This window comes from Acinetobacter higginsii, assembly GCF_000369845.1.
Lineage (GTDB): Bacteria > Pseudomonadota > Gammaproteobacteria > Pseudomonadales > Moraxellaceae > Acinetobacter > Acinetobacter higginsii.
This window is the reverse complement of the sequence record NZ_KB850213.1, coordinates 115,343-230,685: the sequence shown is the minus strand read 5'-3', so window position 1 is coordinate 230,685 and position 115,343 is coordinate 115,343. Positions and strand designations below refer to the sequence as shown.

The following is a 115,343-nucleotide window of genomic DNA, read 5'->3' as shown; positions in this document are numbered from 1 at the left end:
GTTTATATTTTGAGAATAGGGAAAATAGAATTCTTCCTATTTTCGCAACTCAAGAAGCTTATTGGGATTCTAAAAAAAATGTTTTAGTGGTTGATGAAAAAGAATACAAAAATGGAGAAGTAATAGCATATGGAAGTGGAGAGCCTTACCCTATTGATCTTAATACCGACAAATGGATTATTAAACCAGCAAATTCTTGTAGTTTAAAGAAAGGCATTATTATTAATAAATTAATACAACCTTTAATTAAATAACTTAAATCACGATAACGTTGATAAAATCAATTTAGTCGTGATTTAAGCTTTATATTTAAATACTGACCTTAGCCTTTCTGCACTAAATAACGATATTCAGTATTACTGTTTTCATCCAGACTTTCTTCTTTTAACACCAACTCGTGTCCGAGATGCATACAAAACTTTGGAATATCCCATGATGTAGACGGATCTGTAGCAAGTACCTCAACCACATCGCCAGACTTGGCTTTGCGAATGGCTTGGTGCAACATCATCACAGGTTCAGGGCAACGTAAACCTCGCGTATTGATTTGAACAGCAGGAAGTTTTGGTTGTTCAGACATCATAAAACTCAAATATTCGAAGATTCACATTTTAGCATAAACCGCTCATATAAAAATCATCAACAGTGTTTTGAAAAACTGTACGTTTTTTACATAGTATTATTGATGCATATCCGCTTTATCTTCGGTATGATGAAAATCATCTAATTGATATAGAGAGTCTTTAGGAAAGATCATGGTCGAGGAATCCAGTCCATCGTGGGGTATGCGTGGCTTAAGAAAATGGTTAGGTACCGCACCTGAAACCCGCGATGAATTACTCAAGTTAGTTCAAGACTCACGTCGCTTTTTAGAGCCAGATACTGTTGCTATGCTTGAGGGTGTTCTCGATCTGCCAGCAACCAAGATTCGAGAAGTCATGACGCCGCGTACAGCGATTATCAGTTTGCAGGAAGATGATCAATTACTTGATATTCTGCATGTGCTGATTGATTCGGCACATTCGCGCTTCCCGGTATTCTCTGCGGATCAAACGGATAATGTCGTTGGTATCTTATTAGCGAAAGATCTATTGCCCTTCTTAACCGAGCGCAATGTCAAAGTCGATATTCGCTCACTGATGCGTCAGCCTGTATTTGTACCTGAAAGTGCACGTTCAGACCAAGTGCTGCGCATGTTGAAAAATACCCAAACCCATATTGCAATTGTCATCGATGAATATGGTTCGACTTCTGGTTTGGTTACTCTTGAAGATATTCTCGAAGAGATTGTCGGTGAAATTGAAGATGAGCACGATATCGCAGATGAAGAAGCACTGTATATCGTACCAGACAATGATCCGACCACAGCCAATACTTGGATTGTGCAGGCACTTACACCAATCGAACACTTCAACACTATTTTAGATGCAGATTTTTCTGACGATGAAGTTGAAACTATGGGCGGTTTACTGCTGCAAGAGATTGGTTTAGTGAGCGATTTACAAGGTCAAACCATTGAACTTGGAGATTGGCAATTTACCATTATTGAAGCAGATGCACGCACTATCCATCTGATTCGAGCTGTCCGTCAATGAGAACCCATTTTGAGAAGCTGTTAAATCCATCTCAAGCACAAACTCAGCTTCCTTTTATTTTTCCACTGTTGATTGCACTAATTTCAGGTGCAATCTTTAGTTTGGCTTTAGCCCCCTACTATTTTTGGTGGCTTGCGATTCTGTCACCTGCATTATTGTATGCGGTATTGCGTCAACGTAGTCCACGCCAAGCCTTTGCGCTCGGTTGGGCTTATGGTTTTGGTTTATGGTTTGTCGGCGCATTCTGGCTGTATACCTCAATCCATACCTATGGCGATACCAATGCCTTTCTAAGCATTTTGATGATTGTCTTTATGGCAGCCGCAATGGGCTTATTTACCGCATTTCAAACATGGTTGTATCGTCGCTTCTTCCCAGAAACACCGTTAACTTTCGCGCCACTCTGGGTGTTGTTTGAGTGGGCCAAAACTTGGGTATTCACAGGTTTCCCATGGTTATTTGCGGGTTATGCCTTCACTGAACGCTTACTCGATGGCTATGCACCTTTATTCGGGGTCTATGCCGTTTCATTTGTCGTGATTGTATTGGCCTGTGCCTTGGTTGAGATTTTAAACCGTCGTTGGTTCTGGGCCATTCCTTCTGCACTTCTCGTATTAGGTGCTTGGGGCGCTGGTTTTATTCAATTTGTGCAGCCTAAAGCAGCGAAGCCGCTGAGTGTTTCACTGATTCAAGGGAATATTCCGCAAGATCTGAAATGGCTGACTGAATATCAGATTAAAACCTTAGAAATCTATGCCACCCTGACGCGCGCAGAATGGGGCCGTGATCTTATCGTTTGGCCTGAATCCTCAATTCCAATGTTCCAGACCGATATTCAAGAGTTCTTGGATGCAATGTCGGCACAAGCCAAGAAAACTGATACCGCTTGGGTCACAGGTATTCCCTATTGGGATCTAGCCAAATCGCAGCAAGTGGGTGAACCGTTGTATTACAACAGTATTATGGCATCGGGTAGCGATTCCTTTGGCTTGTATAAGAAACAACGTTTAGTACCCTTTGGCGAATATATTCCATTGTCAGGCATGCTGAAATGGGTACTTCCTGCGATGCAGAACGATGTCAGCATGAGTGGTTTTTCACGCGGTGAAGCCAATCAAAAACCGCTGACTGTGAAAGGTCATGCACTGGCAGCCGCCATTTGCTATGAAGTAGCCTATCCAAACCTGACCCGTCGTAATGCTGCTAATAGTGACTTCTTAATCACCGTGTCGAATGATGCATGGTTCACGGGGACGGCTGGACCTTGGCAACATCTGCAAATGGTACAGATGCGTGCCAAAGAAAATGGTCGTTGGTTTATTCGCGCCACCAATACTGGTGTGACCGCATTTATTGATCAGCATGGTCATATTGTTAAACAGGCGCCAATTGATCAAGAAGCGGTATTACGTGGTGACTTACCTGCCATGCAAGGGCAAACACTCTACAATCGTTTGAGTGATTACCCGATCTTGATTTTCTCATTGCTTTTATTGATCGTAGGCTGGATCTATCGCCCACGTAAAGTTGATATCAGCTTCAAATCACGTCGATAAATTACAGTAACTTTGTGCCCAGAGGAACATCAAACTCTGGGACACAAAGTGCGACATCCCCATCTGCATTATGAAAACCTGTCACCAAGCACTCTGATTGAATCGGTCCAATCTGCTTTTTCGGGAAATTCACGACAGCAACCACCAATTTTCCAATCAAACTCTCAGGCTGATACAGCTTGGTAATTTGCGCACTGGATTTTCTGATCCCAAGTTCTTCACCAAAATCCACCTGCAAAATATAAGCGGGTTTTCGCGCTTGTTGAAACACTTCCGCTTGAATGATTCTACCCACACGTAATTCAACCTTAGTAAAGTCATTCCATTCGATCTGTTGCATGCTTTTTCCTTTTCTCTCTTTTAAGCCCAGTTGCAGCATAGCGAATCTATCCAACTCAATAAATACGCTTATTTTTATTTTCAATTGAGCAACTTCATGCTAAATTAATTTTGCTGATCATAAAGCCGTAAACGTTTACGTCAATCAACGTGCCAACATATCTCCAACAAGGCTTGGAGCTATTTGATCAAGATATTTTTTATCTTGGATAAGGCACTGGCGTTTGTTGGTTTACGGAGTAAAAAATGCAGAGTTCAAAATCTTCTAGTTTTAATTTTCAAAAAATTCCTAATCGTTACGCATCCATTGTTTTACCCTTCTTCTTGTCCATTATTATGACTTTTATTGTGTCTTGTATTAGTACGCTCAGAAGTATGGGTTTTGAGCAGTTCTCTTTTGCAACGTGGATGTCAGCATGGGGAATTTCTTGGCTGATCGCATTTCCTGTGCTGCTCTTGGTCTTGCCTATCGTGCGTAAAATGACAATGCTCTTGGTGCGACCAGTTTAACTTTAGACCAAAAAAACGTAGATCTTGAGTCTACGTTTTTTTGAATATCTTCGGCTTAGACATTAATCGATAATTGCACCGATAAATACGCCACGAGACTCGATAAAAACAGCATTGGAATATATCGATAGGCTTTAAATACAAGCTGCTCATATTTAGAAATCAGCTCATGGTTATCCCAAACACTGGTTTTTAAGGCGCTTAAAAAACACAATACAAACCATGCACTCAACATACTCAGTGCAAAAAAGCCGATCATGATTTGACTGCTTCCTTCTGAAGCTTGCCACAAGGTTAAAGCACCTTCACTAAAGGGTAATAGACTTAAGATGAGCAATACAGATTTAAGCATTGCCCAATGAAACTGATTCAGTTCATCCAACATAAAGAATGCTTTCATCTGATTTCTCCACATCTTTTTTCAATGGCTTGAATTTATTATGCAAAGCTTTGATCTAAAGAAATAGTCTATTTTTCTGCATAATTTCTTTTTCTTGTAACTATCAAATATGGGAATAATTCTTATTATAACTCTCACATATTCAATATTTTATTGATTATATATTTTTCAAATAGTTATGTTGTTTTATTTAATTAAGAAACATTATCACTTCACTCTCTATTTATTTAATTCAAAAGTGAAGTGATATTTTATTCTACATTATGGCTGATAATAAATATCCGCATCATTGCCTTCACCACCTTCTTTACCATCCGCGCCAAACGAATATAAATCAAATGCACGACCTTCACGACCTGGAATTACATACTGTAAATCATTTTCCCAACTGTCTTTTGGATAGCCACCTTTGACATAACCACCCGGTAACCAATTTTTTGCAGAAGCAGGTTGATTCACCAATGCATCTAAGCCGCCATCTTGCATCGATGGGTAACGACCATTATCTAATTTATATTGATCTAAAGCACCCGCGACACCTTTTAAGGTAATACTGGTGGTATCCACTTTAGCCTTTTCACCACGCCCCATCACGTTTGGAACGATCAATGCTGCCAAAACACCAAGAATTACAATAACAACCATCACTTCAATGAGTGTAAATCCTGAGACCCGATTAAACCGGGCAACGCTCGGTCGGGTCGCAAGACGAGAAGCTATGCTTCGAGTGGCAGGATTAAGATTATACTCTGACTCTGAGTTGCAAGATTCTGCAACAGGAGAAGCATTCAAGCTACGTCCAACATTTTGTTTATCCATTGAATTATTCATATTCATCTCTTGCATGTCACTCATTAGATCATATTGTTCATATTAATAATTGGCAACATTACCGCAATCACAATCACCAATACAATTGCTGCCATAAAAATCAGCATCAAGGGTTCGAGTAACGCCAGTAAAGTTGAAATAAAGGTGGTTACCTCACGATCTTGCATGGTCGATGCACGATCCAACATCCGGTCCAGTTCACCAGACGCTTCACCACTTCGAATCATTTGTACCATCATTGGTGGAAAATAACCGCAACGCTCCAACTGTGTTGCCAAATTACCACCTTCTGTTACACGCTCCATTGCCACTTCAATCGCATCACGAATCACCCAGTTATTGCTGACTTCCGCCCCAATACGCAAGGCTTCGACCAAAGGCACACCTGAACGAGTCAGAATCGATAAGGTACTGGCAAAACGTGCCGCATTTATACCACGCGAAAGTTTACCAAATAGTGGTAATCTGAGTGTTAATCGGTCAAATGCATAATGTCCCGCATTGGTTCTTAAAAAACGGGTAAATACAATAATGGCAATAAATGCAAGAATGAGCATGCCAATCCAAGTATGCCGAATAAAGGCACTGGCCTTCATCAATGCGACCGTGATCCAAGGCAAGGCTTCTTTACTTTGTTCAAAGGTTTTGACGATTTCAGGCACGACGTAGGTCATCAGGCCCATCACAATCCCGAAAGACATCAACATCAGTACAATCGGATAGATCATCGCGCCCTGCACTTTCTTCTGCATGGCAAAACGATTTTCGGTGTAATCCGACAACTGATCTAAGATTAAATCAAGATGGCCTGAGCGCTCGCCTGCAGCAACGGTGGCAATATACAGTTCGGGAAATCGACCCGATTGCTGCATACTTTTCGCCAGTGAATGTCCTTCCAGAACCTTGGACCGTACGGCGATTAATAGGTTTTGCACATGTGATTTTTCACTTTGTTTACTCACTGCACGCAGTGCTTCTTCAAGTGGAATACCTGCAGCAACTAACACAGAAAGCTGGCGGGTCATCAGTGCCAAATCATAGGCACTAAAGCTTTTTTTAAACCATGAACGTTGTTGCTGTTTGTCTTTTTGCTCAACGGCATCGACCGCAATGGGTGTCCATGCTTTATCGCGTAACTGTTGACGAATTTGGCGTGCAGAATCCCCTTCCAGCACACCTTTATGTTGCTTTCCTGAGGCATCAAGCGCGGTAAATTGATAAGCAGGCATGGTTCTGTTCTAATTGTCCCAAAATAGTTGTTGTTACAGTTGCATCCGTGTTTGAAGTGAAACCTGAGCGTTTCACAAGAAATTCATCGACATAACACTTCGCACTTTAGCATAATTCCATGACATGCAGTCATGCCATTTTACCCATGAATGAAGCCTATATGCCTAGCCAAAATTCTAACGCTATTCTCTACCGTATTCGAGTCGCGATACCCGTCTATGTGTATGACACCTTTGACTATACAGTCAGTGCTGAGCAATATGCACAAGCACAAATCGGTGCACGCGTTGCCATTTCTTTTGGGCGGCAAAACCTCGTGGGAATTATTACTGAAAAAGTAGATCCTCACGAAGTATTTACAGGACAATTCAAACTTAAGGCCATCACAGAATTACTTGATCAGGAAACGATTCTAGACCAACAAGTTTTAACTTTGTTGACATGGTCAGCACAATATTACCAATTCCCGATTGGTGAAGTGATGCAAAGTGCCCTGCCCAGCTTATTAAGACAAGGGCGAGCCTTAGATATCCTGTTTCATTTATGGAAGATCATTCCCCATGAAGACCCAGCCTCTTTATTAAAACGCTCTCAAAAACAATATGATGCTTATCAGGTTCTTAAACTGCATCCAAACGGCACCACTGAAAATGTGCTCAATCTAAGTGGTGTAGAAACCTCAACCCTCAAAGCCCTAGAAAAGAAAGGCTTGGTTGAATGCTGTCTTGAACCACATGATTTCACCCCAACACCAGTACAACTGGCACAAGTACCTTTGACACCGAACGAAGATCAAAAGAAAGCGATTCAACAGATCCTCAAAGTGCAGCATCAATACCAAGCATTTTTATTGGATGGTTTGACCGGCAGTGGTAAAACTGAAGTCTATTTGCAAGTCATGTATGAGGTATTAAAACAAGGTAAACAGGTGCTGGTACTGGTACCTGAAATTGGCTTAACCCCGCAAACGGTCGCTCGTTTTAAGTCACGCTTTCATTGTGATGTTGCCTTACTACATTCAGGCTTAAATGATTCAAAACGCATGCAGGCGTGGCAACATGCGCAAACGGGCAAAGCCTCGATTATTATTGGTACACGTTCTGCAATTTACACCCCACTCCCTCAGCTGGGTTTAATTATCTTGGATGAGGAGCATGATCTCTCCTTTAAGCAGCAAGAAGGTTTCCGCTACCATACCCGTGATGTAGCCCTATATCGTGGTCATTTACAGAACTGCCCTGTCATTCTCGGATCTGCAACACCAAGTATCGACAGTTATCACTTGGTAGAATCGGGCAAATTACATTTGCTTGAACTAAATCAACGTGCGGGCGTGGCGGTACTGCCGAAAATGCATGTGGTTGATTTAAAAATCGCAAAAAAGAAGCACGGACTCAGCCAAACGCTCATCGAACAAATCAAGCATACGTTAGAGCGTAAAGAACAAGTGCTGATCTTTTTAAATCGACGCGGCTATGCACCGATCCTGATGTGTGAAAGCTGTGGTTGGCAAGCCAACTGCCCACATTGTGATGCGCATTTTACTTTGCATTCACAGCCCTATCATTATTTACATTGCCATCACTGCGGCACCATCAATCGCCTGCCTGATCATTGTCCTGCATGTCAGAAACAAAGCTTAAAAACCATTGGTGCAGGCACAGCAAAACTTGAAGAACACTTACAAGAGTTATTCCCACACCATGAAGTGATTCGGGTCGATCGTGACAGTACCAGCAAAGTGGGTAGCTGGCAGAAAATTTATGATCGCATTCAGCAAAATAAACCCAATATTTTATTGGGTACACAAATGCTAGCCAAAGGTCATCATTTCCCACATGTGACGCTCGTTGCGATTTTAGATATTGATGCAGGCTTGCTCAGTGTCGACCCACGTGCACCTGAGCGAACCGCACAGTTGATTGTACAGGTCGCCGGCCGTGCTGGTCGAGGCGAGCATAAAGGCAGTGTCTATTTACAAAGCCTACGCCCCGATCACCCGATGTTGACCACTTTAATTGAGCATGACTACCGTACAGTCGCCAAACAAATGCTGGCTGATCGTAAAATCGCACTCCTTCCACCCTATCGCTATGCGGTATTGGTTCGGGTTGAATCTAAAGATCGGGATTATAGTCAGCAATTCTTAGCGGATATTGCACAACAATTACGGACAATGGCTGGAGATTTAGTCGACATTTGGGGACCGATTCCCGCACCGATGGAACGTAAAGCAGGCCGTTATCGTGCACATATGGTGATTTTGTCTAGCGATCGAGCAAAACTGCATTTTTATTTGCGCCAATGGTGGCAACACGTCGTACACTTACCTCGCCAGCATCTACTAAGGCTATCGATTGATGTTGATCCGCAAGAGTTTAGTTAGAGGCTTAGTCTGAGCGTGTTCAAGTCATCGAACGTTTTCCAATATCATATTTTTACAGACGACTCATTTGAGTTAGTCTAGACAAAATAGAAAAATTTGAGGCATTCAATGTCTTTACTGCTACCGATTATTTTTTTACTGGCTGCGACTTTAATTTTTGTTCCATTAGCAAAACGTTATGCCACCAATACTGTTCTGGGTTATCTGATTGCAGGACTGTTACTTGGCTCCAGTGTTTCAGGCCTGATTGAAGATCCTCAGCTCATCAAGCAGTTGCTACATTTTGGTATGATTGCAGTCATGTTCTTTGTCGGTTTTGCTTTTCGACCACAACAACTTTGGCTCGAGCGTAGAGGCATTCTAAAAAACAGCGGATTACAACTCCTAATCATTACTCTTGTTCTGATTGGCGCATGTTTTTTACTGTTTAATGATGTGCTAACCAGTCTGATTCTCGGATGTGCTTTAGCGCTATCCGCAGTCGCTTTACCATTACAACTCCTAGAAAAAAAACAGCAACTCAATAACAAATTAGGACAAGCGACTTTAGCAACCTTGCAATTTCAAGCCTTTGTTGCCGCTATCTTGATTGTGTTATTTCCATTACTTGAAGACACTGCTTCTACACGGCATGGCATTGCCTATTTTGCAGCAATCATCGCGACATTTTCAGGATTATTCTTAGCCAGCCGTTATTTAGTGCGCCCAGCATTCCGTTTCTTAGCACGGAAAAATAGTATCCATCTGATTCCTGTTCTTAGCTTATTGGTGCTGCTGAGCGTGATCTTGATTATGGATATTCTCAATATCCATATATTGATTGCTGCATTTTTAGCAGGATTACTGCTCGCAGAAACCGAATTTAAAAGTGAAGTTGAACGCATTCTTGAACCCTTTAAAGATGCTGCAACAGGACTATTTTTTCTGGCGATTGGCTTGGGGCTTTCACTGCAACCCCTTGTCCAAACACCATTATTGATCATCGCATCAATCTTTGGTTTAGTTGTGATCAAGGCTGCTGTTGTTACAGCAATCAGCTATTACCAACAGCGCCACGCCAAACTCAGTATCCTGTTTGCAATCACCTTGGCGCAAAGCGGCGAACTCAGTTTTATTCTGCTCAAGCTGGCAGAAAGTGAGAACTTGCTGACCAAAGGTCTTCTGCAACCGACCTTACTCATTGTATTTGGTTCAATGCTCTTGACCCCACTGCTGTATTGGTTATTGGATTCAAAAGTTTTGCCAAAATTGCAGAAGCAGGTGGCAGTAAAGATTGACGATGTCCCTCAACACCCGATTCTTATTTTGGGCTTTGGCCGTTTTGGACAAGTCATCGCACGGGCCTTACACGCTCAAGGCAAACAATTCAGTGTCATTGATAGCAATCAACCCGACGCTGATTTTATTGAACAATATGGACATCGTTTCTTTGATGCCGATGTCACCCAAGTCGAGAACTTACGTGCTGCAGGCATTGAATATTGTAAATTATTGATTATTGCAATTGATGATGTGGAAGACAGTATGAATCTGGCGCGGCATCTACGTTTGAACTATCCAGATTTAACCCTTTTTGTACGAGCACGTGACCGCCATCATGCGCATTTACTCAATGATTTAGGCGTACAACATATTTGGCGTGAAACCTATGCTTCATCGTTAAATATGGCACAACAGGCATTGATTGAAACGGGTCTCTCCGTTGAAGATGCACATATTCAAATTGAGTGCTTTAAACAGGAAGATGAACAGCTGCTCCTGCAGCAGCATTGGTCCCATGATCAACAAGATGTCCTTGAAAACTACCCAAGTGCGATTGCAGAACTTGAGTATTTATTTGAAAACACAAAAACTTTAAGATCAGATCGCTTGAGCAATGATCAAAACACACAAAGTGATGCAAATTCACTCAATGAAATATCTTGAGTTTTGGCAAACTGACACCATTATTGACTGCATACCATGCACCTTTTTATAAAGCCTGAAGTGCTTTACAAGGCAAAGCGTTGCTTTGTTTTCCCCTTAGGGGATACTGGAGAAAAATATGTCTGATTTACGCCAACGCTTTTTTATCGAAGACTGCCCTGTTCGCGGTGAAGTCGTGCATTTAGAAGAAGCGCTTCAAACAATTTTGGCGCAACGTGAATATATGCCTGCGGTACAAAGCCTGTTAGGTGAGATGCTCAGTGCAACAGCCTTACTTGCCAGTACACTCAAAATTCGTGGCCGGATTAGTTTACAGATCCAAGCAAATGGAACTTTTAAATGGGCCATGGCTGAGTGCAACCATTTAGGTGAAGTTCGCGCATTGGCCGATTATGAAGAAGATCCTCGTTTCGTTGAAGGTGGCGACAGTCGTACTGTGCTTGCAGCTTTAACCAATCCAGTGCTGTTCATCAACATTGAACCTGAACACGGCGAACGCTATCAAGGGATTGTCCCACTTGATCAACCGACCTTGGCAGGTTGTTTGACACAGTATTACGATTTGTCTGCACAGATCCCAACCCATATTGTATTGGCAACCAATAACCAACGTTCGGGTGGTCTATTGATTCAGCTGCTTCCTCGTAATGATGAAGAAGAGCAAAAGTTGGTTGATGAAGATCTATGGCCACGTTTGACCATGCTCACTGAAACCCTTAAACCAGAAGAGTTAACCGATCTTCCTGCAAATGAAATCCTCTATCGTTTGTATAACGAAGAAGAAGTGCGTTTACCTGAAGTTGAGCAGTTAAAGTTTGGCTGTACCTGTTCGAAAGAACGTTGTGCCAATGCCTTGATCCAAATCGGCGTGACTGCAGTTCATGAAACACTGGAAGCTCAAAACCCAATCCAAATGGATTGTCAGTTCTGTAATACACGTTATGAATTTACTGCAGAAGAAGCTTTAGGTTTGTTCGGTGAACATTTAAGTTAATTGACTAAATGTTAAAAATAAAAAAAGACGGGCTTCCGTCTTTTTTTATTTTGTATTAAGGTCTATGCGATAAAACAATTTTCAAATCTCCCAAGAACATAGACCTAAAATTTACCTTATGAATTACTTCGAATACTTGCTGTTTATCATCAGTGTGGTTGTACTGATTGCCACGCCTGGTCCTGTGATGATTTTGGTCGCCAGTGCCGGCCTTAAGGGTGGCTATAAAAAAGCACTAGAGACAATTTTTGGAACCAACTTTGCGTCTTTAATCCTGATTTTTATTTCCGTACTCATTCTCAAGGGTTTTCTCACGATTGATGAAAACTACCTAAAAGCCATTCGTATACTAGGTTGCCTTTATATTGCTTATCTGGGCTATAGCATTATTAAAGAAGTGCTTCAGGCACCTCATCCAACCGCCATCCAAACCGTGTCTGCACAAAGCGGTGGCTTTAAAAAAGGCTTTCTGGTGGGTATTTCAAATCCGAAAGACATCATCTTCTTTTCAGCCTTTTTCCCGCAGTTTATTCATATCTCACCGAACATCAATTTCAGTTTAAGCCTACTGACTGTAACCTGGATTATTTTGGACTTTCTAACCCTGTCTTTGGTGTATCTGTTCTTCCGCAGTCTCTCTCAAAATAGTATCTATCCCAAGATTCTGGGACTATGTGGCGTCCTGCTAGTCTTGATTGCACTTTATGGTCTGGTTGATACCTTTCTCTAGTCAATGGCTTCAATCAAGGTCTAAATCCGTTCGCTACTGCAGAGAAAGACAACAGAACAAGTCTTATACAATCGAATCCATTGAAATCTCTTGGATTCGTTTCATAATGAAATAAACACATCATTATATTTATTATAGATCATGGCAAAAAATTATTATGAAGAGCTTGGTGTTTCAAGAGACGCCACAGCAGATGAAATCAAAAAAGCCTATCGGAAACTGGCGCGCAAATACCATCCTGACATTAGCAAAGAAGCCGATGCAGAAACTAAAATGCAGGCCATCAATGTTGCCTATGACACCCTAAGTGATAGCACCAAGAAAGCAGAATATGACCAAATGCTAGATCATCCTCAGGGCTTTTCTAATGCAGGTCAAGGCCAGCATAGTGGTTTTGATGGTTCACAGTTCTATCGTCAAAGCTCCGGTGATGGGGCTGACTTTAGTGGCTTTGAAGATTTATTTGGCCGTTTTGGTTCTGGCTTTGGCGGCGGACAACAACGTTCACAGCGCCAACAACGCAGCTATCGTGGTGAAGACCAGCACGCCAGCATTCAAGTTGATTTAGATATTGCCTATCACGGTTCAACTCAACAAATTACCCTACAGATTCCGACTTATAACGTCTATGGTGAACCTGAGGTACAACGTAAAACCTTGGAAGTTAAAATTCCAAAAAGCATGAAAGAAGGTCAACAAATCCGCCTCAATGGTCAAGGTCAAAGTGGTGTTAACGGCGGTGAAAATGGTGATCTGTATATCGAGATTCAATATAAAGATACTGATCGAATTCGTGTTGAAGGTGCTGATGTCTATCAAACCATTGATGTCAGTCCTTGGGAAGCAGGTATAGGGCAAAGTATAGAACTCAGCACCCCTGCTGGACAGCTCAAAGTAAATTTACCCAAAAATGCAAAAAATGGGCAACAACTACGTTTAAAAGACAAAGGAATTCCAAACAAAACTGCAGGACATTTGTACCTAATCATTAATATTGTTTTACCGCCAGTGCACAATGAGCAAGATCAGCAAGCTTATCAACAATTTGCCGATGCATTTGCTTCATTCCGACCTCGTGCCTCATAAGGAGTAAGATCATGACAACCATTCAATACAAAGAAATTCAATATGACGGTCACAGCCAAGTTGAAATCATTGATGAACAATTGGCACTTGATCTCGAACACTTCGCCGAAGCATGCGGTCAAAGTACCGACTGGGTATTAAAACTGATTGATTATGATATTTTGCAAATCTCTGTAGAACCACAAAGCTATCAGTTTATTGGTGAAGATGTCAGTCGAGCCAGACGTGCCTATCGTTTGCAACGCGACTTTGATGCCAGTTTGTCTGCTGTTGCGGTGATGCTGGATTTAATCGATGAAGTACAGCAACTTCGTAAACAACTCAAACATTTTCACTAAGCCATCATTAGAGCTTGACCAAGCCCAAACTATTTAAGCTTGGTCATTTTCTCCACTTCTTTCAGCGTTTGCTTAATCGGTTCATAATCCAAAAACCAGAGCAGATTAAAATTACGCTGCCGATGTTGCTGAGCCAACAAATCAATCACACTGCGTTCACCACGCCCAACCAAATGCTGTCGATAAAAATAATATAGCAACATCACTGTACTCATCAGCATCACACCCAGCATGATCCAAAAGCCAACAGGTGACTTCAGCCCAGGGATAAATTCAAAGTTCATCCCATAGACCCCAGTCAATAAAGTCAGTGGTGCAAAGATGGCGGTAATAATCGCCAAGATGCGCATGTTCTCATTGGTTTGATTGGCAATTGCAGAGAAATGCAAATCGATGGCTGATTGAATGGCATTTCTTAAACGTAGCGTATGCTTTTGCACCCGCTCCACATGACTCATCAAATCGTTCAGACGTACTAACAGAATATCTTGCGCTTTATGCTTATGTTCACCCACCACATGATGATAATTATCGACCAGTTCATCTCTAAATTCCTGCAAGGTTTCGATCTGCTCTTCACAGAGATTTTCGATTTGCTGAAAGGCCATATCTTCATGGAACAATTGATGCCACTGCTTAAAACGACGATTGCCCTGTAAAAGTTGTTGTTGCCAATATTCGACACGGCGGGTTAAGGGTGTGCGTAAATTCAGATAACCATCAATCATGCTATTCAATAAGCGTAAGCATAAATCTGCGGGGGTGCTGGCTAACTTACGTGGTTTATTCTGCTCGGTACTCGGTCGTCCCATAATGGTCTGAATACGCTGAATATAGCTCTCTACTGCCTGATTGCCCTGCTCTCTCACACTCACCAAAACCGTAGGTGTTAAGATAAAACTCATAGGTGTGGTCGCCAAACCAAAAACACTTTCATGTGATTCTGAAGCACTCTCATTTGCCAAAATCTGGTCGTCCGGGCTAATCAGTTTGCGAAACACCAACAGGTCATATTCCTCGACTGTATCAAATGCGCAAGGGTGTTCGATATTGAGTAAATCCCGCAAATGGAATTCATTCAGTACCAATCCTGTATGCTCATAAATATTCTTCTGCCAAGCCTCTGTATGATTCACCAGATCCTGCCTAAGACTATCAACCCATAAAAATTCAAGCGTATGTTCTGTTTGTTGTTCCGCACTGATAAAAATCGTATTTTCACTGTTATGACGATAAAAATAATAAAGTTGCATAGGACAATAGAGATTAGGATGGCGATAGAAATGCTGCCACGAAGCCAGATAAAAAGCTACGGCTATTACAGGACTGAAACGACATCCAATAAAAAAGCCTCACATGCACAGCATGGAGGCTTTTCCGAATCTCAGGAAGATTACACTTCTTTCTTTTCAATCACACCATATTTAAGGGCTTGGTCAAGTTGCTCTTTGTCCAAGGCATTGTCCCATTTTGCCACCACGATTGTGGCACAAGCATTACCCACCAAGTTGGTTAATGCACGGCATTCTGACATGAAACGGTCGATACCCAGAATCAATGCCATACCTGCGACTGGAATTGCAGGAACAACCGACAGGGTTGCAGCCAAGGTAATAAAGCCCGCACCAGTAATCCCTGCTGCACCTTTAGAGCTCAGCATCGCCACCAATAGAATGGTGATTTGTTGAGTGAGGGTTAACTCAATATTACAAGCTTGGGCAATAAACAATGCCGCCAAAGTCATGTAAATATTGGTACCATCCAGGTTAAATGAATAGCCTGTTGGAATGACTAAACCCACCACCGACTTTTCACAGCCCGCTTTTTCCATTTTTGCCATCAATGACGGTAATGCTGCTTCTGATGAGCTTGTTCCGAGTACCAACCAAAGTTCGTCTTTAATATAACGAATCAAGTCAATAATCGAGAAGCCGTTATAACGTGCCACTGCGCCCAAAATAATAATCACGAACAGCAAAGCAGTAATGTAGAAGGTCGCAATCAATAACATCAAATTACCGATTGAACTGATCCCATAAGCACCAATGGTAAAGGCCATGGCACCGAATGCACCAATCGGCGCAAACTTCATCAACATACCGACTAAGGTAAATACTGGCGTGGTGAGCTGCTGTAGAAAATCAGTGACTGGACGACCCAAATCACCTGATTTTGCCAATGCCAAACCAAACAATACCGCAACAAACAGGACTTGAAGAATTTGACCTGATACAAATGGACTGACCAATGTATCTGGAATAATATTCATCAAGAAGCCGGTAATGGTCGACTCATGTGCTTTGGCAGCATATTCATCTACTTTGGTACTGTGCAAGCTACTTGGATCAATATTTAGACCATGACCAGGTTCAATTACATTTCCGACGATGAGGCCCACAATCAAAGCCAAGGTTGAAAATGTCAGGAAGTAAATCATGGCCTTCGCGGTCACACGACCAACGCTGCCAAGATTTTTCATGCCTGCAATCCCTGTCACAACGGTCAGGAAAATTACAGGAGCAATAATCATTTTGACTAATTTAATGAAGGCTTCGCCCAATGGCTTTAAGCTTTCACCCAGTTCTGGGAAGAAATGACCTAATAATATCCCCGCGACAATCGCGAAGATGACTTGCACATAAAGAATCTGGTAAAACTTTGGTTTCTTTGGAGGTTGTTGGTCATCTTGACCTGTGGCGACATGATCGACAAGCATGTGCGATATTCCTTCATATTGAGATGAACAAATAGACTTCCGACTGTCTATTTAAAACCACATAAACACAGGCAGGCACGGAAATTTGGGGAATTCTACGTTAATTGTGGGGCACACAATTAAAGCATTAGACTAATGTCTAATATCAAGAAATTTTATGTTTATAGTTTTTAATTTTTATGTCTTTAACAATCATTTACTTAATAAAAAAGCGCATTGTTAAAACAATGCGCTTTTTTTAAGCAAAATGCTTGCTAGCATTAAGCTTGTTCAATGTCTTTCATTGTCAACTTGATACGACCACGGTTATCGACATCAGCAACTTGTACTTTAACGTCCTGACCTTCTTTTAATACGTCAGTCACATTCGCAATACGCTCATTTGAGATTTGTGAAATGTGAAGCAAACCATCAGTACCTGGCATGATATTGACGAATGCACCAAATTCAACGATACGAATGACTTTACCTGCGTAGATTGTACCTGGCTCAACTTCTGCAGTAAGCGCTTGGATTTTCGCAATCGCAGCTTTCGCAGCCGCTTTAGTTTCACCAAACACGCGTACAGTACCGTTATCTTCGATATCAATCGCCGCTTTAGTCTCTTCAGTAATCGCACGGATGGTTGCACCACCTTTACCAATCACGTCACGGATCTTGTCAGGGTTGATGTTGATCACTTCAAACGTTGGCGCATGTGCATTGATTTCTGAACGTGCACGTGAAATGACTTTGTTCATTTCATTCAGGATGTGCATACGACCAGCAAATGCTTGGTTTAATGCAACTTCCATAATCTCTTCAGTAATCCCTTCGATCTTGATGTCCATTTGAAGTGCAGTAATACCGTTGGCAGAACCTGCGACTTTAAAGTCCATATCACCTAAGTGATCTTCATCACCCAAGATGTCAGAAAGAACGGCAAAGCGCTCACCTTCTTTTACTAAGCCCATTGCGATACCCGCAACTGGTGCTTTCAATGGTACACCAGCATCCATAAGTGACAATGAAGCACCACATACAGAAGCCATAGAAGATGAACCGTTAGATTCAGTAATATCAGATACGATACGGATCACGTACGGGAAGCGATCAGCTGCAGGAAGAACTGCTTGAACACCACGACGTGCTAAACGACCATGACCGATTTCACGACGCTTAGGACCTGATTCACGACCCGTTTCACCGACAGAGTATGCAGGGAAATTGTAGTGCAACATAAAGTTGTCAGTTTTGGTACCAGACAACGTATCAACCATCAAGGCATCACGTGTATTACCCAAAGTCGTTGTAACCAATGCTTGAGTTTCACCACGGGTGAATAATGCAGAACCGTGCGCACGACCTAATACACCAACCTGAACGTCGATACCACGAACAGTCTTGGTATCACGACCATCGATACGCGGCTTACCAGATAAGATGTTGTCACGTACAGTACGGTATTTCAGATCTTCAAATAATTCGTTCACTTCATCAGCAATACCAGTTTCGTCATTTTCAGGAACAAACTGTGCAACTGCTTCTGCATAAAGTGCATCAAGTGCTGCATAACGATCTTGCTTTACTGCAATGGTATATGCTTCAGAAATTTTCGCTTCGAAAGCAGCTTTTAATTGCTCAAGAAGTGCTTCGTTTTTGCTTGGAGCAACCCAAGTAGATTCAACTGCGCCCGCAGCAGCAGCAAATTCTTTAATCGCTTGAACCGCAATTTGCATTTCGTCATGACCGAAAAGTACAGCGCCAAGCATTTGATCTTCTGAAAGTTCTTTCGCTTCAGATTCAACCATAAGCACAGCTGATTCTGTACCCGCAACTACAAGGTCAAGGTCAGATTGAGCAAGTTGTTCAAAATTCGGGTTAAGAACGTATTCACCATTGATTAAACCAACACGTGCGCCAGCAATTGGGCCACGGAACGGCGTACCCGCAATCGACAATGCTGCCGAAGCACCAAGCATCGCAGCGATATCAGCATCCATAGTTTTGTCAGAAGACACAACTGTTGCTGTTACTTGGATTTCGTTGAAATAACCTTCTGGGAACAACGGACGAATCGGACGGTCAATCAGACGTGAAATTAAAGTTTCAGCTTCAGACGCACGACCTTCGCGCTTACCGTAACCACCAGGGATACGGCCAGCAGCATATTGTTTTTCTTGATAGTTAACAGTTAGCGGGAAAAAGTCTTGACCCGCTTTTGCTTTAGGCTGAGCCACAACCGCAACGAGCACAGTCACACCACCCATAGTGACTAAAACTGTATTTGCTTGACGTGCAACGCGACCCGTTTCTAAAACAACTTGGTGTTGACCAAATTGGAATTCTTTACGAACGATATTAAACATTGACATGTATTATATTTTCCTAGTTTTATTCTAGTGAGACCCCTAAGGTTTGGCATTCAGACTACAACTGCTGTGTAGATAAATGACAAAGCTTAGAAGCCATCGCACTAGATCAAAATTTTAAATAAATTTAAACACAAAGAAGGAGCGAACAAGCGCCCCTTCTAAAGTCATCTAAGATAAATTAGATGAAACTCTCTTTTCAGCAATAAAGCATAGCAACATGCGAAATAGCGAAAACAAAGTAAAATCGAATTAACGACGTAAACCTAATGCGCCGATCAAAGCAACATAACGACCGTGATCTTTACCGTTTAAGTAGTCAAGTAATTTACGACGTTGGTTAACCATACGGATCAAACCACGACGGCTGTGATGGTCGTGTTTGTGTTCTTTAAAGTGACCTTGCAAATCATTGATTTGAGCAGTCAATAAAGCAACTTGTACTTCAGGTGAACCAGTGTCGTTTTCAGCACGAGCAAATTTAGCGATGATCTCTGCGCGATCAGTGTTAGTTAAAGCCATTCGATTTCTCCGAGATGCTTACAAAAATAAAATGATAATGATCAGTTGAAACCAACCGACTGCCGTGCATCACTACAGCAAGGCGCTTATTTTAAGTGATCTATCGCTATATTGCAAAATTGTTTTATATCCGCTGGCAATTCGGCAGCTGACAGCGCTATACAAAATAGGCACACTAGCCTGATTCTGTTTTCAATTTATGACAGAGAAGAAAGAAAACGAAAATATTGCGAGGGAATCGTGAAAATTTTATCAACCAATACCTGTTATGTACCACATGACTTAAATCAAGTCATTCGCAGTAAAGATGAAGTCTCGGCTGAATCGGGTGGCATGACTGAGAGACAAATTCAAAAGATATGGAACAGTGTTGAAGGTCTATATAAAACAGGCAATTATCCACTCATTACTTTATGTTTACGTCGTCAGGGGAAAATTCTTTTAAATCGTAGCATCGGTTATGCGCAAGGTAACTCTCCAGATGGCTTAGCCACCGATGCCAAGATTGGGACACCAGATACCCCAGTTTGCCTGTTCTCTGCCTCCAAAATGGTCACGGCGATGTTGATTCATATGTTGGATGAACGTGGTGAGCTAAATTTACTTGATCCGATTAGTTATTACATTCCGGAATATGGCGTAAATGGTAAACGTCGGGCGACCATTTTCCATTTGCTCTCCCATCGTGGTGGTATTCCACGTATCGACACTGAAGTCACACCAGAACTTCTGTTTAATCAAGATGATATTTTAAAACTGCTCTGTGCCGCCAAACCCGTTTCTCCTTCAGGGACTCATCTTGCCTACCATGCGGTTACCGCAGGTTATATTCTGGGTGAAATCGTTCAACGGGTAACAGGTCAAAGCGTTCGAGAGTTTTTGGCTGAACACATTGAAAAACCAATGGACTTGGATTATTTCAACTATGGTTTAAAACCTGAATATCGTGCCGATGTTGCCTTGAACTATGCCACAGGTATCCATCCAAGTTTAGGCACAGATCATTATCTCAATCATGTACTCGGTGGCGGTCTACAGCTTGCAGTCGATGTCACCAATGATACCCGTTTCATGGACACTATTTGCCCAGCTGGCAACATCTATACCAGTGCTGAACAAGCAGGACGTTTTTTTGAAATGCTATTAAGTGGCGGAGAATATCAGGGCAAACAAATTATGACTGCTCAAACCGTATTCCGCTCCACCCTGCCAACCTCTGGTGTTAGCTTAGATCGTACCTTATTAGCACCAATGCGCTATGCGCTGGGTCCAATGCTCGGCAGTAATCCTGTCGGCTTGTTTGGCCCAATGACAGGACAAGCTTTTGGCCATATTGGCTTTTCCAATATTCTATGCTGGGCTGATCCTGAACGGGATATCAGTGTATCGCTGTTAACCACAGGCAAATCTGTGGTCGGTACCCACTTACCAGCCTTAGCAAAAACACTTTATCAAATCTCAACCAACTGCCCAAAGATTCCAAAAAATCAACGTCGTTCACTATTTGCAACCGATCGTACCGAAGCAGACTTGGTCTAAGGGCTATTCATCCAAATCACACGCACAAAAAAGCCCAAGTTAAACTTGGGCTTTTGCGCTTGAACTTATCATTCTTCTTAATTTTGTTATTTTTTATTCTTTTTTTCTATACCATTCAGACCCTCTGAATGCAGACTCCACACCCTTCTCTTTTATTGTTCTTTCTCTTGCTATTCGCTTTTCCTATACCGACTATTCTGTCAGATTCAATTGTGAAGAAAAATAGCATTTCTCTTATCTCTGTGTAAGAAAAAACGTACAAGTCTGTATAACATTTAACTTAATAATAACAAAAAATTGTCAGACAATAAGTTTTATATTTCTTCCTTTTATTTGATCATTGAATTGAAGCGAAATAGACTCACATTCTGAAAAGCATGAATTTTCACATATTCTCAGAATACTTTATGAACGATATAGATTATGTTGATTTTATAGTGAATTTTGACATGAAAATAAAAAAGCCCTGTAGTCTCTCCCAAAACTACAAGGCTTAGCGGCTGTAAGTTTCCTCTTTTATCACTTACTTCACTGTAAGTTCGCTGTCATACGACGTTATTATTATATTTTTGCGATTTACCTAGCTTTCCATGCTAGGCTCTTTGTGTGTACATAATCTCAAAAACCTTGCGCTTGCTCTAGCGACAATATCTCGAATCCTTGTAAGCTTTTACTTACAAAATAGTGAATTCTAAAGAATAAGTTCACAATCTGTTCAAATTGATCTTTTGCACTAAACCGCTACGGCGAACAGTCCGTATCGTCAATGCCTGCTGCAAAGCCTTTGAATCAGCCAAAATACTCACCACTTTTTTAGCACGGGTGACTGCGGTATAGATCAATTCCTGACTCAACAGCTTCTCGGCATGCGCATCTAAAACAATCGCGGTATGGGTAAATTCCGAACCTTGTGATTTATGAATGGTTAAAGCAAAGGCGGTTTGCATACTGCGTGGCAGTCGATGCGCTGCAATCCATTTATTTAAGCTTAGAAAAAGGACTTCAAATTGCTGTGACTGGGTGCGATGTTTAAAACAGATCCCGATATCACCATTAGAAATCCCAAGCTGATAGTCATTATAGGTCATCATTACAGGACGCCCGATATACCAGTCTCCAACAGCAATTTGTTTGAGTTGCTGATTGAGCCAATGCCCGGCATAACGATTCAGTTGCTCAATTCCCAATGGCCCATGCCGAACTGCCGTTAAGATTCGATAATCATCAAAGGCTTGAATCACCTTCTGGATGTGCTCGGCAGGTTCATCTGCCTGTATATAATGTTTCAAAGCTTCGATATAAGCTTGAAATCCAGCCATTAACTGATGTTGATAAGGTTCAATCTCCACATCCTGCTGCTCGGGTAGATATTCCAACTGGATCAGGTCAGGCATATCTTTATTTAAGGAAATCGTTTGCAAAGATGCAGCCTGAACAATTTCCGCCTCTAGTTTTGATAAAACTAAATCAGGGCTGCTGAAATCTTGCTGGGCCTGAATAAATCGTGCGAATTGCCCAATCTTGGCTTCACCAGAGAAACGACGGCTGGTCTGTAGCTGGACTCGGTTTTCAGCCAATGCCTGTACTTGCTGTAAATCAGCCAAAACTGAGCCGACATCAACCGAAGCCAACTGATTGGCATCACCAAGCAAAATAATTCGGCATTGATCTGGGACTGCTTCAAATAACAGGGTTGCCAAATTTAAATCCAGCATGGAGGCTTCATCCACCACAATCACATCATATGGCAGAGGCTGTTTGGGATGAAAGCGTGGCATTTGTCGATTGCCCATGCCCAGTAAACGGTGCAAGGTCTGCGTGGTTTGATTACGCAACTCATCTGTAATTAAACCTGATTCCAATAATTTTGGATCATTCAATGAGTTCTGTAATGCTTCCTGCATACGTTGCGCGGCTTTACCTGTCGGTGCTGCCATGGCAATACGAATATCAGGTATGGTCTGGTTGAGGGCTGCAATAATACGTGCCAAGGTATAGGTTTTACCTGTCCCTGGCCCGCCGGTAATAATGCTCAGGCCTTGTTGCAGCACCATTTTCAGTGCAGCCTGCTGGTGCACGTCACTCAATAAGTCTTGATAATGTTCGGTATCAACAACCTGAATCGTTTGTCGCTTTAATCGACAAATCTGCTGTGCGAGGCGTTGCTCTAGATGCCAATATCGGTATAATGCCAAGCCCTGCTGATCATAGACACACGGCGCGACTTGCGTCACTGCAATTTCACTCGAAATGGCCAAATCAGCCAGTGCTTCAATCTGTGCTGGATCAGCCTCAATACAACTGTCGCCTTGTAAACTGGCTTCAACCAGTTGTTGTAGTACCTGTGCAGCGTTAACTGATTGAGTAGATTGAGAAAATGGTGCTTGTGAGAGATAGTCACTCCACATATTTAACCATGTCATTTGTGCTGACTGATCATCAACTTGTTTGTCCACAGAGTTATCCTCAAACTTACCCACACGCTTGTCCACAAGGTTATAAACAGAGTTATTCACAAGCTAAGCTTTTGTTTAATTTAAAATCACGCACTTTATCTACACCATTTTTCCAGCTTTATCCTCAGAAAAATATCCAAGTATTGCATCCAAACGCAAGATAAACTCATCCTCAGGCTTCCAGTAGTAACAGCCTTGCTTCGCCTGCCCATTCATGCCGCGCAAATACAGATAAGATGCGCCACCCAAATGCAGCTGCATCTCATAATCCTGCAATTTCACCGACAGATAACGATGTAGTGCCACCAGATATAACGCCGCTTGTAACCAGTAACTCGACAGCGACATACTTTCTGCAATTTGAGTAGCCTGATAATCCAGTTGCTCTGCCCCCAGATAATTACTCTTATAATCGGCGATATGGTAACGCTGGCCATCGAAGTAAACCAAGTCAATAGAGCCATTTAAGTAACGGGCAGATTTAGCCTCAAGTAACTCAGGCATTTCGATACCATATTCCTCAAAAAGCTGCTGTACACGCTGCATCGCCAGCACTCGATCCGATAAAGCCAGATAGAAAGGACATTCCGACAAGTACTGTCCTGCAGCTAATTGCTTTAACTGAAAGCCCTGATTCAGTGGCGTATGTAATACCTCACCAAGCCAATCAGCAATCCATTGATACAGTTGCTGCTCGCTATTTTCTTGTTCAGGGAAATGCTGTTGATATTGTAATAGTAGCTCTGACCATAAACTTTGATAGGTATTTTTAAAACGACGGCGAATTTCTTCCACCCACATGTGGGGTTGCTGAAACTCAATCTGCTCAAAAATCTCATGCAGGAAATTACCTGCCAAGGTCCCTTTCGGGAAATACTGTTTAATCCAGGCAATCGGCTGAGCCGTGGTTTTATTTTCCAATTCTGCAAGATTCAACTCATCTTCAGCTTGCTCAAAATCAATATCGATATTGGCCAAGCGATCAGCCCGAGTCGCTTTATGCTTTAAATGTTGTGCCAGATAGCTAAAACTGGTTTTTCCGCGTGCATAAAAACGTTGTGTCGGCAGTGTTTGGGCCAACAGTACACGCTGTTGTTGAGTTTGTTGCATCTGTAAGGCTTGTGGTCGCGCTAAGATCAGCTCAGCATCGGCACTATAGGGATGTTGAAAGTTATCGCCCTGACTCTTCCAAAAAGCCAAACCTGAAAACTTATTTTTATCGCCTTTTTCCGGTTCAAACACGGCATAAACACGGTGACTGGCACGTGTCAGTGCCACATACCACAACCGATTTTGTTCCGCCAAAGCACGTTGCTGATGTTGATCCAGCTCAGTCTGCTGTAAAAAGTTTTTATCTGCCACTGCCACTACCCGTTGCGTCCGTATTTGCCCCGTTTCAGGCAACTGGATTTCAGTGGTAGAAAAATTCAGTGTTTTCTGTACTTCAGCAAAGGCCTTATTCGCCCCCAGTAAAAAGACGATTTTAAACTCCAAGCCTTTGGACTGATGAATGGTCATCAGTTGCACACCCGCTTCACTGGACAGCTTATGTTCAAGCTCCCAATCGCGATCACTTGGCGAATTTAATTGTTTTAAATACCAGTGATACAGGTTTTGCATCCCTTGAACGTGTTCACTGTGCTGACTCAAGAGATCAGTGAGGTGGCGTAGATTCACCACGGCACGTTCATTGTCTTTACTTTGTGTGGCCACCAGTTGCTGCCAAAGACCAAACTGATTTAGGCAACGCTGCCATGCCGATAAAAAGCCCTGATTCAGCCACATTTCACGTATGTCATCAAACTGCTGAATATAATCACTCAAGCCTTCTGCACTTTGTTCTAAGGCCAATAGTCGAGCCAGATCAAAGCCAAATAAACGGCTGAGCAAAGCCCGTTTGAGCTTGGCTTCATCATAAGGATGAAGCAACGCCGTGAGCAAAGCCCCCACATCCTGTGCAATACTGGAATCAAACACACTGCGTTTCGATGGTCGATTGACCCGAATCCCCATACGTTCCAATACATATTGCACTTCATCCAGTTGGCGATGGCTACGCGAAAGAATGGCAATATCATCTTCATCAATCGCAGTCGGGACATCACCCTCTAAATACAATTGCTTTAAATAGGCTTGGTTGAGTAAGTGCTGAATCTGCCACGCCACCTGTGTGGCCTGTTCATTGCCTTCGTGTAGTTGTACCCAACGTAAAGGTTGCGGATTAAATTGTGCATTTTCAACCAAGGCAGGGTGCGGACGTGAACCCGCTTGAATCGGGTCATAGCTGACCTGCTCACCAAAATCGATCTGGCGTTGAAATAGCAGATCCACCACTTCCACCAGCTCTTTCACCGAACGGTGGTTATGCACCAACTTATACTCACGCCCCTGTTTGGCCATAATATCCTGATAAGCATTCAGGAAGGTCAGCATATCGCCACCACGGAAACCATAAATCGCCTGCTTACGGTCACCCACCATAATCATGCAGCCTTTTTGATAACGTTGCGGATGGCGCCAGATACTGGCCAACATATCATCTTGATCTTGGTTGGTATCCTGAAATTCATCCACCAGAATCAATGGATAGCGTGACTGTACAAATACCGCGAAACGTTGTCCTTGCTCGCCTTTTAAAGCTTCAGACAAGGTCTTGATTTGTTGAGCAAAGGTGGTCTCCCCTTTTTGTTGCAACACTTGAGGCAAACGCTTTTTGACTTCAACACATAAATAGGCTTTTAAATAGACCTGTAACTGCTCAAATTCTTGCTGAGTCTGCTGCACAGCTTGAAACAGCTTTTGCAATTGCAACACGCATGGATGTTGATAGAAGCCCTCGGCAATTTCCGCAGGACATTTCTTAAAAATTTTTTGTGCTTCGAGTTTGTCTAAAAACTTAAATACCGCATCACGTGCATCGGCAAAATAGGCATCAAAGATCTGTATATTCTCAGGACGATTGAGTGCAGTTAATAAGGGCGGCAAGGATTCTGCAAACAATTTATGAAAGGCATTGTTACGGAAAGAAGCACCATTGATATGTGCATAATAGGCGCCCTCTAACTGGAAGTATTCAGCCAAGCTGCTCAGGTCAATCTGCTGTGCTTGCTGTTGCCACTGCTGCAACTGAGCCAACTCAATCTCAGGCATGGCAGGCAGTTTAAATTGTGCCGAACTAAAATTCAGCGAGCTTTCCACCATCCCGACAAAATGATCGACACTTTTCAGCCCCCCCACACTATACAAGGCATTGATTACTTGCTGTGGTTGGGTCTGAATCCATTCCCGCAACACATCATGAATCAATTGACGGGTATAGCTTTTGGCATCCTCTGTGATTTCAGCGCGTTCGATTTTGCCACTTTCAAAGGCAAACTCACGCAATAGCTTTTGACTAAAACTATCCAAGGTTCCAACAAACAATTCATCCAATTGATCGATGACCAATTTTAGCCGTTCACAGGCATAGGCAATTCGTGGTGCAAAGTTTTGTAAGACCTGCTGTTTTAATGGATCAGACTCTTGCAATGCCTTGGCCTGAATATCTTGTTCCAATACATCACGGAAAGGCTCTAAATACGTCAGTATTTCAACCAGACGCAAACGAATACGCGTTTTAAGTTCTGCTGCTGCGGCACGGGTAAAAGTAGTGGCAATCACCTGATTGGGCAAATATTTCTCTAAGAAAATCCGCACCATCAAACTGGATAGTGTATAAGTTTTACCTGTGCCTGCTGAGGCTTCAATCAGATGTAAGCCTTCAAATTGAATATCACCAATCGGCTGATAAGACACGGGATACTTTGAGTTCATGTCTTACTCCACCCGTAAAAATTCAAAAATCGGTTGATATAAAGCAAAGGAATAATGATCACAGGCATACTGTAATAAAGCAGTTGCATCTTGCTCTTGCAAAATAAACTGCCAATCGCGGTGCAATTTACAGGCCTCATTCTGGGTCATATCAAAACCCGAGAAATCACCCGTATCATTCCAGTCTTTCAATACTTGCTTTTGACTCTCTTCAGTTAACACCTGAGTTGAATCCAGCTCAATCCATTCATATTGTTTGCCCTTTTCTAAAGGCTTTAACACTAAGGCAGCAGGCAAGACCACAGGCTGCTGCTGTGCATCGTGCCAAAGCTGTAACCATGCCTTTAAATAATGCTGTGCCTGTTGTGAACTTAGGCCTTCACAAATCACGGTCTGATCGCTAAACACTACAATTCGACGCTTCTCTGTAGCAGCGTCACTATTGATTAGCACCAACCAAAGCAGATATTCCAGCCAGACTCTGGCAAAGCGCTTGGCACGTGCACTTGACGCCTCCAAACTGACCCAATCTTGAGTCAATTGTTTCGGGGTCACACAGGCGATTTGTAATTGTTTCGAGACCCGCCAAACCCGTTGTGTGGTTTCAGTTGGTGCTGGGGCATACTGCTGCAAGCGCTCCAACAAGCGTTGCTGCTCTAAGCGACTTTGCTGCCAAGCACTGTGCTGAACTTTGCCAACGGGCAACTGATCTTGCAACAGACTTGGAGAGAGCTGGTCATCCTGCTGCTGTAAAAAATGCCGAATGGCATATTTACCGAGACCATCGAGTAATAATGGTTCAGCTTGATCGGCCAATTCTTTTGCTATTAAATTTTCCACACCTAAGGTCTTTAAATACAGCCGCGCAGGGAAACTGATATCTTGAATCCATTGCTGACTCTCCAAAATAATCATTTCATTTTGTTCAACAGGATAGGCGGTATTGGCCCACGCCTGCCGCTCACCTTTGACTTGCTGAATTTGTGACGCGACCTTAAACCATTGGTCTTGGAAGCGCACAGGTCGATCCGAAACAAAGCCGAGTGGATCGAACGGTTGTAAACGATGTAAATGATACAACGGATAAAGCTGTGCCGGGACTTGCAAAGCATCTAATCCGGCTAGATCCACTTCGGCTAAAGGAGGGCCATCTTCGCTGCTCGTCGGTTTTACAATCAAAGCCAAATGATCACGGAACCCCTGCAACACACTGGATGGCTCTCTGACTTCGCCATCATTGAGATCAAAGCCATTATAAAACAGCCAAACCTGTTCTTGTGCTAATAAGATGGCATCCAAAAATGCCCCCTGATCATCCTCCAAACGAGAACGATCACCCAATTGCTGACGCAGTGCATCCATCAAATCAAACGGAATATGACTGTCCCGATTTGGAAATTTGCCTGTATCCAGGTTCAGCAACACAATCAGCCGATAAGGAATCGGGCGAATCTGTCCAATCTGACTAAAGGTAATTTGTCCTGTCGGTTCAACTTGTGCGGACTGGCTTTCTAAAGCACGTTGAATTTCTTCGATGATATAAGGCAATGGTAAAGAAATTTGGCGCAACTGTGTTTCAGCATCTTCGTAGTAGCTGGCCAAGGTCAGCATCCGTTCTTGTTTCTGAATAATTTCACGAATTGCTTTTAAAGCAACCACATCGGCTTGCTCAAACTCTTGCACATCCTGTTTGATGCGCTGTAGCCAAAACTCGACCGGCAAACGTTGGCCTTGTTCATGTGCCAGCAGCCAATCACGTCGAAGCGCTAAATCGCGATAGATCTGAATCAGAATCCCAATCAGTTCAAAATCACTTGGCTGTACCAAGGCATAACTGAGCATCTCCTGCACCATCACATGGGCAGGCACGGCAATCCCAAGCGCCAAACGATCGAGGGCAAATTTAAAACTATAACGATAGTCTTGATCGTCATCACTGAGCGTTTGTTTTAAATGTTCAGCATCCAAACCACGCTTAAAGCCAGCATCATCGAGTAAACTCAAAATCCGTTGTGCCTGCGTATAATCTAGCCCATAACGTTGTTGCGTCGCGGAAAGATTGAGCCAATCAGCAAAATCATCCTGCGTAAAACGACCTTGTGTCAATTGCAAGCGTCCAAGTACAGCACGCCATGCATTTAAGGCATCTAACTGCGCCACCCCTGCTATTTTAACGGGTAAAAAGACTTCATGTTCATTTGCAACTGCAGGAAAGACACTGCGAATTAAAGGCTCAAGCTCGGCTAGATTCGGGGTCAAAACCAGCACATCACTTGGGCGACGCGGTGTCGTATCTGTTTGAGACAGCCAATGCAGCAACTGCTCTTTTAAGACTTCGAGCTGTCGTACACTGGAATGGCAAACATGGATCTGAATTGATTCATCCTCAGGTGCAAGTTCATATTGCTGGGGCTGAGGTTCAGCTAAATAGAAAATATCCGACTGAATTTTACCGAGTAGCGTTTCAGGAAACTGTTCTACAAAGGCATCGACCCATTTACCCTCTTCTCCTGTTGCCAGTTGTGATAACAGGGAAAAATGATCACGCGCTTGCTTACCTAAACGTGTCAGTAAGGGATGCCGAGACTCTCGATTTAAGGCATTAAACCCCAGACTAAAACTGTCGAAGAATGCTGCAATGTCTACATCACTGGCATGGGGATGTTTGGCGATATAGCGCTCTTTCACGCCAAGGTCATAACGCTTTTTCCAGAGTGGATCGACACTGTCGGCCCAATATTCCTGCGATGGGTTATAGTGCAGAATCACCACATCCAGATACTGCCCCAAACGACGTAAAAATTGCAGTTGGCTCGGTGGTAAATCTAAAATCGTAAATACAACCACCTGACTCGGCAATTGTGCTAAAGCTCGTGATCGTGTCTGCTGATTGTCTAGAAGCTGCCAGAAATCAGCATCAATGCTTTGTATTTCAACAAAATCATCATGAAAGTAGTTTTGCCACAACCAACGCTGCCAAGCTTCTAATTGTTCGGTTTGTTGTAAGCTAAAGGCTGAAGTTTGTTGATCTGTTTGAGCAATCAATTGTTCGATATTTAAGGCTTTGTTCTGTCCCCAAATCGCTAGCCAATTCCCTGCACAAGTACAATTGCTTTGGCAGCCGCGTTGACAATGACCGCGATAAATCATGTAGTTGTTAAACAGTTGTGAAACCTGCTCCGCAACCCAATACAACATGCTCTGTTTTTTAATTTGTTTTTCAGTGCCTTTTTGCAGTTGATCGGCACTGGCATAAATCCGTTGCACAATTGAATATAAAGGGTGCTCATCCGCAACAGTATTCTGTTCGGGTTGAATAAAAGGCTGTAAGGCTTGATGAATACGCCACTTTAAAATCAAACGCGGAATATTGGCTTTCCGCACTTGCTCTTTATTTTCCAAAACTTGTTGGTAGGCATACCATTGAAAACCACGAATGCGTTGGTGAAATTGATAGTTGGCGGTCATGCCTTGTTGTTCGGCAATTTTTTGCGTCAACCATTGTTCTTGTGCAGGACTCGGGACAATAAAATGCTGGGTTTTAAACACCTGAAAGGGTGTCGTACTCGGTTGGGTAATTGATGCCATCACACCTTGTAATAATACGTCAAGGCGTTGACTTTGAATAACATGAATCCCCATGCGTTAATATAACCTCATCACAAAACGATCATTTAGTTGCACAAAATCGTACATATTCATCACTATACAACTTCAAATCACTATGTCACGCTAAACACACAAGGAAATAAAAAAATTGTTTTGAAATTCACCCTGCCATGCGATTGAATGTAGTATCAAGGGATAGACTTTAGGTATAACTTTATGAAAATTGAAAAAATTCCTGATTCCATTGATCCAAGCCTAAACTTGGAACAGATTCGTGAAGAATGTCTGGAACTGGCCAAGAAACGTGCCTATTGGTCAGCGGGTGCAGCGATTGTACCGATTCCATTTTTTGATGTTGTGGTGGACTTGGGGATGCTGACACAAGTAATCCCCTATATTAATGCCCGCTTTGGTCTCGCTCCTGAACATATCAGTGTTTATGATCCTGAAACCAAAAAAGTTCACTGGGATGAATTACGTAAACGTGGTTTTGAGTTTTCAGGTTTTGTGGTGGCACGTACTGCCATGAAAAAATCATTTAATGGTTTTTTCACCAAAATCGCCACTAAACAAGTGACTAAATTTATTCCTTTAGGCGGGCAACTTGTTGCAGCCAGTTTAGGCTATTTCATGATGCGTAAAATTACCGAAGCGCATGTACAAGATTGCTATAACCTTGCCAAGCGTATTCAGCAAAAAAGTCGCAGTAGCATTGTAGCTTAAAGTTACAATGGTTAATTCGACCTGCCCGTCTTCTGCATCATTGTAAAATGAAGATGTTTACAGTGATGCAACAGATCCATAAAAAAACCACACAAATACGTTAATATTCACTTAATTTTTTAAGCTTTGATAAAGATTGTATTTTTAACCTCCACATCTCGATGATAAATAGATGATGGAGCGTCGTTGTGCAAACTAGCCAATCTCCTTCTCGGGTCCGTTCAATTTTCAACGTGACCAGCGGGAACTTCCTTGAACAATACGACTTCTTCCTGTTCGGACTCTACGCACAAGCCATAGGTGAAACCTTTTTCCATTCAGACAGCAGCTATGCCGCGCTGATGAAAACCTTCCTCGTATTTGCCGTCAGTTTTCTGATGCGGCCAATCGGCGCCCTGGTGCTTGGCCCTTATGTCGATCGTATTGGTCGTCGGCGTGGCCTGATGGTGACCCTGAGTATTATGGCCTTCGGTTCATTAATCATTGCCTTCACACCGAGTTACACCAGTATTGGCTTTGCCGCAACCGTGTTGATTTTCGTGGGACGTCTAGCTCAGGGCTTCTCTGCGGGGGTTGAACTAGGGGGTGTTTCAGTTTATTTAGCCGAGATTGCGGAACCGCATAACCGTGGCTTTATTACCAGTTGGCAATCAGCAAGTCAGCAAGTTGCGGTGATTTTTGCTGCCATTTTAGGTTATATCGTCAGTGTGGTGTTCACCAAAGCTCAGGTCGATGCGTGGGCTTGGCGAATTCCATTCTTTGTTGGCTGTGCCATCATCCCCTTTATTTTCTGGTTGCGTAAGTCACTGGTTGAAACAGAAGCCTTCGCCTCTCGTAAAGAGCATCCAACGACACGACAGATTCTGAGTACCTTAGCGGCAAACTGGAAAATTGTATTGGCGGGTGTGTGTATGGTGGCGACCACCACCACCATGTTTTATTTCATTACCGTCTACACTCCAACCTACGGCAAAGAAGTCTTGAATCTAACCCGTGCAGAAAGTTTGATTGCCACCATTATGGTCGGTGTGAGTAACTTTATCCTGTTGCCTATTGGTGGACATCTCTCAGATAAGTTTGGTCGAAAACCGCTTTTAATCACCACCACAGTCTTAATTTTTATCAGTGCCTATCCACTACTGACTTGGCTGACGCATACCATTAGCCTGTCACATATGTTGATGGTGTTATTGTGGTTCTCATTACTGTATAGCTTCTATAATGGTGCTTTGGTGGTTTCTCTGGCCGAAATGATGCCAAGTTCAGTGCGAATTGCAGGATTCTCGGTTGCCTATAGCTTCGCCACCTCTATTTTTGGTGGTCTGACCCCAATGATTGCTACCTTTCTGGTACAAACATCAGGCAATAAAAGTATGCCAGCCTTCTGGTTAATGTTTGCTGCGATCACCAGTTTGATTGCCACCTTAATTGTTTTCCGCCAACAACCGCGTACAGCGCCACAATTGGCAAATAACAATTAATTTAAATGCAACAGCAACTCAAGGCAGATTAGTCCGCCTTGAGTTGTTTTAGAATCGCTTTTAATACTTCAATTCGTGCTGAATACTTATCATCGGTTGCAATCACATACCACGGTGCATAATCCGTATTGGTTCGTTTAAACATATCTGCAGCGGCATTAAGATAATCATCCCATTTGTCACGGTTACGCCAATCTTCTTCAGTAATTTTAAAACGTTTATGTGGTGTTTGTTCACGTGCTTTAAAACGCAGCGCTTGCTCATCTTTACTAATTGCCAGCCAAATTTTAACAATCACCGTTTGGCTATCGACTAAGTTTTCTTCAAAGCGGTTAATTTCGTTATAAGCACGTTGCCACTCAACTGTAGAAGCAAAACCTTCAATCCGCTCAACCAATACTCGACCATACCAGGTACGGTCAAAGATGGTGATCTTGCCGCCATCATTCAACTTGCTCCAGAAACGCCACAAATAAGGACGGCGCAATTCATAACGCTCAGGGGCTGCAATGGTATGAATTTCATATTCTCTAGGGTCGAGCTTTTTCACGATGCGCTTAATCGCACCACCTTTACCCGCCGCATCCATCCCTTCAAAGGCGATCACCACTTTACGCTCGTCATAACGCAAGGTATCTGCCACTTTTTTGGTGAGCTTACTTAGCTCTTCTTTATAGTCATCTTTTTCTAAACTGGCTTGTTCAGGTTCAAGTAAGGCCTTGGGGATCGTAGCTTGCTGCCATTTCTGCGTGACTTTAGTTTGATGCTCAGGTAGCTCTTGCAAAGTCTGTAGTAAATATTGAGCAAAACATTGATCACGATGTTTTTCATCTTCACCATCGACAATATACCAATCATCGGTAAAGCGCTGACTCAAACCTTGTAAGGTGTCGTACTGCTTTTTGTTGCGCCAATCCAAACCATGTAATTTATGCCAACGCTGCTCAGAAGCGTCTATCTGATCCAAACGCTTTTGTAGCGATTTCCAAGATAAATCAAACCAGACTTTAACGATATGAACGTGGTTATTTTGCAGATCATGTTCAAATGCTCGCATCTGCTCAACATAAGCATCAAACAAATTTTCATCCAAAGGGTTGGACACATGCATTGCGGTAGTTAAAAGGTCGCTATACCAGTTACCAAACATCACCACGATTTGCCCTTCCGCAGGAATAAAACGGGTATAAGACTGCCAGAAGGTTTGATTATTTGATAAGAGCTGAGGAGCATCCGCTTTCACACGTAAATAGCGAGGATCTAACCATTCTCGTAATTGTTTAACCGCCTCACCTTTACCAGCCAGCTCAATTCCACTCACTAAAACCAATACACTTTTAGCATTTTTCTTATCACGGCTATTTTTTAAGGCGTATTGTGCTTCAATCAATTCTAAAGAAAGTTCGTCTTCATCACGCAATTCAAATATTGGCTGTTGTTTACTCATATATTGCTCTAAGCGGCTCATTATTAATATTAAAAATGAGTATAGCCAAAACTAAGTTAATCCCAGAAAAACCCTTGTACAGTTTCTGTAGATTCATTTAGGTGTACTGTTATAGTGACCAATTGTTAAACATTTAGAGTTTATGCTGTCATGGTTCTCCGTTATGATGCAGCCTATGATTTTACTGTTTCATTTTAATTAAGTTTATATATGTCAAAACTCTCTGCCTTTGATGATCTATTACTCCAATACAAAGCTTTTAATTATCATAATGATGCTGTGCTTGAACAACGTTTACATGAAGTTCAAACCTGGATGAAAGAGCGTATTGCGCATACTCACCAAGAATTTTTTGCTCGCCCTGAAAATCAATTGATGGCCCAATATTTTCTCAAACGTCTTTATGGTGGACCCGACTTTGATGCTCTAGCACAACAAATCGAACGTTTATTAAAATTCGCACATAAAGTCGAAAAGTTTGTGCCTGAAAATGGGATTAAGACAGGAACCAAATCCGTTAGTCTGGCTGTGTTGGCAACTCAATTAGATGAACAGGTTGCACAGCAGTTATTAGCCGACTATCCTGCCGATACGCCACTCACCGATGAGATCATGCGCGATACGTTGGTTAAACTTGATCAAGGTGACGCACGTTATGAACAATTGCGTTTACTCGATGAGTTGGGTGTAACACTCGATAAATATATGCGTTCAACCATGATGTATGCGACCTTTAAAATGTGTAAAGGCTTGGCACATAAATACCACTTTGATGGCATGTATGAGTTTATCCAAGAAGGTTTTGCGGCAATGAAACCAATGAAATCTGCAGCGGCGTTCATTCAAACCTTTACTGAAAAAGAGCGTGAGATCATTGATCGCGTTCATGCAGGACACCCAAATCCATTCCGCAATTAGTCCATGTCTTACGTTCTGAGCTATTCTCAAGTAGCTCAGAGCACACTATTTTTCAAATCAATAACGCGATTAAAAACACTTTTGAGAAAGTGACTTTCTGTATATTATTCATAACAATTACATGCGAAAGCCTGTAAAAAAATACAAAATCTGTCATCATGCTTGCTGATTCGTGCCGCTAGAGCGAAAGTTTAGGAGAAAACTATGTCTAACGAAAACCAACAGCCTACCCCAGAAGTTGAGCAAAACCCAAGTTCAGACAAAGTCAGCCCTTTCTTAAACACGCCCCTTCCACAAGGCACACCACAAGGTCAACAGCAACCGATCCAACAAGGTGCAGCTCAGACCTCAACAACTTCTATCCCAAAATATAACTTACCGCGTGGCGCCAACACTGGCAACGTAGGTGCAACCACACACTTTGGTTACCAAACCGTAAATAGTGATGATAAAGCACAAAAAGTTGCAGAAGTGTTCCACTCGGTTGCTAGCAAATACGACATCATGAATGACCTGATGTCATTTGGTATCCATCGTATTTGGAAACGTTTTGCCATTAATATGTCAGGTGTTCGTCGTGGTCAACACGTGCTGGATATCGCAGGTGGTACAGGTGATTTAGCAAAAGTATTTAGCCGTGAAGTGGGTCCACAAGGTCATGTGGTTCTTTCAGATATTAATGAATCAATGTTAAATGTTGGTCGTGATCGCCTCATTGATGCAGGCTGTACCAATGTTGATTTCGTGCTTGCCAACGCTGAAACGCTCGAGCCATTTGCAGACAACAGTTTTGATTTATTAACCATCAGTTTTGGTTTACGTAATGTGACCGATAAAGATGCAGCACTCCAAGCCATGTACCGTGTCTTGAAGCCAGGTGGTCGTTTACTCATTCTCGAATTCTCTAAACCTGTATTTGAACCATTTTCAAAGCTCTACGATCTTTATTCATTCACCGCATTACCCATTATGGGCAAATTAGTTGCCAATGATGCTGAAAGCTATAAATATCTTGCTGAATCAATTCGTATGCATCCAGACCAACGTACCCTCAAAGGTATGATGGAAAATGCGGGCTTCCAAAGCTGTGATTACCACAACTTAACCGGTGGTATCGTTGCTGTTCACCGCGGATTCAAACTTTAAGGTTTAAGATATGTGGTCGATTTTAGCACTCGGTGCAGTCGAACGTATCATTCATCATGTGATTGATTTGGATGCGATCACTCGTATTCAAATCAATCAGTTACAAGGTCAATTATTACGTGTTGTGATCGATAGTCCACAACTCTCGGTTGATGTGTTTTTTGATGAAAATAGAGTTCGCCTAGAACCGACCGTGACGGGACAGAGTCAAACTTCTTCTATTTTTGAACAACGCCCGTTTGATCCTCAAGATAAAATCACGGATGCAACTGCAACACTCCATGTTGAAAATGTAGTTGAGCTGGTTAAATTATTGCTCAGTGATATGGATCAAATTGGTAATATTCCACTGCAAGGTGACTATCACTTATTGCAAGATATTCAAAAAATTATGCAGCAGACTGAGCCCGATCTCGCAGCGCATTTATCGCCTTGGATTGGCCCTCAATTGGCACATGAGTTGGGTAAAATTCAACATGTACCGAAGCAATTGAAACGTTCATTACAAAGTCATTTATTTTTCGTTGAAGATGCCTTAAAAGAAGATAGCGGTTTATTTGCCCCACGTTGGCAGATGGATGATCTCAATCGAGAGACCCGCCAACTCAATCAGGAAATTGATCGTTTGGAAGCCAAGCTTCAACAACTCAATGCTCAATTCAATCCAACCAAACAACCCACACAAGACTAGGTAAGACTTTATATGATTCCGCATGTTACACGGTTACTCGAACTCTGGCGTATTGCAGCACACTATCGCCTTGATACCTTGTTCCCTGCGGAAGAATTACCAGTAAAAGCTCGTCATGCATTAAGCCTGATTAAAATGCATCCTGCAGCTTGGTCAAGTCGTGAGAAAAAGAATCCGCTTAAGCTGAAAGAAGCCCTAGAGGATATGGGTCCCTTAGCAATTAAACTCGGCCAATTGCTATCTACCCGCCGTGATTTGATTCCACCTGAAGTATTATCACAACTGGTGTTATTGCAAGATCGCGTCAAACCGTATGACACTCAGCTAGCCAAACAGCGCATTCAAGAATCACTCAAAGCAGATGTATCAACCTTATTCTCACGCTTCGATGAGCAACCGCTTGCCGCAGCTTCGATTGCTCAAGTGCATACAGCAGCGTTGCATGATGGTCGTGAAGTTGTCGTTAAAGTCACTCGCCCCGATATTCGCAGTCAAATTTTACAAGATTTTGAGATTCTAGCTTGGCTTGGCGATTGGTTGGAAAATCGTTTAGAAGCAGCGCGTGCCCTGCATTTATCAGAAATTATTCAAGATTATCGTCAAATCATATTAAATGAGCTTGATTTAAGTCTGGAAGCAGACAACACCCGCCGGATGCGTCACTATTTTACTGGCTCAAGCATGATGTACGTGCCAGAAGTCTATATGGACAGTAAAGACGTGATGGTGGCTGAACGCATCACCGGTGTCCCGATTTCGGATATTGCTACCTTTGATCGTTTAGGTATGGATCGTGCGGATCTGGCTGAAAAAGGCTTAACCATTTTCTTCACCCAAGTGTTCCGTGACAACTTCTTCCATGCCGATATGCATCCTGGCAATGTCTTTGTCGAAACCATTAACCCAAGCAATCCACGCTTTATCGCGTTGGACTGTGCCATTATGGGTGAGTTGTCTAAGCACGATCAAATGACGATTGCACGTATGCTACTTGCGGTGATGAACAGTAACTTCATGCAATTGATTCAAATTGTGCATCAAGCAGGCTGGATTCCACCAGGTACAGATCAAGATGCATTATCACGCGAAATGCGCCGTACCGTTGGTCCAATGGTATCCAAACCAATGGATCAACTCGATTTTGCAGGCATTTTGATCCAAGTGATGGATATTGCTCGTCGCTTCCATTTGGAAATTCCACCGCAGTTGATGTTATTGCTGAAAACACTGGTACACGTTGAAGGTCTAGGGACTGATCTCTACCCTCAACTGGATATCTGGAAACTGGCAAAGCCGATTCTAACCGAATGGGTCAAAGCCAATATGAACCCCGTCAAAAACGTAAAAGAACTGGGGCAACAGATTCCGGACCTGTTACTTGGCGCCCAAGATATTCCAGGTTTATTGATTGACAGCTTAAATGGTCTAAAAAACCAATCAGCTTGGCATGACAAACAACTGCGTGAAATTCAACAAATGCGCTTACAAATGCAACAACAGCAACGTCGTAGCTGGATATTTGGTAGTACGATGCTGATTTTGTTAACCATCGCGATTATTAGCCCATGGTTTATCTCAGTCATTCTGATTGTACTGAGTAGCTTGATTGCACTGTGGCGCATTGCTAAATAATAAGTAGATATACACAGCAAAGGCCGTATCCATCGATACGGCCTTTGCTTTTATGCAACTGCAACATTTTTAGCTCCCCCCTTTTGCCCATTTAAACACTTTCTGAAATTTCGGCAAAACCATCACATTTTAGGCAAGATTTCCGTCCACCTCAGGCAAAGACTTTTCATCCTTAAATAGATAGACGATCATCGACCTAACATTGAGGTGCATCAACACAGATTTAAAAGGAAGAAAAGCGTGAGTTTAAGAAATAGCATCAATAACTATGGTTCGATTGCAAAATGGCTGCACTGGTCAACCGCAATCCTGTTTTTACTTGCTTACTGTAGTGTTTACTACCGCCAGTGGTTTACCGAAAAAGGCACACCTGAGAACTGGACGGCTTTACAACTTCATCTTTCTGTCGGTATCAGCATTGCCGTGATTATTAGCCTGCGCATTATCTGGCGTTTGACCAATCCACAGCCGCATTTAGAACCTGCCAGCCCCTTGGCAAACTTTGCAGCGCATGCAGGACATTTTGCCCTATATGCCATTATGGTCATTGCACCTTTAACAGGTTATTTGGGTACAGGCGTCAATACTGAGTTTTTCTTCTTGTTTGAGATTCCGAAATTTGAACATACCACTCTATTCCAGAGCTGGGTGGCACAAGGCATGGGTCTCAGTTTTGAACAGTTCGAGAAACCGATTGATTTTATTCATAAGCAAGTTCTTGGAAAATGGCTGATTTGGATACTGATTTTAGGGCATGCAGGTGCGGCACTTTATCATCACTATATCAAGAAAGATCGCACCCTGATCAAGATGACCACAGGCAAAGATCAGTTAAAATAATCCGATTTGAGATTCATTCAATACCGGCAGGATGATCATGGACCTTGTAGCACGATAGATTTTATTTAAAAAAATCACCGAGATCAGTTAAGATCATGATTGACTGATCTATAAGCACTTTAAAAGAACAAATAATGAAAACACCTCATTTCGCCATTGTTGGCGCTGGCACAGCAGGCTTGGCAACCGCAATCCTGCTTGCACGTGCAGGCAATCATGTCACCATTTTTGAACAAGCGGATCAACTTTCTCCCGTCGGTGCGGGTTTACTGCTGCAACCTGCAGGCTTGGCCGTGTTTGAGCATCTCGGTGTGCTTGAGCATGCTTTAAAGTTGGGTGCCAAAGTCACAGGATTGGAAGGCCAACTTCCCAATAAGCGCCTGCTAGTGAATAGTCACTATCATCAAGCAGGCCATAATCTCTATGGCCTCGGTATTCATCGCGCTACTTTATGTCATGTGCTGACCCACAAACTGGCTGAATATGCCAGTCATGTGACATGGCGAATGGGTCATAGCATTGAACGTATTCAAGAACAGCAAAATGAAGTTCGTCTATTCGGTTCTCAGCAGCAACAAAGTTTTGATGCCTGCTTCGATGCTGTATTGATTGCCAATGGTGCACGCAGTCAATTACGCCCTCAAGCATGGGTGAAAGTCGATCAGGCCTATCCATGGGGCGCTGCATGGAGTATCGTGACTGAATGCCCAACACTCGATCCTGAAATTTTGCATCAGTTTTATGATCGCTCTAAAATCATGATGGGCGTGTTGCCTACGGGTGCCATCCCAACTGCACCTCAGCAACGACTTTCTAGCGTGTTTTGGAGTTTGCCAACCTCAAAACTACAATCATTCTTAAAAGATGAGTCGGCTAAACAACAATGGTTAAAACAGGTGGCGGATCGTTGGCCTGATGTCGCAGAATGGTTAAAACAGTTAATCTCAAACGAATACAATCAACCACAATGGTTATCCGCTCAATATCGGGATGTGGTGATGTCTCAATTTGGGCGAGGTCGAATTGGTGTCATCGGTGACGCCGCCCATGCCATGAGTCCACAATTGGGACAAGGCGCCAATATGGCTTTGTTGGATGCATGGGCCTTTTCACAGTCACTACACGCAGCAAAACAAAATCAGCAAATTGATTGGTCAGCCCTATGGCAGCACTATCATCAACAACGGCGTTCCTCGACCCAGTTCTATCAATTTTTAAGTCGTCTACTCACCCCACTGTATCAATCTGATCATTGGTGGGCAGGTGGCTTACGAGACCTAACCTTCCCATGGATGTATCAAATCCCCTATTTTCGTAAAGAAATGGCAATCACCATTTCAGGCTTAAAAACAGGACTGTTTCAGCAACTTGATTATCAACAAGTGGCGCAATATGCTGGGAAAGATCATGTTTTCAATGCTAAAACTGAATCACTACCTGAATATGAATGAGCACAGTGAAATATGAAAATTCGTCATCTAGATCATTTGGTTCTGACCGTTGCAGATATTGAGACAACTTGTAAGTTCTATCAATCAGCCCTGAATTTTGAGGTCATTCATTTCGGTGAAAATCGCAAAGCACTGCAATTTGGCAATCAAAAAATCAATCTGCATCAAGTGGGCAAAGAGTTTGAACCCAAAGCACTTCACCCGACTGCGGGCTCAGCGGATCTGTGCTTTATTGCGGAAACGCCATTGAATGAAGTGATTGCGCATCTCCAAGCACAGCAAATTGAAATCATTGAAGGTCCAATCGAAAGAACGGGTGCGATGGGGAAAATTTTATCGGTCTATTTACGAGACCCTGATCAAAACTTGATCGAAATTTCGAACTATATCAACAGTTAAAGAAAATCAAAATTCATCAATAAAAATAAGACGCTCAATATGAAATATAGTTTTTTATGGGCTTTGTATCGACAAGATAAAGGCAAAGCGATCAGGAAAGGATGCTGGTTTTTATTTCCCAGCCTTGCCAATTTTTTGTGTTTTCTAAATTTTCACTATCAACTCATTGAATGGCAAGTGAGCCCTCAATCTTCAGTCGGAAGATTAATATCAGGGCCTCATTTTTGGTTGGTCATTTTATTTGACTGTATCCCATTTCTTTTATTAGCGACGATCAGGCAAAGATATTTGCTTATATTATTAAAAATTTGGTTATTGATCGCCGTGAGTTTTTTCTTGATTAATGCTTGGTTTTGGGCCAGTTATCCCTACAGCACAATTCTACTTTTTACACTCTCTTTTGCCTCTTTAAAACAAGAACAAAATCAGCTGATGAATACCTATATTCGTCCGCATTCTTAAATGTTTTTACCCAACAAGCATAGCCAACCCTTGCCACAACCGCTACACTAGCTGCTCTCCACTCAATGGATTTTCACTCATGTCAAACTGGTTAGATGAAGTTAAATTTGATTCCAATGGTCTTGTTCCTGCCATTGCACAACATCATCAAACTGGTCGAGTGTTAATGGTTGCGTGGATGAATCGTGAGGCATTACAACTGACGGCTGAAAAAAATCAGGCAGTGTATTACTCACGTTCACGTCAAAAACTCTGGCATAAGGGCGAAGAATCAGGACACTTTCAAACCGTGCATGAAATTCGTCTGGATTGCGATGCCGACGTGATTATTTTACAAATTGAACAACATGGCGGCATTGCCTGCCATACTGGCCGTGAGTCTTGCTTCTATCGCAAACTCACGCCACAAGGCTGGGAAATTGTTGATGCTCAGCTCAAAGATCCAACCGCTATTTATGGTGCAGCAGCAAAAACCGAAGCACATGATCATGGTCAAAGTGAACAAGTCGATGTACTCAGCTATTTAGGTCGCTTAATGCAACAGCGTAAAACAGCTGAATCTGATAGTTCTTATATCGCCAGTCTGTACAAAAAAGGCATCAATAAAATTTCAGAAAAAGTCGGCGAAGAAAGTATTGAAAGTATCATCGCTGCCAAAGACTATGCCGTGCTTGCTTCACTGGAAAATAAACACGATCTGATTTATGAAGTGGCTGACTTATGGTTCCATAGTATTGTGATGTTGGGTTACTTCGATCTTGAGCCACAAGTGGTTCTCGATGAACTCGCACGTCGTCAAGGTTTATCAGGTTTAGTTGAAAAAGCTAACCGTAGCAAAGAAGCGTAATCAGAGCCTGTGTCAAATATAGAAAAACCCAAAGCCACTTATGAGCAAGCCATTGCGATAGACAATGCCCGTCTCGGTCAATCCTTTAAAGTGATTGCCTATGCTGGCACAGGTAAAACCACAACACTGCAAATGATCAGCGATGCCATGCCTGAACGGCGTGGCATGTACTTGGCATTTAACAAAGCCATCGCTTCAGAAGCACAAAATAAATTTCACGGCAATGTAAACTGTCGAACCTTTCACTCGCTTGCATTTCGCAGTGCACCGCGTGGCGTGACCGACAAATTACGCTTACCACGATTAAGCCCAAGCTTCATTGCCAAAGAATACCGTCTAGAGCCAATTACGCTACGTCGCCTCATGGGTGGGCGTTACGAAAAATACGTGTTGATGCCAAGTCGTTTGGCCAGCTTAGTTGCCAATGCCGTGAGCTACTTCTGCTCAACCAGTTCACAGTATCCAGCTCCTCGGCATATTCAAGCACCGAGCTGGTTACATCTAGACGATATCGAAGCCTTACAACAACATCTCTACCCGGCGGTGGAACGACGTTGGCTCGAATCAATTGATCCCAATCATCAAGCAGGTATTGGACACGATATCTACTTAAAGCTTTGGGCTTTATCAGAACCAAATATTCCTGCGGATTATGTGTTGTTTGATGAAGCACAGGATGCCGATCCACTGATGCTTGGTATTTTACTGCGTCAGAAAAGTACCCAAGTCATTTATGTCGGTGATGCACACCAACAAATTTACGCATGGCGTGGAGCAATCAATGCCATGCAACAAATGCCATTGCCTGAAAGTCGTTTAACCACCTCTTTTCGTTTTGGCGATGCCATTGCAGATGTCGCCAACAGCTTACTCGGTGCGCTGAATGAAACGGTACCCCTGTTAGGGAATCCAAACCAGAAATCAAGTGTGGTGAATAAACCGCATACCAAGATGCGCGATGCAATCCTTTGTCGGACTAACGCCCGTGCCATGGAGTTATTACTCTCTGGTCTCGTCAATGGTGATAAAGTCGGCTTACAAGCGGACCAGCAGAAACTAAGTCGTTTTGTCGATGCAGCAAGTTTATTGAAACAAGGCAAACGAATTACCGATGTTCCTGAGCTGGCTTGGTTTAACTCTTGGCATGATGTACACGAATATTGTGAAACCAATGATGGCAGTGATATCAAGCCCTTAGTCAAGCTAGTTGATGATCATGGTACTGATCCACTTAAGAAGGCACTGGCAAAAATCACCCCGATTGAACAGGCCGATTATGTGATTTCAACGGCACATAAAGCCAAAGGTTTGGAATGGAATCGTGTGCATATCGAAGACGATTACCAATTTAAAATAAATGGACTAGAACATAAAATTACAGATGAAGAGCTAAGACTACTTTACGTGGCCTGCACGCGTGCTAAAGTAAGTTTAAATATTCATCATTTATACGACTTAATACAACAATTAAAACGGTGCGCCCCCTCAAGTCTTCGTCAGTCAGCAGGTTAAAGCGCTTATGATTGAGGTCAGCTTATGCAGCTTGAATCGGTTCTATTTAAACACATCGGGATGTTTCGGGATTTAAATCTCGAATTTCAACCTGAGCGCTCTCCTATTACCCTGATTTTGGGTGATCAAGCCACAGGCAAAAGTACGATTTTAAAAAATATCTATCAAAGCCTGACTTGGTTTTCTGCACGCTATAAGGATATTCGTACTGCAGGCGTGGTGATTGCTGATCAAGACATTATGCTGAATCGCTTACAGGCAAAAATTCAAATTCAAGTCCGAATGAGCGGTGAACTGAGTGGCTCTTTGGCTGAAAGTAGTTCATCACAACAGACCGACACGCAAACTTGTGCATGGAAACTCTATAAAACATTTAACAGTCAAGGCGTTGGGATTAGCCAAGTGGAGACCCAACAGCTTGATCAAATGGTCACGCTTTATCAAAAAACGGGGTTGCAAGATCCTTTATTCGGACTTCCACTGATTGCCTATTATCCTGCCGAACGATTTGTCCAAGACATCAATTTACAAAGCAAAAATACCCCAGGGACATTACAGGAAATTTCGGCCTACGATTTAACTGCTGTACCCTATACTACGTTTGCCCGTTTTTTTGAGTGGCTACGTGAAATCAGCGATGTCGAAAATGCACATTCAGCCCATATCGTTAGACGCTTGATGGGCAATGATTTTAATCAACAAAATCAATCAGAAGTACTGCAAGAATTACAACAAGAACTGATTAATCATCCGAAGCAACTCTCTGCACCCAATCTTTATGCTTTGAAAAACAGCTTACATACGGTTTTCCCTGAATTAAGCGATATTTATATTCAGTATGTGCCAAAGTTACAATTAATGGTGCGTTATCACGATCAGTTGATTCCTTTTCAACAGCTCTCTGCTTCACTCAAAACTTGGATTGCATTAGTTGGAGACATTAGTCGTCGGTTTTGCTTGCTGAATCAGCATTGTTTTAATCCTTGCTTAGAAGGTGAAGGGATTCTATTGATTGATCAAATTGATAATCAACTCGATCAGAATCACTGTGCGGAAATTTTGGAGCGTCTGCATCAAGCTTTTCCACGTCTACAAATCATTGTCACAGGCAATCGAGATGCCTTGCTTGAGCATGCATTACATTACCAGTGCTTAAAATTAGATCAAAAAGGTGTTTACCAACTCAATTTAGAGGCATCTCAACAACAGCTTTCAAATTTATATCAAGGTCTCACCCAGACTGAAACAGCACATTCCGTGCAAGCCCAAACCTTGCTGCAAGCCGATCCACTGACCAGCAAAGTCGATGATTTATTCCAACAAATTCAGGATTTAAACGAACAAGAAAAGAACAATTTACTCCACCTGCTCAAGATAGATGATACACCGCAAGAAACGCCCTTATAAAGACGTATCAAAAGACAGAAATTGAAATATTATCAATCAAATGATGTTGTTTGTTTCATGTAATAACATCAGATTTTTGCTGATTTTTTATAGTAAAATAAATCGTATTTTTTATTTTCAAGTTGTGCAATACAACTTGCTGCCTCCGTTAACTTGATTGGGCTTCAAGATTTAAAGTTTTTGGTATTCTCTTTGAGTGCCTGTAAGTCTTGAAAGAAAATTCACCCCTTAGGTCTTCGACCTAAATCATCGACATGGATACCAGTGTGCTACCGATTATTATCTTATTACCGCTCATACTCGGCACCACCCTTGTCTCACAATTACAGCGTATTTCGCGTGGCGTGACGGCACTTGGGGCGATTGGCATCAGCCTTAGTTGTTTTATTTTACTTTTAACTCAGGCAGAAACGGTTCTTCAGGGCAATACCCTGCAACAAAGCTGGGACTGGCTTCCACAGCTTGGAATTAATCTGAGTTTTCGCCTAGATGCATTAGGTTTATTGTTTGGTCTGCTGATTAGCGGTATCGGCACCCTGATTTATATTTATGCCTATTACTATCTCAGTCCTAAAAATTCTCTGAGTAAACTCTACCAGCTGTTGATGCTGTTTATGGCAGCCATGCTGGGGATTTCACTCTCAAATAACCTAATCATCTTATTGGTGTTCTGGGAGCTGACCAGTATCTCCTCGTTCCTGCTTGTTGGTTATTGGAGTCAATACGAGGCAGCGCAACGTGGCGCCCGTATGGCCCTCACCATCACAGGCATGGGCGGTTTGGCCATGCTGGGTGGCTTTGTACTGATTGGACAAATCACTGGCACTTATCAGATTGATGAGTTGGTGTTGATGAAGGATACCATTCAGCAACATGCGCTATTTGTTCCTGCATTATTGCTGATCCTGTTAGGTGCATTCACCAAAAGTGCTCAGTTCCCCTTCCATTTTTGGTTACCGAATGCGATGGCAGCGCCGACTCCTGTGTCAGCCTATCTACATTCTGCAACCATGGTCAAAGCAGGGATTTTCTTATTAGCGCGTTTAGCTCCTATTTTTATTGGTGCTGCGCTGTATCACAATATCGTGACTTTTGTCGGTCTATTCACCTTGTGTATGGCCGCAGGTTTTGCCATTTTCAAAGAAGACCTGAAAGGACTTTTGGCCTATTCAACCATTAGTCATTTAGGCTTAATCGTATGTTTACTCGGTATTGGCTCGCCATTGGCGGTTGCTGCCGCAATTTTCCACATCATCAACCATGCCACCTTTAAAGCGGCATTGTTCATGATTGCAGGGATTATTGACCATGAAACGGGCACACGCGATTTACGCAAGCTCAGTGGCATCTGGCAACTGCTTCCATTTACAGGCACTCTCACCATGATCACCGCTGCCTCAATGGCGGGTGTACCACTGACCAATGGCTTTATCTCGAAAGAAATGTTCTTTACTGAGTTATTGGCCAACTTATCTGGTCCAGTGATGGTGATTTCAGCTATCGTCGCAACGTTTGCTGGTATTTTCGCAGTCAGTTATTCAATTCGTCTCGTTCATGGTGTGTTTTTTGATGGCCCGATTGGCAAACACGTACCGAATAAAGATGCACACGAACCACATTTAGGCATGCGCTTACCTGCCATTATTTTGGCAACACTCTGTATTTTGGTCGGTATCCTCCCTGCCCTATTTGCAGGGACAATGGTCAACAGCGTCACTCGTGCAAGTTTGGCACAGCCTGAATTTGAAGGCGTTCATCTTGCGATTTGGCATGGCATTAACGCCCCTCTCATCATGAGTTTGATTGCACTGATTGGCGGATCGATTTTCTATTTTGTATTGGCAAAAGATGGGCGCATTCGTAAAATCGACTTAGATCCTTATCTTGGAAAATTCCAAGGCAAGATTCTGTTTGATCTATTCTTGAAAAATTTATTACTGATCAGCCGCAAGATTAAGCAAAAGACCGAAAATGGTTCTTTGCAAAGCTATATCCTCTGGATTGTGTTGTTTAGCATCATCATGGTCGGCTTACCACTGTTCAACCAAGGCTTAACCACTGGCACACGTGAACTGACCCATGCACCTTGGGTGGCGATTGTACTCTGGCTTACCCTGTTCTCAGGTTGCTGGATGATGCTGTGGTTCCATCATGAACGTATCAAAGCCGTCCTGATCAGTGGTGCAGTCGGTTTGGTGGTCACGATGGTTTTTGTGACCCTCTCAGCACCTGACTTGGCATTGACACAGATTACAGTTGATGTGGTGACCACTGTTTTATTACTGATGAGTTTGTCTTTACTACCACAACTCACCCCTTACGAATCAAGCCGTTCACGCCGTTGGCGAGATGCCAGCCTTGCCATCGCAGGTGGTTTAGGTATTGGTTGGATTACCTGGTTGCTGTTAACTCGCGATCACAATTCAATCTCATGGTTCTTTTTACAACAGGCGATTCCGCTGGGCGGTGGTTCAAATGTGGTCAATGTAATCTTGGTTGACTTCCGTGGTTTCGATACCTTCGGTGAAATTACCGTACTCGGCATTGCTGCGATTGGTGCACTTTGTCTGATGGATGGTATGCGTGCACACGGGACCACCATGACCCAAGGCTTAACCTATCGTTTTAACCCTTCACCATTGATGTTCCGTATCACGGCGTCATGGATCTTGCCACTGGCCTTGGTGGTCAGCGTCTACATCTTTATGCGTGGGCATAATCTTCCGGGCGGTGGCTTTATTGCAGGTTTGATTACCTCAATGGCACTGATTATTCAGTACATCGTATTGGGTCAAGATCAAACCGAACAGATGATCAAAGCCAAATCAGGTCGTCTTTATGAGTTATGGATTGGTGCGGGTTTAACCATTGCAGGTCTCACCGGTATTATCGCGTGGTTGTGGGCTCGCCCTTTCCTCACCAGTGCACATATTTATGTAGAAGCCCCATTGCTTGGAAAAATGCATCTTGCCTCTGCAGTCGCATTTGATACAGGGGTCTACATTACCGTTGTAGGGGCTGCCATGTTGTTGATCTCCGTACTCGGAGACTCTCGTCACTCTAGTATGGCTGGTCCGATCCCAGGTGGAGATAATCAAAATGATTAGTATTGAATTTTTACTCGCGTCAGGGATTGGCTTACTCACTGCAACAGGTATTTATTTGATTCTGCGTGCTAGAACATTTCCAGTGGTCCTTGGTTTGGCCATGATTGGCTATGCCGTGAACTTATTCCTGTTTGCCATGGGCCGTCTGCAAATCAATGCACCCGCGGTGTTGACTCAGGCCACCAAAGTGACCGACCCACTCCCTCAAGCACTGGTATTAACGGCGATTGTAATTGGCTTTGCCACCACCGCCTTTATCGTGCAACTTGCCCTACGCAGTCGTTATGAATCTGGTACAGACCATGTCGACTCGAAAGAAGAACCCACCTTGACTTATGACCCACGTGAGGATGAGCCATAATGTTTGATTTTTACAGTTTCTGGCACGCTCACGCTCCAATTATCAGTATCTTAATTCCAGCATTCACCAGTTTTATTCTGGTGTTATTGGGCAATCCAGGTTCAGGTTCTTTAAAGCAAGATTGGCGTCAACCTTGGCGTCGCGGGATTAGTATTGCTTCGGCAGTTTTGGGCTTAATCACGGCAATCAGCTATCTGAGTATTGCCAGCACAGGCCAAATTACAGTTTATCAGCTCAGTGAATGGTCGGCGCCATTCGGGATTGTCTTAGTCCTTGATCGCCTATCTGCCTTTATGTTGGTCCTAACCTATATTCTTGCAGTACCCGTGATTTGGTATGCCAGTGAGAACTGGGATACCCGTGGGCGCTATTTCCATACCATGGTGCATTTCCTGCTCATGGGAATCACAGGTGCATTCCTGACAGGCGACTTATTCAACTTATTCGTCTTCTTCGAAATCCTGCTGATGGCTTCTTATGTGCTGTTACTGCACGGTCAAGGTCGTCCACGTTTTCAACTTGGGGTGCATTACGTCACCATTAACTTGCTGGCCTCTGCCCTATTCCTGATTGGTCTAGGCATGATTTATGGCAGTGTCGGCAGCTTGAACATGGCTGATGTCGGCCGTCTGGTATCAAGCTTAGATGGTGATCAGCACAAGCTTGCCGTTGCAGGTGGACTATTGCTGTTTGTGGTGTTTGGTATTAAAGCTGCGATGTTGCCTGTTGGCTTCTGGTTGCCGAAAACCTATGCGGTTGCAAGCACACCGGTTGCTGCGATTTTTACCATTATGACCAAAGTGGGTATTTATGCCATTTTACGTGTCAATGGCACTGTGTTTGATGATGCCATGGCACAAAGCATTTTCAAGAACTGCTTATTGATCATTGGCTTGGTGACTTCCCTTTATGGTGTGATTGGTGCAATTGGCGCTGAACGCTTACGCCGTTTTGTTGGCTTCATGGTGCTGTCATCGATTGGTACACTGCTGATTTCAATTGCCATGTTCAATACACAGGCATGGGCCGCAGCACTGTATTATTTAGTTCACAGTACCTTGATCGCAGCAGCTTTCTATTTATTCTGTGGCTGGATGACCTCGCAACGTGGTGCTTTTAAAGATCATTTAAAAGTTGCACCACGAATCAAACAGGAAAAAGCGGCTGCTTTTACTTACTTTACCATCGCCTTAATGATGGCAGGTTTACCTCCATTCAGCGGCTTTCTAGGTAAAGTCTTCATCTTGCAAGCCACTGCTGAGACACCATATCAAGGCTGGATCATCGCAGTGATTCTGATTGTAAGCTTGCTCAGCATTATTGCGATGACACGCGTTGGCTTTATTTTGTTCTGGCGTGCAACACCACCTGAAGAAGACCAGAAGGAAGCGGCTTATGCTGAATATCAAGCCCTCCCTGAGCTTGCGCCGAAGCGTAATGATACTGCGATCTATATTTTACTTGGTGCATTAATGCTTTATGTAGTTTGTGCAGCGCCGATTCAGAACTATACGCTTGCAACAGCACAGCAAATTCAGAATCACGCGCTTTATAACCAGACCATTCTGAAACATGATGCACAAGGTCGCCCGATCAGCGTACAGCCTTATGATCCAAGCTACTTACCTGAAACCAAGTATGGTGGTGAAGTTGAAGATCCGAACGCCTTGCTGATTCCAGATATTATTTCTAAGCCAACCCTACAAGGCGAACATATTTCTGAATATAAGCAGCGTCAAATTGCGGAGCAAGTCCTCGAAGCACCAACCATTCCGAATAGCACACAGTTAAAGCCAATGGAGGATCACTGATGCAAAAACTATCTTTGCTTGAGCGTTGGTTCCCACATCCATTTGTGTCGGTGCTGATTTTCTTGAGTTGGTTGATGCTGGCGCATAGTCTGGATCTGACCGATATTTTAATGGCGTTGATTCTAGCTGTTGTGATCGCACGTTTGGTCAGTCCATTTATTGCCAGAACACCGCATATTCATTGGCTTCCTGCGATTAAACTGGTCTTTGTAGTACTGTGGGATATTGTCATTTCCAACTTCCGTGTTGCCAAAATGGTGCTTGGTCCAATGGATCAATTACACCCTAAATGGTATCGCGTTCCATTGGAAACTGAACATGAACAAGTGAATACTTTGCTGGCGATGATTATCACCACCACACCTGGCACGGTTTCAGCCGGAATCGATCAGGAACGTGGAGATATTCTGGTGCATGCACTCAGTTCAGATAATACCGAACTGGATATTCAAGACATTAAAAAACGCTATGAAATGCCTTTAATCGAAATCTTTAATGTCAAGATTACAGAAGGAGCAAATAAATGACCATTTTGCCTTATGCATTGGGTATCGGTTTAATTGCCATTACCATCTCTATGTTTCTGTGCTTGATTCGCTTGATTGCGGGCCCTTCAGTGATTGATCGACTCTTGGCACTCGATACTTTATTTCTAAATGCGACCTGTCTGATCGTGGTTTTAGGCATTTATTGGGTCAGCACTAATCTATTCGAAGGTGCGCTATTGGTTGCAATGCTCGGCTTTGTTTCTACTGCCGCGCTTGCTCGTTACTTCACTACGGGTCATGTAATTGACTAAGGAGCAATGCCATGCAACTAATTCTTGAGATTGTCGTTTCATTTTTTGTGGTGTTTGGTGCGTTCTTTATGCTGATCGGTTCGATCGGCATGATTCGCCTACCCGACTTATTTATGCGTTTACATGCACCGACCAAATCCAGTACTTTAGGCCTTGGTAGCTTTCTGATCGCAGCCATGATTTTTGCTGCAATGCATGGTCGTTTTGGTTTTGCTGAGCTTTTAATTACTCTGTTTGCATTTATCACTGCGCCAGTATCGGCAAATTTGATGGCACAAGCAGCCATCCACTTACGCTTACGCTCAACCAGTGGTGATGTACCAGAAGCTTTAAATCGCCCATTGCCTTGGCAACGTTATCGTCGCCATCCATTGAAAAAAGATTAATCCCATCAAGCCATAAAAAAAGCCACCCGAAGGTGGCTTTTTTATATCAATTTACTTTTGTTCATCTTGCTCTTGTTCAGGCAAATCCTTAACCGCTTCCGCAATCAGACCAAACATATAGTTACCATAGGCATTGGTCTTATCGTAATGGAAACGCAATCTTGGCGTAATACGTGTCTTGATACGACGACTCAATTCATGACGCAAGAAACCAGACGCTTTATTCAAGACATCTAAAGTTTCTTTATTTGCTGCTTCACTTTGATCATCACCCAGCTCACGACCCATTACAGTGACATATACTTCAGCATATCCCATATCTGCACTGACTTTCACGGCTGAGATGGTCACAAGACCACCCAGACGTGGATCTTTAAGCTCCTGACGGATAAGCTCAGACAACTCGCGTTGTACTGAGTCCGCCATGCGCTTTAAGCGTTGGCTACCCGCCATTAAAGACTCCGTTTAATCAATTGAACATCATACACTTCGATCTTATCTTGTGCTTTGATGTCTTTATAACCCTTAACTGCAAGACCACATTCCATACCAGCACGAACTTCTTCAACCACTTCTTTATAGCGACGAAGAGATTCAAGCTCGCCTTGGAACACAACCACATCATCACGTAATACGCGAATTGGCTTGTTACGATGCAATACACCTTCAAGTACCATACAGCCCGCTGCTGCACCAAATTTACTTGAGTGGAATACTTCACGTACTTCAGCCACACCCAAGATCGTCTCACGATGTTCTGGCGCAAGCTTACCGCTCATTGCAGCTTTAACATCATCAATCAAGTGATAAATGACGCTGTAGTAACGAATATCGATACCATCTTGATCAGATTTTTGACGAGCAGTGTTATCCGCACGTACGTTGAAACCTAATAATACTGCTTCTGAAGACTCAGCTAAAGTGACATCTGACTCAGTGATTGCACCAACACCAGAACCGATTACACGGACTTTAACTTCATCAGTAGAAAGCTCATCAAGCGCAACATGTAACGCTTCCAAAGTACCACGTACATCAGTTTTGAGTACGACATTCACATAAGGAATATCTTTTTTACCCATAGATGCCATGATGTTTTCAAGACGCATTGCACTCGCACGCTCTAGACGTTTATGACGTTCACGGTCAGAACGAGCATCAGCAACTTCACGTGCTTTCTTCTCATCATTCACCACAAGAACTTCATCACCCGCCATTGGCGCATCAGGTAAACCTAAAATTTCAACTGGAATCGAAGGACCTGCAGAAGTAATACGTTGACCATTTTCATCAACCATCGCGCGAACACGACCATAAGATGAACCTGCAAGTACCAAGTCACCAATGTTCAATGTACCGTTTTGTACCAGAATCGACGTTACTGCACCGCGACCTTTGTCGACACGTGCTTCGATTACAACACCTTGTGCCGCACCTTCAGCTGAAGCTTTAAGCTCCATCAATTCAGCTTGGATCAAGATTAAATCAAGTAAACCATCGATACCTGCACCAGAGTGTGCTGATACTTTTGCAATTGGCACATCACCGCCCCACTCTTCAGGTACGATACCTTTGGTGGTCAATTCGTTTAATACACGGTCTACATCAGCTGATTCTTTATCCATCTTGTTGATGGCAACAATAATCGGCGTACCTGCAGCACGTGCATGGTCAATTGCTTCAGCTGTTTGTGGCATAACACCATCATCAGCAGCAACAACAAGGACCACGATATCAGTCGCTTTTGCACCACGTGCACGCATTGATGTAAACGCAGCATGTCCTGGTGTATCGAGGAAGGTAATAATCCCTTTCTCAGTTTCAACGTGATAAGCACCAATATGCTGAGTAATACCACCCGCTTCACCCGCAGCCACTTTAGAGCGACGGATACGATCTAGTAACGACGTTTTACCATGGTCAACGTGACCCATGATCGTTACAACTGGCGGACGAGTTGTTTGCTCACCACGAGCTTCTTCAGCAGCAACCAATAAGTTATCTTCTGCTTGCGTATCAGAAACTAAAACTGGATTGTGGCCCAATTCTTCAACCACAAGTACAGCAGTATCTTGATCAATGGCTTGGTTCTGAGTTACAAGTTCACCCATTTTCATGAGGGTCTTGATCACTTCACGAACTTTAACCGCCATTTTTTGTGCTAGATCAGCAACAATGATTTTCTCACCGATCTCAACATCATAAATTTGCTTTTTAACTGGTTTTTCAAAACCATGTTTATTGGCTTGGCTGGTTTTCAAACCACGCTTGTGATGGCTCTTGCTAAAACTTTGTTCAGATTGAGCATCACCACCACGACCGCCTTTCTTACCAGCACGTGGATTTGCAGTTGCACCACCACGTTTGATTTCACGGTCTTCCTTATTAAAGGAATCTTCATACGCTTGACCAACAAGACCAGCAGCCAACGGTGAATCATCAATCACACGAATCGTTGCAGTTGCATCATCATTTGAATATTTTGATGCCATCTGACGCATTTGCTCAAGTGTACGTTGCTGCGCTTCTTCAGCTGCTTTACGACGTACTGCTTCTTCAGTTGCTTTCAACTGAGCAGTTTGCTCTTCACGTGCTCTTTTTTGCTCTGGTGTTTCTGTCGGGCGAATAACAGGGGCTTTAATCACCTTGTCGCTATTACGCTTTTTCACCACAACAGCTGTTTTTGCTGGAGCTTGAGCCGCATTATCAGAAGTATGCGCTGCACGCATGGCTTCTAAAGTTGCATTGGCTTTTTGTTCAGCCGTATGACGTGCAGTTTGCTCAGCATCATTACGTACTTTTTGCTCGGCACGTACTTTTGCATCTGCTTCTACACGCGCTTTTGCTTCAGCTGCAAGTAATTCTGGATTTGGTTTAGCAAAAACTTGTTTCTTACGAACTTCAACATTAATGCTTTTCGCTTTACCTGAAGTACTTGTAACTTTAGCAGTACTCGTTGTTTTACGTTTCAACGCAATTTTTCCTGTGTTACCACTTTCCTGACCATGTACTTTTTTCAAGTGATTGACCAAAGTATCTTGCTGTTCAGTGGTAATAATGTCATCTGCTTTACGCTGTGGTAGACCTGCTTCGCGAACCTGCTCTAGGAGTTTCTCTACAGGACGTTCTACGCTGAGCGCTAACTCTTGAATCGACTTGTCCGTCATCTATTATCTCCTAGTTAAACCATGATTCACGTGCTTTCATGATTAACTGACCCGCTTTGTCATGACCTAAACCTTCGATATCAGAGATATCATCAGTTGCTTGGTCCGCCAAATCATCAACAGTAACCACACCACGCGCCGCCAATGCATACGCAATCTCAGTCGTCATACCTTCCATACCGAGAAGTTCTGCACTTGGCTCTTGAATATTTTCTTGCTGTTTCAATGCATCCGTCAAAGCAGCTTCTTTCGCACGACTTTGTAACAGTTCAACTAAATCTGCTTCAAGCTCGATTTCGTCGAATGTTTCAGCTGGTACATAAGCAATCTCTTCGAGTGAAGTAAAGCCCATTTCTACCAATGCCATTGCCAAGTCTTCTTCAATATCCAGACGTGTAACAAACATATCTAAATATTGTTGTGCTTCATTTTGCTGACGAGCACGATACTCTTCTTCTAACATCATGTCGAGTTTATAACCCGTCAATTCCGATGCTAAACGAACATTTTGTCCTTGCGAACCAATTGCACGCGCTAACTGATCATTGGTTGCAAAGATAATATCTGCACTACGTGCATCTTCATCTAAAACAATACCTGATACATCAGCTGGCTCTAATGCACTTGCAATATATTGTGCTGGGTCATCAGACCACACCACCACATCAATACGTTCACCGTTCAACTCTTGTTGCACTGCTTGGATACGTGTACCACGCATACCAATACATGCACCTACTGGGTCGATACGATGATCATTGGTTTTCACTGCAATTTTAGCACGAACACCTGGTTGACGAGCAGCCGCTTTAATTTCGATAATTTCTTCAGAAATTTCTGGAATTTCTTTTTTCATCAATGCAATCAGCATTTCAGGACGTGCACGAGACAATAATAATTGTGCGCCACGGCCTTCACGATTCACGTTATACAAAATCGCATTGATACGTTGTTTAGGACGTAAAATTTCTTTGTGGATGGTTTCTTCACGCGCTAAATAAGCTTCAGCGTTGTCACCAAGATCAATGATAAAGCCATCTTTAGTTTGCTTTTTCACTTCACCGTAGATCAACTCACCCACTTTAGACTCATAGGCATCCGCAACCAGTGCGCGTTCTGCTTCACGAATCTTTTGTACGATTACTTGTTTTGCAATTTGTGCTGCAATACGACCAAATTCAATTGATTCAACTTCCAACTCACGCACGTCACCGATTGACCACTGAGCAGGGTCTAAATCAGAAATCGCATCTTGGCATGCTGGCATTTCATGATCTTCATCCGCAACCACAGTCCATTGACGGAAAGTACGGTAATCACCCGTTTTACGATCAATCTCAACACGAAGTTGAGCTTCTTCTGAACGTGTGCCTTCGTAAAACTTTTTCTTCGTTGCCGCAACAAGTGCTTGCTCTAACGCTTGGAAGATCGCTTCACGACTAACACCTTTTTCATTACTAACCGTTTCTGCAACGGTAAGAATTTCGCGGCCCATAAGTCACCTACCGATTTCTTATAAAATTAAGTTAATATTAGTCTTGATAGATTAAATTTGCTTTATCAATATTATTACTATCAATTTCAAGCACATGATCACCTTCAACTTCAACTTGAATCATTTCATTTTCTAAGTCTACAGAAAGTAATTTGGCTTGGAATTTACGACGGTTCTCGACAGCAGCAATTAATCGTAAAGCCACTTGTTGCCCGATATAGGCAGGCAGTTGGTTCAATTGGAAAAATGGACGATCCCAACCTGGTGAAGAAACTTCTAAAGCATATTCACCCGAAATTGGATCATGAACATCAAGCATTGCACCCACTTGTTGTGTTACGAGAACACAATCTTGAACGCCAATACCACGCCCGAGTTCAACTTCACCATCTTCTGTTAAGACAGGTTCAACATTCTCATCGACCGCTTTATCAATATAAATGCGTAATAAAGAACGTTTACCTTGTGGTAGGAATTCAATTCCCCACAAATCTACACCACACGCAGCTACAGCTGGTGCAATTAGATCATGCAATGCTTGAGATTTATTTGATAATTTCATTTACTCTCGTCGCTCTCATACGAGCCAATCAATCTTAACCGTATAGTGAAGCACGACTATTTGACCAATTGATGTCGAACAACTACACGATATAGCTAAACAACCAATAAAAAAGGGCGTAAATCGCCCCTATGTTACACAGAAAAGCAATGCCCACTGTGCAAAAAGGCCCACCTTATTGTGAGCCTCTTTTTAGAAACTTGGTAGCGGGAGCTGGATTTGAACCAACGACCTTCGGGTTATGAGCCCGACGAGCTACCAGACTGCTCCATCCCGCATCAACGTGCAAAAATTATATACAAATATGAAAAAAAGTCAATTTAAGTTTTTTCATATTTGCTTGATTAAGTTGCACCTTAATCAAATGGTAGCGGGAGCTGGATTTGAACCAACGACCTTCGGGTTATGAGCCCGACGAGCTACCAGACTGCTCCATCCCGCAACAATACAAACACTGCACACACCAAACTTACTGGTTATTAAGCTTGGTGCGGAAGGGGGGACTTGAACCCCCACGCCCGAAAGCACTACCACCTCAAGGTAGCGTGTCTACCAATTCCACCACCACCGCAGTATTGTGGGACGCATTCTATTCCCTTAAACGCAAAAAGGAAAGTGCTAATTCAACTTATTCAGTTGTTTTTGGTGCAGTTGGTGAAGTTTCAGGCGATGTCGCTGGGGCAGATGTCGACGTTTGAACAGTTTTTAAACTATATGCATCTGTCGTCTGTTTTTTAGCAAATACAGCAAGCGTTAAACTTGTGACAAAAAACAATGCGGTAAAAATCGCAGTTAAACGAGTTAAAAAGTTACCTGCACCTGAGGCACCAAAAACAGTAGCAGCACCGCCACCACCAAATGATGCTCCTGCTTCCGCACCTTTACCTTGTTGTACCAGAACCAAAGCAATAATTAAAATTGCTAAAATGATATGTACAACGAGTATAAAACTATACATTTCAATTCCTCGTTATTTGCTTTGTGCAAATGCTTTTGCGATTTGGTAAAACGATTGTGCATTTAAAGACGCACCACCTACCAAAGCACCATTAATATCTGGACATGCTGCCAATTCAACTGCATTTTCAGCTTTTACACTGCCGCCATAAAGAATCGCCATCTCAGCACCAAATGCCGTGATTTGCTTTAGACCTTCACGAATTTTTGCATGCATGGCTTGAGCATCCGCAGGAGAAGCCGTCTTCCCTGTTCCGATTGCCCAAATAGGCTCATACGCTATCACAATATTTTGCCATTGTTCAGTTTTTACTACAGCGGCCATATCACAGATTTGTTGTAATACCACTTGTTCTGCTGCACCCTGTTCACGTTGCTCTAAGCTTTCGCCCACGCAATAAATGACAGTCAAACCAGCAGTTAATGCATTTCGTAATTTAGCTTTTAAAATTTCGACATCATCGCCAAATAATTCACGACGTTCAGAATGCCCAATTAAAACAAATTCAATACCACTGTCTTTTAACAGTTCGGCGCTCACTTCACCGGTATAGGCACCTGTACCTGCGACACGAGAAACATCTTGCGCAACCGTACAAATCGTTCTCGCTGCATCTTTAAACTGTGTCTGAATGCCGCTTAACGCAATTGCGATTGGCGCAACACCAATATGACATTGCTCAGCTGCAATATCTTCCTGTTGTAATAACTGTTTAAATTCTTCTACTAATTGGAAAGCATTCGCATGCATTGGATTCATTTTCCAATTGCCAACAACCCAAGGAGTAATGCTCGAGTTCGACATACTTCGCCCACCCACTGTTAATTTCTCAAAAATGCTGCATATTTTACACGGATTTTTATAAAATTCAGTTTTTTCTTTTACTGCTGTATAAATGACTAAAAATCATGAAGATCAGTAAAAGCTGCTATTCTACCGTCATAATATTATGGTGTTTCAGTGTAAAATTTAAAGCTTGCCACAATTGAATTGATTTGATTATGGATAAGATTTAATTCAATGAAAGAAAATTAATTTGCAAAAAACTCGATCAGTTCAAAGTTTTCACTATGAATCAAGGCAAAAACAACACTTTCTGTAGTAGTATTTTTGCATAACAAAAGTATAATTTTTAGAATACATATTATAAACATTTATTGTCATAAGGCGGACAGATGTCAGGATTACATACGTCTCCAAAGTTTTCGGGGTTTATTCGACGGTTAGTTGAAGATGGACACATGTCCACCACAACCATGCAAACCGCAATTGACGCGGCTAAAAAAGCACAACAAGACATCGTTGCACATCTGATTGAACAGCATCGTTTATCTCCCCTAACCATTGCTGAAACGATTGCAGCCGAATTCGGTGAACCACTTTTCGATCTGGCTGTATACGATACAGCTTTGCTACCTCGCGATCTGGCAGACAACAAACTCATTCAGAAACATAAAGTTGCACCGTTACTACAACGTGGGCAAATTTTATATGTCGCGACCAGCAATCCAACCAATATTGAAGCATTAGATGCCATTCGCTTTAATACCAAACTCAATATTGAGCCCATCATTGTTGAGCACACAAAACTCGAAAAACTGATTGAACAACAGTTTGGCGATTCTGGCAGTTTCGATTTTGGTGAAAGTGAAGACTTTGATCTCGACATTGATGTAAGTCAAGATCCAAGCAAAGAAGAAGATGACACGCCACAAGGTGATGAGTCTCCAATTGTCAAATACATCAATAAACTATTGATTGATGCGATTCGTATGGGCGCATCCGATTTACATTTCGAACCCTATGAAAAAATGTATCGTGTCCGCTATCGTGTTGATGGTGTACTCCGTCAAATCGCCAACCCACCATTACAAATGGCAACCCGACTCGCCTCACGTTTAAAAGTCATGTCACAAATGGACATTTCTGAAAAACGAATGCCGCAAGATGGACGTATTAAACTTAAACTGTCCAAGACCAAAGCTATCGATTTCCGTGTTAACTCACTACCCACATTGTTTGGAGAAAAGTTGGTACTCCGTATTCTGGACCCATCCAGTGCTATGCTGGGTATTGAAGCACTCGGTTATGAAGATGAGCAAAAAGCCTTATTTATGGATGCACTGGATAAACCACAAGGCATGTTACTAATTACAGGTCCAACGGGCTCTGGTAAAACAGTGTCTTTGTATACGGGTTTAAATATCCTGAATACCGAAGACACCAATATTTCGACCGCCGAAGATCCAGTTGAAATTAACTTGGAAGGAATTAATCAGGTTAACGTCAATCCGAAAACAGGACTTACCTTCTCTGCAGCGCTGAAAGCATTTTTACGTCAAGATCCAGACGTGATCATGGTCGGGGAGATTCGTGATCTGGAAACGGCTGAAATTGCCATTAAAGCCGCACAAACGGGTCATATGGTGATGTCAACTCTGCATACCAACAGCGCGCCAGAGACCCTAACCCGTTTACGCAACATGGGGGTGCCTTCTTTCAACATTGCAACCTCCGTCAATCTGGTAATCGCGCAACGCTTGGCGCGTCGCCTCTGTGGTCAATGTAAAGAAGAGATTGAGATCCCTAAACAAAGCTTGTTGGAACTCGGCTTTACTGAACAAGATTTAAATGACCCTGAATTCAAAATTTTTCAACCTGTCGGTTGCGCTGAATGCCGTGAAGGCTATAAAGGTCGTGTGGGGATTTACGAAGTCATGAAGGTCACGCCAGAAATTTCCAGACTGATTATGGAAGATGGCAATGCCTTACAAATTGCAGCAGCATCAGAACAAGCAGGATTTAATAATCTACGTCGTTCAGGTTTGAAAAAAGTCATGCAGGGAATTACCTCTTTGCAGGAAGTCAACCGAGTAACAAGTGAATAAAATCAATAAAAAGGATTAATAATCATGGCAGCTAAAAAAGCGCAAATGATGCCAACTTTTGCTTATGAAGGGGTCGACCGGAAAGGGGCAAAAATTAAAGGGGAATTACCGGCACGGAATATGGCTTTGGCTAAAGTCACGCTGCGTAAACAAGGGGTAACCATCAAAAATATTCGAGAAAAACGTAAAAATATTCTCGAAGGCTTGATGAAGAAAAAAGTCACCACACTAGATATCACTATCTTCACCCGCCAATTGGCTACGATGATGAAAGCGGGTGTCCCATTGGTACAAGGCTTTGAAATTGTCGCGGAGGGATTAGAAAATCCATCCATGCGTGAAGTGGTTCTAGGTATTAAAGGCGAAGTTGAAGGGGGTAATACCTTTGCTGGCGCACTCAAAAAATATCCTCAATATTTTGACAACCTATTTTGCTCTTTGGTTGAATCCGGTGAACAGTCTGGTGCGCTTGAAACCATGTTAGATCGCGTCGCGATTTATAAAGAGAAAAGTGAATTACTGAAACAAAAAATTAAAAAAGCCATGAAATATCCAATCACAGTCGTTGTGGTTGCTGTGATTGTGACGATTATTTTGATGGTCAAAGTAGTCCCCGTATTCCAAGATTTATTTAGCTCTTTTGGTGCAGATCTCCCCGCCTTTACCAAAATGGTGGTAGAAATGTCAAAATGGATGCAGGAATACTGGTTTATTCTGATTATTGTGATTGGAGCCATTATTGCGTCTTTTCTTGAAGCCAAAAAACGCAGTAAAAAATTCAGAGATCTACTGGATAAAATGGCACTCAAAGCTCCTATTTTCGGAGATTTAGTCTATAAAGCCATTATTGCACGTTATAGTCGTACGCTTGCGACGACATTTGCAGCAGGGGTTCCGCTGATTGATGCACTTGAATCTACTGCTGGTGCAACCAATAACGTCATTTATGAAGAAGCCGTCATGAAAATTCGTGAAGATGTGGCAACAGGCCAACAATTACAATTTGCGATGCGTGTTTCTAACCGTTTTCCGTCGATGGCGATTCAAATGGTCGCAATTGGCGAAGAGTCTGGTGCCCTAGACAGTATGCTCGACAAAGTTGCGACACATTATGAAAATGAAGTCGACAATGCCGTCGATGGCTTAACCTCAATGATGGAACCTTTAATCATGGCAATTCTTGGGGTGTTGGTCGGTGGTCTGGTCATCGCCATGTATTTACCAATCTTCCAAATGGGTTCTGTGGTCTAATCCTTATGCAACAATTTTTTTCTTATTTTATTGAAAACCCAACCGCTCTTTATCTCGTGGTTGGGCTTTTTAGTTTATGCATCGGCAGTTTTTTAAATGTTGTCATTTTTCGTACTCCCCGCATGATGGAGCAGGAGTGGCAGCAAGAATGTCAAATGCTGTTACACCCAGAACAACCCACCATTGATCAAAGTAAACTGACTTTAAGCCAACCAGCCTCAACCTGTCCGAAATGTGACTCGCCTATTCGTTGGTATCAAAATATCCCAGTGATTAGTTGGTTAGCTCTTCGTGGTAAATGTGGGACGTGCCAGAATCCGATCAGTATCCGTTATCCACTGATTGAATTACTCACGATGATCTGTTCTTTGGTTGTAGTTGCAGTCTTCGGTGCAACCATCCAAATGCTGTTTGGTCTAATCTTAACTTGGGTACTGATTGCCTTAACGTTTATTGATTTTGACACTCAACTGCTGCCTGATCGTTTTACCCTACCCTTAGCTGCTTTGGGTTTGGGAATAAATAGCTATGCAATTTACACGACAGCCAGTGCCGCAATTTGGGGTTATTTAATTGGTTTCCTATGCCTTTGGATTGTTTATTATATTTTTAAACTGATTACAGGCAAGGAAGGTATGGGCTATGGTGACTTCAAACTCCTCGCAGCCTTAGGCGCTTGGATGGGGCCAATGCTGCTGCCTTTAATTGTGTTACTCTCTTCAATGCTTGGCGCAATTATTGGTATTATCTTGATAAAAGTGCGCGGTGAAAATCAACCTTTTGCATTTGGTCCTTATATTGCGATTGCAGGTTGGATTGCATTTTTATGGGGTGATCAGATTATGAAAGTTTATCTAGGTGGTTAATATGCGTTTTATCTTGGGCATTACAGGTGGTATTGGTAGTGGAAAATCGGCTGCTACACAATGGTTTGAATCCCAAGGTATTGCCGTGGTCGATGCAGATGTAGTAGCCCGAGAAGTGGTTGAACCAGGTCAGCCCGCTTTGCAAGCGATTCAACAAGCATTTGGTGACTGGGTCTTATTGGAAGATGGTAGTCTCGATCGGCGTGCACTCCGTGAACATATCTTCCAATTTCCAGAAGCACGCCAAAACTTAGAAAACATTACCCATCCGGCCATTCGTCAGTCGATTATTCAGCAATTACAACAAGCTGAAAGCCCATATGTGATTTTAGTTTCACCACTCTTATTTGAAACCAATCAGCATGAGCTGGTTCAGCACACCCTACTGGTCGATGCTGATGAACAAACACAACTACAACGTGCCAGCCAACGTGATGGACAGAATGAGGAACAAATTCGAAAAATTATTGCCGCACAAATGCCACGCAGCCAAAAACAGCAGTTGGCAAATGATATCGTGATCAATGATGGGCTGTTAGAACATCTCCATCAACAGCTCAAACCTTTGCACTTCAGTTATTTACAACGAGCAGAACACACTTTTTAGCCTTGTTTCTGTTTAGCGAGTTGAGTCGCTAAAGTATCTTTACGCAGCCATCGCCATGGCTGCAAAGCACCAATTCCCATCCCGATCAAGCCACACACAATCGCGGCATTCAGCGGCTCATTCAATAAAGGAACTGCCACAGCAGCAGCAATAAATGGTGCCAATGTGACAATGCTACCGGTCTTAAATGCACCCAAACGCTCAATCGCAGCTACATAAGTCAACGTTGCCACGATCACCACCAAGACACCATGAAACAGCCCTTGAATCAATAAATGTACAGGAGCTGCATCTTGAAAATGCTTAGGAATAAATAAAATATAAATCGGTAAATAAATAATCGCCGACCAAATCACCACGCCAGCGGTTGCATGCCAAGCTGATAATTTCCATTGTTTCAGCAATACTGTAAAAATCCCCCACCACACTGCACTGATAAAAAGTAGTAAATCTCCTACGCCTAATGCCGAAGCTTGATCATGCAGCATGAGATAACTCATCAGCATCAAAGCTGCCATCATAATTATTAAACTGAACCAAGTGTGTTTATCAAAAGGCTGTCTAAATAATACATAAGCAGCCACAGCGGTACACAAGGGAATACAACCATTGAGAAAGATAGCGGCATGCGCTGCTGGCGCATGTGAAAAAGCGTTATAGACGGTGAGACAATAAACCAAGCCACCGATCAGTGCCAAAATGATTGGACGTGAATCCCACAAAAATGCGAAATCTTTTTTATAGATTAAGACTGGGAGCAGAATCAAAGAAGCAATCGCAAAGCGCATTGCCACCAGATCCCAGACACTGACATGCCAATGTGCATTGAGACGGGAAAAAATGGTAAATCCGCCCCAAATACACATGGTAATAAAGACAAAGAAATAGCCTTGCGTACGGATGGTCATCTGAGTTTACATTGCCAACATTTGGCTAAATTATACAGCACTACGCTGACGACACGCCTCATAAAGTGCCATACCTGTTGCCACACTGACATTCAGACTTTGTAGATCACCAGACATTGGAATATAAACGGTATGATCACATTGTGACTGAGTAATTGGACGAAGTCCCGTATCTTCTGCACCCATCACAATCACGACAGGACCTTTGAAATCACATTGTTGTATCGGCAATGCTTTCTCATCCAGCATCGTCCCGATCACACGGGTATGAGTGGTGTCTTTTAAATGCGCTAGGGTTCGAGCGAGGTTAGTGACTTGAATAAATTTCACTTTTTCAGCGCCGCCTGCTGCAACTTTACGTGCTGTCGGGGTTAAACTGGCTGAACGATCACGGGGAACAATCACCGCCTGAACACCCATCGCAGCCGCAGTACGAATACATGCGCCCAGATTATGCGGATCAGTCACTTGGTCAAGTGCTAACAACAATGCATCTGGCGACTGTTGCATGATTTCATCCAAATCTTTTTCATTTAAGGTTGGATGTGGACGCACAGCAGCCACCACACCTTGATGAAATGGTAGCCCTGCAAGCTTTTCCAAGCTATCACGACTGGCTTTTTGTACACTGATACCAAAAGGCTCTGCCAACTGCAAAATTTTTTGCAAACGCTGATCATCACGACCTTTCAATGTAAATAAAGTCAAAACGCGTTCAGGCTCCAACTCCAACAATGACTCAACTGAATGAACGCCATAATAATATTCGGGTTTTGCCATGAACGACCTCGTTTAGAAGCTCCTCTTTTATCAAGAGGATATTAGGGAATTTTAAAAAAATAAAAATCCTGCAAAGGAACTTTACAGGATTTTCTTTGAGCGTAGTGTACTCGATTTAAGAAGGAATAGGTTAACCTTCTAAATGGCAAACATAATCGAGTACTTCATCTGCTTCAATGTGAAACATGCTATTTCCAGGTACATAAAAAGACTGACCTGCGCGGAATAATTCACTTTCAGTGCTATCTGCGATTTTGACACGACATTCACCAGAAATAATTTCCATACGCTCTGGCACATGTGTTTCGAACGTTAACGCTTGTTCAGTAGGTAAAATAACACCTAAAGTCTTTTTTGTACCATCTTCAAATTGTACAGTATGGCTAATACACGCCCCACCAAAATACACATTCGATTTCTTAATGACCGTTACATGATCAAATTGCACTGAACTCATGCGTACTCTCCAAATAATGCCGCATTTATATTAGATTATGCTGGACGTAGTTTAATTGTGCCGTGACAACTAATCAATCCATTTTCTAGGCTAAACATAGCAATTTTCATACCTGAGCGAGGATTAACAAAGCGAAGCTTTGTCCGAGCGCAAGTCGAACAGCTATGCTGTGAGTGGCGAGAAAAAACAAAGCAACGCTTTGTCTGGGCGCAAGGCGAGCAGCTATGCTGCGAGTGAAGAGGATTAACAAAGCATAAGAAGCATCGCTTCACAAGGTTCGGGCGCAAGAGCGCCATATATGACTCATATGCTGCGAGTGGTAAGGATTAATAAAGCTAAGCATAAGGCCTACCGCTTTTTTACCCATGACTCAGAAATACAAAGTGAAACGTTCTCTTAAACTTACAAACAATCAGCAATTCCTCAGTAAATCAGGAAAATCCTGTATTCCGCTCTTGTCGTCACTTTAAAACTTCTCTATCTTTAAGCAAAAGATTCCGTGCATTGGATGCGTTTATGCTCACCCATTTAACTTTAATTAATTTTGCACTCGCCGACCATCTGGCTTTAGACATTGAACAAGGCTTCAATGTGCTGACTGGTGAAACTGGTGCGGGCAAATCATTACTGTTAGATGCACTTTCAGCATGCTTAGGTGAACGCACTGATACCAATTATGTGCGTTATGGTGCAGACAAAGCCGATGTTACCGCTGTGTTTAGTTATCAGCCCCAAAGTGCGGAAGCACATTGGCTCACCGAACATGAATTGGATGATGATTCAGGTGAGATCCATTTAAGACGTGTGATTTTTGCCACAGGTCGCAGCAAAGCATGGATTAACGGTCGCCCAAGCAGCTTGGCAGAACTCAAAGAAATTGGGCGTTTACTGGTTCAACTCTATAGCCAACATAGCCAGCAACAATTACTCGAACCACCCTATCCAAAACATTGGCTCGATCGTTATCATAATTTTGCCGAACCTTCGCAAGCAGTCCGTGAAGCGTATAGCACATGGCAACGAAATATTCGGCAACATCAAGCCGCTTTAGATGCACAAGCGACACGTATTCAAAAAATACAAAGCCTAGAGTCCCAAATAGAAGAGCTTGAAGAGGTTGTTCAAACCGATTATCGCGAAACAGAACAAGAATTTGATCGTCTCAGCCATCATGAACATATCATGCAGGACTGTAGTTATAGCCTCAATGTCTTGGATGAAGCGGAACAAAATATCACCCAAGAAGTTGCCTCAATCATTCGTCGCTTAGAATCTCATGCAGGTCGTAGCGAACAGTTAGCCAATATTTATAACTCTTTATTAAATGCACAAAGCGAAATAGACGATGCAACCGCAAGTTTACGTCAGTTTATTGATCGTCAAAGCTTTGACCCTGAACGCATGGAACACTTGAATGCCACCCTCGAAGTCTTCCATCGTCTAGCACGTAAACACCGCACTCAACCGGAATTACTGAAACAAGAATATGAAACTTGGCAGCAAGAATTAGAGCAACTGCACCAACTTGAAGATCCAGAAACGCTGGCCGAACAAGTTGAAGTTTCATATCAGGCATTTATTCAAGCTGCGCAACATCTGGATGATATTCGTCGTGCAGCCGCAATTCCATTGGCGAAACAACTGACTGAACAAGTTAAACCATTGGCACTCCCTGAAGCACATTTTGAGTTTAAATTTGAACCACAAGAACCCAATGCAGAAGGTCTAAGCTTTATTCAGCTTCTCTTTACTGCAAATAAAGGGATTCCACCGCAACCATTGGCACGCGTTGCATCAGGTGGTGAGTTATCTCGTATTGCACTGGTAATGCAAGTGATGAATGCAGAAAAAACCGATGCAGAAGTGTTGGTCTTTGATGAAATTGATGTGGGAATCAGTGGTGGCACAGCAGAAGTGGTGGGCCGCTTACTGGCTGATCTGGCACAACATGTCCAATTATTATGTATCACACATCAGGCACAAGTTGCAGCACAGTCAGATCAACATTTATTGGTGAAAAAACAACAGACAGACCCAGCCAGCAGTACCATCATCGAGTTGGGAGAGGAACAGCGTATCCTCGAATTGGCCCGCATGTCTGGCGGGGTCGAAATTAGCGAAACCACCTTACAACATGCACGCCAACTGCGTCAGCTTAAGTTCCAAACGGCCTAATTAAAGCGATAAAATTTCAGAAAAAGATTGGCGAAATCCGATTAACTCTTGTATGTTGATAAAAAGAACCTATATAGATAAATCAACACAATACATTGATGGAGAATCGCCTAGGTGACGAAACAATATTTAACTCACCGTTGTCTCATCGCTCCACCAGACATGGCAGATGACTTTTTTGCCAATACAGTCATCTATATTGCTCGCCATGACGAAGACGGCGCTCAAGGCATCATTATCAACCGACCTTCAGACTTACAAATCAAAGAATTACTCAATGATTTAGAGATTGATGCAGATAACGTACATCCTCATGCGGTATTGCAAGGTGGTCCTTTGCGCCCTGAAGCTGGCTTTGTGCTTCATACTGGTCAACCGACATGGCATTCATCCATTGCGATTGGTGAAAATGTCTGTATCACCACCAGTAAAGATATTCTGGATGCGATTGCACATAACGAAGGTGTTGGACGTTATCAAATTGCCTTGGGTTACGCCAGCTGGAGTAAGAATCAGCTCGAAGAAGAAATGATCCGGGGAGATTGGCTGATCTGTGAGTCGGATATGGATTTGATTTTTAATCTGCCTTATCACGATCGCTGGGATGCTGCTTACAAGAAAATTGGGGTAGACCGCACGTGGTTTGCTTCTGAGATTGGCCATGCCTGATATGCAAACACCCCAATCCATCATGGCTTTTGACTTTGGTACCCAAAAAATGGGGATGGCGATGGGTCAATCCAGTATTGAAAGTAGCAATCCCCTACCATTATTTCCAATGAAAGATGGTATTCCAGACTGGGATAAATTATTAAAGATTGTCAAAGAATGGCAACCCAATTTATTTATCGTGGGCTTACCACTGAATATGGATGATAGTGAATCTGAACTGTCTGCTCGGGCGCGAAAATTCGCCCGCCGTTTACGCCACCAAACCAATATTGAAACTTGGATGGTGGATGAGCGCCTAACCACACGGGAGGCCAGAGAAGAACTCGAATTTTATCAAAGTAAAGGTCAGGCAAAACGTTTATCTGCTGATAGCTTTGCAGCGGCGCTATTGATTCAGAGCTGGTATCGCGACCCAGCTGGAATTACACCTTAAAAATATCCCCATAAGATTCAATCGCCTAGTGCTATACATACCACTAGGCGATTATGTAAAACTCAAAGCACGTTTCACGAATAAGATAAGATTTTTAACCTTAATTGAATTACTTCTCGATAATTCTCACTGTTGCCGTCCGCCCAGAAACAAAGGCCAATGGATTTTTCGGCTGCTCATCCAATACAATTTTCACTGGTACGCGCTGTGCCAAACGTACCCAACTAAAGGTTGGATTCACATTGGCCAATAAGTTTGAACTACCAGAACGCTCACGATCTTCAATCCCGCTAGCAATACCTTGCACATGACCGCGAATTCTTTGCTTATCACCCATTAACTGTACGGTTGCAGCATCACCGACATGGATACGGTTCAGCTTGGTCTCTTCAAAATAACCGACGACATAGAGCTGATGACGGTCTAATAAAGCAGCAACCGCCTGTCCTACCTTCACATAATTACCCACCCGTAAGTCAAAGTTCGACAAGGTGCCATCCGCAGGTGCAACTACTTCAGAACGATTAAGATTCAACTCAGCCAAATGTAGGCTGCTGGTTGCCACTTCGATTAATGCTTGCTGCTGTTGAATGGCTGCATTGGCTTGCTCAATACTGGCAGTGAGCTGCTCACGCTCAGCAACAGCTTGATCACGAGTCGCAAAAACCTGATCTTGCTCTTGTTTAGAAATCGCACCATCCATCAAGCTGGCATAACGTGCTGCATTTTTCTCAGCCAGTTTCATATTGGCCTCAGTTTTCACTAAACTCGCTTTCGAACCTGCTAAATTTGCATGTGCTTGTGCTAAACCTGCTTTGGCTTTGGCAAGATCTGATTTGGCTTGTTCAACATCCAAAGCCTGACGTGCCACATCAATCTTGAACAGAACCTGCCCTTTTTTTACCGTCTGGTTGTCTTGTACCAAGACTTCAGTCACCAAACCATTTACATCAGAAGCAACCTGAATCACATCACCACGTACACGTCCATCGCGTGTCCACGGTGCTGCATTGTAGTAATTCCATAAATGCACGATGGTGTAAACGGCAATCACAACTGCAACCAGCAATACAATTGGACGTATAACTTTTCTTACATCAAATGCACTCATGTTTATTACCTCTACCACCTTTCTTTAAATCATTAAATTTTAGAATGAGCATTTCATCCAAGACCTCAGGCCCACAGCCAAACAAACAGACAATGCACCATTAGCATCAAACCCAAGTAAAAGCACAAATTGAAAATACTGGGCAATGCAATCCAGCCTTTGATGACCAAACGATCAACTAAGGGGCTGAGTAGCTTAAACAGTACATAAGCAACAATGGCTTGTACCAAAAGGATTGGGATATAAACCCCATAAAGATTCATTTCACCCATGAGATACCCCTAAACCATATCTGTCCGAATACATCTGTTCGATTGAGACATGACCAATACTTTCACAAATATTATTCAGTGAAATGAGCAGCCGTTGCCGCAACTGCACATCTTCAATCTGATGAGAGATGTCTTGTAAACGTTCTATTTGTTGCACAATCTGAATCGGAAAATGATGAATTGAAAGTTGCTTTTCTTGGCTTTGAAAATAATCTGCCAACTGCTGTTGTAACTGGTTCAAGCCATTTTGTAGCTCCAACAATTGTGGCAATTTTTGGCTTATTTCTTGCAAACGAACTAAATCGACAATCGAACTACTTTCAACCAATGCATTGTGAATGGCCGTTTTCACCTCTGGGTTTTGTACCATCTTGGTATTTAATACCCCAACACGGTCCAACATACTACGTAAATGAATTTTAAAATCAGTGCCATAAGACAGATGCAAAGCTTGGCGCATCGCTTGGTAATGCAAAGCTAAAATTCGCGTCGCGCTGGTATCTGGTGAAACAGCACGCACCAAATCAATCACAATCAGGGACACCAAAACGCCTAACACCATGGCAAAGGAACTATCCAGATAAGACACAGCATCCATCGTATATTTGTTGTGTAGGTTCAACCCCATCATGGTATTAATCCCCAGTACCATCCCCACAGGCATCAACATCTGATTGGCCATCAAGGTCACAGCAACCAGGAATACCGGAAATAGCACCAATGCCAATTGCCAGAAATGAGTGATATGCGGAAAGATTCCAAAAGCATAGATGAAAACTAAACCCGCCGAGACAATGCTGCCCCAAATAAAAATACGTAATACAGGTACAGGATTATCCAAGGCCGTTAAGATACAGGCCGTAATCGCCCCCATCTGCGCCATCATAAAGCCCGCTTTCCAACCCGAAAGAATCCAAGCTGCGGTCACAATAAAAGTAATCAACACCGCACTGATGCCGCCACGAACGGCAATACCATGATCCCGATGCAAACTTGGATACTTGGTGGTGATTGCAGTAATTTCAGTTGGAATCTCTTTATTGCCTTGCTGAATCTGCTGCCAAATCAATTTCACTGCCAGCATATTGGCAATAAAGTGGCGAACGTCCATCTTCAAGGCACCCAATACAATTTGCTGTTCAGCTGTGGCTTGCGCAATCAGCTCGGCAAAATCTTCTTCGAATCTAGTGGGTAAACCCTGCAAATCACTGGGTTGAACAATGCGCTCTTGCTTTAAAAAAGCCAATGTATCTTGGCGGATACGATTTAAATGCGGCCTAAGATTGCTCAATTGCATTTGTTCAAGTTGTTTCACCCGTTGCGATAAAGCCACCAGATTGGCCACCACCAATGACACCTGATGCAGCATTTCCTGCAAGGTTTTGGTCATGCCTTTTAACTCACCTTTTTCATAAGCCAAATGTACGGCTAAAGCATGAATATCAGCTGTATCACGGGTAATCACAGACAAAATTTGCGTATAGTTTTCTGGTGTTTCTTGAACAGTGATCAGCTTTTCAAAGGTACTTTCCAGATCATTCAGGGTTTTATTAACCCGCTGTTTAATCATTGCACCAACATGCACAGGGAAAAAGGTTGCTGAAACCACGGCGGTTGAAATCACCCCCACAGAAATCTCAAGCACACGAGCCAAGGCAATATCAAAAATATTATAGGTATCAATATAGGTAATCGCGTTATACACAATCATGGCGGTTGAATAACCCGCTAGCATGAATACATAGCTTCGTGGTGTCCGGTCGAGCAAAGAGACGTAGAGTGCAAAGCCCACCCACAAGGACAAAATAATGGTAAACAGCCAAGGGGTATTAATAAAATGGGGGGTCAGAAACAAAGCAATCATGGCCCCTGCAACCGTTCCCACCAAGCGATAGACACATTTTGAAGACACCATCCCCGAATAGGGACTGGCAATAATCAACACCGTACCAATCGACCACATCGGATTAATCAAATCCAATTCAAACGAAATAAACAGTGCCAACATGCCTGCTACAAAGGTTTTGCAGGCAAATATGAGGTCAAGCCGACTCGGTCTAAAAGCCAACAGCTGTTTAAATAGCATGAGTATGTCTCGGTTCAGCGTCAGTTTAATCACGCATGTCATCACTAAAAAAGTGACAAGCTGTCCAGACTGATTTGAAAGCATTCAGATCAGGGCAAGTGCGATGAGTGAAACTGGATATAAGGAGTGATCTGCAATACTTAGCATTTTTAGGCGTTTTCAGCTAAAAATAATTATCCACATAAGACATTGCATAGCTTATTTTTTCAAAATCGAGTAAATTAGTCAACATAAATTATCACCATTTGATAATTTTTCATTTTAATTTAAAATAATCACAATAAAATTTATCATTTTTCTCAGTATTCACCCTAAACGATTGATCTCGGATGATCAGATTTAAAAGTACATACACGACCTTTCGCTTTTCTGTTATAAAGCAATAAAAGTTCGGTTTTCACGTTATTTTGTAAGGAGTAGGCGTCCCATCATGGCAATTTCGAGTTTTGGTAAAATTCTTACTGTACTGGATTTATTTTCAGTTTCACGTCCGATTATCAATGTCGATATCATTTGTGATGAGCTTGCGCTATCCAAACCTACCGCTTATCGTTATCTCAAAGAACTGGTTTCGACAGACATCTTAAAACGGATTAGTGGTACATCGGGTGACTATACGCTTGGCTCTAAAATTGCCGTTTTAGATTATATTTCCCACAGCACTGACCCGCTGATTCAAATCAGCATTCCCTTTATGCGCGATATCGTGGAACGTACCGAACTGTGCTGCTTATTAACCTATTTAAATCATGATTATTGTATCGACCTACATCATGAGACCTTTAAAGATGCCGAATTACTCTCTTTTGGCCGAGGTTGTCCACGCCCTGTTTACGTCGGTGCTTCACCCAAGATCGTGATTGCACATTTAAGCAAGCAACGTATTCAAGCCTATTATCAGCAGTTTTCAAAAGAATTGGCACAAGTTGGATTTGCTCAGACTCAGGATGAATTCATCCAGCACATGCGGAAAATCAAAAAACAGGGCTTCTACTTATCCCAAGGTGAAATCGATCCTCAACTGTGCAGTTTGTCTGTGCCGATCCGTTTCTCCAACAAAGAAGCGCCGATTGCGCTCACATTAGTGGCTTCAAAGAATCGTTTTGACTTCATCAACATTCAAAAGTTAATTGAAATTTTGCAAAATAATGCGGCTCAAATTGAACATAAATTTGCAACACTGTCTGAGAACCAAGGCAACCCCATTTGAGAATATTAAAAAACATTTACATTTTACACGGTTGTAAATTTCAGCAAATTCTCATATGATGATTATGTTCTTCAGCATACTCTCCCAAAAGAGCATGGCTTTCCTCAGAGAACTAAGCTCATCGTTGTATGGGCTTTTTTCTTGTCTAGCCATTCATCAGGCAATAAAAAAGCCCTCTTTCTAGAAGGCTTTTTAAATATTAGCTTTGTAATACGATTAAGGCTGTTTTAAGTACGGCCATGCTGCTTTCAAATAAATAAACATCGACCATAGGGTGAGAATCACAGCAGCGTACAGTAAGGCATAGGCCCATATTTCCAAAGGCTTCCAGTTCAATAAGAACACACTAATCGCAATCATTTGGAAAGCTGTTTTGTATTTTCCAACAGTCGACACTGCAACACTGGTACGAGCACCTAACTCTGCCATCCACTCACGTAGCGCAGAAACGGTAATCTCTCGCGAAATAATTACAATCGCAGCAAAAGCCATTGAAATATTCGGCTGCCATTGCACCAATACAATCAGTGCTGCTGCAACCATCAACTTATCTGCGACTGGATCAAGGAACCGCCCAAAAGCAGAGCTTTGATTTAAAGTTCGTGCCAAATAGCCATCCAACCAATCTGTCACCGCAGCAAGTACAAATACCGCTGTCAGTATCAGATGACGCATCATTCCCCCATGATGCTCAGCAATTCCAATTGCCGGTGGCCAATAAGCAATCACCAAGAAAACAGGAATTAGGGCAATACGTGCCAAAGTTAAAATATTAGGAATGTTCAGGATTTGCCCTGTACTCATAAACACCGCCATGTTGTTCGCATCAAATATGCATGTCGCACAAAGGATGTGCCGAGATTATCCATGTGTAAGCAACTTTATACGAAATGCACCGCAGTGTCGACTAGGCAAAAACGGCAACTGTCTGTCTAAGTACCGCAATTAAGCGGTTTTCACGATCCCAGATATACGCATATTCAGTTGAATAACCATGTTCTGCATATTCAGTCACGACTTTGTATTTAAACCAATCTTGAATTTGATCCACAATCGGCTGCAAATAGGTAATCTGCCAAGTCAAGGAGCTGGCTGGTGCAGGCGTTTTAAACATAGGTAAAACCCCAGGTGGCCAGACATCCATCAGTGCAAACAGATCTGCCAATTGCATGTTACGGTTTGGATGCAAACTAGGTGCAAACCGCCCCCAGCCACCAAAATCAGGCACCTTACTGCCTGCCATTGGATAACTCCCTTCTGCCCAACACAATTCAAATTGCTGTAAACATTCGGGCATTAACCCCTCAATATAGAAGGTTTTATCCAGTTGTTCGGCCGTTGGATAGTCAGGAACTGTAGGTAAGTTTTGCACATGAATCCGCGATTCACGTTGTAGGCCAAAACTGGCCACCAAAATACTTTGTACCGCATCATCCTGCCAGAGTCGGATTTCTAAAGTCGTGACTGATTTTCCTTCACGTAATATTTCAGCACTGAGTCTGGCTCGTCCTTGTTGCACTGGGCCGACAAAAGTGATGTTACAGCTTAACAGTTGTTTTGCTGCATCTTGTACCGTACTCAGCGCCTTTTGGATCATCAGTCCGGCAATCAACCCGCCAAACACTGTCCGGCCTTGTAGCCAACCTGATGGAATATCGATCCATTCTTGTTGTTCAACCTGTTGATAGAGCGGAAGCAAGGACATCATTTTTCCTTCATCATCGAAATACACTATCTTTGAATGTTTTTCGCCATTTGTGAATGATCGTTTACACCGCAATATTGGGAAGATTGTGTCAATCGGTCAAATTACTCATGTAAAATTTTATAAATCGTCCGCGCCAGAACCTCACCTAACCCCGGGACTAACATCAACTCTTTTTCCGATGCTCTGAGTACCCCTTGTATCCCCCCAAAATGCGTCAATAAATCACGACGACGCTTTGGTCCAAGTCCGGGAATGGCTTCTAAGACTGAGCTACTACGGCGCTTATCGCGCTTGGCACGGTGTTTGGTGATCGCAAAACGATGCGCTTCATCACGCACCTGTTGAATGAGGTGTAGCGCTTTATGATCTTCTGGAAGCTGAATCTTGGTGCCATCGGTAAAATGTAATGTTTCCAATCCTGGCTTACGACCTTCACCTTTAGATACCCCGATCATAAAGGCATCCAGCTCTAGCTCTTGCATAACCTCCATCGCCATATGTAATTGTCCTTTACCTCCATCAATGAGCAGAAGATCAGGCAACATATTCTTTTTATAGCGACGGATCAAGGCTTGCCGCATTGCAGCATAATCATCGCCACCCGTAATATCCTGAATGGCAAATTGACGATAGTCCCTCTTTCGTGACCCACCTTGATCGAACACCACACAGGAAGCAATTGGTGCTTCGCCCATGGTATGACTAATATCAAAGCATTCAATCCGATCAATCGGACGTCCCACCACCTGTTCAAGCTGATGAAATCGTTCAGTTAACTCTAAATGATTACTGAGCTTACCTTTAATGGCATGCTGTACATTCATTTGAGCCAACTCTAACCATTCAGCTCGAGTCTCACGGATTTTATGCTTGATCTGTACCTTTTTATTAAAAGTTTGCTGTAACGCTTCTTCCAATTGTTTTTGATCTGGCACATCAACATTCACAATCAACTCTGTCGGCACTTCATCGGCAACTTGGAAGTAAAAGTTCGCCATAAAGTCACTGAGCATTTGTCCCAAATCATCACTTAGCATATCGGGGAAATAGCTTTTCCCGCCGAGCATGCGTCCATTACGCACATACATAATCTGGACGCAAGTCACCCCAGCTTGATAAGCAATCGCCAGAATATCAGCTTCACCTTTGATTTTAAACACCGCTTGTTGCGCCTGCACTTCACGAAGTAAAGACAAACGATCTCGATAGAACACCGCCTTTTCAAATTCCAGTGCTTCAGCCGCCTGCTCCATTTTCCCAATCAGTTCTTGATTTAGTTCTTTGGTATCGCCCTGAAGGAATCTAATCGAGTTATCAACATCTTCTTTATATTCTTCAGGACTAATCAAGCCGACGCAAGGCGCGGTACAGCGTTTAATCTGATATTGCAGACACGGACGTTTGCGCTGTGAAAAATAGCTGTTCTCGCATTGGCGAACATTGAACAGCTTCTGTAACACCAATAATGTGTCACGCGCGCTATAAGCACTTGGGTACGGCCCAAAAAACTTACCAATTTGATGCTTGCCCTTACCTCGTCCACTGGCAATCCGAGGATAGGGCTTGTCTGAAGAAACAAAGATATAGACGTAGGATTTATCGTCCCGCAGCATAATGTTATAAGGCGGACGGTGCAGCTTAATTAGGTTTTGCTCAAGCAATAGCGCTTCGGTTTCTGAACGTACCACCAAGCTTTCAATATCATAAATACGGGCAACCAAGGCCTGTGTTTTCGGATGCTCAATGGTTTTTACAAAATAGCTCGACACACGATTTTTTAGGTTTTTGGCTTTGCCTACATATAGTAATTCCCCATCTTTACCTAGCATTTTATAAACGCCAGGCAACTGAGTCATATGCGCCAGTATTTTTTCAATGTGTTCTCGAGCGTTTGGGTTCACGACATGCCTATTCTCTCTATTTACATCACATGATGTGATGTTTGCTCAATTTTTTTCAAGCCTTAAATGCGAATATCGTGTAAGCGCCAAGTTTATAAGTGATTTAATACTTCGAAAGGGTTTGATTTAAGGCCTTGCAAAACCTCTGTTTATCTTTAGGCGAAATCAAAATATGACTTGTAATTCCATCTTTCTGATAATCAATACGCAAACGATCCAAAGATAAAGCAGGAGATGAAATTAAATTATGGCTCGAGGATATTTTAATAATGTCAGATTTATTGATCTGCCACTTGAAGAACATCGAACGAATCGTTAAATGTTGTTCTGTCACAATATAACGCGTATTAAAAATCGGCCACCATAATAGAGCGATCGTCAGAAAATAGAGTACGGTATGTTCAGGATACTCCTGCATGGTGCCTTTCATATACATCGTCCATAAAAATTGCAGTAACAAGCCTGTCGTTGCAATCACTACACCCCAGAACCACCAATCAATTTTAGAACGAAACGTTTGCATAGATTTTCAAAGTGAATTGTTATGAATTAAAAATATTCTAAGCCAAATCCCATAAAAAAACGCCCTTTCGGGCGTTCATATTATTCAAACTTAAAAAACATAAGGACGAATAAAAATGAGGAAGAATAGACCGAGCATGATGAACCACTTCAAAAAGTAATACAGGGAACGGTTCGATTTCTTCAAAGCTTTGGCTTTAATACGAATCTGGTAAATATAGCCAAATGCTTTGTTTAAACCACCTGTTTGATCACCAGCTTCATTGGGTGAGCTCGCAGCCGTCATCACACTTTTACCAAACCAGTGATTAAACTTCTCCATAAAGCGGGTCTTTAATGGACGCTCTACATCTGCGAAGAAAATAATGCGGTTTTGGTCTGTGGTATTTTCAGCATAGTGAATATAGGTTTCATCAAAAACCACACTCTCACCATCACGCCAAGAATAGCGCTCACCATCGACATCGATAAAGCAGCGATCATCATTCGGTGTGATTAAACCTAAGTGATAACGTAATGAACCTGCATACGGGTCACGGTGACGAACCAAACGGCTATCGGGTGCCAGCTCAGTAAACATTGCGGCTTTAATCGTTGGCAATGTCTTTAACAAAGCGGTTGTTTTTGGACAAAGTTCGGCCGCTGATGGATGTGCCGAGTCGTACCATTTCAGATAGAACCGTTTCCAGCCTGTTTTAAAGAATGAGTTAAAGCCCAGGTCATCATAGCTACTTGAAGCTTTAATACCACCTTTGTCGTACAAAGCTTTAGCTTCATCACGAATCATTTCCCAATTTTCATCCAGCACTTTTAAGTCCTGAAAATGTTGAGTGTCGATATACGGTTGATTCGGCACTTTGGAAAACATGTACATTAAAAAGTTAATGGGTGCGAGAATCGTAGAATGGTCAAAAAACTGACGATAAAACGAATGCTTTACTTTACCACGGCGCTGAATATACAAAGCCGAAATGATAAAAATCGCTAATATGATCCACTTAATCATAGATTACTCTATCTTCTTAGCTGAAAACCAAATGCTCAGTTTGATGAATCAAATCTCAAAATCGCACTCAAAATAAGCTTGCTATTCTAGCAAATTTGTCGACTTAAATACCAATGAGCTTACCTAAATCGGACAAAAGCACTTTTAAAATTTCTCATCACAATCAAAGAGTAAACGCTCTATTTTAGTCGAAAAATTTATTTTTATTCATGATTTAGCAGTTCAAGTCCAAGATTACAATAAATTGATGACCCTAGCGTCACGGCTTGATACAACTTGTTATGTCCTTTTTGGATATAGTTATCGTAAGATTAGCGAAGCTTTTTTGTGTGCTGAAGCGCACATACGCTTTATGACATCCACTCAGAATCCTCCACAACAAGGGAGATCAGGCATGATCCACGCTGGCAATGCCATTACCGTCCAAATGCTTGCGGACGGAATTGCAGAATTCCGCTTTGACTTACAAGGTGAGTCGGTTAACAAGTTTAACCGTGCAACCATCGAAGACTTCCAAGCAGCGATTGCTGCAGTGAAAGCCAATAACGATATTAAAGGCTTAGTTGTTACCTCTGGCAAATCAACATTCATCGTTGGTGCTGATATCACTGAATTCGGCCAAAACTTCGCTGCAGGCGAGCAAGCGATTGTTGATTGGCTTATGCCTGTACACGAGATCTTCAACAGTTTTGAAGACTTAGATCTACCGAAAGTTGCTGCGATCAATGGTACAGCGCTTGGTGGTGGTTTTGAAATGTGCTTGGTGTGTGACTATCGTGTGATGTCAGAACAAGCGCAAGTGGGCTTACCAGAAATCAAATTGGGTATCTATCCTGGTTTTGGTGGTAGCGTACGTTTAAGCCGTTTAATCGGTATCGACAATGCCGTTGAATGGATGGCAATGGCGAACCCGAAAAAACCAGCTGCTGCACTAAAAGATGGTGCTGTAGATGCGGTTGTTGCTGCGGACAAATTACAAGAAGCTGCTGTTGATCTCGTTAAACAAGCCATTGCTGGTCGTTTGAACTGGAAAGCAAAGCGTCAAGAAAAATTAGACGCAATCAAATTGAACCCACTTGAACAAATGATGGCGTTCAATACGGCGAAAGGTGCGGTCCTTGCGAAAGCAAACCCTGCTCAATACCCTGCGCCAAAATTATTGCTTGATTCATTACAAGCTGGTGCAAGTTCAACACGTGATGACGCGTTAAAAGCAGAAGCACAAGGTTTTGCAAAAGCAGCGATTACACCACAAGCAGGTGCATTGATTGGTTTATTCATCAATGACCAAGTCGTGAAGAAAACTGCGAAAAAATATGAGAAAGGTGCTCACCCTGTTAACCAAGCAGCTGTATTAGGTGCGGGTATCATGGGTGGTGGTATTGCTTACCAAGCGGCAAGCAAAGGCACACCAATCATCATGAAAGACATTGGTAACCCACAACTTGCACTCGGTATGAAAGAAGCGAATGGCTTGCTCACTAAGCAAGTTGAACGCAAGAAAATGAAACCAGCGCAAATGGGTGAAACACTGGCTCGCATCCGCCCAACTTTAAGCTATGACGAGTTTAAAGAAGTGGATATCGTGATCGAAGCCGTGACTGAAAATCCAAAAGTAAAAGAAATCGTGCTTGCTGATACTGAAAAGCATGTTCGTGAAAATACAATCATTGCATCTAACACATCAACAATTTCAATTACACGTTTGGCGAAAGCATTACAACGTCCTGAAAACTTCGTTGGTATGCACTTCTTCAACCCAGTACACATGATGCCACTTGTAGAAGTGATTCGTGGGGAAAAGACTTCTGAAGAAGCGATTGCAACAACTGTTGTTCTTGCTCAAAAAATGGGTAAAACACCAATCGTTGTCAACGACTGCCCAGGTTTCCTCGTGAACCGTGTATTGTTCCCTTACTTTGGTGCATTTGACCTTCTTGTCATAGATGGTGCAGATTTCCAACAAGTTGACAATGTGATGGCGAAATTCGGCTGGCCTATGGGTCCTGCATACTTGATCGACGTTGTTGGTATCGATACAGGTGTTCATGGCGCAGAAGTGATGGCTGAAGGTTTCCCTGACCGTATGAAGCCAGACTACAAAGGTTCTATCGAAGCGATGTACGAAGCAAAACGTCTTGGTCAAAAGAATGACGTTGGTTTCTACAAGTACGTGTTAGACAAGAAAGGTAAGAAAGCGAAAACTGTTGATCCAACAGCATACGAAATCATTGCACCTTTCGTGACTGGCGAAAAACGCGAGTTTGATAACCAAGAAATCATCGACCGTATGATGCTTGCTTTCTGTAACGAAACAGTTCGTTGCTTAGAAGACAACATCGTTGCAACTGCTTCTGAAGCAGATATGGCGATGATCATGGGTGTAGGTTTCCCTCCATTCCGTGGTGGTCCATGCCGTTACATCGACCAAACAGGTGTTGCTGAATACGTTGCGCTTTGCGACAAATATGCACACTTAGGTAAGGCTTATGAAGCGCCACAAATGTTGCGTGACATGGCTGCTAACAACACAAAATTCTACGGTTAAGGAGCGACGTGAATGGCTACTTTAAATCCACGTGACGTTGTGATTGTTGATGGCGTTCGTTCTGCCATGGGCAAATCACGTAACGGTATGTTCCGCAATGTACGTGCCGACAGTTTATCTGCTGAATTAGTACGTGCACTTGTTGCTCGTAACCAGTTTGATACCAACGAAGTTGAAGATGTAATTTGGGGCTGTGTCAACCAAACTTTAGAGCAAGGTATGAACATTGCTCGTAACATTGGTTTATTGGCTGACATTCCAAAAACTGCTGGCGGTCAAACAGTAAACCGTCTTTGTGGTTCTTCAATGCAAGCAATCCACACGGCGGCTGCACAAATTGCAACTAACCAAGGTGATGTATTCATCATTGGTGGTGTTGAGCACATGGGCCACGTCGGTATGATGCACGGCATCGACCTCAACCCAGAAGCGTCTAAACACTATGCCAAAGCATCGAACATGATGGGCTTAACCGCTGAAATGTTAGGTCGTATGAACGGTATCTCTCGTGAAGAACAAGATGCGTTTGGTGTTGAATCTCACCGTCGTGCTTGGGCTGCAACTCAAGAAGGTCGTTTCAAAAACGAAATCGTTGGTGTTGAAGGTCATGATGCTAATGGCTTCAAAATCCTTTGCGACATCGATGAAGTGATTCGTGCGGATGCTAACCTTGAAGCATTCAAAGCATTGAAACCAGTTTTCGATCCTAAAGGTGGTTCAGTCACAGCAGCTACGTCTTCTGCGCTTTCTGACGGCGCATCTGCAATGTTGCTTATGTCTGCTGAACGTGCTCAAGCATTGGGTTTAAAACCACGTGCTGTAATTCGTTCAATGGCGATTGCAGGTTGTGATGCTGCGATCATGGGTTATGGTCCAGTACCAGCAACTCAAAAAGCGCTTAAACGTGCGGGTTTAACCATGGCGGATATCCAAACCATCGAATTAAACGAAGCATTTGCTGCTCAAGGCTTATCAGTCATGAAAGGCTTAGGCGTTTATGACAAACAAGACATCATCAACTTGAATGGTGGCGCGATTGCATTGGGTCACCCATTGGGCTGTTCTGGTGCGCGTATCACAACAACCTTGTTGAACGTGATGGAACAACAAGATACACAAATCGGTCTTGCGACCATGTGTATCGGTCTTGGTCAAGGTATCGCGACCATTATCGAACGTGTTTAATCGACACTAAGATAAAAAGAAAATCCCCGCATTTTGCGGGGATTTTTTTATACGATCAAAATTCGTTTCATGGTTGTATAGAATTCTTAAAATACAAATGCCCACTGTAGACAGAACAATACACGGCAAATTATGATCGCTATTCCAACAAATAATAAGGTTCTAACAATGTTTAAAAATATGGCAGCCGATTTAATGGGAACCAGTGATATCGGTAAGATTATTGAACCTCAAGATTATGATAAAACGGATATTGATGACTATATTTTCCATGAAGACAATGAAAAAATCTTCTTCCTCATCAAAGCAAAAACGGATGAATACTGCTTTACCAACACCGCATTTATCCATCTCGATGGTACCAGTGCTGTTAGCAAGAAAAGAACCCTAAATCGTTATCCCTACAAACACTATCAAATCAGCCGAGTACTACTTGAAACTGCTGGAACCATTGATCGCGATGTTGAAATCAAGTTCCAGTTGGGTGGTGCAGCTTATTCAATTGATATTGAGAAAGCTCAAATCGAGAAAGTGCGCGATTTATATAAAGCGTTGTTTAGTATTTGTGAAGCTTGCAAAGAAATTGAACGCCAATACACCACTCTGGTTCAAACACAGCAAGCCGTAAACAGTATGTTCTCGCTGCGTGAGTTGCCAGAACAGGTGTTACTGAATCTACCTGATATTATTTCGCAAACGACCCTGCAAGTTGAAAACAAGTTTACCGAGCGTCGCAAACAAATAGAAGACTATGATTTTTCGGCTATTTTTGAACGCTATCTGAAGCAATAAGACAAAATCCCCGTAATATGCGGGGATTTTTTTATTCAATTCGGTAATTTAATATGGCTGTTTAAAGCCTCTTAGCCCATCTTGAATTTGCTGCTGTAATCGCAAAATATCATCGGCATTCAACTTAATCGTACCATTGCGAATTCCGTCAATATTATTTCGATTAATATTCAATGGTTCCAGCATTTTAAAAATGCCATTGGTTGGATCAGAAGACTGTAAACCTGATGCAACAGCAAGAATGTATTGCTGCAAAACCGGTGAGTATTGGGATAGATCTGGCTGTGCTGCTACAGGCTGATAATTAACACTCACAGGGTTTTCACTGACACCTGCATTCTGCATGTCATTATGCATTTTATAGACATAATGCTGTAGCGCCTGACGAACTTGCTTGTCTTCTTGAAAGGGAACAAAACCCACTTCTTCACGTAGTTCAGATTCAGCCATGACCCGAATGGTCGGCAATGAGGTCACTTCATCATTTGCCTGTACGACAGGCATGCCCATAAAAGCCAATGCAGTGATCAGGACGGATCGTTTTAGAAAATTCATCGTTTGCTCCAAACATCCCTCATCCATAAGAAGATAATGAGTTAAATAAAAGCATCTAAGAAATAGGCTACAACAAAGTTTGATTTGATTCAGTACAGGTCAGATAAACGGTAAATATCAATCAAATTTAAATTCAGGCACAAATGTATTCTGTCACTACAAGTTTTGGTTAAAGCTCATAAATTAAACTAAAAGTATCTCACTTGAATGTGCGATTCATATTGTTGGAATTTTTGTTTATAGTGACTGTTCAAATTGAATCTAAAAAACAAACAATGAATTTTAAACTATTCAATCAGAAAATATTGAGCTGCTGTTTATTGTCTTGCTTATTTATGACAGGTTGCTCAAGTAATCGAGTTATTGGTGAAACCACACGAGATTTATTCACAAAATATGAATCTGGTCATCAATGGACAACATTAATCGAAGATGACGTAGTTGCCTTTGCTAAACCCTCCATTCCCCTACCCAATGAACCGACGGATAGCATTATCATTGCAGGAAAACAATATAGCTATGTGATTAACAAAGGCGGAGCCGAATTTGTGCAATTGCTTAACCAGCTTAATCCTCAGTATATTCAGATCAGTCGTGATTTAGATTTTATTGCCCCAGCGGCTGATAGCAATCGCTTTAGCGGGAAATTTAGATTTGCTTATACTCCTGCAAATGGAAATCTCAGCGAAAAAGAGCAAGCACTATTTAAGCAATATGGTGTAGCTCCCTGTCACTGCATCAACAAACAAGAACCGCATCGTTTTGAATTAAGTCTTGAAGGCACGGTTTATCCTGCGATCAGTACCATTCAATCCCTACAACCACTATCAAAACTATATCACGTTAGAATTCAATATCTTGACTACAAGAGTGGTAAAGTCCCATTATCGACTAAAGAAAAGTTGGCGCATTTGCCACTACTTCCCTTTACACTCACCCTCGATGCAATTGTTTTGCCTTCTAAAGTTCTGGGTGTTATTTATCAACCCTAATATGATCGATCCTCACCATACAATAATGACAACCTTCAATCCAATCTAAGGCGCAGCTCTAAGCTTTAAAATATAAGGAACACATGGATGTTTACATCTCAAAGAAAGACCGTAATCGCACTAGCAACAATAGCAGGACTCGCGACAGGCTGTGCCACTTCGACACTGATCAAAAAAGACAACCGTTCCTACACCCGTACCGCCAAAGTCACCTTGATTGAAGACAATGTGGTGGCTTTTGGTCGACCTGCACAAACTGCTGCAAATTTACCGAAAGACAGTATCGTCATTGCAGGCCAGAAGAACAGTTATATCCTCACTCAGGGCGGTGCACAATTCGTCACTCTCATCAGCAAACTTGATCCTAGAAACATTCAAATCACTCGAGACCTCAATTTCTATTCAGAAAGGAATGATGGCCATTTTTCAGGAACCTTGCCACTTTCCTATGTGAAGCTGAAAGAAGACCTAAGCAAGAAAGATCTGGAATTCTTTATTGAAAATGGCGCCAAAGAGTGCTCATCCTCAAGTGATGAGCGTATGCGGGCGCAACGCTTCTGCTTTGATATCAAGCTTGCAGGTGTGGTCTATCCTGCGGCCAATAACCTCAACGCATTAAAAGCCCTGAGCAAACCTTATCAAGTCACCATTTATACCCAGAAAGAAGAAAACTATAAATCTAAATCTGGCTTGAATCCTTTTGAAAAACTGGTACTGCTGCCTTTTGCAGTCGCGATTGACGTGGTCAGCCTTCCTTTCCAAGCTGCGGACAAGATTTTTGATTAACGCTACAAAATAAAGCCTTCTCTAACAGAATGATGAAGTGACTAACTATGCGTTTCCTCTTCATCATCCCCTTCAAAAGTCTTGGAAATCTTCTCGATATTAAGACTCTTCGCCATCGCATCAAAGATGTTCTTATACACCCCTTGTTGCTGATAGAGTTGATGATGCTCACCATGTTCCACGATCATGCCATCCTGCATCACATAGGTATAATCCGCATCTATAATCTGCGACAAGCTATGCGAGATGATAATCACAGTTCGCCCCTGCTTGATCTCATCCAAACTATGCTTGATCTGCTCAGTTGCAATCGCATCCAAACTTGCAGTCGGTTCATCCAGAAAAATAATCGGGGGATTCTTCAAGAACATGCGTGCAATGGCAATCCGTTGTTGCTGGCCGCCTGAAAGCAATAAGGCATCGGATTGATAGGCCAGCGGTAACTTGAGAATCTGCTCATGAATCGAGGCTTTCTTTGCCGCAAGGATGATTTCATCCTGCGTCGCATCCATCTTGCCATAACGGATATTTTCCTCAATTGTACCCTGAAAAATATGATTTTTTTGCAGGACTAAACCAATATGATCACGTAAATATTGGGTATCTATTTCGGTCAATGCGCTTCCATTCAGTAAAATTTCACCTGACTGCGGTAAATAGAATTTATCTAATAGACTAATCAAAGTTGATTTCCCCGCACCAGACAAGCCCACCAAAGCCGTGATTTTATTGGGTTGTATGGTGAGGTTGATGTCTTTCAGTGCATGAAAACCATTGGGATAGAAAAAATTCACCTGTTTTAATTCAAACTTACCCGTCAGTGGTTGTGGTCTCAATTCTCCAGAGGTTTCTATTTCATCATCTGCTTCTAAAATTTTGAAAAAGCTTTCTGCATAAATCATCGCATCATTCACTTCATCATAGATGCGATGTAGGGAACGAATCGGTGCTGAGACATTGTTGAATAACAGAATATGAAACATGATCATACCGATGCTCATATCACCAACCAGAACAAAATAGGCCGTTAAAATAATAATAAAGACCACGCCGATCTGTTCAATAAAGGTTTTTAAGCCATCAAATAGAAAACTGAGTTGGCGGGTTCGCATCTGATCATCGGTCAGTTGTTTTTGCAAAGTCAGCTGTTTTTCCGCCTCAATTTGCTCACGGTTAAAGGACTTAATCACTGTGATCGACTGAATGATACTTAAAGTACCCTGACTTTTACGTTCGCGGCCATCACGTAAATTACGTCGTGTCCCGCTGAGTTTCTGCGCCTGCTTAAAGGTAATCCAGAAATAAATCGGCACAATACTCAACGCCACCAAACCAATCCAAAAATTGGCATAGAACATTAGGCACAGGGCGATGATGGCACTGCTAAACAATGGAAAAATATCAATAAAGAAGATCTGTACCAATCGGGTAATCGAACCGATCCCTCGATCAATCCGAGTCTGTAATTTTCCTGCTTGGTTATCATCTTGGGTAAAAAAAGCCAGACGGTATTGTAGAAACTTCACGATGATCGACTGTGCCACATCTTGTGAAATCAAAATTCGTAATTTCTCGCCAAAGAACTTTTGTCCAAACTGAAGAAAAATATTCAGCACTTCTTTGCTCAATAAAATCACACTGATGGTGAGCAGAATATGCCAGCCTGCATTTAAACCCTGCCCTGACTCCACCACCGCATTAATCTGATCGACTGCATACTGCAAGGTGAGCGCATTGACCTGTGCGGTTAATGCACCAATCAAAGTCAGTACCAGTGTCACTGCAACCAGCCACTTATAGGGAAGCACAAATGGTTTTACTTTATGAAACAGCTGCCATAAATTCATATTCTTGAGGTCTACCTCTTCTACGTCTAGGCTGAAAACTACCTGATCGATCTTAATTACAGTTCTTCTTCTAAAACCTCAGCATTATTTTGTTTAATCTTCTCCATCTTGGCATTCAGCTTTAACACATCTTGATAGAGTGTGTTGAATTTTTTCACTTGAGCGGTCTCGCGAAACAAGATCATTTTATCCTGCCTTTGCCACTGATATGTCTTCAGCATATCGAACATGGCCTGGGCCTTTTCAATGATTTGCTGCTCGATTGGGAAAATATCATGCGCTTTATCCGCTTTCAGATTATTCTCCAATTTGGCTTGGAGCGAACTTCGCATTTCATTCTGGATTGCCAAACTTTTTGCCTGCTGCATAGAACTGGCTTGGATTTGTTGCCGTGCCTGCTCATATTCAGCAGATGCTTTGCGCACCTGCAAAAACATCTGTTCAGTGTCCTTATAGTTCTGCTTGCGATCCTGATCCAGACGCTCAACATCTAAAAAGGTATCCCAATTGGCGGCTTTAAGTTCACGTAAATAATGATTACGGGCTTCTACATTTTGCATCCAGTAGTTCAGAAGAAACTCAGACATCAATTTATAATCGCCAGATAAGCGATCATCATGAATATTCAGTTGTACTGGGGTCGACCAGTCTTGTGCCTGATCATAAAGTTCACGCATTTTCTCAGACATAACCACCTCAAACATCTGCTGATTATTGATGGCACGCTGTTTCAGGCTATGCTGATAAAAGAAAAATGAACCAATACAAAGGACTACAATAGTCACAAAGATTAAAAAACGGCGCATATTGCCTCCAAGTATCATTATATTTTTTATGTTCTGAATCTGAGTTTAATTGATAAAACACATGCAGTTATAGTCCTTTTTATTTCACTTCTCGTAACGGAGCATTACATTTTCATCGCTTTAAATTCTACACGTTCGCCCCTATTATCTGTTTAACGAGAATTGAAGAGATCCACCATGCGTGTAGATATTTGGTCAGATGTGGTCTGTCCGTTTTGTTATATCGGTAAAAAACGTCTTGAACATGTTGCCCAAGAAGCGGGTATTGAATTAGACATTCACTGGCATAGTTTTGAACTGGATCCAAATGCACCTGCTAAACACGACACCTCAAATACTGAACGCTTAGCCAAAAAGTATGGTCGTAGTTATGCGGAAATGGAAGAAATGGAACGTAATGTTGCAGCCATGGCCGCAGTAGAAGGTATCGACTTTCAATGGCAGAAAGCCAATTCAGGCAATAGCTTCAATGCACACCGCATTATTCACCTTGCACAAAGTAAGGGTTTGGGAAATGAAGCGAAAGAAGCATTCTTCCATGCTTACATGACTGAAGGTCTTGCGATTGGTGAGCGTGAAGTGGTTGAAGAAATTGCCTCACGTATCGGTCTAGACAATGCCGAAGTGGAATATGTACTAGACTCGGATGAACTTGCAGATTTTGTGCGTCATGATGAGCAAATTGCCCATGAACAACTCAAAGTGACTGGCGTACCATTCTTTGTCTTTGATCAAAAACTGGCACTTTCAGGTGCGCAACCTCGTGAGATTTTCTTACAGGCGATGCAGCAAGCACAGTCAGAATCAACTGAAGAAATTGAGCAAACCGATGCAGCTCAATGTAATGATGATCAATGCGAAATTAAGCCTTAAGCTTGATTAAGCCTAAAACCGTTTTCACCTCCGTATGAAAGCGGTTTTTTTAATCTTAAAATTTTCATATTCCCCTTTGGTTTCAGTCTTTTATCTTTGAATAAATACCGTTTATCGACAGTCATAATTATTTCAATAATGATGTATTTTTATTTGCTGAGCTTTTCACCAAGAGATATGTGAAAGTGATCACAACTTATCCATAAATTTATAGATAATTTTTTATCTTATGATCTATTTATTCGATTTATTATTTTAAAATGTTTTTATTTTCAAAGAGAAACCATGATCTATATCTCGATTTAGAATACGTAAATGAGATTTTATACTAACTTGACCGCTATAGATTTTACCTCCTTTTCTTCTATAATCGTCATAAAGTGACAATCTTTTGTGATGAAAATGTTGAGTGACGATCTCTTTTAACACAGGTCAAATTACAAACAAATAGATCCAAAGATCAACGCACTTGTCACACGTATAAGACAGCATACTTTATCGACTATAACTGATTACAACCTGTTTGAAATTGCTGTCACTTTGTCCTAATTCATGATTTAAAAACAGGCTCAAGCCTATCTCTAAGGAAACAATCGATGGACGTATTAGAGAAAGCACTCTTGGTTGACGAGCTCAAAACCCTCGTCGACGGGCTGAATGATGATAAAACATCACTTTTTGAAATTGCTAAGTCAAAACAACGCATCAAAGACATTTGCGCATCTTGCGACGATCCTCACTTTCAGGATCAGCTCAGCCCATTTAAAGAATTTATTCTGAATGAAGAATTTTCTGCCGATGACTTAGCGCTTTATGGCTACACCTTGACTTACCGCGGTACTTATAACTTTATGGGGCGTGTCGAAAATGCCTTGTTTGCTTCGGCAGATATGGGCTGGGCCGCATTACGTCAAGCACAGCATTGGCAAGTTTGGGTGATTCGCCCTGCACTGTCATTCCTGAAAAGCCCTTGGCTCAACTCCTCTAAAGATGCCTTACAATGGCTACAGAGCCATGCCAGTGAGTATGTTAAAACAGACTACGAATTACAGAATTTAATCCCAATATTAGAACCCATTCAAGCTGATGACGCTGAAAAGGCTGCAAATAAAGATAGCCTGTCCATTATTAAGGAACAAACAGCTCAGTTTAAGTCACAACTCGATGCCATTATTCAAGAAAAAATTCAACCGGCTCAGATTACTCCTTCTGCTCAAGCTACAGCACGTGTCAAACCGAGTTTTAGACAAAGTCCTGTTGCTTCTGCAAATCTTAACAAGGCCAAACCCTTGGCATTGAATGATTTTAGTTTAGATGGCTTACTCTGTAGATTGGAGCGGATTGATGCTCGCACTTTTCCATCGCTATATCGGGTCGATCTGCATAACGAGATCGATCAGAATATAAAAATTGATTGGCTCTATCTCAAAGCTGAGAATGAAGCACAACCACTTTGGGGATCAGCACAAATTTTTATTGCTGAGCAACTTTATGCACAAGGCCAATTTTCACATTACGTGGTCTTAGTCGGAACTCATAGTGTTGAATATGCAACCACGATTTTACAGGCCTATACCGATCAACGTCATACGCGAACCAGTTCTATTCATCAAACCAGCTGGAATAATTTTAAACAACATTATCATCAACATGAGACCTTGTTTAATGAATGCATTATGAATGGCACTTTGGTCTGGCAGCGTGATCAACGCGTCTATCCATATATTCCAGCATCCTTTATTAACATACAGAAATTCATTCCCTTTGATGAGACTGCTGCGACCTTCTTTACGCCCGTGATTTTACTACGAGAGCGTCAAAAAATACGTGTCATCCATGGCTTAGAGCGTGTGAAGTTGTCCAATGAAGATCAAGCCTATCCATATCTATTACTCGATCGTACCGATGGCTATACATGGCAGCTGATTCGTCAAGTCATTAGCCGTTTACCGCAACCCATTTCAGTACATGATCTTTATCAGGCACTCGAAAATAGCGCTCTGCCTGAATCATCTTAAACCAGACACAGCTATACTTTTTAATTCAGGTTGTCTTATGCTGTGACTCGACTATTGGCTGTTTTTTCCAAAAGGATTTGGATCAGCTAGTCTGCTTTTATTTCACTAAGCCCTTATGATTTCTAGCATTTTTATACAGCTAAATTGCTGTTTTTTGTTTCTAATACTTGATTTTATTGCCTCAATCATCAAAAGTTAACATAAGAACAATATATAAGCCTTCATTATGAATAATTTACAGCAAATGGTACCGACACGTATCTTTTTTGCTTTGCTAACACTTTCACTGGGTACGTTGAGTGTTACCAACGCAGAAAGCAACGCTCAAAACCAGCAGCCGAATTCTGCTACGAATGCGACCACAGTAAATAGCGATGAGAATGCATTGGACTATATTCCACGCTGGGTTGATGCCACGCCAACGATCTTTCCTGCACAATCCAATCAATCCACAGTCCCAGCGACTGCCGAAACTGAAGACAAAACTTGGGCGGATAAAAAACAACGTAGTATCCGTGAATGGGCGGATCGTACTTCGGTCAAAATTGATGATTGGTTTGGCGATGTCGATCCTGAAAATCCAGCCTCAGCTACTATCCGAGTGATGCTGGATAACTACTGGAACGAACATGATGGTTATGAAGTCAAGCCACGTATTCGCGGTAAAATTAAATTACCAACCTTAGAAAAAAAAGTTAGTGTGGTGTTTGGTGATGACTCTTTAGACGATGAGTTTAAAAATAATGTTGCCAATACCAATAACCAGCCCAATTCAGATCCGGATAAAAAGTTTGACTCCAAACAAACCCGAGACAGTAACGGCTCCTTAGCCTTACGTTGGTCAAATTTTTCCAAGAAACTGCCTTTTGAAACCGATGCTGACCTTGGTATTCGCTCAGGCAGTGATATTTATGCCCGCCTAAGAGCGGAAAAACATTGGGATCTACGCAATGATTTCCGCTTTAATGCAGAACAAATCTATCGCTATGGCAGCAAAAGTGAGAATTATTTAAGAACTAATTTAGAATTGATCCATGCGCGTCCGAATCAACCCTTTATCTCCAATCAGTTCAGTTTGACCTACGCGGACAAGCAGGATGATGATCTATGGTGGGATAACCGTCTTTTCCGTCAACACCAGTTCTTTGCACATAACAACTTCAATTATGGCATTTATACCGGTGGCTATTACAATAAAGATGAACTCCGTTTAAACAGTTGGGGACCTTTCGTATCTTGGCGACAACCGCTTTGGCGTGAATGGTTCTATGTGCAAGGCGATCTGAATTATTTTAATGATCATCGAGAAGACCGTAATCATTTTGTCAGTACATTCGTTCGGCTCGAGACTTTATTCTAGTACTGAAATGATCTGTCATAATGCCCAGTTGGAATTCCAATTGGGCATTTTTATTTAAAAAAATGAAGTCCAGTAAATAAATGATTAAGCTTAAACTGCTATGCTTGTTTTCTTTTATTTTTCTTCACGTTAACATGGATCAACGATACGCTTTGGCTGTGTATTTATTGATTGTAGGCAATCTTTGCCTCGGTGAGCTACTTACACACTTCTTTCCAATGTTCTTACCGCTCAGCAGGCATTTCACCCGCGCATCACATGTATTTTTAGATCAAAAGACCTGGCATCCTCACACTCAGAAACAAGCCACAAAAACGCTTGCTTGCGATGTTGCAACAGAAAGGCCTGAAGATCAGCTCAGTGATGCACAACTAAGTCAGGAATTGATGGCCGTTTTTGGTGAAGACTCATTATGGCAACGTGCACAACAGCCGCCACTCATAAAAAAGCTTGGTAAAACCAGCAAGCATCCATCGCATAAAAATATCAATACGCCCAATCCCGTCAGCGCGAGTTGGAGTACGATTTCAAGCTGGTTACCCTTTAACAATGATCTGGACTTAGGTTCGAACTCCAATACTGATATTTATGTGCAATTTCTTGCCAAGAAGCAATGGAACTTACATTCAGGACTGAATCTGGATACGGCGCAAATCTTTCGTTATGGCTCAAGCAGTAAAAACTATGCCGAAACCAATCTGAATTTAACCCAGAACTTTCAGCAACAGGCACTATTTTCGACTCAATTCAATCTGTCGAAGACCCAAGATGAAGACTACACTTGGCGTAATCGAACTTTCCAAAAGTTGCATTTGCTCTCCAAAGACAACCTCAGCTATGGCATCGTCAGTGAAGGCGATTATGAAAAGAAAGAACTTCGAGTCAATCAATGGGGACCTTATTTTTCTTGGAAACGTCCGATTTGGCGTAACTGGCTGTATATGCAAAATGATTTGAATTATTTAAATGTTCCTGCCGATAAACAGGACAATCATTTCAGCTATCAAATGAGCTTTGAAGCCCACTTCTGATGAAAATAACAACACCACTGTGGATAACTTGAAAGTTATCCATACACATAAAAAACCTCCGCCGAAGCAGAGGTTTTTGTGATCAAAATACTTATTTCAATAACAAGCTATTAATACGTTTAACATAAGCTGCTGGATCTTCTGGTAAGCCACCTTCTGAAATCACAGCCTGATCAAAGATCACATTAGCCAAATCATCAAACTGTGCTGAGTTCTCTAATTTTTTCACCAACGGATGCTCAGGGTTGATTTCCAAAGTAGGCTTAATTTCAGGAACAGCTTGCCCTGCCTGTTTCAACATACGAATCAGCTGTGGTGAAAGCTCCCCTTCGCTGGTGACTAAGCATGCAGGAGAATCCACCAAACGCGTAGTCACACGGACTTCTTTGGTTTTATCTTTTAACGAGCTACTTAAACGATCCACCACAGGCTTAAACTGTTCAGCCGCTTGCTCTAAGGCCTTTTTCTCTTCGGCATCTTGTAGATCACCGAGATCGACTGCGCCTTTAGATACGTTCTGCAATGGTGTACCATCGAACTCAAATACAAAGTTCATGGCCCACTCGTCAACGCGGTCCGCCATCAGTAACACTTCAATGCCTTTCTTCTTGAATACTTCAAGTTGTGGCGAATTTTTCGCAGCGGTTAAACTATCTGCAGTCACGTAATAAATCGCTTTCTGCCCTTCTTTCATACGTACCTTATAATCAGCAAAAGAAGTACTGACCTCATCATGATTTGAAGTTGCATAACGCAATAATTTTAAGATACGTTCACGATTGCCCGTGTCTTCACCTAAACCTTCTTTTAAGACTGAGCCAAATTCAGTGTAGAAGGTTTTAAATTTCTCTTGGTCTTTCTCATCTTCCGATTTCGCCAAGCCATCCAATAAGGTCAATACACGACGCGCATTACCTTCACGAATGGTTTTCACATCACGGCTTTCTTGTAAAAGTTCACGGCTAACGTTCAACGGTAAATCAGCACTGTCGACCACACCTTGAACAAAACGTAAGTAGTTTGGAATCAGGTTATCTGCTTCATCCAAGATAAATACGCGTTTTACGTACAGCTTGATGCCTGCTTTTGCTTCACGAGTAAATAAATCTTGTTTGGCCTGACTTGGGATATACAGCAACTGGGTATATTCGGTACTACCTTCGACACGGTTATGCGCCCACGCCAAAGGTTCTGCAAAATCGTGGCTCAGGTTTTTATAAAACTCGATGTATTGCTCATCCGTGATTTCACTCTTGTTACGCGTCCATAACGCACTGGCTGAGTTAATCGCTTCCCATTCATCCGTCTTCACCATTTGGCCGCCTTTCGGTTCTTCACCTTCAGCGACCTCTTCCTCTTGCCACACTTCTTTTTGCATTTCGATTGGCAAGCTGATGTGGTCAGAATACTTATTGATGATTTGTTTAACTTTCCATGACTCTAAATAATCCAGTGCATCATCACGTAAATGCAAGATGATATCCGTACCACGCGTTGCTTTCTCAATCGTTTGAACTTCAAATTCACCCGTACCACCACTGATCCAACGCACAGCTTCAACTGCATCCAGCCCTGCACGACGCGATTCAACGGTAATTTTATCGGCAACAATAAAACCTGAATAGAAACCAACACCAAACTGACCAATCAACTGGGCATCTGACTTTTGGTCACCTGTCAGTTTAGACATAAAGTCTTTGGTACCTGACTTTGCAATGGTCCCTAAATTATCAATGGCTTCTTGCTGGCTTAGACCAATCCCGTTATCTGAAATGGTTAAGGTTTTATGGTCTTTATCTAAAGTGACGCGGACACGTAAGTCTGGATCATTTTCATAATATTCAGGGTGATTAATCCCTTCAAAACGTAACTTATCGCAAGCATCCGATGCATTTGAAATCAATTCACGTAAGAAAATTTCAGGGTTGGAATACAGTGAATGGGTCACTAAATGCAATAACTGAGCAACCTCAGCTTGGAAACTATAATTCTGTGCGACTTGTTCACTCATAAATCACTCCTTATCTGTGCTTATATCTTTGGAATGATTTATGAATGGTGCATATCTTGGATTTTTCAATCCTTGATGCTTATTTTTAAGCTAAAAATCGCACAAAAGTTACAATTAGAATGGGCCTTGGCTCAAGACGCGTGTTTGTAGAAGTTGATCTAACTGTTGCTGTCTTTGTGCATAAGCACGCTTCAGACAAGGGCTATTGGCAGAACAGGAATTACGTTGTTTTAGCCATTTAAATTGTTGATCTTTCTCTGCATCACGCCCACCCATAGGTAATGCATGCAGAATAATTTGGTAGGTGGTTGCGAGTTTGACATCTGCATCATTTAAACTGCGGTCATTGCAGATCTGCTGCTCAGCTTTTAACTTCGCAGCCTGACAAGAGAAACTGGCAGCCTGAGCTTGGGACAAAAGTAATAAGGGGGTGAGTAATAATGCTGTCGTTATCAATTTTTTCATCATGGATCATTCACTTTTATTTAAGCTTATGTCTCAGCATACAAAACTCAAGTGTTGAAGCCTGTATCGGTTTTATATTCAAATTGCAAAAATAAAAAACCTCACACAAGGTGAGGTTCTTCAATCATTCACTGACTTAGAATTTGTAGCTATAACCTAATGTATACACCACTGGATTGAGATCTAAATCAAATTTAGTCCCATCAACCAATGTCACTTCTGGGCTAATATCTGCGTAACGTACATCGACATAAACACCCCAGTTTTTAGCATCTGCAGGTTGGAAGTTAAAACCCAGCTGACCAGCAAAGCCAAATGCTTCTTTCACATCTTTCGCTACGCCCTTTTCATTCCAAGGAATGAAGGCTGTACCACCGACACCGATGTAAGGTGTAAAGCGAGTTGAATTTTTGAAATTATATTTTGCTGTAATCGTAGGTGGTAATTGACGAACACTAGCAACTTTTTCACCATTTAATAATACGTCATGGTTAATTGGAGTTGCTAATAATAATTCCGCTGAGAACGGTGTTTCACCAAAAAAATATTCAACTGACGGTGTAAATGCAAACTCATCATCACCTTTAACCGTTGCACCTGGGGCCAACGTTGTATCCGCAGTTGGGTTAATAACACTCGCGCCCACTTTAACTTGAAAGCCCCCTGCAAATGCAGTTGAAGATAACCCCAATAATGCGACAACCAATGCTTTCTTTAACATTAAAACAACCTCTTTAACAATTTATGTTCTTGTTAAACATAATAGGCACGGGTTTTTACATTATGCAATACTTATTAATTCCGACTATTTAAATACATTTTGTAATATATTGAATATTAATAAAATATAATTGTTAAAATATGTAATATTTATTAATTCAGACCATTTTAGTCCACTTAAACCACTATAAAACCTAGTATTCTGATCAGAATACTACAATTCATAATATTAAATAAAGTTTTTAGAAAAATTCTATTTAGATGAATTTAAAAATATAATTACGCAAAACTTAATATTAAAAATACATTATAAAATTAGATTAAAAAAGAGACAAAAAATGTCAAATACTGGTATTTTTTATATTTTAATTACTAAAATAATTATGCATAAAAAAATGGCTCTTAACGAGCCATTTGTATTATAAAATCATTGCGGCAATCCAGCCAAAAATAAGCAGCGGGATATTAAAATGTATAAAAGTCGGCACAACTGTATCCCAAATGTGATCATGTTGACCATCTACACCTAAACCAGCTGTTGGTCCTAAGGTCGAATCAGATGCAGGTGAACCCGCATCACCTAATGCCGCAGCGGTGCCAATGAGTGCAATTGTTGCCAATGGTGAGAAGCCAAATTGGACGCACAAAGGCACGTAAATCACGGCCAGCACAGGCACACTTGAGAACGATGAACCAATACCGATCGTCACGAATAAACCGATAAAAAGCATCAGGAACGCAGCTAATGCATGGTTATCTCCGATGATATGCACCACACCATTAACCAGATGCGTGATATCGCCTGTATGGGTCATCACTGAGGCAAAACCTGCCGCAGAAATCATGATAAAGCCTACCAGCGCCATCATACGCATGCCTTGTACAAATACGTCATCAGCATCTTGCCATTTAAAAATTCCAGAAGCAGATAACACAGCAAAGCCGACTAAACCACCAAGAATCATCGAACCTGAGTACAGCTGTGCAACCAGAGTTAAACCGATCGCCAGCACCGCCATAAACATGGTCTTCTTGGAGATATAAGGTACATTCTCAGCTTCTTGTTTGAGCTCTTCCGCATCAGCCTTGAGATCATATTCTGCCTGTGTGGTCACTTTCAGTGGCTTGTCTAGGTCAATGGTTTTTACGGGCGTAATTGAACGATCCACATAAATACGCGGCTTACGATAGCTAATAAATACCGCAACTAAAGTACCGATTACCATCCCTAAAACTGGAATCGCCATACCGATTGGCATCATGCCCCGTTCAACATGCAAGCCGTAAGCTGCGCCAATCTTGTTGATATTGCCCATCAGAATCTGTTCAAGGAAGATCGCACCAAAGCCAACTGGCAGGAAAATATAGGTCCCGACTAGACCTAACGTCATCACACATGCTGCAGCTCGACGATCCAGCTTTAAATGATTCATCACTTTTAATAAAGGTGGAACCAAGACTGGAATAAACGCGATATGCACAGGAATCAGGTTTTGAGAGAAGATTGCAGCAATCAACAGAATGGTTAATAACAGATATTTCACCTTTTTCTGTTGATTTTTACCTGCTTCCATCCCCAATAAACCAATCAGTTTATGCGCAAGTAAATCGGGCAATCCAGACTTTGAAAGTGCCAAGGCAAATGCACCTAATACCGCATAAGCCAAAGCAACTTCAGCACCATCGCCTAAGCCAGCATTAAATGCTTCTACAGTTTGAGAAAGACTTAGACCAGCGACCAAGCCTCCAATAATGGCTGAAATCACCAAAGTGAGAACAACAGAAACTCGTGCCAGTGACAAGATAAACATCACGGCAATCGCAATTACGACAGCATTCATGAACAAATTCAGGAGCAAAGAAAAGGCGATATTCTAGCAGATTCATGATCATGAAGCTGAAAATATCGCCGAATTGTGCTGCATCTCAAGTGATTTTTAGCTTAATAAATCCACTAAAGCATTAAGCAGCTTGGCGTTGCACAAACTGACGGATCAGTTCAGCAATTTTTTCTGGCTGGCTCAATACTGCCCAATGGTTGGCATCGAGCTCAACATACTCAAATTTTTCTACCCATTTTGGCATCGATTCAGTAATGTACTCTGGACTGACAAACGCATCGCGTTTTAACACAATCGCCTGTACAGGACATTGTGCATAGCGTTGACGTGGTTGAGTAAGAGATGGGATAAAATTGGCACGGTAAAGATTAATACCGTATTTACCATCCGCCACAATATTGGCATTCAAAGGTAAATTTTTCTTCTTTTCCAAACCACTTAGGATCTTGCCCCATTTTTCTGGACTAAAGAATGTCCATACCGTTGGTGCAACTAAAGGTAAATGGAAAGCACCGATATACCAAGATTTGGTCAGCATTTTTAATACATTGCTTGGTGCAGATTTAAATTTTTCACGCAGATACAAAGAAGCATGATCTAAGCAAGGACCTGAAATGGTGGTATAAGACAATAAGCGACCTTTTAATTTTGGTTCTGTTGCAGATTCCCAAGACTGTAATGAACCCCAATCATGTGCTGCCATATGGAAATTACGATTTGGAAGAACTTGATCCACCACCTCTTGCAAGTCTAATGATAAACGCGGCAAACGGTAATCTTTAATACGCTTAGGAATCGAAGACAGACCTGCACCACGCACATCATAAGTCACCACGTAATAATCATTGACCAGTTTTTCAATGATCGGCTCCCAAACTTCCTGATTATCTGGATAGCCATGCACTAAAACCAAAGGTGTTTTTTTCTCATCACCCCATGTTTTAACACAAAGCGTTTGCTGATCAGATGTTGTTACTGTTTTGACTTGTGCTTGCATAATTCTTTCCCATTTTGTTTTCTATCGGCTGTTCATAAAACAGCCATTGCCAGCGATGCAATAAAAATGATACTTATGGAGTATGAATAGAGTTGCAAGAAAAAAAATTGACCATGAAAGACTTTTTCAAAAGAATTCGAACCATTCCCGCAATATCCAAATTTATGCTCAATCATTACTCACCTTATCGCGGTGCAGGTATTGAGATTGAAACCATTGATCTAGATGATTATTACATTCGTGTCAAAATGCCATTGACTCGGCGTAATCGAAATATTGTCGGGACGCATTTTGGCGGTAGTCTATATTCAATGGTTGACCCCTTTTATATGCTGATTCTAATTCACCATTTGGGACATAAATATATTGTCTGGGATAAAAGTGCCACCATTAATTTTCTTTCACCAGGCCGAAACACGGTCTATGCTGAGATTCAACTGAGTCGCGATGAAATCACTGAAATCAAAAAACTGGCAGAGAATCATGAGCCCGTTTTACGTCATTACACCCTAAATATTGTAGATGATGCAGGAACACGAATCGCAGAAGTCGAAAAAGTGCTTTATATCCGTCGTAAAAAACCCAAAGCCAGTGCTTAGCACCATTCACATAAAAATGCCTGCAATCGTTTGCAGGCATTTTGAATCTGATGATCAGAAATTATCTCTTTTTCTCTTGGATTGCGGCACCAGCACCACCACCGATTGCACCACCAATTGCAGCGCCTGAGTCACCACCAAAGATTGCTTTACCCACTACTGAACCGATACCAGCGCCAATCGCGCTACTGGTGGTAGAGCTACTATTCGCGCCCTTCGCATTGGCACCTACACCTGCACCCGCAGCGGCACCAACACCCGCACCTAATCCGCCACCAACATGGTTACCTAGCCCACCACCGACAGCACCACCAAGGGCTGCTGTACCAATACGCTGATCAGCAGCACTCATATTTTGACAGCCCGTGAACATTACCGCCGATAACACTAAAGTTGAAACTAAACCAATTGTTTTTTTCATGACTATACTCACTTCTATACGTTCTATAGAAAAGCATAATCTTCTTTTATGGGGAATTTGATCACATTGTGTTATCACTATGTCCCAATCGATTGATATTTTGTAAAGGTAGATGGTCAGCTAAAGCGGCTTATGAGCTGGAAAATACATAAAAGTAGAAATAATTTGGATATGCTGAATTAAAAATTTGGTGTATTCAGGATGCTTAAAACAAATAGCAAATAGGCTAGATAAATAATAAATATCCTAGCTTAAAGCTCTCTCAGCAATCTTAGTTTCGTCACTGAGAGAGGCTCTTTAAAATGACAGAGATAGAAATAACCTGATTTAAATAGTTAAATCAGCACCACTGTCATCAGCAAGTTTAAGCTCAGACTTAGTACTTGCCTTTTTTCTCGCCATAAGCAGATCCAGCACTACCACCAAGTGCACCACCTACCGCAGCACCAGAGTCACCACCCAATACTGCACCACCAATCACCGCACCTAAGCCAGCACCGATCGCACTGTTTCTGGTATTTTTACTATTTGAACCTTTGGCATTCGCAGCAACACCCGCGCCAATTGCAGCACCAAGACCAGCACCCAAATTACCACCAACGTGCTTACCTACCGCACCGCCTGCACCACCACCAATTGCAGCAGAACCAATACGTTTGCTTTCTGGGCTCGCATTCTGGCAACCCACAAATAGCGTGCTTGACATTAAAGCGACACCTGCAATCATCATCATTTTTTTCATTAGAACTATTCCTCTCCTCAGATGTGCATAGGATAGTATTGTTTAATGAACTGTTTATTTTGATTAAGTAATCAAATACTGATGCTGTAAGGTGTTTTTGTAACAACTGCTTTATTTTTCCACAAAAAAAGGCACCCGAAGGTGCCTTTTTAATTCGTTAAGACTTAGAACTGGTCTGAGTTCAACGCTTGACTAAATGCTTGATCAACTTCACTGAAATCGTTATGAAGTTCAAATTCAGCAGCTTCTGATTCTTGACGACGACGCTCTAAGTGATACGCAAGACCTGTACCCGCTGGGATCAAACGACCCACAACAACGTTTTCTTTCAAGCCACGTAAATCATCTTCTTTACCTGTTACAGCAGCTTCAGTTAACACACGTGTTGTTTCCTGGAACGATGCAGCAGAAATGAACGAGTCTGTAGAAAGTGATGCTTTGGTAATACCCATAAGCAGACGTTCAAACTTCGCAGGGAACTTGTTCTGAGCCAAGACAGCTTGGTTCTCTTGAACAACGCGGATGTAATCCACTTGCTCACCCTTGATGAAGCTTGTATCGCCACCATCAGTGATATCAACTTTACGCAACATTTGACGTACAACAACTTCAATATGCTTATCGTTGATTTTTACACCTTGGAGACGGTAAACGTCTTGAACTTCATTCACGATGTAGTTCGTTAACGCAACTTCGCCTTTCAAACGTAAGATGTCATGTGGGTTTTGTGGACCATCAGAAATAGTCTCACCACGGTTCACATGCTCACCTTCGAACACGTTGATCGTACGCCATTTTGGAATTAACTCTTCATAAATCTCAGAGCCATCATCCGGACTGATCACTAAACGGTTCTTACCTTTGGTCTCTTTACCGAAGCTCACAATACCAGACACTTCTGCCAAGATTGCATGTTCTTTCGGCTTACGCGCTTCGAACAAGTCAGCTACGCGTGGAAGACCACCGGTAATATCACGAGTACGTGAAGATTCTTGTGGTACACGACCAAGTACATCACCGACACCAATCGTTGCGCCATCGCGAACGGTTACGATCGTGTTTTGTGGTAAGAAGTAGAACTGTTCGCCGCCATCTGTTGTATCCAACACAATTGCAGGACGTAAATCTTTACCAGAAGCAGGACGAGCTGTTACAGGTAAAATTTCAACAGTGGTCATACCTGTTGCATCATCTGTCTTAGAAGTAGCAGTTACACCATCAGCGATTTGGCTGAAACGCGCTTTACCCGCAACTTCGGTAACAAGTGGATGTGTATGTGGATCCCAAGTCGCCACGATACCACCAGCTTCTACAGCTTCACCATCTTTCAACAAGATGCTTGCACCGTAAGGAAGTTTATAGCGCTCACGCTCACGACCTAAGTCATCCGCAATACCAATTTCACCTGAACGTGAAACTGACACCAAGTGACCTTTAGCATGTTGTACAGTTTTCACGTTGTGGAAACGTACAGTACCTTTGTTACGTACTTGAACACTGTTTGCAGCAGAAGTTCGGCTTGCAGCACCACCAACGTGGAAGGTACGCATCGTTAACTGTGTACCAGGTTCACCAATCGATTGTGCAGCCATTACACCAACAGATTCACCTGGGTTTACCAAGTGACCACGTGCAAGGTCACGACCATAACAACGAGCACATACACCGAAGGTAGATTCACATGCAATCACTGAACGTACTTTAACTTCATCGACACCCGCTTCTTCAAGCTGAGCAGCAATTTTCTCGTCAATTAACGTACCACGTGGAAGTACCACTTCATCATCAGATGCACGACGTACGTCTTCAGCAGTTACACGACCCAATACGCGATCGCGTAATGGTTCGATTACGTCACCACCTTGAATGAATGGTGTCATGACTAGGCCACCAGCTGTACCACAATCAGATTCAGTAATAACTAAATCTTGTGCTACATCTACCAGACGACGAGTCAAGTAACCAGAGTTCGCAGTTTTCAATGCGGTATCGGCCAAACCTTTACGCGCACCGTGTGTTGAGATGAAGTACTGAAGTACGGTCAAACCTTCACGGAAGTTTGCTTTAATTGGTGTCTCAATGATCGAGCCATCCGGCTTCGCCATCAAACCACGCATACCAGCAAGCTGACGGATCTGCGCCGCACTACCACGGGCACCCGAGTCAGACATCATATAAATTGAGTTGAATGACTTTTGCTTCTCGTCTTCACCTTGTTTGTTTTTCACAAGGGTATAAGACAAGTTGTCCATCATCGCTTTTGCAACTTGGTCATTGGTACGTGCCCAAATATCGACCACTTTGTTATAGCGCTCACCCGCGGTTACGAAGCCTTGCTCAAACTGTTGTTCGATTTCACGAACTTCAGTTTCAGCTTTGTCGATAATGGTGTGCTTATTTGGTGGAATAAGCATGTCTTCCATACCTACAGATACACCTGAACGCGTCGCTTGACGGAAGCCCAAATACATCAATTGGTCAGCAAAGATAACCGTATCTTTCAAACCAAGCTTACGGTAGCAAGAGTTGATTAACTTAGAGATGTTTTTCTTAGTCATCTCAAGGTTGATCGATTCAAAGCTTAAACCTTGTGGAACAACTTCCCACAACAAGCAACGACCTGGTGTTGTATCAACAATAATAGTTTGCTTTTCACGCTGACCATTTTCATCGATTACAGTTTGGTGTACACGTACTTTAACGCGTGCATGGATCGCAACTTTACCAGTCGCTAAGGCACGGTTAACTTCGTGTGTATCCGCAAACACCATGCCTTCACCTTTGGCATTTACCGCATCACGTGTGATGTAGTAAAGACCCAAGACAACGTCCTGAGAAGGAACGATGATTGGCTCACCGTTTGCAGGTGACAAGATGTTGTTGGTTGACATCATCAATGCACGTGCTTCTAACTGTGCTTCAAGTGTCAATGGAACGTGTACCGCCATTTGGTCACCATCGAAGTCGGCGTTAAACGCAGCACATACGAGTGGGTGAAGACGGATCGCTTTACCTTCAATCAGAATAGGTTCAAATGCTTGAAGACCTAAACGGTGAAGTGTTGGCGCACGGTTCAACATCACTGGATGTTGACGAATCACAGATGCAAGAACGTCCCAAACTTCTGGTGTCTCACGCTCAACCATTTTCTTCGCAGCTTTAATGGTTGTTGCTTGGCCAGAAGCTTGTAGTTTCGCGAAAATAAATGGCTTGAATAGTTCAAGTGCCATCTTCTTCGGAAGACCACATTGGTGAAGACGTAAAGTAGGACCAACGGTAATTACCGAACGACCAGAATAGTCAACACGCTTACCAAGTAAGTTTTGACGGAAACGACCTTGTTTACCTTTGATCATGTCTGCCAAAGATTTCAATGGACGTTTGTTCGAACCTGTAATTGCACGACCACGACGACCGTTATCAAGCAATGCATCTACAGACTCTTGTAACATACGTTTTTCGTTACGTACGATAATGTCTGGTGCAGCAAGATCAAGAAGACGCTTCAAACGGTTGTTACGGTTAATCACACGACGATATAAATCGTTCAAGTCAGAAGTCGCGAAACGACCACCTTCAAGTGGTACAAGCGGACGTAAGTCTGGTGGAAGTACTGGAAGTACATTCATCACCATCCATTCTGGCTTGTTGTTCGAATCGTTAAAAGCTTCCATCAATTTCAAACGCTTAGACGATTTCTTAAGTTTCGTCTCAGAAGTTGTTTGAGGAATTTCTTCACGTAAACGTGTAATCTCTGCTTCAAGATCGATATCTTTCAATAGATCTTGAATTGCCTCTGCACCCATTTTCGCAGCGAATTCATCACCGTGTTCTTCAAGTGCATTGTAGTATTCTTCGTCTGTTAAAAGTTGGTACTTTTCAAACGGAGTCATACCTGGATCAGTAACAACATAAGATTCGAAATACAATACACGCTCGATATCACGTAATGTCATATCAAGTAATAAACCAATACGGCTCGGTAATGATTTCAAGAACCAGATGTGTGCAACTGGAGACGCAAGCTCGATGTGACCCATACGTTCACGACGAACTTTCGCAGTTGTTACTTCAACGCCACATTTTTCACAAATGACGCCTTTGTATTTCATACGCTTGTATTTACCACACAAGCATTCGTAATCTTTTACTGGACCAAAAATTTTGGCACAGAACAAACCGTCACGTTCAGGTTTAAAAGTACGGTAGTTAATGGTTTCAGGCTTTTTAACTTCACCGTGAGACCATGACTTAATCATCTCTGGCGACGCAAGACCAATACGGATACGGTCAAATTCAACAGGTGCATGACCTTCTGAATCCGTTTTCTTACGCATGATATCGAGCAAGTCTTTCAATTTTTTTCTCCGTGTGTCGGGAAGCTAAGCTCACCCGACTGGGTCACAAATATTGTTTTTACTGAAATTTGGGAATCTATAATCCCCCCTAAATCCCCCTTTACAAAGGAGGACTTTCTCCCCTCTTTCTTAAAGAGGGGTTGGGGGAGATTTTTTAGTCACCATTTTTCAGTTCAATGTTGATACCTAAAGAACGGATCTCTTTGGTCAATACGTTGAACGATTCAGGCATACCCGGATCCATATAATGGTTACCATCTACAATATTCTTATAGATACGTGTACGACCTTCGACGTCATCCGACTTCACAGTGAGCATTTCTTGGAGTGTATATGCTGCACCGTATGCTTCAAGTGCCCATACTTCCATCTCACCGAAACGCTGACCACCGAATTGTGCTTTACCACCAAGCGGTTGTTGTGTAACAAGTGAGTAAGAACCTGTTGAACGCGCATGCATCTTGTCATCAACCAAGTGGTTCAATTTGAGCATGTACATGTAACCTACAGTTACAGGACGATCAAACTGCTCACCTGTACGTCCGTCAAACAATACCGTTTGACCTGTACGTGAGATGTCTGCTAATTCAAGTAAGTCTTTGATCTGGCTTTCTTCAGCACCATCAAATACAGGTGTTGCTAATGGAACACCGGCACGTAAGTTACCTGAAAGCGCCAAGATTTCGGCATCAGTTAAGCTATCAAGCTCTTCTTGCTCACCACCGACCTTGTTATAAATCTTGTCTAAGAAGTCACGTAGTTCTAACACTGTACGTTGTTCTTTCAACATTTTTTCAAGTTTATCGCCAAGACCTTTGGCCGCCATACCTAAGTGAGTCTCAAGAATCTGACCCACGTTCATACGTGACGGTACACCCAATGGGTTCAATACGATATCGACTGGCACACCATTCGCATCGTGCGGCATGTCTTCAACAGGCAAGATGTTTGATACAACACCTTTGTTACCGTGACGACCCGCCATCTTATCACCAGGCTGGATACGACGTTTAACCGCAAGGTAAACCTTAACAACTTTCAATACGCCAGTGGTTAATTCATCACCTGTAGAAAGTTTACGCTTCTTCTCTGCAAACTTCTCATCAATTTCATAGCTCTTCTCTTTCAAGAACACTTGAATTTGAGTTAGACGCTCTGCAATTGCTTCATCAGTCGGTTGGATTTCAAGTAAATCAACAAGCTCTAAACCAGACAATACGTCTTCAGCAAGTTTATCACCGCGTTTAGTTGAACCGCCACCGTTAGACTCTTGACCTTTCAACAAACGAACAATACGTTCACGTGCTGCTTCTTCGAAGATTTTGTATTCTTCTTTCAAGTCTTTACGGTATGCATCAAGCTGAGCTTTCTCAATTGCTTGAGCACGTTCATCTTTTTCCAAACCATCACGCGTGAAGACTTGAACGTCAATCACAGTACCTTTAGTGCCAGATGGAACGCGTAAAGAAGAGTCTTTAACGTCAGCAGCTTTTTCACCAAAGATTGCACGAAGTAGTTTTTCTTCAGGTGTTAACTGAGTTTCACCTTTAGGCGTTACCTTACCAACAAGGATGTCACCAGCAGTTACTTCAGCACCGATATAAACAATACCAGACTCATCCAACTTAGACAGTGCAGCTTCACCTACGTTAGGAATATCGGCAGTAATTTCTTCTGCACCTAACTTAGTATCACGCGCTACACATGACAATTCTTGAATGTGAATCGAGGTTAAACGGTCTTCTTGAAGTACACGCTCAGAAAGTAAGATCGAGTCTTCGTAGTTATAACCGTTCCATGTCATGAACGCGACGCGCATGTTTTGACCAAGCGCAAGTTCACCCATATCAGTCGATGGACCATCAGCCAAGATATCGCCACGAGCAACTTTGTCGCCCAAGTTGACGATAACGTTTTGGTTGATACATGTATTTTGGTTTGAACGTGTGTATTTGATCAGGTTGTAGATATCTACACCCGCTTCACCCGCGATCATTTCATCTTCGTTTACACGAATCACGATACGAGATGCATCTACATATTCAATCGCACCACCACGGTCAGCAATCACACACACGCCAGAGTCACGTGCTACGTTTGCTTCCATACCAGTACCAACAAGCGGCTTGTCAGCACGTAAGGTAGGAACAGCCTGACGTTGCATGTTCGAACCCATCAATGCACGGTTCGCATCATCGTGTTCAAGGAATGGAATCAATGATGCTGCAACAGAAACAACCTGCTGTGCAGAAACGTCCATATGTGTTACGCGCTCAGGCGACATACGTACGAATTCACCTTGATGACGTACAGAAACCATTTCTTCAGTCAGGTGACCATCTTTATCAACAGCAGAATCGGCCTGTGCAATGACAGTCCCTACTTCTTCAATTGCAGATAAATATTCAACATCATCAGTTACACGACCATCAACAACTTTACGGTAAGGTGTTTCCAAGAAACCGAAATCGTTTGCTTTTGCATAAACAGAAAGCGAGTTGATCAAACCAATGTTTGGACCTTCAGGCGTTTCAATTGGACAAACACGACCATAGTGAGTTTGATGTACGTCACGTACTTCAAAGCCCGCACGTTCACGTGTCAAACCACCAGGGCCAAGCGCAGATACACGACGTTTGTGTGTAATCTCAGACAATGGGTTGTTTTGATCCATGAACTGAGACAACTGGCTTGAACCAAAGAATTCTTTGATTGCAGCAGCAACTGGTTTTGCATTGATCAAATCTTGCGGAGACAAGTTATCTGTTTCTGCTTGGCTTAAACGCTCTTTAACAGCACGTTCAACACGGACTAAACCAACACGGAATTGGTTTTCTGTCATTTCACCAACAGAACGTACACGACGGTTACCCAAGTGATCGATATCATCGACTTCACCTTTACCGTTACGGATTTCAACCAATGTACGCAGTACATCGATGATATCTTCGTGCGATAAAATACCTTCAACTTCACGCGACTTCTGATCAGTACCGACTTCGTAAGGACGACCCAAACGACGGTTGAACTTCATACGACCCACTGGAGAAAGGTCATAACGCTCAGAAGAGAAGAACAAGTTGTTGAATAAGTTTTCAGCAGCTTCTTTTGTTGGTGGCTCACCTGGACGCATTACTTTATAGATTTCAACAAGCGCTTCTTCACGGCCTGTTGTCGTATCTGCACGTAATGTATCTGCAACGAAAGAACCACGGTCGATGTCATTGGTGAATAGGATGTTAAATTGTTTAACACCACCTTCAGCCAATTTCACCAAGATTTCATGGCTAAGCACGGTATTCGCAGCAATCACATCGCCATTTTTCAATGGAATGTCTTCAGCTGTAATACGCTCATATAAATATTCATCAGGTACAGAAAGCTTCGCTAAGTTAGCAGCTTCCATTTGACGTACGTGACGTGCATTAATACGTTTACCTTGTTCAACGATCGCTTTACCATCATTGTCCAAGATATCAAATTGCGCCATTTCACCACGTAAGCGATCTGGAACAAGGTCAATCTGATAGCTACCCATATCAAGATATACAGGCACTTTTTCGTAGAACAAATTCAAGATCTGTTCATTGCTGTAATTTAAGGCACGTAAAACCACCGTTGCCAATAATTTACGACGACGGTCAATACGTACAAAGACTAAATCTTTAGCATCAAATTCAAAGTCTAACCATGAACCACGGTAAGGAATAATACGTGCTGAATACAACACTTTACCGCTTGAGTGGGTTTTACCCTTGTCATGGTCAAAGAATACGCCTGGTGAACGGTGTAATTGAGATACGATTACACGCTCTGTACCGTTGATAACGAAAGTACCGTTATCGGTCATGAGTGGCATTTCACCCATGTAAACTTCTTGTTCACGAACGTCTTTAATTGATTTCGTTTCACGATCTTTAATGATCAAACGAATTTTTACGCGCATTGGTGCTGCATAAGTTGAACCACGTAAAATACATTCACGTACGTCAAACTCAGGCTTACCAAGACTATACTCAACAAATTCTAAAGCAGCATTGCCAGAATAACTTTCAATAGGAAAAACTGAACGAAATGCGGCTTGGAGACCGATATCTTCGCGATTTTTTGGAGTTTTACCGCCTTGTAAGAATGTACGGTACGAATCGACCTGAATCGAAAGTAAGTACGGTGCTTCCATTACGTGGGGCAATTTACCAAAATTCTTACGGATCCGTTTCTTTTCGGTATATGAGTATGCCATCTGGAGTCCTCGGAAAGTAAACTAAACCCGCCTGCAGAACGGGTCTAGAAGGAATTACGCAGGCCGATATGGCCACCACTGTTTACAAATGCTGCAATTTTTAGTGGTATTAAAACGCTTAACAATATTTTTATAAGCAAAAAAATATTGGTAAGCGTTTGATTTTATGTATTTTGTTTAAATAATACGCACGTTAAACGTAAAACTAACAAAAAACGAGCCGATTATTGTAACGCAAAAAGGCTGATGACCCAAGAGCCATCAGCCATTTTTTGGAGCCGATTTTCAAAAAATCGACTCCCTACAGCATTACTTAAGTGTAACTGTAGCACCAGCTTCTTCAAGCTTCTTCTTAAGTTCTTCGCCTTCTTCTTTAGAAACGCCTTCTTTAAGAACTGCAGGAGCGCCTTCAACAAGATCTTTAGCTTCTTTAAGACCAAGGCCAGTAGCTTCACGAACTGCTTTAATTACAGCAACTTTGTTAGCACCGAAAGAAGTCAACTCAACGTTGAATTCAGTTTGTTCTTCAACAGCAGCAGCAGCTGGACCAGCAGCAACAGCTACAGCAGCAGCAGATACGTTGAATTTTTCTTCGAAAGCAGAAATAAGTTCAACAAGTTCAAGAACAGTTTTTTCAGCAACTGCGTTTAAGATTTCTTCGTTTGTTAAAGCCATGAGAGTAACTCCAAATGGATATTGAATGGTGTGAAAGTAGATTTAAGCTTAAGCAGCTTCTGACCCGTTTTTCTCTTGAAGCGCTGTAAGTAAGCGACCCAATTTCGAAATAGGAGCTTGAAGAACAGAGGCAAGCATAGTAAGCGCTTTTTCTTGGTTCGGAAGATTCGCGATAACGCTAACGTCAGCACCTTGATAAAGTTTGCCTTCAAATGCAGCAGCCTTTAATTCAAATGCTTTATTAGTTTTAGCAAATTCTTCGAACAAGCGTGCAGCCGCACCCATGTCGTCTTCAGAAGTTGAGAATGCTAAGATTGTTGGACCAACAAGGTCGTCATTCAAGATAGCGAATGGCGTATCTTGAAGAGCACGTTTAGCTAAAGTATTACGTACAACACGTGTAGCAACACCTAGTTTACGAGCTTCAACACGAAGAGCAGTTAATTGCTCAACAGTTAAACCTTGGTAGTCAGCAACAACGGCAGCGAACGCTGTAGAAGCAATTTCACTTACTTCAGCAACGATCTGTTTTTTGTCTTCGATAAGAAGAGCCATCGTAAAACCTCCTAACGGTGATTTATGCACTCATACGAGTGCACTCCCAATTCGTAAGCCCTATTCAGACTTACACGCGGAGGAGCAACAAATCACACCACCGCGTCTACTCAGACTGGATGATTAAGAAAAACATTCGAAAATATTTTTCGCCTGAGGTCTTTGACGCTGATAAACATTCATTTATCAATTCAAAGTTTGCTTAGACTTCCTCAAAGAGAAAATCTAAGGCTTCAAAATTCTTACTAATTACTTAGAAACGTTGCTTACGTCAACGATCAAACCAGGACCCATAGTTGAGCTCAAAGTGATCTTTTTAACGTATACACCTTTAGAAGTTGCAGGCTTTAACTTTTTCAAGTCTGCAATTAAAGTTTCAACGTTTTGACGTACAGCTTCTTCGCTAAAGCCAAGTTGGCCGATCGCAGCGTGGATGATACCCGCTTTGTCTACACGGTAACGTGCTTGACCAGATTTAGCATTCTTAACCGCGTTAGCAACGTCAGGAGTTACTGTACCCACTTTAGGGTTTGGCATTAAGCCACGTGGACCAAGAATCGTACCAAGCTTACCAACAACGCGCATTGCATCAGGAGCAGCAATCACTACGTCGAAATCAAGGTTTCCACCTTGAATGCTTTCAGCAAGGTCATCAAAACCAACGATATCAGCACCAGCAGCTTTCGCAGCTTCAGCAGCAGCACCTTGAGCAAATACTGCAACACGTACAGTTTTACCAGTACCCGCAGGTAAAGTTGTAGCACCACGAACAACCTGATCAGATTTACGTGGGTCTACACCAAGGTTTACAGCGATATCTAAAGATTCTTTGAACTTCGCAGCTGGAAGGCTGTTAAGAACTTGTACTGCTTCTTCCAAAGTGTAAACTTTGTTTGCTTCTACAGCAGCAGCAATGGCTTTTTGACGTTTAGTTAACTTTGCCATGTCTTATAGCTCCACTTCCAAGCCCATAGAACGTGCAGAACCAGCAATGGTACGCACACGAGCGTCTAAATCAGCACCAGTTAAGTCTGGTTCTTTAGTAGTCGCGATTTCTTCTAACTGAGCACGAGTCAACTTACCAACTTTAGTTTTGTTAGGTACAGAAGAACCCTTTTGAATACCAGCAGCTTTCTTAAGAAGAATAGATGCAGGTGGAGTTTTCATGATGAAAGTGAACGACTTATCGTTGTACACAGTGATCACGACAGGAATTGGCAAACCAACTTCAAGTTTTTGTGTAGCAGCATTGAATTCTTTACAGAATGCCATGATGTTTACACCACGTTGACCTAAAGCAGGACCAATTGGTGGAGATGGATTCGCTTTACCAGCTGGAACTTGCAGCTTGATATAGCCGTCAATCTTCTTAGCCATTGAAAATTACCTCTGGGTACAGACGCCGTTAGGCTCCCCAAAAAATTAAACAACACCGAAGTGTTAGAACAACAATGCCCGATCAGATCGGGCGCTTCTCAACCGACGCAGATTAAATCGTTTTTTCGACTTGGCGAAACTCGAGTTCAACCTGAGTTGGTCGATTAAATACATTAATCGTCAACGTTAAACGTGACTTTTCGTATTGAACTTCCTCCACGACCCCTTTAAAGTCAGTGAACGGACCGTCAACAACGAGCAATTCTTCACCAGGTTCAAACATCGTCTTAGGACGAGGTGCTTCACCTGTATTACGCACACGAGCAAGGATCGCATCAGCTTCACGTTGTGAAATCGGCGCTGGTTTCTCTGGTGTACCACCAATAAAACCAAGAACTTTTGGACATTCTTTTACAATGTGCCAAGTATCATCATTCATTTCCATTTCGACCAATACATAGCCAGGAAAGAATTTACGCTCAGACTTACGCTTCTTACCATCCTTCATTTCCACTACTTCTTCAGTAGGGACAAGGACTTCACCAAAGCTTTCAGCAACAGTACTACGCTGAATTCGATCATTAAGCGAACGCATCACTTGTTTTTCAAAGCCTGAATAGGCATGAATAATATACCAACGTTTCATCGCGTTCTTACCCAATAATTAACTTAATAAACCAACCTAACCCGTAGTCGAAACACCATAAAACCAATGATGCAACAAGTACAACTAAGAGAACTTGCCACGATGTCGTGATCGTCTCTTGTTTTGTTGGCCAGGTCACTCGACGCAGTTCAATTCGCGCATCTTGCAATAAACGCACAAAGCCTTTGCCTTGATGGGTGGCGTATAATAAACCTAAAGCGACTACGACACAAGCCAAAATCACCCCAACACGCACCCAAATATCATTTGCTGGTGCCCAATAGGCAGGTAAATGCTGATTTACCAATGCTGAACCGACTAATAAAGCTATAGCAATCAACCACAAGACAACATCTAGCGGTGAGCCAGAACTTACAACTTCTGCAACATTATTTCTTTGAGGGATTGGCGCGTCGCTTAATGCGTCACGCGATTTATCATTCGACATTTTTTTACTCGTCGTAGAATTCGCGACTTATTATATGACAACTCAGCCAGAATTAAGCTTTTTTATTTAAAAAAAGTGGCAGGCCAGGAGGGACTCGAACCCCCAACATTCGGTTTTGGAGACCGACGCTCTACCAATTGAACTACTGACCTAACGTGCAAATCGAAAGCCGGAGCTTTCGATTTGAGTGTAACACATGGTATTGGGCTTATGCAGTTACTTTAGCAACAACACCAGCGCCTACAGTACGACCACCTTCACGGATCGCAAAACGTAGACCTGGGTCCATTGCGATCGGGTGGATTAACTCTACTGACATCTCAACGTTGTCACCAGGCATTACCATTTCTACGCCATCTTGTAATTTGATCGCGCCAGTTACGTCAGTTGTACGGAAGTAGAACTGTGGACGGTAACCGTTAAGGAATGGAGTATGACGACCACCTTCTTCTTTAGAAAGTACGTATACTTCTGCATCGAATTTAGTGTGCGGCTTGATTGTACCTGGTTTAGCAAGTACTTGACCACGTTGTACGTCTTCACGCTTAGTACCACGAAGAAGAACACCACAGTTCTCGCCTGCACGACCTTCGTCAAGCAATTTACGGAACATTTCTACGCCAGTTACTGTAGTTTTAACCGTATCTTTGATACCTACGATTTCAACTTCTTCACCAACTTTTACGATACCAGCTTCTACACGACCAGTTACTACTGTACCACGGCCTGAGATAGAGAATACGTCTTCGATTGGCATCAAGAATGCTTTATCGATAGCACGTTCTGGCTCTGGGATGTAAGAGTCAAGTGCAGCAACTAAGTCAATTACAGCTTTCTCGCCATAAGGACCATCGTTACCGTTTAATGCTTGAAGCGCTGAACCACGGATGATTGGAGTGTCATCACCTGGGAAGTCATAAGTAGAAAGAAGTTCACGAACTTCCATTTCTACTAATTCAAGTAATTCTTCATCATCAACAAGGTCACACTTGTTCAAGAATACGATGATGTAAGGTACACCAACCTGACGTGAAAGAAGGATGTGTTCACGAGTTTGTGGCATTGGACCA

97 protein-coding genes and 4 tRNA genes (2 of these 101 running past the window's edge) are annotated in these 115,343 nt (G+C 42.4%); 48 read left to right on the top strand and 53 right to left on the bottom strand.

The window, feature by feature from the left end; genetic code table 11:
- On the top strand, nt 1-254 hold the 3' portion of the coding sequence (locus tag F885_RS12910) for a hypothetical protein (RefSeq protein WP_005315052.1). It extends 184 nt beyond the left edge of the window; the window shows 254 of its 438 coding nt (coding positions 185-438); the start codon falls outside the window, past its left edge; its stop codon occupies nt 252-254.
- A 68-nt stretch (nt 255-322) separates the two neighbouring features.
- Here F885_RS12910 and tusA read toward each other — a convergent pair whose 3' ends face one another.
- Nucleotides 323-580, bottom strand: coding sequence for a sulfurtransferase TusA (tusA, locus tag F885_RS12915; RefSeq protein ID WP_004656127.1), 258 nt, complete (start codon nt 578-580; stop codon nt 323-325).
- Nucleotides 581-755: 175 nt separating this feature from the next.
- Between tusA and F885_RS12920 the strand changes: the two genes are divergently transcribed.
- On the top strand, nt 756-1,595 hold the full coding sequence (locus F885_RS12920; protein ID WP_004802396.1) for an HlyC/CorC family transporter: 840 nt from the start codon (nt 756-758) through the stop codon (nt 1,593-1,595).
- A complete protein-coding gene (gene lnt, locus F885_RS12925; protein WP_005315036.1) occupies nt 1,592-3,151 on the top strand; it encodes an apolipoprotein N-acyltransferase in 1,560 nt (519 codons plus the stop codon). The genes F885_RS12920 and lnt overlap by 4 nt, the downstream gene beginning before the upstream one ends.
- A gap of 1 nt (nt 3,152) precedes the next feature.
- On the opposite strand, the gene F885_RS12930 is transcribed toward lnt, so the two are convergent.
- The gene (locus tag F885_RS12930) at nt 3,153-3,491 is read right to left on the bottom strand and encodes a tRNA-binding protein (protein ID WP_032812754.1); all 339 of its coding nucleotides are present in this window, start codon (nt 3,489-3,491) and stop codon (nt 3,153-3,155) included.
- Nucleotides 3,492-3,736: 245 nt separating this feature from the next.
- Here F885_RS12930 and F885_RS12935 point away from each other — a divergent pair, with 245 nt between their 5' ends.
- Nucleotides 3,737-4,000, top strand: coding sequence for a DUF2798 domain-containing protein (locus F885_RS12935; protein ID WP_005200416.1), 264 nt, complete (start codon nt 3,737-3,739; stop codon nt 3,998-4,000).
- A 55-nt stretch (nt 4,001-4,055) separates the two neighbouring features.
- On the opposite strand, the gene F885_RS12940 is transcribed toward F885_RS12935, so the two are convergent.
- The 3 genes from F885_RS12940 to gspF form a co-directional block, all read right to left on the bottom strand.
- On the bottom strand, nt 4,056-4,400 hold the full coding sequence (locus tag F885_RS12940) for a hypothetical protein (RefSeq protein WP_005315033.1): 345 nt from the start codon (nt 4,398-4,400) through the stop codon (nt 4,056-4,058).
- Between the two features lie 261 nt (nt 4,401-4,661).
- Nucleotides 4,662-5,246, bottom strand: a complete 585-nt coding sequence (gene gspG, locus F885_RS12945) for a type II secretion system major pseudopilin GspG (RefSeq protein WP_081401672.1) — start codon at nt 5,244-5,246, stop codon at nt 4,662-4,664.
- Nucleotides 5,247-5,254: 8 nt separating this feature from the next.
- Nucleotides 5,255-6,460: a type II secretion system inner membrane protein GspF gene (gene gspF, locus F885_RS12950; protein ID WP_005315020.1), complete on the bottom strand. Its 1,206-nt coding sequence runs from the start codon at nt 6,458-6,460 to the stop codon at nt 5,255-5,257.
- Between the two features lie 161 nt (nt 6,461-6,621).
- On the opposite strand from gspF, the gene F885_RS12955 reads away from it, so the two are divergent.
- The 6 genes from F885_RS12955 (at nt 6,622) to F885_RS12980 (ending at nt 13,921) form a co-directional block, all read left to right on the top strand.
- Entirely contained in the window at nt 6,622-8,847 is a 2,226-nt protein-coding gene (locus tag F885_RS12955; protein ID WP_017402455.1) for a primosomal protein N', read from the top strand.
- Nucleotides 8,848-8,955: 108 nt separating this feature from the next.
- Nucleotides 8,956-10,773 (top strand): cation:proton antiporter domain-containing protein, encoded by a 1,818-nt coding sequence (locus tag F885_RS12960; RefSeq protein WP_005315018.1) that lies wholly within the window; start codon nt 8,956-8,958, stop codon nt 10,771-10,773.
- A gap of 118 nt (nt 10,774-10,891) precedes the next feature.
- Nucleotides 10,892-11,767: an Hsp33 family molecular chaperone HslO gene (gene hslO, locus F885_RS12965; protein WP_005315016.1), complete on the top strand. Its 876-nt coding sequence runs from the start codon at nt 10,892-10,894 to the stop codon at nt 11,765-11,767.
- A gap of 118 nt (nt 11,768-11,885) precedes the next feature.
- The gene (locus F885_RS12970) at nt 11,886-12,497 is read left to right on the top strand and encodes a LysE family translocator (RefSeq protein ID WP_005315014.1); all 612 of its coding nucleotides are present in this window, start codon (nt 11,886-11,888) and stop codon (nt 12,495-12,497) included.
- Between the two features lie 141 nt (nt 12,498-12,638).
- Complete coding sequence (locus tag F885_RS12975; protein ID WP_005315012.1) at nt 12,639-13,583, top strand: DnaJ C-terminal domain-containing protein; 945 nt, start codon at nt 12,639-12,641, stop codon at nt 13,581-13,583.
- A gap of 11 nt (nt 13,584-13,594) precedes the next feature.
- Complete coding sequence (locus F885_RS12980) at nt 13,595-13,921, top strand: chaperone modulator CbpM (protein ID WP_004802375.1); 327 nt, start codon at nt 13,595-13,597, stop codon at nt 13,919-13,921.
- Nucleotides 13,922-13,950: 29 nt separating this feature from the next.
- Here F885_RS12980 and F885_RS12985 read toward each other — a convergent pair whose 3' ends face one another.
- The 4 genes from F885_RS12985 to rpsO all read right to left on the bottom strand — a co-directional run bounded on the left by F885_RS12985 (nt 13,951) and on the right by rpsO (nt 19,510).
- Nucleotides 13,951-15,174, bottom strand: a complete 1,224-nt coding sequence (locus F885_RS12985; protein WP_005315010.1) for a magnesium transporter CorA family protein — start codon at nt 15,172-15,174, stop codon at nt 13,951-13,953.
- Nucleotides 15,175-15,314: 140 nt separating this feature from the next.
- Nucleotides 15,315-16,637: a dicarboxylate/amino acid:cation symporter gene (locus F885_RS12990; protein WP_005315007.1), complete on the bottom strand. Its 1,323-nt coding sequence runs from the start codon at nt 16,635-16,637 to the stop codon at nt 15,315-15,317.
- A gap of 260 nt (nt 16,638-16,897) precedes the next feature.
- Nucleotides 16,898-18,985, bottom strand: coding sequence for a polyribonucleotide nucleotidyltransferase (gene pnp / locus F885_RS12995; protein WP_171066419.1), 2,088 nt, complete (start codon nt 18,983-18,985; stop codon nt 16,898-16,900).
- Between the two features lie 255 nt (nt 18,986-19,240).
- Nucleotides 19,241-19,510, bottom strand: coding sequence for a 30S ribosomal protein S15 (gene rpsO, locus F885_RS13000; protein ID WP_004656162.1), 270 nt, complete (start codon nt 19,508-19,510; stop codon nt 19,241-19,243).
- A gap of 240 nt (nt 19,511-19,750) precedes the next feature.
- Between rpsO and F885_RS13005 the strand changes: the two genes are divergently transcribed.
- Nucleotides 19,751-21,049: a serine hydrolase domain-containing protein gene (locus tag F885_RS13005; RefSeq protein ID WP_005315005.1), complete on the top strand. Its 1,299-nt coding sequence runs from the start codon at nt 19,751-19,753 to the stop codon at nt 21,047-21,049.
- Nucleotides 21,050-21,753: 704 nt separating this feature from the next.
- Here F885_RS13005 and recD read toward each other — a convergent pair.
- The 3 genes from recD to F885_RS13020 all read right to left on the bottom strand — a co-directional run bounded on the left by recD (nt 21,754) and on the right by F885_RS13020 (nt 30,960).
- Nucleotides 21,754-23,472 (bottom strand): exodeoxyribonuclease V subunit alpha, encoded by a 1,719-nt coding sequence (gene recD, locus F885_RS13010; protein WP_277607266.1) that lies wholly within the window; start codon nt 23,470-23,472, stop codon nt 21,754-21,756.
- A gap of 132 nt (nt 23,473-23,604) precedes the next feature.
- Nucleotides 23,605-27,318, bottom strand: a complete 3,714-nt coding sequence (locus F885_RS13015) for a UvrD-helicase domain-containing protein (protein WP_005315001.1) — start codon at nt 27,316-27,318, stop codon at nt 23,605-23,607.
- 3 nt (nt 27,319-27,321) lie between these two features.
- Entirely contained in the window at nt 27,322-30,960 is a 3,639-nt protein-coding gene (locus tag F885_RS13020; RefSeq protein ID WP_005314999.1) for an exodeoxyribonuclease V subunit gamma, read from the bottom strand.
- A 183-nt stretch (nt 30,961-31,143) separates the two neighbouring features.
- On the opposite strand from F885_RS13020, the gene F885_RS13025 reads away from it, so the two are divergent.
- Together F885_RS13025 and tcuC are read left to right on the top strand one after the other, a co-directional pair.
- Entirely contained in the window at nt 31,144-31,650 is a 507-nt protein-coding gene (locus tag F885_RS13025) for a hypothetical protein (RefSeq protein WP_005314996.1), read from the top strand.
- 188 nt (nt 31,651-31,838) lie between these two features.
- Nucleotides 31,839-33,131 (top strand): MFS transporter, encoded by a 1,293-nt coding sequence (tcuC, locus tag F885_RS13030; RefSeq protein WP_005314994.1) that lies wholly within the window; start codon nt 31,839-31,841, stop codon nt 33,129-33,131.
- 28 nt (nt 33,132-33,159) lie between these two features.
- Here tcuC and pap read toward each other — a convergent pair whose 3' ends face one another.
- Nucleotides 33,160-34,578: a polyphosphate:AMP phosphotransferase gene (gene pap / locus F885_RS13035; protein WP_005314992.1), complete on the bottom strand. Its 1,419-nt coding sequence runs from the start codon at nt 34,576-34,578 to the stop codon at nt 33,160-33,162.
- Nucleotides 34,579-34,788: 210 nt separating this feature from the next.
- On the opposite strand from pap, the gene F885_RS13040 reads away from it, so the two are divergent.
- The 17 genes from F885_RS13040 (at nt 34,789) to F885_RS13120 (ending at nt 52,347) form a co-directional block, all read left to right on the top strand.
- Nucleotides 34,789-35,496, top strand: a complete 708-nt coding sequence (locus F885_RS13040) for a DUF8198 family protein (RefSeq protein ID WP_005314990.1) — start codon at nt 34,789-34,791, stop codon at nt 35,494-35,496.
- 204 nt (nt 35,497-35,700) lie between these two features.
- Nucleotides 35,701-36,642 carry a bifunctional demethylmenaquinone methyltransferase/2-methoxy-6-polyprenyl-1,4-benzoquinol methylase UbiE gene (gene ubiE, locus F885_RS13045; protein WP_005314987.1) on the top strand — a complete coding sequence of 314 codons (942 nt, stop codon included), beginning with the start codon at nt 35,701-35,703 and terminating at the stop codon, nt 36,640-36,642.
- 10 nt (nt 36,643-36,652) lie between these two features.
- The gene (locus F885_RS13050; RefSeq protein WP_004802349.1) at nt 36,653-37,333 is read left to right on the top strand and encodes a ubiquinone biosynthesis accessory factor UbiJ; all 681 of its coding nucleotides are present in this window, start codon (nt 36,653-36,655) and stop codon (nt 37,331-37,333) included.
- Between the two features lie 12 nt (nt 37,334-37,345).
- Nucleotides 37,346-38,965, top strand: coding sequence for an ABC1 kinase family protein (locus F885_RS13055; RefSeq protein WP_004802347.1), 1,620 nt, complete (start codon nt 37,346-37,348; stop codon nt 38,963-38,965).
- Nucleotides 38,966-39,205: 240 nt separating this feature from the next.
- Entirely contained in the window at nt 39,206-39,805 is a 600-nt protein-coding gene (locus tag F885_RS13060; protein ID WP_005314980.1) for a cytochrome b, read from the top strand.
- Between the two features lie 134 nt (nt 39,806-39,939).
- Complete coding sequence (locus F885_RS13065; protein WP_005314979.1) at nt 39,940-41,256, top strand: FAD-dependent oxidoreductase; 1,317 nt, start codon at nt 39,940-39,942, stop codon at nt 41,254-41,256.
- 12 nt (nt 41,257-41,268) lie between these two features.
- Nucleotides 41,269-41,655, top strand: a complete 387-nt coding sequence (locus F885_RS13070) for a VOC family protein (protein ID WP_005314977.1) — start codon at nt 41,269-41,271, stop codon at nt 41,653-41,655.
- 39 nt (nt 41,656-41,694) lie between these two features.
- Nucleotides 41,695-42,117 carry a hypothetical protein gene (locus F885_RS13075; RefSeq protein ID WP_005314975.1) on the top strand — a complete coding sequence of 141 codons (423 nt, stop codon included), beginning with the start codon at nt 41,695-41,697 and terminating at the stop codon, nt 42,115-42,117.
- Between the two features lie 79 nt (nt 42,118-42,196).
- Nucleotides 42,197-42,964 (top strand): bifunctional phosphoribosyl-AMP cyclohydrolase/phosphoribosyl-ATP diphosphatase HisIE, encoded by a 768-nt coding sequence (gene hisIE / locus F885_RS13080; RefSeq protein WP_005314971.1) that lies wholly within the window; start codon nt 42,197-42,199, stop codon nt 42,962-42,964.
- Nucleotides 42,965-42,973: 9 nt separating this feature from the next.
- Nucleotides 42,974-44,476: a UvrD-helicase domain-containing protein gene (locus F885_RS13085; RefSeq protein ID WP_005314969.1), complete on the top strand. Its 1,503-nt coding sequence runs from the start codon at nt 42,974-42,976 to the stop codon at nt 44,474-44,476.
- Between the two features lie 24 nt (nt 44,477-44,500).
- Nucleotides 44,501-45,883 carry an AAA family ATPase gene (locus F885_RS13090; RefSeq protein WP_005314966.1) on the top strand — a complete coding sequence of 461 codons (1,383 nt, stop codon included), beginning with the start codon at nt 44,501-44,503 and terminating at the stop codon, nt 45,881-45,883.
- A gap of 254 nt (nt 45,884-46,137) precedes the next feature.
- A complete protein-coding gene (locus F885_RS13095) occupies nt 46,138-48,990 on the top strand; it encodes a monovalent cation/H+ antiporter subunit A (RefSeq protein WP_005200479.1) in 2,853 nt (950 codons plus the stop codon).
- Entirely contained in the window at nt 48,983-49,351 is a 369-nt protein-coding gene (locus F885_RS13100; RefSeq protein ID WP_004656199.1) for a Na+/H+ antiporter subunit C, read from the top strand. The genes F885_RS13095 and F885_RS13100 overlap by 8 nt, the downstream gene beginning before the upstream one ends.
- Complete coding sequence (locus F885_RS13105) at nt 49,351-51,162, top strand: monovalent cation/H+ antiporter subunit D (RefSeq protein WP_005314962.1); 1,812 nt, start codon at nt 49,351-49,353, stop codon at nt 51,160-51,162. The genes F885_RS13100 and F885_RS13105 overlap by 1 nt, the downstream gene beginning before the upstream one ends.
- A complete protein-coding gene (locus F885_RS13110; protein ID WP_005314959.1) occupies nt 51,162-51,689 on the top strand; it encodes a Na+/H+ antiporter subunit E in 528 nt (175 codons plus the stop codon). Before F885_RS13105 ends, F885_RS13110 begins: the two co-directional genes overlap by 1 nt.
- Entirely contained in the window at nt 51,686-51,961 is a 276-nt protein-coding gene (locus F885_RS13115) for a monovalent cation/H+ antiporter subunit F (protein ID WP_004656203.1), read from the top strand. Before F885_RS13110 ends, F885_RS13115 begins: the two co-directional genes overlap by 4 nt.
- A gap of 11 nt (nt 51,962-51,972) precedes the next feature.
- Nucleotides 51,973-52,347 carry a Na+/H+ antiporter subunit G gene (locus tag F885_RS13120; protein ID WP_004802326.1) on the top strand — a complete coding sequence of 125 codons (375 nt, stop codon included), beginning with the start codon at nt 51,973-51,975 and terminating at the stop codon, nt 52,345-52,347.
- A gap of 51 nt (nt 52,348-52,398) precedes the next feature.
- Here F885_RS13120 and F885_RS13125 read toward each other — a convergent pair whose 3' ends face one another.
- The 9 genes from F885_RS13125 to tpiA all read right to left on the bottom strand — a co-directional run bounded on the left by F885_RS13125 (nt 52,399) and on the right by tpiA (nt 59,333).
- On the bottom strand, nt 52,399-52,800 hold the full coding sequence (locus tag F885_RS13125) for a ribosome-binding factor A (protein WP_004774100.1): 402 nt from the start codon (nt 52,798-52,800) through the stop codon (nt 52,399-52,401).
- Complete coding sequence (gene infB, locus F885_RS13130) at nt 52,800-55,514, bottom strand: translation initiation factor IF-2 (RefSeq protein ID WP_004802324.1); 2,715 nt, start codon at nt 55,512-55,514, stop codon at nt 52,800-52,802. Before infB ends, F885_RS13125 begins: the two co-directional genes overlap by 1 nt.
- A gap of 10 nt (nt 55,515-55,524) precedes the next feature.
- Nucleotides 55,525-57,009, bottom strand: coding sequence for a transcription termination factor NusA (gene nusA, locus F885_RS13135; protein ID WP_004802322.1), 1,485 nt, complete (start codon nt 57,007-57,009; stop codon nt 55,525-55,527).
- Between the two features lie 37 nt (nt 57,010-57,046).
- A complete protein-coding gene (rimP, locus tag F885_RS13140) occupies nt 57,047-57,571 on the bottom strand; it encodes a ribosome maturation factor RimP (RefSeq protein ID WP_005314955.1) in 525 nt (174 codons plus the stop codon).
- A 201-nt stretch (nt 57,572-57,772) separates the two neighbouring features.
- Nucleotides 57,773-57,849 (bottom strand) — tRNA-Met (locus F885_RS13145).
- Between the two features lie 87 nt (nt 57,850-57,936).
- Nucleotides 57,937-58,013, bottom strand: a tRNA-Met gene (locus F885_RS13150).
- A 44-nt stretch (nt 58,014-58,057) separates the two neighbouring features.
- A tRNA-Leu gene (locus F885_RS13155) sits at nt 58,058-58,142 on the bottom strand.
- 57 nt (nt 58,143-58,199) lie between these two features.
- Nucleotides 58,200-58,529: a preprotein translocase subunit SecG gene (secG, locus tag F885_RS13160; RefSeq protein WP_004802318.1), complete on the bottom strand. Its 330-nt coding sequence runs from the start codon at nt 58,527-58,529 to the stop codon at nt 58,200-58,202.
- A gap of 12 nt (nt 58,530-58,541) precedes the next feature.
- The gene (gene tpiA / locus F885_RS13165) at nt 58,542-59,333 is read right to left on the bottom strand and encodes a triose-phosphate isomerase (RefSeq protein WP_005314950.1); all 792 of its coding nucleotides are present in this window, start codon (nt 59,331-59,333) and stop codon (nt 58,542-58,544) included.
- A gap of 371 nt (nt 59,334-59,704) precedes the next feature.
- On the opposite strand from tpiA, the gene pilB reads away from it, so the two are divergent.
- From pilB to coaE, 4 genes are read left to right on the top strand one after another with little or no spacing between them, the layout of a single operon-like run.
- A complete protein-coding gene (gene pilB / locus F885_RS13170; protein WP_005314945.1) occupies nt 59,705-61,417 on the top strand; it encodes a type IV-A pilus assembly ATPase PilB in 1,713 nt (570 codons plus the stop codon).
- Nucleotides 61,418-61,441: 24 nt separating this feature from the next.
- Nucleotides 61,442-62,668: a type II secretion system F family protein gene (locus F885_RS13175; protein WP_005314943.1), complete on the top strand. Its 1,227-nt coding sequence runs from the start codon at nt 61,442-61,444 to the stop codon at nt 62,666-62,668.
- Nucleotides 62,669-62,673: 5 nt separating this feature from the next.
- A complete protein-coding gene (locus tag F885_RS13180; RefSeq protein ID WP_005314940.1) occupies nt 62,674-63,534 on the top strand; it encodes a prepilin peptidase in 861 nt (286 codons plus the stop codon).
- 1 nt (nt 63,535) lies between these two features.
- Nucleotides 63,536-64,141: a dephospho-CoA kinase gene (coaE, locus tag F885_RS13185; protein ID WP_005314937.1), complete on the top strand. Its 606-nt coding sequence runs from the start codon at nt 63,536-63,538 to the stop codon at nt 64,139-64,141.
- Here the strand turns inward: coaE and F885_RS13190 are convergent.
- The 3 genes from F885_RS13190 to ppnP form a co-directional block, all read right to left on the bottom strand.
- The gene (locus F885_RS13190) at nt 64,138-65,049 is read right to left on the bottom strand and encodes a DMT family transporter (protein ID WP_005314935.1); all 912 of its coding nucleotides are present in this window, start codon (nt 65,047-65,049) and stop codon (nt 64,138-64,140) included. The two genes, coaE and F885_RS13190, sit on opposite strands and share 4 nt — an antisense overlap.
- 30 nt (nt 65,050-65,079) lie before the next feature.
- Nucleotides 65,080-65,829 carry a 23S rRNA (guanosine(2251)-2'-O)-methyltransferase RlmB gene (gene rlmB / locus F885_RS13195; protein ID WP_004802304.1) on the bottom strand — a complete coding sequence of 250 codons (750 nt, stop codon included), beginning with the start codon at nt 65,827-65,829 and terminating at the stop codon, nt 65,080-65,082.
- A 130-nt stretch (nt 65,830-65,959) separates the two neighbouring features.
- Nucleotides 65,960-66,286 (bottom strand): pyrimidine/purine nucleoside phosphorylase, encoded by a 327-nt coding sequence (ppnP, locus tag F885_RS13200; RefSeq protein WP_004802302.1) that lies wholly within the window; start codon nt 66,284-66,286, stop codon nt 65,960-65,962.
- Nucleotides 66,287-66,802: 516 nt separating this feature from the next.
- Here ppnP and recN point away from each other — a divergent pair.
- The 3 genes from recN (at nt 66,803) to ruvX (ending at nt 69,566) form a co-directional block, all read left to right on the top strand.
- The gene (recN, locus tag F885_RS13205) at nt 66,803-68,461 is read left to right on the top strand and encodes a DNA repair protein RecN (RefSeq protein WP_005314931.1); all 1,659 of its coding nucleotides are present in this window, start codon (nt 66,803-66,805) and stop codon (nt 68,459-68,461) included.
- Between the two features lie 114 nt (nt 68,462-68,575).
- Nucleotides 68,576-69,130, top strand: coding sequence for a YqgE/AlgH family protein (locus F885_RS13210; protein ID WP_004802298.1), 555 nt, complete (start codon nt 68,576-68,578; stop codon nt 69,128-69,130).
- Nucleotides 69,123-69,566: a Holliday junction resolvase RuvX gene (ruvX, locus tag F885_RS13215; protein WP_005314927.1), complete on the top strand. Its 444-nt coding sequence runs from the start codon at nt 69,123-69,125 to the stop codon at nt 69,564-69,566. The genes F885_RS13210 and ruvX overlap by 8 nt, the downstream gene beginning before the upstream one ends.
- A 109-nt stretch (nt 69,567-69,675) precedes the next feature.
- Here ruvX and F885_RS13220 read toward each other — a convergent pair whose 3' ends face one another.
- From F885_RS13220 to F885_RS13230, 3 genes are all read right to left on the bottom strand, one after another.
- The gene (locus F885_RS13220) at nt 69,676-70,677 is read right to left on the bottom strand and encodes an HlyD family secretion protein (protein ID WP_005200512.1); all 1,002 of its coding nucleotides are present in this window, start codon (nt 70,675-70,677) and stop codon (nt 69,676-69,678) included.
- A 65-nt stretch (nt 70,678-70,742) separates the two neighbouring features.
- Nucleotides 70,743-70,949, bottom strand: coding sequence for a DUF1656 domain-containing protein (locus tag F885_RS13225; protein ID WP_005314924.1), 207 nt, complete (start codon nt 70,947-70,949; stop codon nt 70,743-70,745).
- Nucleotides 70,942-73,035: an FUSC family protein gene (locus F885_RS13230; RefSeq protein WP_005314922.1), complete on the bottom strand. Its 2,094-nt coding sequence runs from the start codon at nt 73,033-73,035 to the stop codon at nt 70,942-70,944. Before F885_RS13230 ends, F885_RS13225 begins: the two co-directional genes overlap by 8 nt.
- A gap of 430 nt (nt 73,036-73,465) precedes the next feature.
- Here F885_RS13230 and F885_RS13235 point away from each other — a divergent pair, with 430 nt between their 5' ends.
- Nucleotides 73,466-74,245: an IclR family transcriptional regulator gene (locus F885_RS13235; protein WP_005314920.1), complete on the top strand. Its 780-nt coding sequence runs from the start codon at nt 73,466-73,468 to the stop codon at nt 74,243-74,245.
- Between the two features lie 216 nt (nt 74,246-74,461).
- Here the strand turns inward: F885_RS13235 and pgsA are convergent, their stop codons facing one another.
- From pgsA to lpxO, 5 genes are all read right to left on the bottom strand, one after another.
- Nucleotides 74,462-75,049 carry a CDP-diacylglycerol--glycerol-3-phosphate 3-phosphatidyltransferase gene (gene pgsA / locus F885_RS13240; RefSeq protein WP_004802289.1) on the bottom strand — a complete coding sequence of 196 codons (588 nt, stop codon included), beginning with the start codon at nt 75,047-75,049 and terminating at the stop codon, nt 74,462-74,464.
- A gap of 103 nt (nt 75,050-75,152) precedes the next feature.
- Nucleotides 75,153-75,950, bottom strand: coding sequence for a thioesterase family protein (locus tag F885_RS13245; protein ID WP_004802286.1), 798 nt, complete (start codon nt 75,948-75,950; stop codon nt 75,153-75,155).
- Between the two features lie 104 nt (nt 75,951-76,054).
- Nucleotides 76,055-77,854 carry an excinuclease ABC subunit UvrC gene (gene uvrC, locus F885_RS13250; RefSeq protein WP_005314917.1) on the bottom strand — a complete coding sequence of 600 codons (1,800 nt, stop codon included), beginning with the start codon at nt 77,852-77,854 and terminating at the stop codon, nt 76,055-76,057.
- A 103-nt stretch (nt 77,855-77,957) separates the two neighbouring features.
- On the bottom strand, nt 77,958-78,377 hold the full coding sequence (locus F885_RS13255; RefSeq protein ID WP_005314915.1) for a PH domain-containing protein: 420 nt from the start codon (nt 78,375-78,377) through the stop codon (nt 77,958-77,960).
- 90 nt (nt 78,378-78,467) lie between these two features.
- A complete protein-coding gene (gene lpxO, locus F885_RS13260; RefSeq protein WP_004802281.1) occupies nt 78,468-79,382 on the bottom strand; it encodes a lipid A hydroxylase LpxO in 915 nt (304 codons plus the stop codon).
- 394 nt (nt 79,383-79,776) lie between these two features.
- On the opposite strand from lpxO, the gene fadB reads away from it, so the two are divergent.
- From fadB to F885_RS13275, 3 genes are all read left to right on the top strand, one after another.
- On the top strand, nt 79,777-81,930 hold the full coding sequence (fadB, locus tag F885_RS13265) for a fatty acid oxidation complex subunit alpha FadB (RefSeq protein ID WP_005314912.1): 2,154 nt from the start codon (nt 79,777-79,779) through the stop codon (nt 81,928-81,930).
- A gap of 12 nt (nt 81,931-81,942) precedes the next feature.
- Entirely contained in the window at nt 81,943-83,115 is a 1,173-nt protein-coding gene (gene fadA / locus F885_RS13270) for an acetyl-CoA C-acyltransferase FadA (protein WP_004802276.1), read from the top strand.
- Nucleotides 83,116-83,283: 168 nt separating this feature from the next.
- Nucleotides 83,284-83,907, top strand: coding sequence for a PH domain-containing protein (locus F885_RS13275; RefSeq protein ID WP_005314910.1), 624 nt, complete (start codon nt 83,284-83,286; stop codon nt 83,905-83,907).
- A gap of 48 nt (nt 83,908-83,955) precedes the next feature.
- On the opposite strand, the gene F885_RS13280 is transcribed toward F885_RS13275, so the two are convergent.
- On the bottom strand, nt 83,956-84,462 hold the full coding sequence (locus tag F885_RS13280) for a hypothetical protein (RefSeq protein WP_005314907.1): 507 nt from the start codon (nt 84,460-84,462) through the stop codon (nt 83,956-83,958).
- Between the two features lie 275 nt (nt 84,463-84,737).
- Between F885_RS13280 and F885_RS13285 the strand changes: the two genes are divergently transcribed.
- Together F885_RS13285 and F885_RS13290 are read left to right on the top strand one after the other, a co-directional pair.
- Nucleotides 84,738-85,454, top strand: coding sequence for a YidX family protein (locus tag F885_RS13285; protein ID WP_032859206.1), 717 nt, complete (start codon nt 84,738-84,740; stop codon nt 85,452-85,454).
- Between the two features lie 87 nt (nt 85,455-85,541).
- On the top strand, nt 85,542-86,240 hold the full coding sequence (locus F885_RS13290; protein ID WP_005314896.1) for a YidX family protein: 699 nt from the start codon (nt 85,542-85,544) through the stop codon (nt 86,238-86,240).
- Nucleotides 86,241-86,281: 41 nt separating this feature from the next.
- Here F885_RS13290 and F885_RS13295 read toward each other — a convergent pair whose 3' ends face one another.
- Nucleotides 86,282-88,087 (bottom strand): ABC transporter ATP-binding protein, encoded by a 1,806-nt coding sequence (locus F885_RS13295; protein ID WP_005314893.1) that lies wholly within the window; start codon nt 88,085-88,087, stop codon nt 86,282-86,284.
- Between the two features lie 56 nt (nt 88,088-88,143).
- A complete protein-coding gene (locus F885_RS13300; protein WP_005314890.1) occupies nt 88,144-88,893 on the bottom strand; it encodes a hypothetical protein in 750 nt (249 codons plus the stop codon).
- Nucleotides 88,894-89,070: 177 nt separating this feature from the next.
- Here F885_RS13300 and F885_RS13305 point away from each other — a divergent pair, with 177 nt between their 5' ends.
- The 4 genes from F885_RS13305 (at nt 89,071) to F885_RS13320 (ending at nt 94,175) form a co-directional block, all read left to right on the top strand.
- Nucleotides 89,071-89,766, top strand: a complete 696-nt coding sequence (locus F885_RS13305; protein ID WP_004802262.1) for a DsbA family oxidoreductase — start codon at nt 89,071-89,073, stop codon at nt 89,764-89,766.
- 596 nt (nt 89,767-90,362) lie between these two features.
- Nucleotides 90,363-91,784, top strand: coding sequence for a hypothetical protein (locus F885_RS13310; RefSeq protein ID WP_005314886.1), 1,422 nt, complete (start codon nt 90,363-90,365; stop codon nt 91,782-91,784).
- A 226-nt stretch (nt 91,785-92,010) separates the two neighbouring features.
- Nucleotides 92,011-93,144, top strand: coding sequence for a hypothetical protein (locus tag F885_RS13315; protein ID WP_005314884.1), 1,134 nt, complete (start codon nt 92,011-92,013; stop codon nt 93,142-93,144).
- A 134-nt stretch (nt 93,145-93,278) separates the two neighbouring features.
- Nucleotides 93,279-94,175 (top strand): hypothetical protein, encoded by an 897-nt coding sequence (locus tag F885_RS13320; RefSeq protein ID WP_005314882.1) that lies wholly within the window; start codon nt 93,279-93,281, stop codon nt 94,173-94,175.
- A gap of 91 nt (nt 94,176-94,266) precedes the next feature.
- On the opposite strand, the gene htpG is transcribed toward F885_RS13320, so the two are convergent.
- The 5 genes from htpG to F885_RS13345 all read right to left on the bottom strand — a co-directional run bounded on the left by htpG (nt 94,267) and on the right by F885_RS13345 (nt 100,209).
- Complete coding sequence (gene htpG / locus F885_RS13325) at nt 94,267-96,186, bottom strand: molecular chaperone HtpG (RefSeq protein ID WP_005314871.1); 1,920 nt, start codon at nt 96,184-96,186, stop codon at nt 94,267-94,269.
- A gap of 114 nt (nt 96,187-96,300) precedes the next feature.
- The gene (locus tag F885_RS13330) at nt 96,301-96,654 is read right to left on the bottom strand and encodes a lysozyme inhibitor LprI family protein (protein WP_005314869.1); all 354 of its coding nucleotides are present in this window, start codon (nt 96,652-96,654) and stop codon (nt 96,301-96,303) included.
- A gap of 133 nt (nt 96,655-96,787) precedes the next feature.
- A complete protein-coding gene (locus F885_RS13335) occupies nt 96,788-97,372 on the bottom strand; it encodes an OmpW/AlkL family protein (RefSeq protein WP_004802248.1) in 585 nt (194 codons plus the stop codon).
- Nucleotides 97,373-97,790: 418 nt separating this feature from the next.
- Nucleotides 97,791-99,212 carry a Na+/H+ antiporter family protein gene (locus tag F885_RS13340; protein ID WP_004802246.1) on the bottom strand — a complete coding sequence of 474 codons (1,422 nt, stop codon included), beginning with the start codon at nt 99,210-99,212 and terminating at the stop codon, nt 97,791-97,793.
- A 121-nt stretch (nt 99,213-99,333) separates the two neighbouring features.
- On the bottom strand, nt 99,334-100,209 hold the full coding sequence (locus F885_RS13345) for an alpha/beta fold hydrolase (RefSeq protein ID WP_005314867.1): 876 nt from the start codon (nt 100,207-100,209) through the stop codon (nt 99,334-99,336).
- Nucleotides 100,210-100,322: 113 nt separating this feature from the next.
- Here F885_RS13345 and F885_RS13350 point away from each other — a divergent pair, with 113 nt between their 5' ends.
- Complete coding sequence (locus F885_RS13350) at nt 100,323-100,808, top strand: DUF4442 domain-containing protein (protein ID WP_026057579.1); 486 nt, start codon at nt 100,323-100,325, stop codon at nt 100,806-100,808.
- 61 nt (nt 100,809-100,869) lie between these two features.
- Here the strand turns inward: F885_RS13350 and F885_RS13355 are convergent, their stop codons facing one another.
- The 12 genes from F885_RS13355 to tuf all read right to left on the bottom strand — a co-directional run.
- On the bottom strand, nt 100,870-101,229 hold the full coding sequence (locus F885_RS13355; protein ID WP_004802240.1) for a YMGG-like glycine zipper-containing protein: 360 nt from the start codon (nt 101,227-101,229) through the stop codon (nt 100,870-100,872).
- Between the two features lie 376 nt (nt 101,230-101,605).
- Complete coding sequence (locus tag F885_RS13360; protein WP_005200545.1) at nt 101,606-101,971, bottom strand: hypothetical protein; 366 nt, start codon at nt 101,969-101,971, stop codon at nt 101,606-101,608.
- 164 nt (nt 101,972-102,135) lie between these two features.
- Nucleotides 102,136-106,329, bottom strand: coding sequence for a DNA-directed RNA polymerase subunit beta' (gene rpoC, locus F885_RS13365; RefSeq protein ID WP_005314864.1), 4,194 nt, complete (start codon nt 106,327-106,329; stop codon nt 102,136-102,138).
- 154 nt (nt 106,330-106,483) lie between these two features.
- A complete protein-coding gene (rpoB, locus tag F885_RS13370; protein ID WP_004802234.1) occupies nt 106,484-110,572 on the bottom strand; it encodes a DNA-directed RNA polymerase subunit beta in 4,089 nt (1,362 codons plus the stop codon).
- A gap of 309 nt (nt 110,573-110,881) precedes the next feature.
- Nucleotides 110,882-111,247, bottom strand: a complete 366-nt coding sequence (gene rplL / locus F885_RS13375) for a 50S ribosomal protein L7/L12 (RefSeq protein ID WP_004802232.1) — start codon at nt 111,245-111,247, stop codon at nt 110,882-110,884.
- A 48-nt stretch (nt 111,248-111,295) separates the two neighbouring features.
- Complete coding sequence (rplJ, locus tag F885_RS13380; protein ID WP_004802230.1) at nt 111,296-111,802, bottom strand: 50S ribosomal protein L10; 507 nt, start codon at nt 111,800-111,802, stop codon at nt 111,296-111,298.
- A gap of 249 nt (nt 111,803-112,051) precedes the next feature.
- Nucleotides 112,052-112,747, bottom strand: coding sequence for a 50S ribosomal protein L1 (rplA, locus tag F885_RS13385; RefSeq protein WP_004656290.1), 696 nt, complete (start codon nt 112,745-112,747; stop codon nt 112,052-112,054).
- 3 nt (nt 112,748-112,750) lie between these two features.
- Nucleotides 112,751-113,179, bottom strand: a complete 429-nt coding sequence (gene rplK, locus F885_RS13390) for a 50S ribosomal protein L11 (RefSeq protein ID WP_004637639.1) — start codon at nt 113,177-113,179, stop codon at nt 112,751-112,753.
- A gap of 112 nt (nt 113,180-113,291) precedes the next feature.
- Nucleotides 113,292-113,825: a transcription termination/antitermination protein NusG gene (gene nusG, locus F885_RS13395; protein ID WP_004802226.1), complete on the bottom strand. Its 534-nt coding sequence runs from the start codon at nt 113,823-113,825 to the stop codon at nt 113,292-113,294.
- Between the two features lie 7 nt (nt 113,826-113,832).
- Complete coding sequence (gene secE, locus F885_RS13400) at nt 113,833-114,273, bottom strand: preprotein translocase subunit SecE (protein ID WP_004802225.1); 441 nt, start codon at nt 114,271-114,273, stop codon at nt 113,833-113,835.
- A gap of 76 nt (nt 114,274-114,349) precedes the next feature.
- A tRNA-Trp gene (locus tag F885_RS13405) sits at nt 114,350-114,425 on the bottom strand.
- A gap of 56 nt (nt 114,426-114,481) precedes the next feature.
- Nucleotides 114,482-115,343, bottom strand: the 3' portion of a protein-coding gene (tuf, locus tag F885_RS13410) for an elongation factor Tu (protein ID WP_004802222.1). The gene runs 329 nt beyond the window's last position; 862 of the gene's 1,191 nt are visible here — the last part of the coding sequence; its start codon lies beyond the right edge, outside the window; it ends in the stop codon at nt 114,482-114,484.

Bases quoted from the DNA above. Each gene is read 5' to 3' on its own strand.
- F885_RS13115 (WP_004656203.1), top strand. From the start codon at position 51,686: ATGACCATTTTGCCTTATGCATTGGGTATCGGTTTAATTGCCATTACC.
- F885_RS13095 (WP_005200479.1), top strand. From the start codon at position 46,138: ATGGATACCAGTGTGCTACCGATTATTATCTTATTACCGCTCATACTC.
- hslO (WP_005315016.1), top strand. From the start codon at position 10,892: ATGTCTGATTTACGCCAACGCTTTTTTATCGAAGACTGCCCTGTTCGC.
- F885_RS13290 (WP_005314896.1), top strand. From the start codon at position 85,542: ATGTTTACATCTCAAAGAAAGACCGTAATCGCACTAGCAACAATAGCA.
- infB (WP_004802324.1), bottom strand. From the start codon at position 55,514: ATGACGGACAAGTCGATTCAAGAGTTAGCGCTCAGCGTAGAACGTCCT.
- fadA (WP_004802276.1), top strand. From the start codon at position 81,943: ATGGCTACTTTAAATCCACGTGACGTTGTGATTGTTGATGGCGTTCGT.
- F885_RS13070 (WP_005314977.1), top strand. From the start codon at position 41,269: ATGAAAATTCGTCATCTAGATCATTTGGTTCTGACCGTTGCAGATATT.
- F885_RS12920 (WP_004802396.1), top strand. From the start codon at position 756: ATGGTCGAGGAATCCAGTCCATCGTGGGGTATGCGTGGCTTAAGAAAA.
- fadB (WP_005314912.1), top strand. From the start codon at position 79,777: ATGATCCACGCTGGCAATGCCATTACCGTCCAAATGCTTGCGGACGGA.
- F885_RS12955 (WP_017402455.1), top strand. From the start codon at position 6,622: ATGCCTAGCCAAAATTCTAACGCTATTCTCTACCGTATTCGAGTCGCG.
- F885_RS13075 (WP_005314975.1), top strand. From the start codon at position 41,695: ATGAAATATAGTTTTTTATGGGCTTTGTATCGACAAGATAAAGGCAAA.
- pap (WP_005314992.1), bottom strand. From the start codon at position 34,578: ATGAGTAAACAACAGCCAATATTTGAATTGCGTGATGAAGACGAACTT.
- rlmB (WP_004802304.1), bottom strand. From the start codon at position 65,829: ATGGCAAAACCCGAATATTATTATGGCGTTCATTCAGTTGAGTCATTG.
- ppnP (WP_004802302.1), bottom strand. From the start codon at position 66,286: ATGAGTTCAGTGCAATTTGATCATGTAACGGTCATTAAGAAATCGAAT.
- F885_RS13235 (WP_005314920.1), top strand. From the start codon at position 73,466: ATGGCAATTTCGAGTTTTGGTAAAATTCTTACTGTACTGGATTTATTT.
- F885_RS13295 (WP_005314893.1), bottom strand. From the start codon at position 88,087: ATGAATTTATGGCAGCTGTTTCATAAAGTAAAACCATTTGTGCTTCCC.
- lnt (WP_005315036.1), top strand. From the start codon at position 1,592: ATGAGAACCCATTTTGAGAAGCTGTTAAATCCATCTCAAGCACAAACT.
- F885_RS13105 (WP_005314962.1), top strand. From the start codon at position 49,351: ATGTTTGATTTTTACAGTTTCTGGCACGCTCACGCTCCAATTATCAGT.
- hisIE (WP_005314971.1), top strand. From the start codon at position 42,197: ATGTCAAACTGGTTAGATGAAGTTAAATTTGATTCCAATGGTCTTGTT.
- F885_RS13300 (WP_005314890.1), bottom strand. From the start codon at position 88,893: ATGCGCCGTTTTTTAATCTTTGTGACTATTGTAGTCCTTTGTATTGGT.
- rplJ (WP_004802230.1), bottom strand. From the start codon at position 111,802: ATGGCTCTTCTTATCGAAGACAAAAAACAGATCGTTGCTGAAGTAAGT.
- gspG (WP_081401672.1), bottom strand. From the start codon at position 5,246: ATGCAAGAGATGAATATGAATAATTCAATGGATAAACAAAATGTTGGA.
- F885_RS13280 (WP_005314907.1), bottom strand. From the start codon at position 84,462: ATGAATTTTCTAAAACGATCCGTCCTGATCACTGCATTGGCTTTTATG.
- F885_RS13275 (WP_005314910.1), top strand. From the start codon at position 83,284: ATGTTTAAAAATATGGCAGCCGATTTAATGGGAACCAGTGATATCGGT.
- F885_RS13090 (WP_005314966.1), top strand. From the start codon at position 44,501: ATGCAGCTTGAATCGGTTCTATTTAAACACATCGGGATGTTTCGGGAT.
- rplL (WP_004802232.1), bottom strand. From the start codon at position 111,247: ATGGCTTTAACAAACGAAGAAATCTTAAACGCAGTTGCTGAAAAAACT.
- htpG (WP_005314871.1), bottom strand. From the start codon at position 96,186: ATGAGTGAACAAGTCGCACAGAATTATAGTTTCCAAGCTGAGGTTGCT.
- F885_RS13100 (WP_004656199.1), top strand. From the start codon at position 48,983: ATGATTAGTATTGAATTTTTACTCGCGTCAGGGATTGGCTTACTCACT.
- pnp (WP_171066419.1), bottom strand. From the start codon at position 18,985: ATGTTTAATATCGTTCGTAAAGAATTCCAATTTGGTCAACACCAAGTT.
- F885_RS13315 (WP_005314884.1), top strand. From the start codon at position 92,011: ATGAATAATTTACAGCAAATGGTACCGACACGTATCTTTTTTGCTTTG.
- recD (WP_277607266.1), bottom strand. From the start codon at position 23,472: ATGACATGGTTAAATATGTGGAGTGACTATCTCTCACAAGCACCATTT.
- F885_RS12990 (WP_005315007.1), bottom strand. From the start codon at position 16,637: ATGCTTGTCGATCATGTCGCCACAGGTCAAGATGACCAACAACCTCCA.
- gspF (WP_005315020.1), bottom strand. From the start codon at position 6,460: ATGCCTGCTTATCAATTTACCGCGCTTGATGCCTCAGGAAAGCAACAT.
- F885_RS12985 (WP_005315010.1), bottom strand. From the start codon at position 15,174: ATGCAACTTTATTATTTTTATCGTCATAACAGTGAAAATACGATTTTT.
- F885_RS13360 (WP_005200545.1), bottom strand. From the start codon at position 101,971: ATGAAAAAAATGATGATGATTGCAGGTGTCGCTTTAATGTCAAGCACG.
- F885_RS12935 (WP_005200416.1), top strand. From the start codon at position 3,737: ATGCAGAGTTCAAAATCTTCTAGTTTTAATTTTCAAAAAATTCCTAAT.
- F885_RS13040 (WP_005314990.1), top strand. From the start codon at position 34,789: ATGTCAAAACTCTCTGCCTTTGATGATCTATTACTCCAATACAAAGCT.
- nusA (WP_004802322.1), bottom strand. From the start codon at position 57,009: ATGGGCCGCGAAATTCTTACCGTTGCAGAAACGGTTAGTAATGAAAAA.
- secE (WP_004802225.1), bottom strand. From the start codon at position 114,273: ATGTCGAATGATAAATCGCGTGACGCATTAAGCGACGCGCCAATCCCT.
- rpoB (WP_004802234.1), bottom strand. From the start codon at position 110,572: ATGGCATACTCATATACCGAAAAGAAACGGATCCGTAAGAATTTTGGT.
- secG (WP_004802318.1), bottom strand. From the start codon at position 58,529: ATGTATAGTTTTATACTCGTTGTACATATCATTTTAGCAATTTTAATT.
- F885_RS13025 (WP_005314996.1), top strand. From the start codon at position 31,144: ATGAAAATTGAAAAAATTCCTGATTCCATTGATCCAAGCCTAAACTTG.
- rpsO (WP_004656162.1), bottom strand. From the start codon at position 19,510: ATGGCTTTAACTAACACTGATCGCGCAGAGATCATCGCTAAATTTGCT.
- F885_RS12930 (WP_032812754.1), bottom strand. From the start codon at position 3,491: ATGCAACAGATCGAATGGAATGACTTTACTAAGGTTGAATTACGTGTG.
- pilB (WP_005314945.1), top strand. From the start codon at position 59,705: ATGTCAGGATTACATACGTCTCCAAAGTTTTCGGGGTTTATTCGACGG.
- rplK (WP_004637639.1), bottom strand. From the start codon at position 113,179: ATGGCTAAGAAGATTGACGGCTATATCAAGCTGCAAGTTCCAGCTGGT.
- F885_RS13330 (WP_005314869.1), bottom strand. From the start codon at position 96,654: ATGATGAAAAAATTGATAACGACAGCATTATTACTCACCCCCTTATTA.
- F885_RS12970 (WP_005315014.1), top strand. From the start codon at position 11,886: ATGAATTACTTCGAATACTTGCTGTTTATCATCAGTGTGGTTGTACTG.
- F885_RS13220 (WP_005200512.1), bottom strand. From the start codon at position 70,677: ATGAGTGCATTTGATGTAAGAAAAGTTATACGTCCAATTGTATTGCTG.
- rimP (WP_005314955.1), bottom strand. From the start codon at position 57,571: ATGAAATTATCAAATAAATCTCAAGCATTGCATGATCTAATTGCACCA.
- F885_RS13320 (WP_005314882.1), top strand. From the start codon at position 93,279: ATGGATCAACGATACGCTTTGGCTGTGTATTTATTGATTGTAGGCAAT.
- F885_RS13305 (WP_004802262.1), top strand. From the start codon at position 89,071: ATGCGTGTAGATATTTGGTCAGATGTGGTCTGTCCGTTTTGTTATATC.
- lpxO (WP_004802281.1), bottom strand. From the start codon at position 79,382: ATGATTAAGTGGATCATATTAGCGATTTTTATCATTTCGGCTTTGTAT.
- F885_RS13225 (WP_005314924.1), bottom strand. From the start codon at position 70,949: ATGGGTGAAATGAATCTTTATGGGGTTTATATCCCAATCCTTTTGGTA.
- ruvX (WP_005314927.1), top strand. From the start codon at position 69,123: ATGCCTGATATGCAAACACCCCAATCCATCATGGCTTTTGACTTTGGT.
- F885_RS13285 (WP_032859206.1), top strand. From the start codon at position 84,738: ATGAATTTTAAACTATTCAATCAGAAAATATTGAGCTGCTGTTTATTG.
- F885_RS13125 (WP_004774100.1), bottom strand. From the start codon at position 52,800: ATGGCGGGTAGCCAACGCTTAAAGCGCATGGCGGACTCAGTACAACGC.
- F885_RS13190 (WP_005314935.1), bottom strand. From the start codon at position 65,049: ATGACCATCCGTACGCAAGGCTATTTCTTTGTCTTTATTACCATGTGT.
- ubiE (WP_005314987.1), top strand. From the start codon at position 35,701: ATGTCTAACGAAAACCAACAGCCTACCCCAGAAGTTGAGCAAAACCCA.
- F885_RS13120 (WP_004802326.1), top strand. From the start codon at position 51,973: ATGCAACTAATTCTTGAGATTGTCGTTTCATTTTTTGTGGTGTTTGGT.
- F885_RS13015 (WP_005315001.1), bottom strand. From the start codon at position 27,318: ATGAACTCAAAGTATCCCGTGTCTTATCAGCCGATTGGTGATATTCAA.
- F885_RS13020 (WP_005314999.1), bottom strand. From the start codon at position 30,960: ATGGGGATTCATGTTATTCAAAGTCAACGCCTTGACGTATTATTACAA.
- F885_RS13175 (WP_005314943.1), top strand. From the start codon at position 61,442: ATGGCAGCTAAAAAAGCGCAAATGATGCCAACTTTTGCTTATGAAGGG.
- F885_RS12940 (WP_005315033.1), bottom strand. From the start codon at position 4,400: ATGAAAGCATTCTTTATGTTGGATGAACTGAATCAGTTTCATTGGGCA.
- F885_RS12960 (WP_005315018.1), top strand. From the start codon at position 8,956: ATGTCTTTACTGCTACCGATTATTTTTTTACTGGCTGCGACTTTAATT.
- F885_RS13245 (WP_004802286.1), bottom strand. From the start codon at position 75,950: ATGTCCTTGCTTCCGCTCTATCAACAGGTTGAACAACAAGAATGGATC.
- tpiA (WP_005314950.1), bottom strand. From the start codon at position 59,333: ATGTCGAACTCGAGCATTACTCCTTGGGTTGTTGGCAATTGGAAAATG.
- F885_RS13110 (WP_005314959.1), top strand. From the start codon at position 51,162: ATGCAAAAACTATCTTTGCTTGAGCGTTGGTTCCCACATCCATTTGTG.
- F885_RS13180 (WP_005314940.1), top strand. From the start codon at position 62,674: ATGCAACAATTTTTTTCTTATTTTATTGAAAACCCAACCGCTCTTTAT.
- recN (WP_005314931.1), top strand. From the start codon at position 66,803: ATGCTCACCCATTTAACTTTAATTAATTTTGCACTCGCCGACCATCTG.
- pgsA (WP_004802289.1), bottom strand. From the start codon at position 75,049: ATGAGTACAGGGCAAATCCTGAACATTCCTAATATTTTAACTTTGGCA.
- F885_RS13355 (WP_004802240.1), bottom strand. From the start codon at position 101,229: ATGAAAAAAACAATTGGTTTAGTTTCAACTTTAGTGTTATCGGCGGTA.
- tusA (WP_004656127.1), bottom strand. From the start codon at position 580: ATGTCTGAACAACCAAAACTTCCTGCTGTTCAAATCAATACGCGAGGT.
- coaE (WP_005314937.1), top strand. From the start codon at position 63,536: ATGCGTTTTATCTTGGGCATTACAGGTGGTATTGGTAGTGGAAAATCG.
- nusG (WP_004802226.1), bottom strand. From the start codon at position 113,825: ATGAAACGTTGGTATATTATTCATGCCTATTCAGGCTTTGAAAAACAA.
- F885_RS13345 (WP_005314867.1), bottom strand. From the start codon at position 100,209: ATGCAAGCACAAGTCAAAACAGTAACAACATCTGATCAGCAAACGCTT.
- F885_RS13255 (WP_005314915.1), bottom strand. From the start codon at position 78,377: ATGCAAACGTTTCGTTCTAAAATTGATTGGTGGTTCTGGGGTGTAGTG.
- F885_RS12975 (WP_005315012.1), top strand. From the start codon at position 12,639: ATGGCAAAAAATTATTATGAAGAGCTTGGTGTTTCAAGAGACGCCACA.
- F885_RS13310 (WP_005314886.1), top strand. From the start codon at position 90,363: ATGGACGTATTAGAGAAAGCACTCTTGGTTGACGAGCTCAAAACCCTC.
- F885_RS13350 (WP_026057579.1), top strand. From the start codon at position 100,323: ATGAAAGACTTTTTCAAAAGAATTCGAACCATTCCCGCAATATCCAAA.
- F885_RS13230 (WP_005314922.1), bottom strand. From the start codon at position 73,035: ATGCTATTTAAACAGCTGTTGGCTTTTAGACCGAGTCGGCTTGACCTC.
- F885_RS13335 (WP_004802248.1), bottom strand. From the start codon at position 97,372: ATGTTAAAGAAAGCATTGGTTGTCGCATTATTGGGGTTATCTTCAACT.
- F885_RS12980 (WP_004802375.1), top strand. From the start codon at position 13,595: ATGACAACCATTCAATACAAAGAAATTCAATATGACGGTCACAGCCAA.
- F885_RS13065 (WP_005314979.1), top strand. From the start codon at position 39,940: ATGAAAACACCTCATTTCGCCATTGTTGGCGCTGGCACAGCAGGCTTG.
- F885_RS13340 (WP_004802246.1), bottom strand. From the start codon at position 99,212: ATGAATGCTGTCGTAATTGCGATTGCCGTGATGTTTATCTTGTCACTG.
- F885_RS13050 (WP_004802349.1), top strand. From the start codon at position 36,653: ATGTGGTCGATTTTAGCACTCGGTGCAGTCGAACGTATCATTCATCAT.
- rplA (WP_004656290.1), bottom strand. From the start codon at position 112,747: ATGGCAAAGTTAACTAAACGTCAAAAAGCCATTGCTGCTGCTGTAGAA.
- F885_RS13055 (WP_004802347.1), top strand. From the start codon at position 37,346: ATGATTCCGCATGTTACACGGTTACTCGAACTCTGGCGTATTGCAGCA.